Origin of the sequence: Pleionea sediminis (assembly GCF_007570825.1) — a bacterium.
Classification (GTDB): Bacteria; Pseudomonadota; Gammaproteobacteria; order Enterobacterales; family Kangiellaceae; genus Pleionea; species Pleionea sediminis.
This window is the reverse complement of sequence record NZ_SUNB01000002.1, coordinates 461,371-576,713: the sequence shown is the minus strand read 5'-3', so window position 1 is coordinate 576,713 and position 115,343 is coordinate 461,371. Positions and strand designations below refer to the sequence as shown.

Below are 115,343 nucleotides of genomic sequence, written 5' to 3'. Positions count from 1 at the left end.
CGGCAAATAATAATAAAACCGGTATTGAGGTAAGAAACCCTAATTTGAATATTTCTGCAATGGGAATAATTGAACCTATCAATTCGATGTTAGTAACTGGCTGGAGTGATCGTTTCGACTCAGTCAACTGGCGAATTAATTTGCCGCCGGCTCATCGACTTATCGCTGCTCAAGGCTCAGAGTCGAGCAGTAGCTGGATTGAGCAATGGACACTTTGGAATATTTTTTGGGTGTTACTGATTTCTGTTATTGCTTATCGATTTACTACACTAAAAATGGCGGCTGTGACATTGGTAACGCTTGTTTTAATTTTCCACGAAACAGGAGCTCCTATTGCTAGTTTTTCAAGTTTATTGATTGCGTTTGTTTTGCACCGTGCTGCTTTATTAGCTAATGGGTGGCTTCCAAAGTTAACACGGTCGGCACTAGTTTTATCGGGATTAGTCTTTGCGGTTTCTTTTGGACTGTTTTTTGTTCATCAAGTAAAAATTATTCTTCATCCTCAGTTGGAAAAAACATCGCCATTAAAAAGTAATTCGTCGCGCATTTATTCTTTATCGGGACCAGCGGATAATGCAATGATGATGTCTGAACCAGCTATGGAAACTCAGATGTTTGAGAAGGAAAAAATGCAAGATCAACGAGTTGCAGTCAAAGGAAGTCGCATAAAGCCGTCTCTTGAACGCTATCAAAAGAATACCGTCATTCAAATGGGAAGTGGAAAGCCGGCTTGGGAATGGCAAAAATATAATCTGTCGTGGAACTCCCCTGTGAGTCAGGAGCAAGAAGTTCAACTATGGATTGCTTCTCCCTGGCTCATGGTGTTGTGGCGAGTTGCGGCTATTTTGGGATTGCTTGCGGTTGTATTGATGGCTGTCTCATTAAGTATAAAGAAAAAATTATCCATGCAATATGTAAAACAGTTGCTTGGAGCAGTAGTTATTGTTTGCTGTGTTCCAATAACTTCGCCTGAGGCACAAGCTGAAGTGCCCAGTGAGAAAGTATTAACGGAATTGAAGCAATGGCTCCATCAACCTCCTGAATGTTTTCCTGAGTGTGTCACTATTTCTGGAATGCGCATAATCAGTAGTGAAAAAAATGGAATTGAAAACCTTTCATTAGAGTTGCAGGTTGATGCGTTTGATGAAACCGTCTTCCCAATTCCTCAATCGGAACATTGGACGGTGCAATCGGTATTGATTGATGGTCGTGCTCAAAACTGGATGGTTTTTAAAAATGGCTACCGTTGGATTAAGATAAATAAAGGGCGATTTAAAGTTGAGTTGCGGGGTGTTTTAAGTGGCGCGACTCAATTTAATTTGGCTTTTCCATTAGTACCACATAATGTTCAAAATTTATCGGATGTTTGGGAGCTTGAAGGTCTTATCAATAACAATTTGAAGTCTAACGAAATAGGTTTTAGCAAGAGGGCTTCTGCATTAGCGCGCTCTGTTGAAGATACAGAGTCTACAAACGCCAATCAGGTTGAGCGAGCCTTGTCGATTGAGCCTATGGTTAAAGTAGAACGAGAAATTCAGTTAGGTTCCGATTGGCGTATGGTAACTCGTGTTAGTCGGATTGCTCCGTTGAAAGGTGATTTAAATTTAAGTATTCCACTATTGTCTTTTGAGGAAGTAATTTCTTCGGGTGTTATAGTGAAAGATAACCAGGCGAAAATTCTTATTCCATCAGAGAGACACTCGGTTTCATGGCGTTCAACATTAAAGCCAGAATCTCCCATCAAGCTAAAAGCGTCAGAGATAAATTCTTTTGTTGAAGAGTGGATCATTCAATTTTCACATCAGTGGCGAGTGTCTGTGTCGGGTAATGTGCCAGAAGTGTGGCCAAAACAAATAGATAATGTTAACTGGGCATTTCGGTATTTGCCATTGAAGGGAGAAGCGCTTGATATTGATATTAGTAAACCTGAACCTGTAAAAGGTAATGTGCAATCTTTTGATGAAGTGGTGATATCGGTATCTCCAGGCGATTATCAACGCAATGTCGAAATGAAAGCTAAGTATCGTTCCAGTCGTGGCGGACAAAGTGTTATTAATGTTGGTAATGGTGAACAATTGAATGCGATTGTTGATGGCAGAAAGGAATACCTGCAAATTCAGGATGGACTAATCAATTACACCATGAGTCCTGGAGAACATCAGTTAGATTTTAACTGGCGAGAAACGAAAGAGTTAGGATTTAAAACTGTTTTACCTCAGGTCGATTTAAACGCGCCGATGAGTAACATTAGTGTTAAATGGACAGTCCCTCGTGATCGTTGGGTCATTTGGACGCAAGGACCGGTAATTGGACCGGCAATTATTTATTGGGGAGAATTACTGGCCTTTCTTCTTTTGGCTGCGATTGTGTGGCGAACGCAGATGTTTCCCATTCCTGCTAGTAGTTGGTTAATTCTGGGATTGGGGCTCAGTACCCAAAGCTGGGGATTATTGGTGATGATCACTGTGTGGTTTATTGTATTGGCGGTAAATAATAAATACCGAATGCAATACAAACCTTGGTTGCACAACATAATTCAGATCGCTTTAGTCGGGTTTTCGGTGATTACTTTAATGGCTCTGATTGCAAGTGTTCCTGTATCGTTGCTGAGTCGACCTGATATGGGAATTGCTGGAAATTTATCGAATGGCAATTTGTTGATGTGGTATGACGATTTGTCCAGTCAACAAACTCCCGAAATATCGGTTTATTCATTGCCTTTGTGGGTTTACAAATTATTCATGCTGGCTTGGGCGCTGTGGTTGGCTTTTGCCATTGTAAAATGGGCGCGCTGGGGTTGGACGACAATGAGTCGTGGTGAATTTTGGAAGCCGATCCCACGTAAACGCAAAAATGAGTCAACGGATAAGAGCTCGAGTGGAGACTCGATATCAAGCAAGCCGTCAGAGTCCGATACTGAAAATACGCTGAAATCTGAACCTGACGAATCAAAATAATAGGAAGTTATAGCCATTTATCTATGATTGTGAGTAGGGCGGAAATTGTCGTCCTACTTCAGATTGTTTGTTGGAGTTATCGTTGATAATGAACTTTTACTAAGTCCTTGATGTAGTGAAGGATTTTCAGACAACAAGCTATTTACTTCGTGTTCATCACTGGTAAAGAAGAGACAGATACCTCTCAGAGCGGAGGTTTGACGTAGAAGTCTGGAGCGTTCAATTGATATTTGATTCTCTGTATGAAGAATAACAAAGGTTGTGTTTTCGGGATATGCTTCAGTGAGGTGTTGAGCAATGGCAAATTCGTCGCTGTCGGATATCAAATAATTCGCGTTTCGAATATCCGACAATATTTTCCAACAGTGTCTCGCCTGACAAATTTCTTTAACCGTTGGAATTGATTGCGACAGAACGGTTAAAGCGAGATCGCCGGTATGAATCACTTCGACGCGAAACAATGCTTCATTAAAAGAGATGACGTAGCTCAAAACTTGCCTCCACTCACTCCATTATAGTATCAATCCCCTGCTCGAATAGTTCTTTCATTAGGATTTATTTGAAAAATAGCCAGTTATTTGTCCAAAATTGGCTCTCAGGAAGGAATCTGCGTTGCGATTTGCTCGATGGGTGCGTATAATTCGCGCTCGTTTTGCCGGGTCAATGGGCTTTGGCAGAAGTTCAACAATTTGGTTTACTCCTTGTCATTACCCTGGTCCGCCCGGTCCTGCGGAATGGCTGGAATCCAAAAGGAGAGATGAATGAATCACTACGAAATCGTATTCATGGTGCATCCTGATCAAAGTGATCAAGTTCCTGCCATGATCGAAAAATACACCAATATCGTTAAAGAAGCTGAAGGCACGGTCCATCGTTTAGAAGACTGGGGTCGTCGTCAACTTGCTTACGCTATCGAAAATGTCCACAAAGCGCATTACGTTCTAATGAACGTTGAGTGTGATTTCTCTGCGATTGAAGAAATCGAAAACATTTTCCGTTTCAATGATGCTGTTCTACGTCACTTAACCATTCGTCGCAAAGATGCAATTACTGAAGGTTCTCCTTTAGCGAAAGACGACAGTGACAAATCGTCTGCATCAAAAGAAAAAGCTAGCTCTTCTGACTCTGATTCTGAATCAGAGAAAAAAGAAGAAGCGACAGCTGAATAATTAGGAGGAGTAGAAAATGTCTCGTTTTTTCCGTCGTCGTAAGTTCTGCCGTTTCACTGCAGAAAACGTTACTGAGATCGATTACAAAGATCTGGCAACGCTAAAAAGCTACATCACTGAAACTGGTAAAATTGTTCCTAGCCGTATCACAGGAACAAGTTCTAAATATCAGCGTCAGTTAGCTCGAGCTGTAAAACGTGCTCGTTTCTTGGCTTTGTTGCCGTATAGCGACTCACATAAGTAAGTCATTGTTGTCAGATTAAAGAGAGGAAAGACTGATGGAAGTCATTCTGTTGGAAAAAATCCGCAACCTGGGCAATTTAGGTGACAAAGTTACTGTTGCAGCAGGTTATGGCCGTAACTTCTTAATGCCACATGGCAAAGCAGTAGCGGCAACGAAAGAAAATATTGCTGAATTTGAAGCTCGCCGAGCTGAGCTTGAGAAGCAAGCGGCTGAAATATTGGCTGCTGCAGAAGCACGCGCTGAAAAACTTAACGGTTTAACGTTAACCATTCCAGCGAATGCCGGTGATGAAGGCAAATTATTCGGTTCTATTGGAACCAAAGACATCGCTGATGCTGCGACAGCTCAAGGTGTTGAGCTAGAGAAAGCAGAAGTTCGTATGCCTCACGGTGCGATTCGTAACACCGGCGAGTACGAGTACGAAGTTCAGTTGCACAGTGATGTTGTCGCAACTATTAAAGTGAACGTTGTAGCTGAAGAAGCTTAATTTACGTCGCTTTTAGATTGTATGTCGAAAAAGGCTGCCAGTTTGGCGGCCTTTTTTGTTTTCTGTACTCTCAAAAATAAATAATTGTCTTGGGTGAACTTAAAATATGGCTTTTTTCGAGAGCCAAATCCGATACAATAACTTGGGTAAAAGCTTAACATTTGGAAGAAACCGTAACCTATGGCTGAACGAGATCCCGCAACCTCTAAATTGAAAATGCCACCTCATTCTATTGAAGCAGAACAGTCTGTCTTGGGTGGTTTGATGTTGGATAATGATGCTTGGGAGAAGATTAGCGACAAGCTTGTCGCTGACGACTTTTACACCAAGCAGCATCGTTCCATTTTTAGGGCGATTTACTATCTGGCAGAGAATACTCAGCCAATGGATGTTATCACTTTGCATGAATTCCTTGAGAGAGAAGGCGAAGCGGATAATGTTGGAGGGTTAGCGTATCTTGGGGAGCTGGCAAAAAATACGCCCAGCGCTTCTAATATTGAAGCTTATGCCGCTATTGTTCGCGAAAGGGCTGTATTGAGAGAGCTAATTTCCGTTTCTAATGAAATTGCCGATAGCGCTTATTATCCAGAAGGAAGAAAGACCGATGAGCTCCTAGATGCTGCTGAGTCGAAAGTTTTTAAAATCGCAGAAAAACGTGAAAGTAATGATGCAGGATTAAAAATTGCTTCGACCTTTTTACAAGATACACTCGACAGAATTCAAAGTGCTGTCGATTCTAAAGGTGGAATTACCGGACTGTCGACGGGCTTTTCTGATCTCGATAAGAAAACTAATGGATTGCAAGAGACTGATTTGCTGATTGTTGCAGGGCGACCTGCAATGGGTAAAACAACCTTTGCCATGAATATTGCTGAACATGCCTCTATTCACAGTGGAAAGCCTGTGTTGGTGTTTAGTATGGAGATGCCTGCGAATCAGCTTTTGATGCGTTCTTTTGCTTCGATTGGTGGTGTTGATGCTACTCGTTTACGTACCGGTCATCTCGAAGACAGAGATTGGGATAATTTAATGGTGGCGACGAATATTTTGAAAAATAACTGCAAAATGTTTATCGATGATTCACCTGGCTTATCACCTTCTGATGTTCGTTCTCGTTCACGTCGGGTAGCTCGAGAGCATGGTGATATCGGATTGATAGTTGTCGATTATTTGCAGCTTATGCAAGTGCCAGGTTTATCCGATAATCGGACGTTAGAGATTTCGGAAATATCACGGTCGTTGAAAGCATTAGCTAAAGAATTAAAAGTCCCAGTAATAGCGCTTTCCCAGTTAAATCGGTCATTGGAACAGCGGTCTGATCGGCGTCCGGTAATGTCAGACTTACGTGAGTCAGGGGCGATCGAACAAGATGCGGACATTATCATGTTTGTTTATCGCGACGAGGTTTATAACAAAGACTCTGAGGATAACAAAGGTAAAGCCGAAGTCATTATTGGTAAGCAGCGGAATGGTCCTATTGGAACGGTTCATTTGGCATTCCAGGGGCATTACAATCGTTTCGCTAACTTAGCGCACGAATACGACGATCAATTCTAATGCGCCCGACTCAAGCGATAATCAGTCTTAATGCTCTTGGGCATAATTTGTCGATGATTCGGCAAATGGCTCCTAAGTCTAAAATTATGGCGGTCGTTAAAGCCGACGGATATGGGCATGGTATTGTTAAAGTCGCGAAGCAGTTAACAGAAGCCGATAGCTTCGCGGTTGCTTGTCTTGAAGAGGCAATTCAATTGCGAGAAGGCGAAATTACGCAACCTATTGTTTTGCTCGAGGGAATCTTTGAGGCATCTGAATTAGAACTGGTAGAGCGATATAATCTTGAAATGGTTATTCACAGCCAACGTCAATTAGTCTGGCTTGAAGACTCTGCTTCCCAATACGCTCACTCAGTATGGTTAAAGTTAGATTCAGATATGAATCGTTTGGGTTTCACACCCGAAGAGTATTCGGCGGCTTACAAGCACCTGAGTGATATGAAAAATGTCGCAAACATTAGGCTAATGACTCATTTTGCCTGTGCAGATGATGTAACCAGTGATAAGACCAATGATCAGCTCAAACTTTTCCATCAATTAAACAAAGGTATTAAGGGTGAACGGACCGCAGCCAATTCTGCTGGCGTGTTGGCCTGGCCGGAAAGCCATTTTGACTGGGTTCGACCAGGAATTATGCTTTATGGTTGTTCGCCGTTAAGCGGGCAGGCTGGAGCCCACCATCAATTGATACCTGCAATGAATTTAGAATCACAATTAATCGCAACGAAAAAGATAGAAAAAGGACATACAGCAGGATATGGCGCGCAGTGGACGGCAGATGAAGACACCATGTTAGGGATTGTTGCGATTGGCTACGGAGATGGCTATCCGAGACATGCTGAAAATGGTACTCCGGTTTGGATTAATGGCCGAATTGTACCTTTGGCAGGACGCGTATCAATGGATATGATTGCGGTTGATTTGGGAGCTGATGCGACCGAAAAGCCCGGTGAGCGGGTGGTTTTATGGGGAAAAGAGCTTCCTGTTGAAATCGTTGCACGTCATTCCGACACGATTCCCTATACGTTACTTTGTGGAGTTACTTCGCGGGCTAAATTTCGCTGGAGTGATGAATCATGAATCAGGTTATTTATGTGGAGACCTCCGGTCAAGGAATGATAGAAATCACTCAGCGAGTGAAAACCGTGATTCAACAATCTGGGATAAAAGACGGACTATGTACCGTCTTTATCTGCCATACTTCTTGTAGTTTAGTCATTCAGGAAAATGCCGATCCTTCGGCGCAAAGAGATTTGGAAAGTTGGTTGAATCGGCTGGTGCCTGAAAATGATCCTCTCTACACGCATACTTTTGAAGGGGCTGATGATATGCCGGCGCACATCAAGTCAGCGCTTACTGCCACTTCACTGTCCATTCCTGCAATCAATGGTGAGTTAGTGTTAGGTACTTGGCAGGGGCTGTTTCTTTGGGAACATCGACATCAGTCGCAGCGTAGAAAAATCGTGGTAAACGTATCTGGATAGAGCGCTAAATCCCCCCTGAAGGTCTATTATTGGAAGAGGTTCGATTAAATGGTTTGTCGAACTTTTTCGGGGTTGTCCGATAGATTTACAAGGCTCACTCTCGATGATGCGTATCGGTTTATTTTTTCTGACCAATTTGGCGATTGTTTTTGTCGCTAGTATTACTCTCAGCTTATTGGGCGTGGAATCTTATTTTCAGCGTAATGGCATCAATCTTGATTTACTGTCCCTGCTACTATTTTGTTTTGTGTTTGGAATGTCGGGAGCATTGCTTTCACTCTGTTTATCGAAATGGACCGCAAAACGAATAACCGGTGCAAAAGTGATTCAACAACCAGCAAATAGGGCTGAACAATTGCTTTGTCAAATGGTGGCGCAAACTGCGAGAAAAGCAGGTATAGCGACGCCTGAAATAGCAATTATCCCCGTTCAGCAGGCTAATGCATTTGCAACGGGAAGGAGTCGGAATAGTGCACTGATTGGCGTGAGTGAAGGAGTGCTTAACCGATTCAATCAAGATGAAATTAGAGCCATTGTTGCGCATGAAATTGGACATATCGTTAATGGTGACATGGTAACGCTGGCGTTGCTTCAAGGGGTGTTGAATACTTTTGTTATGTTTATGGCACGACTTATTGGGCATTATGTTGATCGAATGGTTTTTAAATCTGAGCAAGGCCATGGCGTTGGTTTTTATTTTGTTACTTTTATTTCCGAAATTATTTTAGGAGTATTAGCGGCAGCAATCGTAGCTTGGTTTAGTCGGCGGAGAGAATTTCGTGCCGATGTTGTTGGTGCTCGTTTAGGTAGTTATAACGGAATGATTTCTGCGCTTGCGCGATTGAGAGTTGAATCGAAACTTCCTAATCAACTACCCGACAAAGTTATAGTATTTGGTATTACGTCTGGCAGTTCAAAATTAGCTGCTCTTTTCGCATCACATCCTTCTTTAGATGAGCGAATTAATTATTTAGAGCAATTACAAAATCGATAAGCTTATAGAAAATATTGCGAACCTTTTCATTAAAGTGAGTTAAAAATCTCAGATAAATATTTAAAGCTATGTCAAAGTTTTACAAAAAGTTATAAAAAATCTCATTGCTGTATAGATTGAGTATTTAATTGCCCTGCCGCTATTCGTATTAGAAAAAATTCGTTAAATTTGTTTCCTTTCTCGCACAACCAACGAGATTAAGTATTTAAGCCAATCAATGTTGTATGGCTTCCAAAGATAAAAACGAGAAACTTGGGAGTACTATCTATGACGAACCACCGTTCCTTAACGCGTAAATTCGGGGTTAAAGCAACAGCGTTAGCAATTGCTGCCGCGCTTACAGTTCCTGTCTTTTCTGCAGAAGACGAAAATGAAGATGAAAAAGCAGAAGTAAAAGTTGTTGTTGTTGGATCACGTGCCGCACCACGTTCGGTTGGTGAGTCGGCCGTTCCTGTTGACATTATTTCTGGAGATGAATTTGAAAGTCAGGGAATTACCGATATGAACTCAATGTTGAGTGTTTCGGTTCCTTCTTACAATGTTAATGCACAGCCAATCAGTGATGCTGCAACGCTAGTTCGACCAGCAAACTTAAGAGGCTTATCGCCTGACAGTACATTAATTTTAGTTAACGGTAAGCGCCGTCATCGTGCTTCTGTTATTGCATTCTTGGGCGGTGGTATTTCTGACGGTTCTCAAGGACCCGATATTTCTGTAATTCCAAGCGTGGCATTAAAACAAATTGAAGTGTTACGTGATGGTGCTGCTGCACAATACGGTTCAGATGCTGTTGCTGGTGTTATGAACTTTGTATTAAATGATTCGTCCTCAGGCGGATATTTTGAAGCGCAAACTGGTCAATTTTACGAAGGTGATGGTACGTCACTTCAGTTGTCAGGTAATGTTGGTATGGAGCTAACAGAGCGTGGATTTTTGAATTTAAGTATGGAGTATAAGCAGGCCGATCCTACTGATCGTTCTGTTCAACGTGATGATGCTGCCGATTTGATTTCCTGGGGCAATGACAATGTTGCTGACCCGGCGCAGATTTGGGGATCTCCAGAAGTTAAAGACGATTTAAAATTCTTTTTTAACAGTGGTATCGATCTTGATAACCAACGTTCTTTGTATTTCTTTGGTAACTGGGCAGAGCGAGAAATTGAAGGTGGTTTCTTTTTCCGTAATCCACACACTCGTCCTGGTGTTTTCTCTAATGATGATGGCGATACATTATTAGTTGGTGATCCAAACAATGCAGATAATACCGCGTGTCCATTCACATCAATTGACATCATTACCGATATCAATGGTAATCAGTTTCCCGATCCTACTCAGCTAGCTGCAATCGAAGCTGATCCTAACTGTTTTACACACTATTCTCGTTTTCCTGGTGGTTTTACGCCTCGCTTTGGTGGAACAGTGAGTGATCAATCTCTTGCCATTGGATACAAAGGCGAGACGGATTCTGGCATGACTTACGATGTCAGTTATACCTATGGTAAAAACGAAGCTGAATTTGCGATCAAAAATACGGTGAACGCTGCATTAGGTGAAGATACGCCCACTGCTTTTGCACCCGGCGCTTATACGCAAGAAGAAACAGGATTGTTTGCAGGTATTACTTATCCAATTAATAACGGTGTAATCGCAGCAGGTTTCGAGAGTCGAAATTCTGAATTTACGATCACTGCAGGTAACCCAGAGTCTTATGAGTTTAATCCAAACTTAGCTGAGCAAGGTTTTGGTATTGGCTCTAATGGTTTTCCTGGATTTAAAGATACGGATGCCGGCTCTTGGGATCGTGGAAATATTGCGGTTTATGTTGACGGTGAATTTGATCTTTCTCCAGACTTTTTATTGACTGCTGCTGTTCGTCATGAAGATTACGATGACTTTGGTACGACTACGAATTTCAAATTATCGGCTCGTTGGCAAACGACGGATAACGTTGCTTTTCGTGCAGCAGGAAGTACAGGCTTTCGTGCTCCAACGGTTGGCCAATCGCGTGTTCGTAATGTAACAACAGCTTTTGAGAATGGTGAGTTGCAAGATCAGGCTACATTGCCACCAACGGATCCTGGTTCAATTTTGAAAGGTGCTGAGCCTCTTGAGGCAGAAGAAGCAGTAAACTTCTCGATTGGTTCTGTAATCGAGTTTGATGATTTATTCATTACCATCGATTACTACAACATCAAAATGGAAGACCGTATTACTCTAAGCTCAACTCAGGCGCTTTCTGATGCAGATAGAGCTTTCTTGGAATCGATAGACTACGAGGGAGCGTCGAGCTTAAGCAGTTTACGTTTCTTCACCAATGATTTTGATACCACCACTCAAGGCATTGATTTAGTGGCAAACTATTCAATGGAAATGTGGGGTGGGGAAACTGACTTTGGACTTGTTTATAACTGGACAGACACTCAAGTTGATGAGTTTAATCCTGATAATATCAGCGAAACTCGTGTTCGGCAGTTAGAGGAAAACTTACCTGATATCCGAGCTACTCTATCAATGAATCACAAACAAGGTGATTGGCGTACGACAGTTCGAGTCAATCATTACTCGGGTTATTACGAAGCACACTTAGATGCGGGTTCATTACCGATTGAAGTGTCTCGTTCGGCTACCGTCGACCTTGAGTTAGGTTACGATGTCACTGATAGCCTAAATCTCGTGTTTGGAGCTCAAAACTTGTTTGATGAATATCCAGATGAAAACCCACATCAAGGGGTTGCTGGGGCTAAATACCCGGTTACTTCTCCCTTTGGATTTAATGGAGGCTTCTATTACCTTCGAGCGGGTTATTCTTTCTAATTCATACGTTAAAGTTAAAAAAGGCCCATTTCGGGCCTTTTTTATTTCTGCAAGGAAAAAGACTTTAAAAATCAGGCGGTTAAAGTAAAAATCTAGATTTTGGTTTAAATTAATCTCAATTCGTAAAATATAGAGCCGATATAGAATACATGTATGTTTTAGCAGGAATTTAAAATTTGAACTAAGCTCAATCTGAGTATTTTCTCTTAGTAATGGCTTGTTCGGCTTAAAGCATGTCTAGAAGTAATAATCTTGGAATCGCTCTATGAATTTGACTGTTTCAGCCCGTATCGCAGGTGGCTTTGGAGTTTTGGTCGTACTGCTTCTACTCACGGCAGGTATAAGTTTCACTAGTGTTCACAGTATTAACGGAAGCTTGCAGCGAGTCGTTGATGAGGCGACTCCTATGTTGAGAACGAGTGGTGAGCTTATCTCGACATTACTCGAAGCACACTCTTTAGTTAATGAGCATCAAAAAGAATTAAATTTTGAAGCATTGAACCCTATAGAGACAAAGTATCAAACCTTAGTTTCGCGATATGTGAATTTAAGGAAAGAAATGTTTGAGCTTGCAGCGTCGCAACCCGATTTATTGGCGCAATTTAAGCAGAATGAGAAGGGAGCAGAAAAATACTTTAATGTCGTTCCTGAAATTTTTGGCACTCATCGAGCTGCATTGCAACTCCAAAAGCAAATTTCAGATCAACGAATGAATTTTGAAGATACTGCTGACGAACTCGATAGTCTGATTTATGACTTGAGTGAAGAAGTTTCTGAGCAAAGCGTTGTTCAAGCAGTTCGAAATATTGGTAATCTTATTCGTGAGGGAACGATTGGTGCGACTGACGCTTTGAACTTAGAAAGTATCGAAACCATCAATATTGTACGAAAGGATTTGAACGCAATTGTTGCTTCGGCAAAAAGTGATTACGACAATTTGGCGGCAACCTCAGCGAGCAACTCCGACTATTACTCCGAAATAGGAAGCGCTTTAAATAAATTTGAAGCTCTTTCAACGGGCAATAATGGTGTTTTAACACTTTATGTTAATCAAATAAACTCTCAGCAAGGCTCTCTTAATCAATTAATTGCAGCCGGAAATACTTTAGACAATACCATTAAAGAATTGCGTAAGTCCGTTAATCAAGTGAAAGCTTTTGCGGATGATACAAAAGAAAGTGCTATTTTTCAGGTTAATAGTAGTCAGTGGCTAATAATTATTTGCGCCGCGGCAGCTATTGTAGCGGCAATATTCATTTCTATTTGGGTTATTGCCAGCATTCGAAAACCATTGAAAGAAGTGGTTGATGTTATTAGCAATGTTGCAGAGGGCGACCTCACTCGAAAAATTAATGTCGACAGAGATGACGAAATTGGTTCAGTTGCAGATAGTGTGAATGACTTAGTAGAGAAGTTACGAGAAATTCTTGGAAATATCGCGAGTAGCTCTGAACAACTTGCTGCCAGTGCTGAGGAAACGGAAGCGATTGCTCGGCAAAGTGATGAATCGATTAGTTCGCAGCGTGAGCAAACCGAATTAGTCGCGACAGCAATGGCAGAAATGACTGCGACTGTTAATGAAGTTGCAAATAGTGCCAACAGCACATTGCAAGAAGTGCAAGGGGCAAATTCGGAAACACAAAATGGTCAGAGTATTGTTCGTCAAAACATTCAAACGATTAATAATCTGGCAGGTGAAATAGAAAGTGCATCGTCGGTGATTAATAAATTAAATGAATACAGCGAGAACATTGGCTCTGTTTTAGACGTTATTCGAGGAATTGCCGATCAAACAAATTTGTTAGCATTAAATGCAGCGATAGAAGCTGCACGAGCTGGAGAGCAAGGCAGAGGATTTGCTGTGGTTGCTGATGAGGTAAGAACGCTTGCAAGTAAAACTCAGGAGTCTACATCTGAAATTCAAGGAATGATTGAGCAGTTACAAACGGGGACCAAAGATGCGGTGAGCGTTATGGAAAAAAGCCAAGATGAAGCAAGAGTGAGTGTTGATCAAACGGCCAAAGCAGGACAAGCTCTCGAATCAATTACTCGAGCTGTCGGTGTTATTAATGACATGAGTACTCACATTGCCAGTTCAGCGGAAGAGCAAAGTGCAGTCACAAATGAAATGCATGAAAATATTACAACCATTTCAAGCTTAGCTGAACAAAACGCACAAGGATCGAGAGAAAGCTTATCAGCAAGTCAGCAGCTGGCCCGTTTGGCGGCGGAATTAAAACAGATGGTCTCCCAGTTCAGGTTATAATTTAACTTATTGAACGGATATATAGGACCCAATAAGAATCGGCTCTGAAGAAGCGAAAAAGGTTGTTAGCTACATTTCACTTTTGAATAGTTCGAGAAAGGGTTTTTTCGATTCGTCTCCGGCAGCAACAAGTTCCTCTGCCCATTGCACAATTGTTTTGCCATCATGCCCTGGGGCTGTAATGGCATCGGATCCTGCTTTTGAGGCCAAAAATTTTGCTGCAGACATTGCATTATTGATCGTAGCTACACGCAGTAAACTTCCATCATCGCCACATTTTATTGCTGGGTAAATGGCTCGAAGTCGCATTCCTGCTGCTCTTAATTTGCGACGCATGGAAGTGCGGTCATCGGTTTTGGCAAAGTCGCATAAACTGATAGCGAGTCTTAATAGTCTATCATCTGCTTGAGTTGTCGTTGGCGTTAATACCAGTAAACTAAGTGTGCAAGTAAAAGTGATAAATATTTTCATTATGTTTATTCCTAAAAGTACTACTCAATGAAACATAACAGAGTTGTTCGGTTAGCTTCCGGCTTTTACGCGTTTTACAGGGCGTTTTTTTGTGACTACTTCCAGACCCATTAAGCGTAATGTATCAGAAAATAATGTGGCGACTTTAAAAGGTTTGGTCATATAACTGTTAACTTTTAATTGTTGTAGCGCCTGAATTTCCTCCTCAGATAAATCTTTCGCAAGAACTAAAATAGGCACGGCTTTCCAACGTGCATCTTTTCTTATTCGCCCAAGAAGTTCGAACGCATCACCTTCGCTTAATTCTAAATCGGTAATAAAGACATTGGGAGCTGGCTGCATTCGAATATGCTGAATGAGTTTGCGCTGATCTCTGAAGCTGGTGACTTCGAATTCTTTGCGACCAAAAATCTTCTCCAGTTTTTCAATACTGGAAGCTTCTTTTTGGAGAATCACTATTCGAAAGAAATCTTGCTGCATAATATGAGTAGTTAATGTATCTATTTTAAATCTAGTACAAAAATAGCCAAGTTCAATAGATATCTTTCGGTGCTTATGTCCATTTTTAATTGAAATACTTATATAAAACAGAATGTTAGAAACCCAATATGGGAGCTTAAACATGCTTACTCCACGCTCTGAGAGTTTTTCAGCTCTATCGGCGAACTGAGCAACGCTGTTGTGATTCGACTGAGTCGCAAGTTAGTTGCGTTACGATTATAATGCGGCACATGGTGAATAGAGGTCTGAATGAGCAAAGTGTCAGTTAATTCAAATATTTCAGCAAAGGATTTTAAAAGAAGGGTCTGTGTGGCACCAATGATGGATTGGACGGATCGTCACGATCGTTATTTCTTGCGTCAAATTACTCAACATACATTGCTGTACACGGAAATGGTTACTACGGGCGCTGTTATTCACGGTGATCGTGAAAAGTTGTTGGGATACAACGACTGTGAACATCCAGTGGCTGTTCAGTTAGGTGGCGGTGATCCTCAAGAGCTTGCCCAAGCAGCTGAGGTCTCGGAATCTTATGGCTATGATGAAATTAATTTAAATGTAGGATGCCCATCAGATCGAGTTCAGCGAGGTAAAATAGGGGCTTGTCTAATGGCTGAGCCTGAGCTGGTCGCTTCGTGCGTTAAAGCGATGATTAATTCGGTCTCCGTGCCAGTAACTGTTAAATGTCGAACCGGTGTCGATGAGCTTGATTCTTACGAACATCTCAGTTCATTTATTCAACAAGTCTCTGATGCTGGCTGCCAAACATTTATCATTCATGCTAGAAAAGCCTGGCTATCGGGGCTTAGTCCGAAGCAAAATCGCGAAATTCCACCGCTCCATTATGATCGTGTTTATGCGATAAAGCGTGATTTTCCTCATCTGGAAATTATTATCAATGGTGGCATTACTTCCCTTGAGCAAAGTCAGGAACATTTGAATTATGTCGATGGCGTTATGATTGGACGAGAGGCTTACCAAAATCCTTATCTATTGGCCTCGGTTGATCGATTATTTTATGGTGATTCTACTCACCCTGGTTCAAGAGAAGAGGTGGCGATGTCTATGATTGATTACATTGACCGGCACCTTGAAAAGGGCGGGAAACTTAACCACATAACTCGCCATATTTTAGGGTTATTTTATTCCCAACCTGGCGGACGGCTATGGCGCCGTTACTTAAGTGAACATGCGACGCAACCGGGAGCCGGAAGCGATGTTGTACGATCGGCTCTTGATGCAATAAGAACCAAAGAAGTTGCAGTGTAAGAATTACTAAATAATGGTTAATTTATTAACTGAGTCTTTTTGCATAACAAGGATTAAACTATTAACCAACCTCCTTAATTGTCCTAACCTCCTGAAAAATTGATAAAAAACACTCCATTTCTTATCTTGGCATGAAATCTGAATGGTTCTAATTTAAAAGCGGACTTTATGTCTTTTGGTTTTTCAACGAAATTTGGAGAGATTGTTATGGGTATATTCAGTCGATTTTCCGATATTGTAAATAGCAATATAAATGCACTGCTGGATAAAGCAGAAAATCCAGAAAAGTTGGTTCGGATGATCATTCAAGAAATGGAACAAACTTTGGTTGAGGTTCGTAGCACATCGGCTAAAACATTGGCTGATAAAAAAGAACTTACTCGAAAGTTGGCTGCGGCAGAGCGTGAAATTTCTGGTTGGCAAGAGAAAGCAGAATTAGCCATTTCTAAAGGTCGAGAAGATTTAGCTAAGGCAGCTTTAAAAGAAAAAGGCTTAATTGAACAACGGATTGATGTGCAGAAAAAAGAAATGCTTGAGCTTGATAATGCGTTAGAAAGCCTGAAAGAAGATGTTTCTCGATTGCAGTCAAAACTTGATGAAGCTATTTGTAGAAGAGACTCCATGTTATTGAGACACGAAACTTTAACCAAGCAAAAAGAGATTAAGCAACAAATTTACCGGCCTAATCTTGATTCAGCGTTTGAAAAGTTTGAGGCCTTTGAACGAAAAATGGATCAAATGGAAGCTGAGGTTGAGGCATTAGACCTAGGGAGAAACTCAAACCTGAAAAGTGAAATTGATGAGCTCGTTACCAATGAGAGACTTGATCAAGAACTTGAGGCATTAAAAAAGAAGGTTGCCAATAGTTAATACAATTTTGCACTGTTTAATCATTGAGTTTAGAGGTAATTAATATGAGTCGATACCATTGCTATAAAGAAACCATTAAGCGTCGATTTTATCGGTCGCGCGCTCGAGGTAAGTTGAATGGTGTGTGTGCAGGCGTTGCCAGTTATTTTGACTGGGAATTGACAGTTGTCCGTTTGCTGGCTGTGCTGGGACTTATATTTTTTACCATTCCTACCCTGTTAGCTTATTTTCTGGTGACATTTCTTACTGATAAGTTGTAACTTACTTAACTGAACGGTACGCTTTTTATCAAAATAACGCTGATAGAAGGTGCTTTTTTCTAGAGGCAATATTATCCTAGCGTAGTTGCGAATAAAAAGGGTTAGTTCAGTAATGTCATTAAGCTTCGTATTACAAAAAATGTGTCATTATACAAGCCGGCTGGCTGTTTTCTTCTGTTTGTTGAATCTCGCTCCATTATGGAGCGATGAAGGGAGTGAAGGGAAAGTAATTATCGAATCTCCTTGGATACGATCGGTTTTGCCGGTACAAAAGACAACGGCTTTGTATCTGTCTATTGAGAATCAATCGGATGAAACGCTTACATTAATTGATATTGAAACTCCTATTGCAAAAAGGGATATGTTTCACGAAACGATCGAGAAGAATGGCATTGCGTCTATGCGACATCGAGATTTTTTAGATATTTTACCTGGCGAAAAGTTGGAACTCAGCCCAGGCGGTTTACATATTATGCTAATGGGTTTAGTGCATCCTATCACTGAAGGAAACACAGTTCCCGTCGTGTTACACTTCCGTGATAGCTTAAGCAAAACAGTCGAAGCGACTATAATTCAAAATCGCTAAAGATGACTCGAATATTGAATCAAAAATTAAGGTGTTCTAATTCATGAATCCATTGAAGATTTTTCTGAGTAGTTTAATTCCGCTACTTTTAATTTTTTACTTCATTGCTGTTTATTGGAGCTTTGAGCCGGAGTTGTTCGAAGTTAATGCCAAAGATGCCTATCGAGGGTCCGATCAATCAAAGGAACTCGTTATCGGTTACACCACCGTGAACACTACAATGAAAATAGGTAATACATTACTCGATAAATCCGGCGGATTTTTAAGTAATGATATTATGCCGCCGAGCGTTTTTATGGACAATATTCCTGCTTGGGAATATGGCGTACTGGTTCAAGTGAGGGACATGGCGGGTACTTTGAGAAACCATATGAGTCGTAGTCAATCGCAGTCGGTTGAAAATATAAATCTGAAAGAAGCTGAACCTTTATTTAATATTGACCGGTTATCTTGGATGTGGCCCGAAGCTGAATCTTCCTATCACAATGGAATCGATCAATTAAAGGCTTATCGTGACAGTTTAATGGACAGTAGCAATCAGGACGCTCAATTTTACGCGCGCGCTGATAATTTGCGAGTTTGGCTTTCTGTTGTTGAGAAGCGTTTGGGCAGTTTGTCACAACGTCTGACAGCGAGTGTTGGTCAGGAGCGAGTTAATACAGATTTGGCGGGAGACTCAGCTGCCGAGCAATCGACAGAATCTCAGAAGCAATTGACGGTGAAGACACCTTGGTTAAAAATTGATGATAATTTTTACGAAGCTCGAGGTACTTGTTGGGCATTAATTCACTTGTTGAAGGCGGTTGAAGTTGATTTCCAAAAAGTTCTTGAGAAAAAGAATGCAACGGTTAGCCTTCGCCAGATTATTCGTGAACTAGAAGCAACACAGGCAACCGTGTGGAGTCCTTTGGTGTTAAATGGAAATGGTTTTGGATTAATGGCCAATCATTCATTGGTGATGGCGTCTTACGTGTCACGTGCTAACGCCGCGATTATTGACCTTAGAGAACTTTTGGCACAAGGTTAAGTCCTCCTTTTATCGCAAAAGGCCCTTTTGGGGCTTTTTGCCCAGTCGATTTAAACCTATCTCGATCTAATCTCGTCTATGATGTAAAGCATCCCTTATAAGGTTTTATTTTGAGTGCAGAGTTGATTTCGATTCAACAAGCAAAATCTGAGCTTCATCAATTGGATGAGTGGGTCTTGCTTGCTCAGCAGGGTGATGTTGCAGCTTTTGAATGTATTTATAAAGCGTTTAATAAGCGAGTTTATGCGCTTTGTTATCGAATGGCCGCCAACGAAGCTCTGGCAGAGGAGCTGATGCAAGAGGCGTTTATAATGGCCTGGCGCAAACTCCCTCAGTTTAAAGGCGAGAGCCAATTAGGCACCTGGCTTCACCGATTGACTTCGAATTTGGTGATCAGTCATTTTCGGGTACAAAAGAATCAAATGGTCGAAGGTAGTGATGCAGAGTTGGAGCATTCAGGAAATGAGTCAAGCCGTCTGGATCTTAAGCGAGATCTAGAGAGGGCTATAAAGGGTTTACCTGATAAAGCTCGAATGGTATTTGTTTTACATGATATTGAAGGTTTTAAACATCAGGAAATCGCTGAGCAGATGTCAATTTCAGAAGGAACCTGTAAGGCGCAGTTGCATCGAGCGCGAACTTTGTTGAAAGAGAGGTTAGTATGAGTGAGCATAATAGCGACGAAGGCTGGAATAAAATTCGTCAAGCTATCGATGAATTGCCGCGAGAAATGGAGCCTCCGGTTGATGGCTGGCCTGCGGTACGTCAGGCAATTCAGTCAACGCAAGCTAAAGATGAGCGGCACCATTCCTTTTGGATGCCTTATGCGATAGCTGCGAGTTTGCTTATTGCTGTTTTTTCGACCTTCTTATCCGTAAAAACAATGAACGATTATGATGAGTTTAAACAGCAGCATTATGCCTATGTTAATCGGCAAGAGCAGCTTCAGGTTATGGAGCAAGAGCGCCAATTGATTAAAGCAAATTTTGAGTCGCAGTTCTCTGAGGTTGCCCAGCAATTGCCCCCCGAAGCTGTTGCAGACATTAAAAATAACTTGGTGGTTATCGAGCAGGCAATACTTGATATTCGTAAAGCTTTGGTGCGACAGCCTAAAAATAAGCGGTTGAACGAGTTGCTACGAGAAACTTATCAAAGTGAGAAAATCTTGATTCAAAGTGTTGAGCAAAGTTATCCGAAAATTCGAGGTGAAATATGAGTCGTTGGGTTTTAATTATTGTTTTATTAACCTTGGCTAATGTTTGTTTCGCTATCGAAGAAAGCATTGATGCAACAGGCATTGATCGTGTCACGATAGAAGTTATGCGCGGTGACGTTACATTAAAAGGAACTGATCTGTCTAGAGTTTCGGTTACTGGCAAAATTGATTCAGCAGCGGATGATGTGATTTTTGAAAAACGAGGTACTACGATCGTTTTTATTGTCGAAATGCCACAAAACAGCCAGTTTGGTGGTGCTGCAGCCTCCAGACTGCAGTTCGAAATTCCATCTAACATTGCCGTAAGTTTTAAATCTGTTCAAGCCAGTGTGAAGCTTGACAATTTTACGAACGGAGCTCAAGTCGAGACGGTTAGTGGTGACATATCCGGTGATGCTATTGTGTCTTCGTCGAAGTTTGCGAGTGTCAGTGGCGATATTATTCTTAAAGCTGGCAAAGGCGACTTACTCATATCGAATGTTAGTGGTGAAATTAAAGTTGATAGCGATGCCCAAGCCTTGAAGATTACGACCGTTTCAGGAGATGTTGATTTAAATTTGCCAAAAGTGAGTGATTTTAGTCTGACTTGTGTATCGGCAGACGTAAAGGCAAAATTCGGTGTTACGGAAGCACCAAACATCAAAATGACGTCTGTAAATGGCGAAATTGATCTTGATATTTCAGACGATGTTGATGCCTTGGTAACGTTAAAAACCGGACCTGGTGGCGATATTATTAATCAATTAACTCAACAAAAACCATCCAGCTCATTTGTTAGTGAGCAAAGTCTGACAATGCGGCTTAAAAAAGGACAAGGGGTGATTAATTTGAGTACGGTTTCTGGTGATTTAATATTAAGATAAGAATCGACAAATAAAAAAGCCGCTTATAAAGCGGCCTTTTTATTAATCTCGATAGCTAATTAAAATGCAGGCTTGTCGTCGCTGGATTCGTAACGAGCGACACTGTCATTAATTTCCTTTTTTGCTGCTTCGGCATTATCCCAACCTTCTATTTTGACCCATTTGCCTGGTTCTAGATCTTTGTAGTGCTCAAAAAAGTGCTCAATTTGGTTGAGTAACAGCTCTGGAAGTTCTTTTACTTCGTTAATATCTTTATACATCGGCGTTAATTTGGAAACTGGTACGGCGAGTAATTTTGCATCAGTACCTGACTCGTCAGTCATTTTTAGTACTCCAACAGGCCGACAGCGAATGACAGAGCCGCCCATTAAAGCAAATGGTGTTGGAACAAGAACATCCACGGGATCGCCGTCTTCAGATAGTGTGTGTGGCACATAGCCATAGTTACAAGGGTAGTGCATGCAGGTTGCCATGAAACGATCGACAAACATCGCGCCTGACTCTTTGTCGACTTCATATTTTACTGGATCTGCATGTGCAGGGATTTCAATGATAACGTTAATTTCTTCTGGAATGTTTTTGCCTGAGGCGACTTTATTTAAACTCATGATATCCGGTATTCCTGCTGGTTAAGTTAGCTCTATCACAAAGGTCGCGTATTATACAGTTATTGCGACGCAAAATAAATTGGCTCTCGAACTATAAAAAAGTCTTTAAATATCAATTGAGTAGAAAAATCTCTCGCAAGAAATTGCTAATTAATCGTTGAGCGTTATAAAAACATAACTTGATATAAGTACGATAATAGTTTTGGATGATTGTGTGTTATCGTAACTCACGTTCAAAACAGTGCCAGAAGTGGCGAACTCATCAGTTCAAGCAGTGTCGCTTGTCCGTCGGCAGACAAAGTTGCCTAGTCAATAGGCGTACGTGTATTCAAATTTTCGTTGAAAACGATTCTGAATCAATTTCACCTTCGGGGGTTTTATGTCTGACTTGCTGTATGTTCCACCGATACTCGGTGTCGCCGGTATCATCGTTGCTTTCATAATTTTTGCTGTCGTTAAAAAGAGTCCTGCCGGAGACGGCAAAATCAAGAAGATATCCGATGCTATTCATTTGGGTGCAATGGTCTTTATGCGCCGGGAGTACACTATTTTATTTGGCTTTGCTGCCATATTAACGATTTTGCTGTACGTTGGATTTGAAACATGGCATACGCCTACTGCATTTATTGTTGGTGCTTTGTGTTCTGCGTCTGCTGGGTATATCGGTATGTATACCGCGACCTATGCAAACGTTAGAACAACCGTTGCAGCTAACCAAAAAGGACCTGCTGAGGCTCTTTCAATAGCTTTTTTTGGTGGTTCAATAATGGGACTCACCGTTGCTTCGATGGGATTACTTGGATTGGGCGGTCTTTATCTTTTATTTGGAGCAAATCCAGAACATGCGGAAGCGATTCACGGATTTGGAATGGGGGCTTCGACAGTTGCTCTATTTTCTCGTGTGGGTGGCGGTATTTTTACTAAAAGTGCAGATGTAGGAGCTGATCTTGTCGGAAAAATTGAAGCCGGAATACCTGAGGACGATCCTCGTAACCCAGGAGTTATAGCGGATAATGTCGGTGATAATGTTGGTGATGTTGCCGGAATGGGATCGGATATTTTTGAATCTTACTGCGGCTCGATGATTGCTTCGATTGCTATCGCATCAACAATGGCAATGTCGGATATCGCTCAGTTAATGCCTGATGAGCCATCAAAAGAAAACCTGATGTTTTTGCCGCTTGCATTAGCTTCTGCCGGATTATTATGTTCGATAGCAGGGATATTATCCGTTAAGCTTTTTTCGTCTACAGATCCGGCTAAAGCGCTTAGAATGGGAACAATCGGTTCTACCCTGCTGCTTATGGTCGTTGCTTATTTTGTCATTACAGGATTATCAATGAGTATCAATGTCTGGTTGTGTGTGATTTCTGGTGCTGTTGGTGGAATTATCATTGGTTTGGTCACCGAATATTATACGGGTGGAAAACCTGTTCGTGACATTGCCAAAGGTGGTGAAACTGGGCCTGCCACGGTAATGATTTCTGGTTTGGCCGTCGGCATGCAATCGGTAGTCATTCCGGTACTGACTATTGCTGCAATTATTTTTATATCATCTTCCCTATTACCCGAAGGGGCAGGTATCTATGGTGTTGGTATTGGAGCAGTTGGTATGTTGGCTACGGTTGGTATTACTATGGCTATTGATGCTTATGGTCCGGTTGCTGATAACGCAGGTGGTATTGCAGAAATGGCGGAGTTAGGGCCCGAGACTCGAAAAATTACCGACGAACTGGATGAGGTGGGAAATACAACGGCAGCGATTGGTAAAGGATTTGCCATTGGTGCAGCAGGTTTGGCTGCGCTGGCAATTATAGCTGCTTATATCGAGACGATCAGTCAGAAGGTTCAAGACTTTTCCTTGAATATTAGTAATCCCGAAGTTTTAACTGGTATGTTTATCGGTGGCATTTTTCCATTTTTGGTATCTGCGATAACGATGAGAGCTGTCGGCGATGCTGCCTTTGATATGATTAAGGAAATTCGAAGACAATTTCGAGAAATTCCTGGGTTATTAGAGGGTAAGGCGGAACCAGACAATGCTCGCTGTGTTGATATAGCCACGACAGCTGCTTTAAAACGAATGGTGTTACCTGGAGCTTTAGCTGTTTTCTCACCAGTTGTTGTTGGTTTCGGCATTGGTCCAGAAGCATTGGGTGGGATGTTAGGTGGAGCTCTTGTGAGTTGTGTTTTACTGGCTTTAACAATGGCAAACGCCGGCGGAGCCTGGGATAACGCAAAAAAATACGTAGAAAAAGGAAATCTAGGAGGCAAAGGCTCTGATGTTCATAAGGCCGCCGTAGTCGGAGATACTGTTGGCGATCCATTTAAAGATACTTCTGGGCCGGCGATGAATATTTTAATTAATGTTATGGCGATAGTGAGTCTGGTGATTGCGCCATTGTTGGTACGTTAAGACATTTATTATACGCCAGCCGAAACATTCGGTTGGCGTTTCGCAATTTATTGAGAGTTTGCCATACTTTATATTGGGTAGGTTTATAGTTACATGTTTGTCACTCGTGTATGGATATTGAAGCAATTTGCAATGAGTTTTCAGAACTCGACGATGAAGTAAAACAAGAGTTTTACTCTGATGTGAAAGATTGTGTTCAAGAAATTAACGATTGTGCTGCTATATTGTCCTCCGAAGATCCTCAAGTTTTAATCAACCGCTTATTTCGCTCTATTCATACGATAAAAGGTAACTGCAACATGGTTTTTCTAGAACCTTATGTTGTAGCGACGCATAAGATCGAGGAAATGGTGCAAGATGTTCGAAATGCAACTTATTCTTACGATCCTGCCTATGGAAAGTTTTTTATCACTTGTATTAACGCTCTCGATGAAATGCTTATTAACACCATGGCAAATAATATTATTGATGCAGAATCATTGCAGAAGCTTGAAATTCTGATCGAAACTGTTCGTGAGTCCAAAAATGAACAGCGTGTGGAAGAAGCTCTACGAGGTGAACTCGCGATACAAGAGGGACATTATTCATTGAATATGATAGCGGTGAGTCGAATTGAAGGCGAAGCGTTTTCAATATTTGATGCTACCGATATGGAATTTTTTCACTATCTTTCTGAGTGCCAACAAGCCATTGATCCGATGCACAGTCTACGTATGCAGGTTCAAATAGATATCGTAAAAGCGCTTAATCTTACTTTGAGTAAACCTGAAGAAGAAGATCAATTACTTGCAGCTTTGTACGTATTCGAATTTTTTCATATCGTAAGAGGGGATGATTACGGACAGAATAGGCGCCACGTGATTTCAGCAGGAAACATGTTAGCTCGAATTCCGGGATGGACGCGAGCAGCGGAATTAGTTTTTCAATCTTATGAGAAAACTAATGGAACTGGATATCCGAGAGGCCTATCTGGTAACGATATCTCTTTTGCTGCCAAAGTAATACATCTTGTTGACCGCTTCATTTCTATTGCTTTGGATAATCGTGGTAAAGGCTATAAGAAAAGTTTATTTATAGCTGTAAAATCCATTAATCAACTTGCCGATATTGAGTATCCTCAATCGTTAATTAACGACTTCAATCAAATTATTAAAGAAAAATATCTGGATCACGTTCATTGGTAATTCGTTAACCCTTTCTATTTTTCATAAGCGTTTAAATAGACAGATGTCACATTCTCAACGGAGGGTATTATGAGAATTCTTATGTCTGCTATTTTTTCGCTTGGAACCGTTATCGGTTTATTGATCTTAATGAGTAATATGGTTTCGGCCAAGCATTCTACTGGTAGCCTGCCGGTTAATCCTGTTTACAATGGAGTTGAGGTTGATTTTGATTTGCTGAAAAAGATCAGGAAGCCAGAAGATTTAAAACCTGTAGTTGAGAAACCGAAAGCGCCAGAAACAACTCAAAAGCCGAAACAATCAAATCCAGTAACTGCAGAACCTCTTATAACTTCTTCGCCTACAAGTACGTTCTCTGTCGGTTTGCCTGACATCAGTACAGAACCGATGAAGGATATTGGTAACTCATGGGGGCTTTCTGGTTCAGAAGCTACACCTCGACTACGTATTGAACCTTTGTATCCCCGAGAAGCACAGTTAAAAGGTTTAGAGGGATATGTGTCATTGTTGTTCGATATCGATGAAAGTGGAGCTGTTACCAACATTCGAGTTTTGGAGTCTGAGCCTCAACGATTATTTGATAAAGCTGCCGTTAACGCTTTACGAAAGTGGAAGTACAACGCTAAAAAAGAAAATGGAAAGACTATCAAGTTAACCAATCAACAAGTGACTTTGCAATTTGAAATGGAGTCTTGAGTTTTAAATCAAGGAACGAATTTGCCGATGGATTATTATGTGTCATGGAAGAAAAAAGGAGGCTTTGCCTCCTTTTTTACTTAAATTATGGAAAGAAATGACTTACTCAGCCATTTCTTTGAGCTTTTTAAGCGGACGAACTTTAACAACCGTACGAGCAGGCTTGGCTTTGAACACGGTTTCTTCACCAGTAAATGGATTAATACCTTTTCTCGCTTTAGTTGCTGGCTTTCGAACTGTTTGTACTTTCAACAAGCCAGGTAGTACGAACTCGCCGCATGCACGTTTTTTGATGTGTCGCTCGATGATATCAGATAGCTCATCAAGAACTGCGGTTACCTGTTTGCGAGAAAGTTCTGTGCTCTCTGATATTTCGTTAAGCATTTGAGACTTGTTATAGCGCTCTTTTACAATCGAACCTTTTTTTGCAGCTTTTTTAGCAGGTGCTTTTTTGGCAGCCGCTTTTTTCTTTGCTGGAGATTTCTTTGCCGCAACTTTCTTTTTTGCGGGTGATTTTTTAGCTGCCGCCTTTTTCTTGGCGGGCGCTTTTTTCTTCTTAACAGCCATGGTCTAAAGCCCCTTGTTGGTTGTTGTGTTGATTAATAGCCTGAGTGTTGTGCACTCATTAAATACTCCATCAAAACTTTTATAACAAAAATGCCATTAAATAAAGGAGAAATAGCGAAAAAATAGGGGTTTTTTTAAATTTAGGTTAAAATACGGGCTTAAAAGGTTCGAATGTTCAGAAATAGGTGTATTTTCAAGGGTTGTGAAGCTTTCTCGATTTAATTGAGTGTCAAGACAATTCTTAACCAAAGTCCTTGTATCTGCGCTTGGCTTTCTGTAAAATTCTCCCTCCTTTTTAGAAGCCCATAAACCAAGCCCCGTTAAAACTTGGTACTAGGAATTCAGCAAAGCCCGTTTGGGAGCTAAGAGAGACAATGAAAACATTTACTGCAAAACCTGAATCTGTAAAGCGCGACTGGTACATCGTCGATGCTGAAGGCAAGACACTAGGTCGTCTTGCTACTGAAATTGCTCGTCGTTTACGCGGCAAGCACAAAGCGGAGTATACGCCTCATATTGACACTGGTGATTACATCATCGTTGTTAATGCCGAGAAAGTTGCTGTGACCGGAAAGAAAGAGACAGCTAAGACTTATTGGCGTCACTCAGAATATCCTGGCGGAATTCGTTCGATTACTTTGGATAAACTTCGTGAGAAAGCACCTGAGCGTATTATTCAAAACGCTGTTAAAGGAATGCTTCCTAGCAATCCGCTTGGTCGAGCGATGTTTAAGAAACTTCGCGTATTTGTGGGTCCTGAGCATACACATTCAGCTCAGCAACCCAAAGAATTGAATATTTAATAAGGTACATTAAGATGGCAGAACAATATTACGGTACCGGTCGTCGTAAAAGCTCTACAGCTCGTGTATTTTTGCGTGCTGGCTCGGGTGTTATCACTATCAACGGCCGTCCTATTGATGAGTTTTTTGGTCGAGAGACATCTCGAATGGTTGTTCGTCAACCACTAGAGTTGACTGAGACATTAAAGCAGTTCGACATTCATGCGACTGTAGTTGGCGGTGGAAACACCGGTCAAGCAGGTGCGATCCGATTAGGAATTACTCGCGCTCTTATGGAATATAATGAAGAACTTCGTGGCGATCTTCGTGCTGCGGGTTATGTAACTCGTGACGCACGTTCGGTAGAACGTAAGAAAGTTGGTCTTCATAAAGCACGTAAGCGTCCTCAATTCTCAAAACGTTAATTCTTTCGGGGATTTTGGCTTTGCAAAAAAAGCGCTCGTTTTTCGAGCGCTTTTTTTTGCCTGTGATTATTGTTTAATCGTATTTAACTGTTTGAATTTATTATCTTTATCTATCCAATTTACCTGTCACTGTTTATTTGAAAATAAAATTGTTTATAAAACATGAGGTTATCGCACCAAATTGGTATATTCCTTGTAAAATCAAGGCTTTTTCTATATGATTTCGCGGTCTGAAATGCTCCTTTCATCGTTAGGAGTTGTGTCATTTCATTTGAAGAATAAAAATTAAACCAATTAAATTAGAGTCCGATGGGGAGACGATCCGCATGAGTAAAGACGGTGTCGATAACGGCCGCCGACGCTTTCTACTTTGGTCTACATCAACTGTAGGCGCAGTAGGAGCAGTGGGTATTGCAGTGCCTTTCGTGGGTTCTTGGCAGCCAAGTGCTAGAGCCGAAGCAGCAGGTGCTCCTGTTGAAGTTGATGTGACTAAAATTGCACCCGGACAAGCTGTTCGGCATGAGTGGCAAGGAAAACCGATTTTTGTGGTTAAAAGAACACCAGAGATACTTAGTAAACTTGGTGAAATCACAAAACAAGACATGTTAAAGGATCCCATGTCGGAAAAAGAAGGAACAAAGCAGCCTGGATATATTAAGCCTGAAACTCGCTCGATAAAAGATGATGTTTTTGTGGTTATCGGTATTTGTACTCACTTAGGTTGTGTTCCTCAGCATAAAAAAGAACTGTCCGCTGAAGAAGGTGGTGGTTTTTTCTGCCCTTGCCATGGCTCTAAGTTTGACCTGGCAGGTCGTGTTTTTTCTGGTGTTCCTGCCTCTAATAATTTAGAGGTTCCTCCGTACAGCTATAAAGATGATAAAACAATTATCATCGGTATCGATCAGGGAGCCGTATAATGACTAGAATGCAGAAATTTATGGGATGGGTAGATGCTCGATTTCCGGCGACTAAAGTTTGGAACGAGCACATCGCAGAGTACTATGCGCCTAAAAACTTTAACTTCTGGTACTTCTTTGGCTCTTTAGCCATGCTGGTGTTAGTTAATCAGCTGCTCACAGGAATTTGGTTGACGATGCATTATAACCCTTCGGCAGAGGGGGCGTTCGCGTCTGTTGAGTACATCATGCGAGACGTGCCTTATGGTTGGTTATTGCGTTACATGCATTCTACTGGTGCCTCGGCATTTTTCTTGGTGATTTATCTGCATATGTTTCGCGCCATGTTATACGGTTCTTACCGTAAACCGAGAGAGTTGGTTTGGTTGTTCGGCATGGTGATTTTTGTACTGCTCATGGCAGAAGCGTTCATGGGATATTTATTACCTTGGGGTAATATGTCTTACTGGGGAGCTCAGGTAATTATTAATCTTTTCTTGGCTGTTCCTTATTTTGGCGAAGATCTAGTACAGTGGATTCGTGGTGATTATCTAATATCTGGTGCAACGTTAACTCGATTTTTTGCCTTGCATGTCGTTGCTTTGCCAATAGCACTACTGTTGATGGTTTTCCTTCATATTGTTGCGCTTCATGCGGTTGGTTCGAATAACCCGGACGGCGTAGAAATAAAGAAAAATAAAGATGAAAACGGTATTCCAAAAGATGGAATTCCTTTCCACCCATACTACACAGTGAAAGATATCCTCGGTGTTGCTGGATTCTTGTTTTTATTTTGTATGGTTATCTTCTTTTTCCCCGAAGGCGGCGGCTATTTCCTTGAGCCACCAAACTTTACGCCAGCAGATAACTTAAAAACTCCTGAGCACATTGCTCCAGTATGGTATTTCACGCCTTTCTATTCAGTATTAAGAGCGGTGCCTGATATGGCTCTTGGTGTTGTGGCGATGGGATTATCCATTGTGGTTTTATTTTTGATGCCTTGGTTAGATAGAAGTCCTGTTAAATCGATTCGCTATAAAGGTTGGATATATAAAACTGGATTATTTTTGTTTGTTGTGAGCTTTGTCATTCTTGGTTATTTGGGAATGAAGCCTCCCTCAGATTTGTTCACTTTAATAGCGAGAATTTGTACGGTTTATTATTTCTTCTATTTTCTGTTGTTCCTTCCGTTTTATCACTTATTCGATAAAACAAAACCAGTTCCAGAGAGGGTGACGCACTAATGAAAAAAATAATTGCGATCGCGTTAGCTACACTGTCCATGGCTGCTTTTTCTGCAGGTGGTGGTGACTACAAGCCAAATGACCCTGCGAATATAAACATCAATGATAAGATGGCTTTGCAAAAAGGATTTGCCTTGTACATGAATTATTGTATGGGGTGTCATGGATTACAGTACCAACGTTACAAGCGTACCGCAGAGGATTTGGGTATTTCAGAAGAAGTTCTGAAATCTAACTTAATCTTCGATGGTTCGAAACCTGGGGATTTGATTAAGACAGCCATGCCTGAAAAGTATGCTGAAAATTGGTTTGGGTCTGCTCCTCCCGATTTGAGTTTGATTGCTCGTTTCAGAGGAACTGACTGGTTATATAATTATCTACGTGCTTTTTACAAAGATCCAGAGCGTCCTTACGGAGTTAATAATACTGTATTTAAGGACGTTGGTATGCCTCATGTTTTAGAACCGTTACAAGGTGTACAGTTCTTAACGGAGGAAGGAGATTTAACGTTAATCTCTGAGGGCTCTATGAGTCCTGAAGAATATGATAATGCAATTAGAGATCTAGTGACCTTTCTTGATTATGTTGGTGAGCCTGTGAAGGCAAAGCGGCAGTCGATAGGAATTTATGTACTCTTGTTCATTCTTGTGTTTTTCATATTGGCTTATTTCTTGAAGAAAGAATATTGGAAAGACATTCATTAATCAGTGAGCCACTCCTATTGAGTGGCTTTCATTGGATTAATTATTTATCGGAGAAAGTTTTATGGCAGTTGTAGCCAAACGCTCTTTAATGACAATGTATTCAGGTGCTGATGATATTTACAGTCATCAGGTCAGAATTGTTCTGGCTGAAAAAGGCGTAAATTTTGAGACCATTGAAGTAACTGAAGAAAACAAGCCAGAAGATCTTATGGATCTTAATCCGTATAACACGGTACCTACTCTCGTAGACAGAGAGCTTGTATTGTTTGAAGCTCGGATTATTATGGAATATTTGGATGAACGTTTTCCTCATCCTCCACTAATGCCTGTATATCCTGTTGCTCGTGCTCGTTCTCGATTAATGATGCACCGAGTAGAGAAAGACTGGTATAGCTTGGTTAACATCATTCAGCGGGGTAAAGACAAAGAGCTTGACCGAGCAAGAAAAGAATTGAAAGAAAGCTTAATTACCTTGGCGCCGGTTTTCCACGAGACACCTTATTTCTTAAGTGAAGAATTTTCACTGGTTGATTGTTGTTTAGCTCCTTTACTTTGGCGATTGAAGTCGATGGATATTGAGTTATCCGGTCGAGGTGCTAAAGAAGTTCAAGGTTATATGGAGCGGTTGTTTGAACGAGATTCGTTCCAGGCGAGTTTGACTTCAACAGAAAGAGAGCTCAACGAGGCGTAAATTGGAATTTTCTAGCAATAAACCTTATTTGATTCGGGCTCTTTATGAGTGGATTCTTGATAATCATGGTACACCGCATTTAATTGTGAATGCAGATTGTCCTGGAGCTCAAGTGCCTCAAGAGCATGTGCAAAACGGTGAAATAGTACTAAATATTTCACCGAGTGCTGTTCAAGGTCTAAATATTGATAATGATGAAATAACTTTTAATGCTCGCTTTTCGGGGGTAGCTCGAGTAATTCGGTTACCGATTAACTCCATTTTAGCAATTATTGCACGTGAAAATGCCCAGGGTATGGCGTTTTCGACTGATGAGAGTGATGTGGACATGACTTCTGACGATGATGATGTAACGAACGAGCGTCCAGCAGAGGAAGTTGAGCCAGATAAAAGTAAGTCTCCTAAGAAAGGTTCTCATTTAAAGGTTGTAAAATAACGCTGTTGGTTCAGCGTTATTTTTTTATAATCTCAAAAGCTTGAATAACTCGCTTGACGCCAGAAACATTTCTTGTGATATCTACTGCTTTATTTGCTTCTGTTTGGGACATTAAGCCTAAAAGAAACACTTCTCCATCTTCCGTGACAACCTTAACTTTTGATGAGTCTAAATCGTCATCGACAAATAAAGCTGTTCTGACTTTTGTACTTAAACTCACATCGCTAAGATAAGCGAGCGAACTGGTTGGCGCGGCAACTCGAATTTCATTATAAACTTTTTTTACTCCTGATATCTTTGAAACAATTTGGTAGGCTTTTTCTTTCAAAGTTCTAGTTGGTGCCTGGCCTGTTAATAGAATCGTTTTATTAAAACTGGTGACATCGATTTCGCTATTTTTCCAGAGCTCATCGTTTTTAAAAATTAATTGAGCGGCTTCAAGTTCAATACCTTTATCGTCAATAACGGTTGCGATATCACGTTGCTTTAAATCATTTGACGAGGAACCTTTTTGTCCAATAGTTTCGCAACCTGTTATAGCGATAGTTAAAGTGGTAATCAATAAATACTTTTTTAATTCCATCGTTAATCAATTTCTCCGAATAGACTATTTTCTATATAGTCACTTAATGTGTTGATAACTAATGTATGTAATTCCTGAATTCTTGAGTCAGAATTTGAAGGAACACGTATTTCGATATCGTTTGGTCCGATTAAGCCAGCGACATTGCCGCCATCTTTTCCAGTGATAGCGACAATCAGCATGTCACGACTGAGTGCTGCTTCAATGGCTTTTATGGTGCTTTTTGAACTTCCACTGCCACTAATGACTAGTAAAACATCGGACTCTTGTCCTAATGAGCGTATTTGTTTAGCAAACAATTCATTGACTTGATTATTTGTTGCTAGTGAGGTTAGCGCTTGTGAGTTAGACGTTAAAGCAATTGCAGGAAGGCTCGGTCTTTCGCGTAGATGAGAGTGCAGAAGGGTTGAAACAAAATGTTGTGCAAGTCCTGCGGAAAAGCCGTTACCGCAAGTGAGAATTTTGCGACCCTCTATCAAGCAGTTGACCATGATATCACCTGCTTTGGCAATAGTTTCTGGTAAAGTATCGGCAGATTCTATTTTAGTTTGAATGCTTTCCGTAAAAGCATTTTGTATGTGTTCAATCATAATTTCTTAGCAAGTAAATGCGTTTTTAACCCAGTCGCATTCTTTATTATCAAAAGATACAACATCAAAGCGACATGGCTTTTTATTGTGTAGATTATGTTCCGTTAAATATTGGTTTGCAGCTAAAGTAATTTTTCTTTGCTTTTCTGCGCTCACAGTCGATGAAGCATTTCCGAAGTTAGCTCTTTTACGATAACGAACTTCGATGAAGACAATTGTATCACTGTCTTGCATGATTAGATCAATTTCGCCGAGCTTTGTTCTAAAGTTTTTTGAGATTAGAGTCAGTCCTTGAGACTCAAGCATTTTTTGAGCCTCCTGTTCAAAATACTTGCCGGTCGATAGAGTTGAATCTGCTACTGGAGTATCTGAGTTAGCGAGATTTTTGCTTCTGTTCTTGCTCATCAGTTGGCGGAATAATTTCACTTGGAACTCCTTTTTTGAACTGAGCAATACTTAGCGTTCGGTTAACCCTGCCTTGTTGATCTACGGACAAGTAGCCACTTAATCCTCGTCGTTTGTAGCTCGTAAATGCTTGCATCATATTAAGGTTCGGTATTATTTGATAGGCATCAAATCCAAGTGCAAATAATCTTCCAAACGGAGAAGATACTGATGGTAAAACTTGTGCTATTGACGATTTGAGATCTTGAATTTCTTTTGCGTTAGAAATAAGCATGGGACTATCAGTAAATACAATACCGTTGAGATCGTTATTCAACTGCGCATTTATTGCACCAGAGTTTATTCTTGAAACGGAATATACGGGTAAATCATGCGCAAAATAGTAATCTAAAAATGGCTTTATTCTGCGAGCTTCCCCGGGGGATGAAACAAGAAACACCATATCGACATCTTGTCTGCGACGCTGGACATATTCAAGAGGTTGACCCAAAATACTCACGAGCTGGTCTTTACGCCGCTCACTGTTGTCAATATTGAGTAGCCGCTTTACAATCATTTTTATTTCTTTAGGATCGCTGTAGTACTGGATTTCAGCAACGTTTCCTTCTTGTTTTTCAAATGCTTCGCGAAAAGCATTTACCGTTCTATCTCCCTGATCACTGGAAGGCGCAAGAATCACTGCTTTTTGATGCTGCTGCTTTTTAGCCAGGTCAGCGATTTGTTGAGCTTCATCTTCCAATGGTAATCCAAATTGGTAGAAGTTCTTGTGAGTTACCTCTAGACCATCAACATGATTCAAACTAAGTTGCGGAACTTCTAGCGATTCGAGCTCTGCGATTTTTTGCACTGCTTCTTTGGTTAAAGGGCCGACGATAAAATCAGCACCTTCTTTGATGGCTCTTTCGTACGGGGTTAAAGGCGACAAATCTTTCGCCGTATCATAAACTTTGACTACTACGTCACGAGCTTGCTCTGAATTGTAATGTGCAGCAAAAAAACCATCTCGAATCATCCGGCCACCAGAAGCTATTTTGCCAGATAAAGGTAGCAGTAACGCGATTTGTTTTGGTTTGTAAACCTTAGCTTCAGCAACTTGCTTCAATTCATAAGGCATTTTGACATTCGCAGGGTGTAAAGGGTATCTCTGCTTCCATTGATTGAGTGCAGACAAAAGCTGTTCTGGGTGGTCAATGTGTTTTCGAGTCAAGAGTGCGATATCCAACCAGCCATTTACAATAGGATCAGAAAATTGTGTTTGGTACAAACGGAGAAACTGTTCTGAAATATTGCTGAGAGAATCCCAGATGAATTGATGATTTTCCTCTATTTGTTCTTCATTAAAAAGAAGATCTTCCATTTCAATTCGAATTTTAGCCGCTTCGTAATAGTTGCCATCTTTCAAATAGGCTTTTGACAAAGCTTTTCGATAGGTAATTTGCCAGTCAATATCGTGTTGGCTTGGCTTTTGAATGCGTTTAAAGAATTTAAGCGCGGCATCGGTTTGCTCGAGCTCATTGAGTGACATGCCATAGTATAAATAGTAACTTTCTTTCTCCAGGCTCGATAAATATTCTGGATTTAAAAACGAAAAAGTCTCTTGTGCTTTCAGGTATTGAGCTTTTTGTGCCAAAATAGTCGCGGCTTTAAGCAGGTATTGGCTTTTCTGAGGTTGAGGACTATCTTTTGCTAACCCTAGATAGTAGTTAGCATTATCGATACCTTCTTTTACATTCTGAACATCATTTTTTTGACTACAGGATGCGATTAGGAAAAGAACTAAGAGTGTCAATATTCGTTTATGCATGCTTTGCTTCCGGTTAACTCTGAGCATTATTAGTATATAATTTTATCAAATTTTCTAAGTTGATTCGTTTATGGATTCACAGTCTGGTACATTGTACGTTGTAGCGACGCCTATTGGTAATCTTGGCGATATCACCCAAAGAGCTTTGCAAATACTCCAGCAAGTTGACCGTATTTTAGCCGAAGACACGCGGCGTACTCATCAGCTTTTGACGCATTTTGGTATAAAAGGTTCGTTAGTTTCATTACACGACCATAATGAACGACAAAGAATAGAGCAAATCGAGGAGTGGCTCCAATCTGGACTTAGCTTAGCACTTGTCTCGGATGCTGGCACTCCATTAATTAGTGATCCTGGCTATTTTATAGTAAGAGAACTTCGAGAGCGTGAGTTTTCAGTGGTTCCTATTCCTGGTCCAAGTGCGTTAGTGGCTGCTTTGTCTGTTGCTGGACTGCCGACGAACCGTTTTTGTTTTGAGGGTTTCTTGTCCAGTAAATCGACGGCACGCAAGAAACAGCTTTTGGCTTTAAAGGATGAAACTCGCACCGTCGTATTTTACGAGTCTTCACATCGTATTAAAGGATGCGTTGAAGATCTCTGCGAAGTCTTTGGCGATGAGAGAGAAATGGTTATTGCTAGAGAATTAACTAAGCAGTTTGAAACGGTTCTTGCCGGTAAGCCTGCTTCGATACTGGATTTGATTAATGCTGACTCAAATCAAACTCGCGGAGAATTTGTTGTTATGATTCAGGGGGCCGATAAAGAGCTCCTTGAAAGTAAAGTAAGTAGTCACCAGCTATTAAAAGAGCTAACACCACATTTACCGACTAAGCTAGTGGCTCAAATCGTAGCTAATTTAACAGGTGAATCAAAAAAAGATTTGTATGCAAAAGCGCTTGAGATGAAGCTTTGAGCTTGTTTTCAAATGGATTAGCCGTCAAAATACACGCTGGCTGGCTGGACAGTCGCCGCCCGAGCAATCGGGGGGAGGAAAGTCCGGACTTCGCAGGGTAAAGTGCCAGGTAACGCCTGGGGGGCGAAAGCCCACGGCAAGTGCAGCAGAAAATATACCGCCGATGGCAGCTTTTGCTGATCAGGTAAGGTTGAAATGGTGCGGTAAGAGCGCACCGCGCGACTGGTAACAGAAGCGGCAAGGTAAACCCCACTTGAAGTAAGACCAAATAGGGATCCTGACAGTGTGACCCGCACTGGATCCGGGTAGGTTGCTTGAGTTTTGTGGTGACGCAAAACCTAGAAGAATGACTGTTCTCGACAGAATCCGGCTTATAGGCCAGCCAAATTTTTCTAACGTTCTTTTATATAATTCTGCTCTATAATTCCAAACGCTTCTAAAGGCAAAATACTTAAGAAATTACTTTAAGTTTGATACGTAATTGCATGAAAAACATGTTATTCATGCCCTAATCTCGAATGTTTTATGTGATCCACCTCTAACTTATTGTCAAATAAGGAAAAAATTTAGGATTTCGTCAGCTTTTTTTCTTGACTGAGATTTCCCTCGTACCTATAGTGTAAAGAAGTGGAGAATAGTGACATTTTGTGGATCTAAATAACTGTCTTGGGACGCTAAGTGGTTATTAGAGAGGGTAGGTCGTGTTTCGAGGTGCAACTTCAATAAATCTTGATGCAAAGGGACGGATAGCCATTCCGGCCCGTTATCGCGATCGCCTGTCTGACATTTGCAACGGCCGCATGGTTGTCACTAAAAATCCATACGAACTCGACACTCCTAATCTCCTACTATTCCCACTCCACAATTGGGAAGACTTTGAAGAGCAAGTTCGTGCTCTACCCAGCAGTAAGAAAGCCTATCGTCTGTTTAAAAGAGTCACTATTGGTTCTGCTAAAGAAGTTGATGTTGATGGTAACGGTCGTTTGTTGTTGCCAGCTGAACTACGAGAGTTTGCCGGTTTATCCAAATCGCTAATGCTTGTGGGACAAGGCGAAACTTTCCAGATCTGGGATGAAACCCAATGGAAAGCTCAAGAGGCTGAAGATTTATCGCTGTTGGCTGATGATGATTTTGACTCGGATCAATTACCTGACTTGGCGTTTTAATGATGAATGCGCAAAAACTACATGAATCGGTTCTTCTACGAGAAGCGGTGGATGCTCTGAGCATCCAGCCGGATAGTTTTCTTGTTGATGGAACTTTTGGTCGTGGTGGGCACTCACATTTAATAATGGAACAATTATGTGAGCAAGGATATTTACTCGCTTTTGACAAAGATCCTGAGGCAATCGAATTTGCAAACAAATTGTTTGGCGATGATTCCCGTTTTGGAATCGTTCATGCCAGTTTTGCTGAGCTCGCGGAAGTACTGAAGAAGCGAGATGTCTTTGGCAATGTTGACGGCATACTACTTGATTTAGGTGTTTCTTCTCCACAGTTAGACCAAGCTGAACGAGGGTTCAGCTTTATGAAAGATGGCCCTCTCGATATGAGAATGAATTCTTCACAAGGACAAACTGCCGCACAATGGCTTGCAAAAGCAGAGGAAGGAAAAATACGCCACGTTCTAAAAGTATATGGTGAGGAAAAATTCGCATCACGCATTGCTCGTCGCATTGTTGAAAGTCGGGCAGAACAGCCAATAACGACAACTCTTCAATTGGCCAAGATTATTGACGATGCTGTGCCTAAAAAAGATCCTGGCAAACATCCGGCAACACGAAGTTTTCAAGCAATTCGTATTTTTATTAATGAAGAGTTAAGTGATTTAGAGCGAGGATTAGAAGCTGCGTACGATGCATTGAAAGTCGGAGGCCGATTAGTTGTTATTAGCTTTCATTCGTTAGAGGACCGAATTGTAAAACGGTTTTTTAAAAAGCTAGCCAAGGCAGATGATTTTCCAAAAGATTTGCCCGTAATGGCAGATGCAATTAAACCAAAAGTTAAATTGCATGGTAAGCCCATAAAGCCAAGTGATGTTGAAGTAGATGATAATGTTCGTTCAAGAAGCGCCATTATGCGTGTGGCAGAAAAATTATGAATTGGCTTAAGCTGTTCGTTTCTAAGTTGGAGAAAACATTACCTCTGGTGATGCTAAAAAACTTATTCAGATTGCGTTGGATTTTATTATTGGGAGGCATTGTGTGGGTGCATGCGATTGGCGTAGCTTATGTGACCCATTTAACGCGTTCTCAAACGGCTCACTTAGAAGATTTGAAGCACCGGCAATATGAGCTTGAGATGGAATGGGAGGCATTGCGACTCGAACAGGGAGCTCTGGCTGAACATAATAGAATTGAAAGCATTGCGAGGAAAAAATTAGCGATGAAAAATGTCGCGGCGACAGATGAAATTTTAATAAAAGACGATAACCACTAAACAATATCGATAAATAATAATAGGACAGTAATGGGACAAGCACGAAAACCAAAAGGCATACCACTTTGCACATGGCGTCATATATTGATGCTGTGTGTAATTTCGTTTGCTTTTGTGGGTGTGTTAGCCAGGGCTGCCTATTTGCAAATATACGAAACAAGCCGACTTTCATCCGAGGCCGACAAACGAAGTGTCAGAATTCAAGGAATTGATACTCGACGAGGTGTGATTGTTGATCGAAATGGTGTTGAGCTTGCAAGGAGCATCCCTGTTGAATCTCTTTGGATTGATCCTAAAACGATATTAAAAACCCCTTCAACATTGCACTCTGTCAGTTGGAAGCAATTGGCTAATGCATTAAAGATGACCGAAGGAGAACTAAAAAGATTTGTTCAAGAACGAAAAGATAAACGGTTTGTTTGGTTACAACGTCAATTACATCCTGAACTCGCTAAATTTATTCATCGACTTGATATCGATGGAGTGTACTTACAAAAAGAGCAACGACGTTACTACCCAACTGCAGAAATAACTTCTCATGTAGTTGGGTTTACTGGTATTGATGCCAATGGATTAGAAGGTGTTGAAAAAGCTTATAACGATTTACTGATTGGTGAACCCGGCAAGGAAAAGGTAATCGTTGATTTACATCGCAATGTTATTGAAAACAAAGGTGTTGTGGACGATGCAAAGCAGGGGGAGTCGATCGCTTTAAGTATGGATTCTCGAATACAAGCTTTAGCTTACCGCGAATTGAAAGCTGCTGTATTACGTCATGGTGCGCGAGCCGGCAGTTTGGTGATAGTTGACATTGACACCGGTGAAGTTTTAGCAATGGTGAATCAACCATCTTACAACCCAAACCGAAAAGACCAGCGTCAGCCTCAACTTACTCGAAACCGTGCTGTTACAGATATGTTTGAACCTGGATCTACGGCAAAACCTTTTACGGTATTAACTGCACTTGAAAAAGATATTGTAAAACCTGGGACTCTGATTTCGACTGGACCCGGAAAAATGCGCGTTGGTAATCATTGGGTACGTGATGGGGTCAATCATGGAACAGTAACCGTGACAAAGATTTTGCAAAAGTCGAGTAATGTCGGAGTATCAAAATTGGCGTTGGCGTTAGATGATAATAGTTTTTTAGATACTTTTTATCGATTAGGGTTTGGTCTGGATACCGGAAGTGGATTTCCCGGAGAAAGCAGCGGTCGATTTAATGTTAGACCTAATTGGTCGAAATTTGAAAAAGCGACAATGGCTTATGGTTATGGATTCCAAGTGACTCCTCTACAGCTGGCTCAAGCATATGCGGTGATTGGTAGTGGCGGTATAAAACGTCCCGTTTCTTTTTTAAAGCTCGATAAACCAATCAGTGAAGAGCGTATCTTTTCTAAAAGTGCGACACAAAAAGTATTAGCGATGATGGAAACTGTCGTAAATGAAGGTGGGACTGCAACTGATGCTGCTCTTGAATCCTATCGAACAGCCGGAAAAACAGGTACTGCGCGTAAAGCAGTTAAAGGTGGTTACGGTGATGAGTACTTATCTTTCTTTGCTGGAATCTCACCGGTTAGTGACCCGAAAATTGCGATGGTTGTCATGATTGATGAACCAGAAGGCGATGTATATTACGGCGGTGATGTTGCCGCACCTGTGTATTCTAATGTAGCAGAAAAAGCGTTGCGTTTATTGAATATTGTTCCCGATAAAATCGAACAAATTGTTGAAGCAAAAGATTCTAAGGTGGTGAACCGTGGATAAAATTTTTGACTTCGACTCAATTAGTGAAAAGTATAAAGACGCGAAGCTACTCTGTGGCGAAAAAGTTTTAAAAGTTAATGATTGGACAGTAGACAGTCGTAAAGTAACAAAAGATGTTGGCTTCGTTGCTTGTGTTGGTCACCAATTAGATGGCAGGCAATTTATTCATGATGCGGTTGCAAATGGTGCATGTATTGTTATTTGTGAAGCGAATGATTTGTCTGAGACAGTCGCTTGTGATTTAGCTCAATTGTCGATTACTGTTGTATTGATCCACGATCTTAATCAACGCCTTAGTGCGTTGGCTTCATTATTTTATGATAATCCCTCTGAAAAACTTAATGTAATTGGCGTGACAGGGACAAATGGAAAATCCAGCTGTGTTCAAATGTTGGCTCAAACGATTCAGACAATTGACAAATGTTGTTGGACAATGGGAACTTTGGGGTGCGGAGCTTATGGTGCACAAGTTTCAAATGAAAATACAACAGCTGATGCTATTACAATTCAAAAAGAACTTAATAAAGCAGTGGAGAGTGGATGCGGAAATAGTGCTATGGAAGTATCGTCTCATGGACTTGTTCAAGGACGAATAGACGCCGTTTCATTTGACATTGCCGTATTTACCAACTTGACTCATGAGCATTTAGATTACCATGAAACAATGGATGCATATGGTTTGGCTAAGCGCCGTTTATTTTTGTTTGAGAATTTAAAATGGGTGGTAATTAATGTCGATGACAAATTTGGTCGAAAGTTAAAGAAAGATATTGAGATTAAAGCTCGTAAAATATTTGTTTCAGCAAAACAGCCGAGTGAAGGTGCTGATTTAAGTCAATGGGTTTGGGTTGAGAATATTCAACTTAATCAAAAAGGAATTCAGGCTGATGTATTCACACCTTGGGGAGAGGGAAAAATTAAAGTACCGCTTGTTGGTCGTTTTAATATCAATAATATTTTATCCGTTGTTGCGGTGCTTGGTATTAAATTAGGTAACGTACAAAAAGTATTAGAGGCCGTTAATCAAGTCACTTCCGTTGCTGGGCGTATGCAATTTATTCGAGAAAAAGGTCAGCCTAGTATTATTGTGGATTATGCCCATACTCCTGATGCGTTAGAGCAAGCGCTTCTTGCAATTCGAGATCACTGTACGGGAAAAATAATCACTGTTTTTGGTTGTGGTGGTGATAGAGATCCTGCGAAGCGGCCTATTATGGCAAAGGTCGCAGAAAAGTATTCTAATGCAGTACTGTTTACTGATGATAATCCAAGAACGGAAGATCCTTATAGCATTATTGAACAAATGCGAACTGGATTAAAGAGTCCGGATCGAGTTACATACATTCAAGATCGAAAGGAAGCTATCGTTGAGGCGTCAAAGCTCGCCTCTTCTGACGATATCATTTTAGTGGCCGGCAAGGGACATGAAGATTATCAAATAATAGGTACTAAGAAATTTCATCTTAGTGATGTTGAGTTGGCTCGAGAAGTTTTAAAGGAGCGAGCTGCATGATACCGATAAAGATGTCAGAAATAGCACGAGCAACACAAGGTCAACTCGTGGGTGAAGATGTATTAGTTCATGAAATTAATACTGATACTCGAAAGTCAAATGAAAGTTGTTTGTTTGTAGCGTTAAAAGGGGCTAATTTCAATGCTCATGTTTTTCTGGAACAAGCTGTTAACGATGGTGCTATAGGATTGGTTGTTGAGCAACAGTCTAGTTTAGATGTTCCTCAAGTAATAGTGAAAGATACTAGAAATGCCTTGGGACAAATTTCTCAACTTATCAGAGAAAAATCAACAGCCAAAGTTATTGGATTGACGGGTAGTGTTGGCAAAACATCGGTAAAAGAAATGATTGCATCTATTCTCAATCATGAAGGAGAAACGCTATCTACACTAGGCAATTTAAATAACGAGATCGGTGTTCCATTAACGTTGTTACGACTAACTAAAGAACATGAGTTCGCTGTAGTGGAAATGGGTGCGAATCACCCTGGAGAAATTAGATACACAACGGAATTGGTTCGCCCAGATGTTGCTCTAATTAATAATGTGGCAGCCGCTCATTTAGAAGGTTTTGGTGATTTGCAAGGGGTGGCTGAGGCGAAAGGTGAAATATACGAAGGACTCAATGCCAAAGGAACTGCCATTATTAATGTGGATGATAATTTTGCAAATTATTGGCGAGCGCGAATAGGTCAAAAGAAAGTTACTTTTGGTATCAAAAATGAAGCGGATATATTCGCTACAAGTATTGATTCAAGTAAACCGTCAGGTGTGCGTTTTCATTTACATCATAATGGTAAATGTCATGAAGTGTCCTTGGCAGTACCCGGTCGTCATAATGTTATGAATGCATTAGCAGCAACGGCGGCATGTTTATCAATAGGCATTTCTATAGAAAACATTGTTGCATCATTGAGAGGATTTACCGGTGTTAAAGGACGGCTAGAAGTTCATCGTCCTAGTGATGAGTTGGTAATTATTGATGATTCCTACAATGCAAACTACACATCATTGGCAGCAGCCATTGATGTATTAACTAATGAAGATGGATTAAAAATATTAGCGCTTGGCGATATGGGAGAATTAGGTGATGAGGCGAGAGAGTATCACCATAAAGCAGGTGTATATGCAAAAGAATCGGGAGTTGACTTACTACTGACAATTGGCGTGTTAAGTCATTTTGCTCACCAGGCTTTTAAAGAAGGGGCTTATCATTTTGCTACTCAAAAGGAAATGGTCGACTTTATTATTGAAAAAATTAAAAACAAAAAAACAGCTGTATTGCTTAAAGGATCTCGAAGCGCTCACATGGAAGACATAGTTACACCCATTCTCAAGTGGACGCAGCAAAATTTTGAGGGGGCGTGTTAATGTTACTGTGGTTAACTGAATATTTACAGCAATACTATTCTGGCTTTAATGTATTTAATTACTTGACGCTAAGAGCCATTCTCAGTGTTATTACTGCGTTGCTGCTTTCTCTGTTTATTGGTCCGATAATGATCAGAAAATTAGCTCATTATCAAATCGGACAAACAGTAAGAAATGATGGACCACAAACACATTTATCAAAGTCTGGCACGCCAACTATGGGTGGTGCATTAATTCTAATTGCTATTGCATTATCGACATTGCTATGGGGTGATTTAGAAAATCGCCATGTGTGGGTCGTTTTATTGTCAACGTTAGCTTTTGGGATTATTGGATGGGTAGATGATTATCGAAAACTCATTCGTAAAGATCCAACGGGCTTGCCAGCTCGATGGAAATATTTTTGGCAGTCGGTTGTTGGTCTTACAGTTGCCATTTATTTATTTCAAACACAAACGTCTCCGGTCGAAACAACTTTGATAGTTCCATTTTTTAAAAATGTAGCTATCGCTATGGGAGTTTTTTTTATTCCTATGACTTACTTTGTCATTGTTGGAACAAGCAATGCAGTCAACTTAACGGATGGGTTAGATGGACTAGCTATCTTACCTACCGTTTTGGTAGCCGGTGCATTAGGAATATTTGCATATGTAACTGGAAATATAAATTTTTCTGAATATCTAGCGATTCCTTATGTCGTTGGGGTTGGTGAGCTAACGATCTTTTGTGGAGCGATTGTTGGGGCCGGGTTAGGTTTTTTATGGTTTAACGCTTATCCTGCGCAAGTTTTTATGGGTGATGTTGGAGCCCTTGGTTTGGGCGCAGCTTTAGGGACTTTGGCGGTTGCAGTTAGACAGGAGCTTGTTTTGTTTATTATGGGCGGAATATTTGTTATGGAAACAGTTTCGGTCATCTTACAAGTTGGATCATACAAGTTAACTGGCAGAAGAATTTTTAATATGGCGCCTTTACATCATCATTATGAATTGAAAGGTTGGCCAGAGCCAAGAGTTATCGTCCGTTTTTGGATTATTTCAGTTGTGTTGGTTCTTATTGGACTAGCAACACTTAAGATACGGTAAAGAATGAAAACGACTAACGCAAAAATATTTAACGTAGCTGTATTGGGGCTCGGTATGACCGGTGCTTCATGCGTACGTTATGGTTTGCGTAAAGGCTGGAAAGTTTCAGTCTTTGATTCTCGTGAAGATGCATCGTATCACTCGTTATTTGCTGAATTTGACGAACGAGTTGAGATTCATCGTGGCGAATTTGAAAGCTCTCGCTTTGAGAATTTTGATTTGTTAGTAGCGAGCCCTGGAGTTGACTTATCTCATCCTCAATTGGCAAAGGCAATCAAAGATTACGAATTGGAAGTGGTTGGTGATATAGAGCTTTTCGCCCGAGAATGTAAAACACCTATCATCGCCGTTACGGGGTCAAATGGAAAATCAACCGTTTGTGACTGCTTGGGATGGTTGCTTAGTAAACTGAACAAACGCTGCATTGTGGCTGGTAATATTGGACATCCTGTTTTAGACCTCTTAGATGATAATGATGTGGAAATATTTGTTTTAGAGTTATCGAGCTTTCAATTGGAAACGGTTAAAAGTTTAAATGCTGAGGTAGTTTGTGTTTTAAATATTAGTGAAGATCATTTGGATCGGCATAAAACGTTAGAAAATTACGCCAATATTAAACGAAAATTGTATCAGTTTAGTGATTCGGCTGCAGTTAACATTGACGATTCGTTAACGCATGATCTGTCAATGCCTGGTAATCAGCTTTCATTTGGAGCTTCAGATACTGCTGACTTTAAAGTTTCTCAATCTAATAATGGATTTATTATCGAGAGATTTGGTGCGACGTTAGTTAATGAGAGTGATGTACAATTAAAAGGATTTCACAATGGATTAAACATCGCGGCTTGCTTGGCGATACTAGAACTCTATGGATTAACGATTGATTCTAGTGTGATTCAAGCGTTATCCGATTATTCTGGTTTGGAACATCGTTGTCAGATAGTTGCTTCGAACGACGGCGTCTTATGGGTCAACGATTCAAAAGCGACAAATGTCGGTGCATCACTAAGTGCAATTAATAGTTTTGCTAAATCCGCAAAAAATCTCTACTTAATTGCTGGCGGTGATGCTAAGGGAGCGGATCTATCTGAGCTGGGACAGTACATAGAGAGTTATGTCGTTAGATGTTATGTTTTTGGAAAAGATGCTGACAAAATTTTGTCAACAGTTTCGGGTGACCTGTGCATTAAAGTGTCCAATCTAAATACTGCGGTCAATCAAGTAAAGCAAGTTGTAAAGACCGGTGATTGTGTTCTTTTTTCTCCCGCATGTGCGAGCTTAGATATGTATGAAAATTACATTCAGCGTGGAGAGCATTTCATGCAACTAGTGAAGGAGGCGGTATGAGTCAAACGTTAACGCTTCCAAGTAATATTACTCAGTTGATAGATACAAAGTTATTAATGACTGTTTTTGTTTTATTGGCAATTGGCGGAATGATGGTTGTCTCAACTTCTATACCGTACGCTGAAAAACATATTGAAGCTAATGCGTTTTTCTTTATTAAGCGGCACTTTGCTTATTTGGCAATTGCTCTTGTAGCTGCTTATGTAACCTTAGGTCTACGGATTGAATTGTGGCAAAAGTACGGACCTTATTTGTTGATCGTATCGATTATTCTGCTAGTCGCGGTTTTATTTATCGGAAGAACAGTTAATGGTAGTAAGCGCTGGATTGCAATTGGGCCGATTACTGTTCAAGTATCAGAGCTAGTAAAGCTTTTTGTGATTACATACATTGCTGGTTATTTAGTGAGAAGAACGGATGAGTTACAAACACAGATACAAGGTTTTATTAAGCCTCTCCTTGTCGTAAGTTTAATTACTGTTCTACTAGTTGCTGAGCCTGACTTTGGTGCGGCAGCGGTTATTGCTATAACAACTCTGAGTATGATGTTTATTGCCGGCGCTAAGTTGTGGCAGTTCATATTACTGAGCGGTGGTGTTGGTGCTGCTTTGTTTGGGGTAGCAATTAGCCAACCATATCGTTATGAACGCTTGATGGTATTTTTAGACCCTTGGAAAGATCCTTTTGGTTCGGGCTATCAGTTAACTCAATCACTAATAGCTTTCGGTCGTGGAAATTGGTTTGGTGAAGGGTTAGGTAATAGCATTCAAAAACTATCTTATTTGCCAGAAGCACATACCGATTTCGTTTTTGCTGTATTTGCTGAGGAATTTGGATTTATAGGTGTTTTAGCGGTTGTTGCATTATTTCTTTTTTTATTCTGGCGCGGAATGAAAATTGCGCGTGAAGCTTTAAAATTACAACAGGCATATTCCGCTTATCTGGCTTATGGAATTACTATTTGGCTTACTTTGCAAGCATTGGTCAATATTGGTGTCAGTAGTGGAGCCTTGCCTACGAAAGGGTTAACTTTGCCATTTATCAGTTATGGTGGAAACAGTTTAGTTGTATGCAGTGTAGCGATTTCAATTTTGTTACGTGTTCACTACGAAACTCAAAGTGAATTGGCAAAAAGCAGTAGAAGTAAAAGGAGGCGCAAAAATGGATAGTGCGCCAAATGTATTAGTTATGGCGGGTGGTACCGGAGGCCATATTTATCCGGCATTAGCTGTAGCTAATGAATTAATGACACGAGGCTATTCTGTAACTTGGTTAGGCTCAGATGGTGGAATGGAGCAAGAGCTTGTTACAAGAGAATCAATACCTATGTACTCGTTACCAGTTAGTGGTTTACGAGGCAAAGGAAAGCTTGATTTATTAAAAGCACCATTTTTGCTATTGCTATGTGTGATTAAAGCAATGCGATTTATTGTGACATCGAAAAGTCAATTGGTATTGGGATTTGGTGGTTTTGCTAGTGGTCCAGGTGGTTTGGCTGCTTATTTAATGAGACGTAAATTAATCATTCATGAACAAAATGCTGTTGCTGGGTTGACGAATAAATTGTTGTCAAAATTCGCGTCGCTGGTGTGTCAGGCTTTTGAAGGGGTCTTTGAACGACACCCGAAAGTAGTGACAACAGGAAATCCTATTCGTCAGTCATTGGTGAAGTTAAATAAAGAGCTGAAACTCGCGAATAATCGTCCGATTAATGTTTTGGTCGTGGGTGGAAGTCGTGGCGCACAAGCATTTAACGATCATCTTCCAGAAACCTTTCGCTTGTTGCTGCTAGAAAATAAGATTTCGGTTTGGCACCAAACAGGTAAAGGTAAACTAGGAACCGTTAAATCTTATTATGATTCGTTTTCTGAGTCTGTGGTTGTTAGTGAATTTATTCATGACATGGATAAAGCCTACCAATGGGCGGATATTGTAATTTGCCGTTCAGGTGCTTTAACTGTGAGTGAAGTTTCTGTAATCGGAATTGCTGCGATATTTGTGCCTTATCCATTTGCGGTGGATGATCATCAAACAGCAAATGCTAAAGTTCTTGCGGATAAAGGCGCGGCGAAAGTGATTCAGCAAGCGAACATAGAACAAGTTGAGTCATTGTTAAATGAATTTATAGAGCAGCCTGAAAAAATTTTAGAAATGTCTCGTGCAGCAAAAAAGTTAGCAATTATAAATGCATCAACAAAAATCAGTGATTTTTGTGAGTCTTTGATTAAGAGTAGTTAATTTATGAAATCGATAAAGCAAAACTTTCCAATTCCAGAAATGAGGCGAATTCGTCAAATTCATTTTGTCGGTATTGGTGGTGTCGGTATGAGCGGAATTGCCGAGGTGTTGCTTAATCAAGGATATCGGATTTCAGGTTCGGATAGAAATCAAAGCTCTGTAACTGATCGATTAATTAAGATGGGAGCCGATATAAGCTTTTCTCATACCGCGAATAATGTCTTAGGTGCAGATGTGGTTGTAGTCTCGTCCGCTATTGATAGCAGTAATCCAGAACTGGAAGCCGCGCGTATGAGACGAATACCTATCGTTCGACGTGCCGAAATGTTAGCTGAGTTAATGCGATATCGACACGGTATTGCTATTGCGGGAACTCATGGAAAAACGACAACGACTAGCTTGATCACGACAGTTTGTGCGAAAGGTGGCTTGGATCCTACATTTGTAATTGGTGGCGTATTAAATAGTGCTGGTAGTAATGCTCAAATGGGATCGAGCCGTTACTTTATTGCGGAAGCCGATGAGAGTGACGCAAGCTTTTTGCATTTGCAGCCTTTAGTGAGCGTTGTGACAAATATTGATGCCGATCATATGGATACTTATGGTGATTTTGACAATTTGAAACAAGCTTTTGTCGATTTCCTTCATAATCTTCCGTTTTATGGATTGGCTGTATTGTGTATCGATGATCCTGTTGTTAGAGAAATTTTACCTAGATTATCTCGACCTTATGTCACCTACGGGTTTGATGAAAAAGCGGATTATCGAGCGATGGATTTTTCTCAAGTAGGAAATGTCAGTCGTTTTCAGGTGCAACGTAAACAAACTGGACGACCGATTGCAATCGATTTGAATTTACCTGGTAAGCATAATGTCTTAAATGCGTTGGCTGCTATTGCTGTCGGAATTGAAGAAGGCGTTAAAGAACCCGCGATTAAAGAGGCATTATTAAACTTTGAAGGAATTGGCCGTCGTTTCCACTCCTTCGGTACCTTCCCTTGCGCAAAAGGTGAAGTTGAAGTGGTTGACGATTATGGACATCACCCTAAAGAAGTAAAGGCGACTATTGAAGCTGTTAGAGAAGGTTGGCCAGAAAGAAGATTGGTTATGGTTTATCAACCTCATCGCTATTCAAGAACGAGAGATTTGTACGAAGATTTTGTTTCTGTTTTGTCTTCTGTTGATGTGCTGCTTTTACTTGACGTCTACGCAGCGGGTGAGAAACCTGTAGCAGGAGCTGACAGCAAAGCGTTATGTGGCAGTATTCGTCAGCGAGGAGAGCTTGAACCCATTTATGTTGAGAGTCGAGATAAGTTAGATGAACTGATGCCAAATGTTTTAAATGATGGCGACTTGGTTCTGACACAGGGCGCCGGAGATGTTGGCAAGATTTCAAGTCATTGGCATCGTAATAAAGAAACTATTTTTTTGAAGAGTTAATTTAATGAGCAGCGAGTATGCCGAACAATTTGGAAAAGTCGCAGTTTTACTCGGCGGAAATTCGGCTGAACGAGAGATATCTTTGCGCTCTGGGGAAGCCGTTCTGAAAGCGCTTTTATCGGAAGGGATTAATGCTTTTGCATTTGATCCTAAAGAAAATTCTATATCTGATTTAATTCAACAAAAAGTTGATCGTGCTTGGAATGCACTTCATGGTCGTGGAGGAGAAGACGGACAGTTTCAGGGTGTGTTAGAGACTTTAAACATTCCTTATACCGGTAGTAGCGTATTGGGATGTGCATTAGCAATGGATAAATGGCGCAGTAAAATGATTTGGAAAGCGATGGGATTGCCCGTTGCGGCCCATGTTTTAGTAACCAGTAAAGATAAGATGAATGACCAATTCTTAAGGCAAGTTTTTGGTAAGTTAGGTCCAATCTTATTTGTTAAACCATCGCATGAGGGTTCAAGTGTTGGTATGAGTAAAGTTGACTCTATAGAGAGTTTAATGGATGCCATTGAGCACGCCCGTGAGTTTGATAGTGAGGTGTTGGTTGAGTCATTTATTGAAGGCAAAGAGTATACCGTGTCTATTTTGAATGATGAGGCACTGCCGAGTATTTCTATGGAAACAACTCGAGATTTTTATGATTTCGAAGCTAAATATAACTCTAAAGACACTCAATACTTTTGTCCTAGTGGTTTGAATGAAGAAGAAGAAGTTTTGATTCAATCAATGGCGTTAACTGCATTTAATAGTTTGGGATGTAAAGGTTGGGGACGAGTGGACTTTATTCGAGATAACGCTACTCAGCAATTCAAGCTCTTGGAAGCGAATACCGTTCCAGGAATGACTGAGTCGAGTTTGGTTCCAAAAGCAGCTAAACAAAAAGGTATCAGTTTTAACCAATTGACAGTGGAAATATTAAAGACAAGTTTATGAGTGATAGAAAGCGTCGAATGGCGACCGTAAAAACGAATGATTCGAAAAAGGAAGGAGCAAAATGGCTTAAGGCTGTTGCTTTTTCTTTTTTAGGCATTTGTTTGTCGGTAGCTTCTTGGCGTTTTGCGGAACCTATTTCGGAGTGGTGGAGTAAGACCGTTAGCTCCGAGTCGCCGGTGAGTATGGATAAGACTCAACAGCTATCCCAAAAAGAAGACGTTCAGACGACTGATAGACAAACAGAGAACTGGAGAGTTGCTTTATTGAACTCTGCTGAATTTGTGTCAGAACAAGAGTTAGAAGTTTATTTGAAATCAAATGTTGAAAGTTCTTTCTTTACGTTGAGTATGGATGAAATAACACGTGTGATGATTGAACACCCTTGGGTGAAAAGTGTTTCTGCTCGAAAAATTTACCCAAATACTTTAATGCTATCAATAGAAGAGCATCAACCTTGGTTAAACTTAAATAATAAACAACTGATTAGTCAGGAAGGTATTATTTTTGAACCAACTAACATTAATAAGTTTGCTGAACTGCCTTTGCTATATGGCAAGTTTGGTGATTTGGAAGATTTACTATCGATGTATCATTTTTTCTCAGAGCAAATGCCAGAAAATGACTACCGTATTGTTCGTTTAGATTTTTCGGCACATCAAGGTTGGATTATGAAATTAGAAAATGGAATCCGACTGTATTTAGGCAAAAAAGATTTGCCAGAGAGACTCGAAAGATTTCTGTTAGTTGTAGAAAAGGCATCGACTCAAAATCATAAACATTTGGCTTACATCGATTTGCGTTACCAATCAGGTGTTGCTGTGGGCTGGGAAGATAACAAAAACGAACAAGTAGCTCACAATTAGTTCAGGGTGATATAGAGAGCGAATATGACAAGAGCACCAGAAAAAAAATTGATTGTTGGATTAGATATCGGAACATCTAAAGTTGTCGCTATTGTGGGCGAAGTTAATGCTAATGATCAAATTGATATTATTGGTATTGGCTCACATCCTTCTCGGGGATTAAAGAAAGGTGTTGTTGTCAATATTGAATCAACTGTGCAATCAATACAAAGAGCAGTAGAAGAAGCTGAGTTAATGGCTGGATGTCAAATACACTCTGTATTTACAGGTATTGCTGGTAGTCATATCAAAAGTATGAACTCTCACGGAATAGTTGCCATTCGTGATCAAGAAGTTAATGCTCAAGATGTTGAGAGGGTCATTGACGCTGCGAAAGCCGTGGCAATTCCCGCTGACCAGAAAATATTACATGTACTGCCACAAGAATTTGTTATTGATAATCAAGAAGGGATTCGTGAACCGATTGGAATGTCGGGGGTGCGCTTGGAGGCTAAAGTTCACATGGTGACGGGAGCGGTTAGTGCGGCCCAAAATATTGTTAAGTGTGTGCGTCGCTGTGGATTGGACACAGATGACATTATTTTAGAGCAGTTAGCATCGAGTTACTCAGTTCTAACTGAAGACGAAAAAGAACTGGGAGTCTGTTTAGTTGATATCGGTGGTGGAACAACAGATATTGCCATTTTCACTGAGGGTGCAATAAGACATACGGCCGTAATTCCAATTGCGGGTGATCAAGTTACGAACGATATCGCTGTTGCTTTAAGAACGCCAACACAACACGCTGAAGATATTAAAATTAAATACGCTTGCGCATTACGCCAATTAACTTCTTTAGAAGACACTATTGAAGTTCCTGGTGTTGGTGAACGAGCGCCTAGACGTTTGTCTCGTCAAACATTGGCTGAAGTAGTTGAGCCTCGTTACGAGGAGCTGTTTAATTTAATCCAGGCAGAATTGCGTCGTAGCGGATTTGAGGAAATTATTCCTGCGGGGATTGTTCTGACGGGAGGCTCTTCAAAAATGGAAGGGCTCATTGAATTGGCAGAAGAAGTATTTCATATGCCAGTCCGTTTAGGAATGCCGCAATATGTAAAAGGATTGTCGGATGTTGTTCGCAATCCAATTTATGCAACGGGTGTTGGATTGTTACTTTATGGACACCAGCAAACGAGAGATTTTCATTTCACGCCTCGAAAGTCGTCAGGAGTGATATCGGTTTTTGAGCGAATGAAAAGTTGGTTCAGCGGTTTTTAATCGTCTGAATTATTGAAGTTGAAGAAGAAGGGGAAATAACTATGCCTAATATGTTTGAACTGATAGATAACTGCCAGGATCGTGCAGTTATTAAAGTCATTGGCCTTGGAGGCGGAGGTGGCAACGCTGTCGAACACATGCTTGCTGCTAATATCGACGGTGTTGATTTTGTTTGCGCCAATACAGATGCGCAAGCATTAAGTAAATCAAATGCTAGAACATCCATCCAGTTGGGAGGCAGTATTACCAAAGGGTTGGGTGCTGGAGCTAATCCGGAAGTTGGCCGCCAAGCTGCTCTTGAAGATCGTGAGCGCATTCAGGAAGTGCTTAAAGACACTGATATGGTGTTCTTGACCGCCGGAATGGGTGGTGGAACAGGAACCGGTGCTGCGCCAGTTGTTGCTGAGATCGCGAAAGAAATGGGAATTCTTACTGTTGCTGTGGTGACAAAACCATTTTTCTTTGAGTTGAAAAAACGCATGAAAGTTGCAGAAGAAGGGATTGAAGAGTTGCGACGCCATGTAGACTCTTTAATAATTGTGCCGAATGACAAAGTGTTATCTGTATTAAAGGGTAAAGCACTGACAGAAGCATTTCGTGCGGCAAATGACGTATTGCACGGTGCTGTGCAAGGGATCGCTGAGTTAATCACACGACCTGGCTTAATAAATGTCGATTTCGCAGATGTTCGCACAGTTATGTCAGAGAAAGGTATGGCAATGATGGGAACTGGAATTGCTTCTGGTGAAAACCGTGCGAAAATCGCCGCAGAAACTGCTGTTGCTAGTCCTTTGCTTGAAGATGTTGACTTGTCGGGTGCTCGAGGAATATTGGTCAACATTACTTGTGGCGAAGATATGAACATTGATGAATTCGCTGAAGTTGGAAGTATTGTTCAAGATTTTGCTTCAGAAGAAGCGACGGTTGTTGTAGGAACTGCTATTGATCCTGAACTTAATGATGAATTGAGGGTCACAGTGGTGGCTACAGGGCTTCTGGCTAAAGGTGAGCAACCTGTAAAACTGGTGTCTAAGACTGAAGAAAATCTGAAACCAGATGGGTCAACTGACTATCAGAAGCTGGATCGCCCAACCGTAATTCGTCAACAAAATGGAGGAGAGACGAAAAACGCTGCGGGTAGTGATATGGATTATCTTGATATTCCGGCATTTTTGAGAAAGCAGGCCGATTAAGCTTCTGTTCAGATAACGTTAATTATTGTTGTCTAGTGTACAAACACTGAGCAGGTGCCCCCCTTCTGTGCCTGCTTATGTGGTCGTGTAGTACTATTGTGCTGAAAAAGCTTTGATTGAGCTTAGAAATGATCGAAAATACGGCTCAAATGGACTCAAAGTCGTGTCAAAAAAGCGAAAATTTGATAATTTTCGCACTTTGAGTAAAAAATGTACTACTAAAGTTTCAAACGTGTTTGAGTTCTGGTACGATGTGTGCCCTTCATGGATGGTATGTCGGAGTGGAGCTCCTCAGAAACACAGTTATTGGAGTGATAGCTTAATGATTAGACAGCGTACTTTACGTACTGCCATTCGAGCTACTGGTGTTGGTTTGCACACTGGTGAAAAAGTTTATTTGACTCTTCGTCCTGCCCCTGTTGATACCGGAATTGTATTTCGTCGTGTTGATTTAGAGCCTGTCGTTGAGATTGCTGCTGCACCAGAGAATGTGGGTGACACTACCCTCTCTACCTGTCTTATAAAAGATGATGTGAGAATTTCAACCGTTGAGCATTTGCTTGCTGCGATGGCTGGCCTTGGTGTTGATAATGCTTATATCGATGTTTCTGCACCTGAAGTACCCATTATGGATGGTAGTTCGGGTCCTTTCGTGTTTTTATTGCAGTCTGCCGGTATTGAAGAGCAGAGCAAAGCTAAAAAGTTTATTCGAATTAAGAAAAAAGTGGTTGTTGAAGATGGTGATAAGAAAGCCGTTTTCGAGCCATTCGATGGTTTTAAAGTTTCTTTTACGATTGATTTTGATCACCCTGTATTCAAAGACCGATCGCAAACATCAGTTATCGACTTTTCTAGCACGTCATTTGTTAAAGAAGTAAGTCGAGCGCGAACCTTTGGTTTTATGAATGATATTGAATATCTTCGTTCTAAAAACCTGGCGCAAGGCGGAAGTTTAGAGAATGCGATTGTTCTGGATGATTATCGGATTTTGAATGAAGACGGTCTTCGTTATGAAGATGAATTCGTAAAACATAAGATTTTAGACGCAATTGGTGATTTGTATTTGTTGGGCAATAGCTTAGTTGGTTCATTTTCAGGATTTAAATCAGGGCACGCTCTCAATAATAAGTTATTGCGAACTTTGATTTCTGATTCGGAAGCGTGGGAGACTGTAACGTTTGAAGATGCAACAGCAGCTCCGATATCGTACATTATGAATCCCATTTTATCAGTCTAGATATCCCTGATTTTCTAAGGCGCCAAAGCTTCTGCTTTGGCGTTTTTGTATAGTAGCGTAGGTAAAATTTGTTATTTCTGTGGCTTTTCGGAAATGATGACGTCTATCGCCTGAAGGCCAGCGAATCCTTCGGCTCTTAAGTTCGATAGTAGATTCGGAAGTTCAAATTTTAAGCGTGTTGCCCATGAGCTGGAGTCGGCTGCAATGACTATACGGTTATCCCGATAGTTGGCAACACGACAATGAGGTGTAAGATTTTTATTCAATTTTGCTTTAACTATCTGGTCTAACTGTTTGATTTTTGCTAAATTGTCTAAAATATATCTTAGTGAACCCTCGGCTTTATCCGATATTGAGGTCAATGATTCGGGTGAAGGTTTTTTCATACGTCCTCTAAGTTGTTGGATGTAGGGGGATTTTCGTTCCAAATATTAATAATAACAAAAAGAACACTAACTCTACCACGTTAGAAGTTAGCCAATAGATTAGGGTATTGGATCAATGAGTTTTACGATATTACAGCGTTCTCGACACGGGATTCGCAGTTTAAAGGTCACCAAGCTTGGCATTTTTATGCTAGTCGCTTTTGCACTTGCTTTACCGGTCATTACTGCTATCAGCGGTTATCAACTTGCAAAGTATCAAGGGCATATCGCTGATGTTGACCAGTCGACTATTGAAAACTGGCGTTTACAACTGGTGGAGCAAAAGTCAGAAGTTGAGCGAGCGAAAGAGTTATCTCAAAAGCAAATTAATGCTTTGACCGCGAGGTTAGGTATTTTGCAAGCTCACGTAAGAAGACTGGATGCTGCTGGCTCTCGCGTGGCCAATATTGCTGGTTTGGATGCAAAAGAATTTGATTTCTCGGTTCCTCCTGCTTTGGGTGGGCCTGAAGAGTTTGATGAAAACCTAAACTCGAGCAGTAGCGATGAGTTTTTTGCGATGCTGGACGAGATAAGCAAGCAATTATTGAGTCGTGAACAGCAATTATCTGCTCTCGAATCATTGATTTTAGATAAGCAAATCGGCGTTGAGCGATATATTTCTGGCCGACCAATTGCCAAAGGTTGGATGTCATCATTTTATGGTCGTCGAACTGATCCTTTTACAGGGCGACCTGCGTGGCATGCTGGATTAGATTTTGCAGGAAAAGAGGGCTCTTCTGTGCTTAGTACCGCGGCTGGAGTGGTTTCTTTTGTTGGTGATCGTTATGGCTATGGTTTGTTAATTGAAATAAGTCATGGTGATGGTTATGTCACTCGCTATGGACACAATAAAGAAGCACTAGTTGAAGTTGGTCAAGTTATTGGAAAACATGAGCCGATTGCTAAAATGGGTAACTCCGGTCGTTCGACAGGAGCACACGTTCATTATGAGATTTTAAAGGATGGGCGCCAGATTAATCCACTTCGTTATGTAAATCGACGCAGTAAATCCTAGTTTTATCTATTCTTATTAAGTAAATTCTAAACAGCTGACCTTAAAGGTCGGCTGTTTGCATTTTTACACCTTGTAATTTTATATTTAATCCCAATTAAACCTCTTTGCCGTGTGGGAAACGCGTTTTATAGGTGTCTGTAATAATGTACAATGCATCGCTTGGCACTAAGATAAAAACGACCAATTAAAAAAGAGAAAGTCATGTTCGGACAATTTTTAACCAAGATTTTTGGTAGTCGTAATCAACGAATTCTTAAACGTTTACAAAAACGTGTTGAAGCGATTAATGCCTTTGAAGCTGATCTTGAGAAGCTTGATGATCAGTCGTTAAAAGCCAAGTCTGAAAATTTTAAGCAGCGTCTCTCTCAAGGCGAAACCCTAGATGATATTCTGGAAGAAGCATTTGCAGTTGCTCGTGAAGCAGGTAAGCGAGTTATGGGCATGCGTCATTTCGACGTTCAGCTGATTGGCGGGATGGTGTTGCACGAAGGCAAAATTTCTGAGATGCGAACCGGTGAAGGTAAAACCTTAGTGGCGACTTTGCCTGCTTATTTAAATGCATTGACTGGGAAAGGCGTTCATGTCATCACAGTTAATGATTATCTGGCGCAACGTGATGCCGATTGGATGCGTCCTTTATATGAATTCCTCGGTTTGACAGTCGGTTGCGCTTTGTCGGGACAATCTCCAGACGTTAAAAAGCACGCATATGAATGCGATATTACTTATGGGACGAATAATGAATTTGGATTTGACTATTTGCGAGACAATATGGCCTTTAGTCTTGAAGATAAAGTCCAAAGAGAACTCAATTTTGCAATTGTCGATGAAGTAGATTCCATTTTAATTGACGAAGCTCGAACTCCGCTTATTATTTCTGGTGCGCTCGAAGATTCTTCTGCTCTTTACAAAAAAATGAACACCTTAATTCCAAAGCTTAAACAACAAATTGTTAGCGGCGAAGATGATAGTGAGGTAATCGAAGAAGAGGGTGATTACACGATCGATGAAAAATCGAAGCAAGTTCATTTTACAGAGCAAGGTCAAGAGCGTGTTGAGCAACTTTTAACGGAGTCTGGTTTGTTACCGGAAGGTCAGACTCTTTATTCTGCTCAAAGCATTTCACTTTTGCATCATGTTAATGCTGCTTTGCGTGCCCATACTCTTTTCAAGCCAGATGTCGACTACATTATTCAAAATGATGAAATAGTGATTGTTGATGAACATACGGGACGAACAATGCCTGGCCGTCGATGGTCAGAAGGATTACATCAAGCAATTGAAGCAAAAGAAGGCGTGAAGATTCAAAATGAAAATCAAACGTTGGCGTCAATTACTTTCCAAAATTACTTCCGAATTTACGATAAGCTTTCTGGCATGACGGGAACGGCAGATACAGAGGCTTTTGAGTTGCAGCAAATTTATGGTTTAGAAGTCGTCGTTATACCAACGAATAAACCAATGGTTCGTAACGATATGCCCGATCTTGTGTTTTTAACTCGGGATGCAAAGTATAAAGCCTTAATTGAACAGATTGAGGAGTGCCGAGAAAAAGGTCAGCCAGTATTGGTAGGAACCGCTTCTATTGAAACTTCGGAATTACTGTCGAATGTTCTAAAGAAAAAGAAAATTGATCACAAAGTTTTGAATGCGAAGTTTCATGAGCAAGAAGCAGAAATTATCGCTGATGCAGGCCGACCAGGTGTCGTTACGATAGCAACTAATATGGCTGGTCGAGGTACCGATATCGTATTGGGTGGTAATTTAAAGTCAGAAATAGAAGCTTTAAAAGAAAAGCTATCCGATAAATCAGAAGAACAAGTTGCAGAAAAAATTGAGGCTCTCGAAAAAGAATGGAAAGTACGCCACGATAAAGTTCTTGAGGCTGGAGGGTTAGCAATACTTGGTTCTGAGCGTCATGAGTCACGACGAATTGATAATCAGTTGCGTGGTCGAGCGGGACGTCAAGGCGACCCTGGATTGAGTCGCTTTTTCCTCTCTTTAGATGATGACTTAATGAGAATTTTTGCACCAGAACGTATGGTCAATATGCTGCGAAGATTAGGCTGGGAAGAAGAAGAAGCAATAGAGCATAAAATGGTTACGCGAGCGATCGAAAATGCGCAGCGAAAAGTTGAGGCTCGAAACTTTGAAATTCGTAAACAGTTGCTCGAGTACGACGATGTTGCAAATGATCAGCGAAAAGTTATTTATGAGCAACGTCATGAATTAATGTCGACTGATGACATTTCCAGTACCATAGATGCAATTCGATTTGATGTATTAAATAATGAAATAAGTACTTATGTTCCGCCACAAAGCATCGATAGTATGTGGGATATTCAAGGGTTAGAAGATCAATTCAAAAATGAGTATATGATAGAGCTGCCAGTTAAAAAGTGGCTTGAAGAAGATGAAGAGCTTCACGAAGAAAAATTACGAACTAAAATTATTAATGCAGTTAAAGAAAACTATGAAAGCAAGGAGCAAACTGTTGGTGCTGAAACTTTAAGAGTATTTGAAAAGTCAGTCATGCTTCAAGCTGTTGACTCTCATTGGAGAGAGCATCTGGCTGCAATGGATCATTTACGGCAAGGAATTCATCTACGTGGATATGCACAAAAAAATCCTAAACAAGAGTATAAAAGAGAGGCATTCGAGCTTTTCACAGAAATGTTGGACTCTATAAAGCACGAAGTTGTTAGTATTTTATCCAAAGTACAAGTTAGATCCGAAGAGGATGCTGCAGCGGTTGAGGAACAGCGACGTCGAGAAGCTGAAGCTAAACGCTTAAACTTCCAACATCAGCAAGCGAATGCGATGGGACAAGAAACTTCGTCTAACGATCAATCACAACAACCAGCGACTCCATTTGTTCGAGAAGGAGTCAAAGTTGGACGTAACGATCCATGTCCTTGTGGCTCTGGTAAGAAGTATAAGCAATGTCACGGAAGATTAAATTAGACTAATAATAAAACTGGCCAGTCTTAAGCTGGCCGGTTTTATTCTAAAATAGCTATTATGATTAAAGTTGTCGCCGCAATTATTACTGCTGATGATAAAGTTCTTTTATCAAAGCGTCCAAAAAGCAAACATCAAGGCAATAAGTGGGAATTTCCTGGTGGAAAAGTCGATTCAGGTGAAACATTTGTAGAAGCCCTTATGCGCGAATGTAAAGAAGAGTTAGGGATTTCAATTCAAGAACCTCTATTATTTGACTCGATTAAACATCATTACACAGATAAATCTGTAGAACTGCATTTTTATTCTGTGCGATCTTTTGACGGAAGTCCCAGAGGAATGGAAGGCCAAGAAGTACAATGGTTTTCTATTTTGGAAATTGAAAGATTGGAGTTTCCAGAAGCAAACAAGGCAATCGTCACTAAACTATTGAATGAGTTTATTAATTGACATTTATTTCATGTAATTAAGTTTCGCACGTCTCACTAAACAATTTTAATGCGTATCAGGTGATGTCGGAACTTTTTCTCCTGGAATTTTATGGTTTTCTTCAGCCCACTCTCCAAGGTCGATAAGTTTACAACGTTCACTACAAAAAGGTTTAAAAGGAAAGTTATCATTCCAGGCAACAGACTTTTTACAATTCGGACAGCTTACAACTAAATCTTTCTTCATAATCTTATAACGACTCTTTCCATCCACAAGTTGCATACTTGAAGTTGACGGCCTTTCGGCATTTTAGTTTTGTTAGTTTATCATCTAGATAATAGAAGTGTATGGAAATTCGATGCTTTCCTGCGCTTACCTCTGGAAAAACAGTGTCATGCTTTGATAGTCTGATTCTGAGAAGTGTATTTCCAGGATTAGGTTTCTCTATTAAAAAGTCGCCCATCGGCGCACTGCCTGTTTCAAAAGAGGATAATTCTCTAGTTAATCTTAGAATTACAGAAACGCTCGTTTTAAGTCCTTCAAATGAGTGATACCACTCTTCGATATATGATTTTGCTTTGTCTGCAGAAAGACGACAAAAACGAGAAAGCTCAGGGGAGTCGCATGAAGATACACCAGTATGCAAACTCTGCTTAGTTAAAATATTTTTTATTAGTGGCTGCTGTCTTAAGTCATCGCCTAGTCTACCACGATAATTAATAGCCCATTGATGGAGCTTTGCGAGCTGTTCTAAAAAATTTTCTAACTTTGTTACATCAACAGCGGGATTTGATTTTAATTTTTCATACTGGTGTGTTTGGGCCTCAAGCTCACGAATCAGTTCCGTTTTCATGTCGATGCGACTTAGATATTCAAGCAAATTTACAATACACAATAAACTAGCTTCATTAGATGCTTCTGTATTTAAACGAATTAACCGTTCAAAATGGGAGAAAGTATTTTCAAGCCTCAATAATTGTCGATAATTTTGGCTGAGTGGAAACTCAAAGTAATGATAATTATCAACCATTTTCAGATAGTACTCGATATTTTTGGTGTAGTGTTGAAACTGCTTTTTTTAAATTATCTAATGAATGAGAGTTATCAATAATATCATCAGCATGAGATAGGCGATAATCTCTAGAAACCTGTTTCTTTATTATAGATTCTACCAGCTCCCGATTACAACCATCTCGATCCATTACACGTTGTTGCTGTATCGCTTCAGGCACGTCTACAACTAATATTCTATCAACTAAGCCTTCCAGTTTATTTTCGAAGAGTAAAGGAATATCCAGTATTACGTAATGACTTTTAGAAGACTGTACCTTGGTTTCAATTATTGCTCGAATTTTTGGATGTAAACATTGATTTAGCCAATTCAAATCGCTTGAGTTATTGAATACCTGTACTTTTAGTTTTTCCCGGTTGAGTTCACCAGAATCAAGAATTAAATCGCTCCCAAATCGATCTTCAATTTCCTTAAGAGCCTGAGATCCTTTTGCGACAACGTCCCTTGCGATTTTATCGGCGTCTATGACATCAATATTTTTAAGGCGGAATAGATTGGATACAGTGGATTTTCCACTGCCAATACCGCCGGTTAATCCGACTTTAAACATCCTGGTTTTATTGAACTCCCATTGCTGAGAAGTAGTTTTTAATAATATCGTTGCCCCAAAATATAGTAATCCATCCAGCGATCGCTAAATAAGGCCCAAAAGGAATTTGAGTATCACGATCGCTGAACTTTAATAGCATCATAGTTATACCTAAAATGGCTCCAACTCCAGCAGACATGATAATAACCATTAACAGTTGTTTGTAGCCAACAAAGGCACCCAGTGCAGCAAGTAATTTAAAGTCGCCATGACCCATGCCTTCTTTTCCTGTTATTAATTTAAAAATCCAGTAGAAAATCCAAAGTGATAAGTATCCACCTAAAGCTCCATAAATGGACTCATGAAGATCGATTGTGAGATTCAAACTTGCTGAAACAAGTCCAAGCCATAACAAAAAATAATTTAAAGGGTCTGGTAGTATTTTATGATCAATATCGATAAATGTTTGGATAATAAGCAATGCAGTAACACATAAATAGATTAATGTTTGCCAAGAAACTCCAAAACGAAATGCAATGTAGGTAAAAGCAACCCCTGTTATTATTTCAATAAATGGATATCTTAAGCTTATCTTTTTTGAACACTGAGAACACCTTCCTTTCTGCACTATATAACTAATTACAGGTATATTTTCCCACGCTCTGATAAGATGATTACAGTGTGGACACTTCGATCTCGGAGTAACAATGCCATATTTTAAATCTCTTAGTCTTTTATCATTGGGTGCTCCACTAACTTGAAATCCTTTTTCTAAGAGGATTTCTTTCGCGAGTAGACACCATTCGCGATATAACATAGTTGGATAGCGATAAATCACAACATTTAAAAAACTGCCGACCATAAGGCCGGCGATTGATAGTGCTATTATGAAAGCTGTTGGAGTATCAACAAAAAATTTTATTATTTCCATTTACACGACCGATGCTAACTTGAATATTGGTAAGTACATTGCGATGATAAGGCCACCTACTAGTACCCCGAGAACGGCCATGATAATAGGTTCAAGTAAAGCACTTAATCCATCTACTAAGTCATCGACTTCTTGTTCATAAATATCTGCTACTTTTGTAAGCATATGATCTATAGCACCGGACTCTTCTCCAATAGCGACCATTTGGTTTACCATTCCTGGAAAAAGTGCTGAGTTAGTCATTGAAAGATTCAGCTGCATACCGGTTGTCACTTCGTCTCGTATTTTTAATAAACCACTACGATATACATAATTACCCGAAGCGCCCGCCGCCGACTCTAGTGCTTCTACTAAAGGTACTCCTGCAGCAAATGTTGTTGATAGAGTTCTAGCAAATCTCGCGACTGCGGCTTTATTTAATATGACTCCGACAACGGGTAGCTTAAGTATGGCTTTATCCAGATTATTTCTAAAATTTTCCGATGTCTTTTTTAGTTGTTTAAATGCAACAGTAAATAGCACAATACCAATTAGAATAATCCACCAGTTAGAGCTAAGCCATTTAGACATATTGATAACCATTTGCGTAAATGCTGGAAGTTCAGCCCCAAACCCGGCGAACATTTCTTCAAAAGTTGGTACTACGAAGAGAAGCAAAATTGAAGTTACGATAATTGCCGCAATAATTACTGCGGTCGGGTAAAAAAGAGCTTTCTTTATTTTTGATTTTAATGCTTCAGTTTTTTCTTTGTATGTGGCTATTCGGTCAAGCATTTCTTCAAGCGCTCCAGACTGCTCTCCTGCAGAAACAAGATCACAAAAAAGATCATCGAAATATTGAGGCTGTTTCTTTAATGCTTCTCCCATTGAGGAGCCGGCCTCAATATCTGTTTTGATTGCGAAAACTAAGTCTGAAACAGATGGGTTTTCATGCCCTTTTCCGATAATTTCAAATGACTGAACTAGGGGAACGCCCGCTTTCATCATAGTTGCGAGCTGTCTTGACATAATAGCTATATCTACAGGTTTAATTGGCTTTTTGCGTGCTCCTCCAAACAGAGGTTCCGCTTTTTTGGCAACCTTTCGAGGGATTACTCCCTGTTTTCTTAACTGTGCTTTTGCCAATGCAAGAGAGTCTGCTACCACTTCTCCAGAAATTTTATTACCTTTTTTGTCGACCCCAGAGTAACTAAAAGTCGAAATCTTAGCCGGTTTTTGTCTTTGGGCTTTTGCTGCTGGTTTCGTTGCTACCGCCATAATTATTAATCCTGCGTTACTCGATTAATTTCTTCCAGAGAGGTGACTCCCTGGACAACCTTTTGCAATCCTGATTGATGTAAATCTTTTATACCTTCTTTTTGGGCTTGATCGGCAATATCTATCGCATTGCCTCCTTCCATTATAATTCTTCCCATTGTCTCTGAGACAGGCATAACTTGATAAATACCCACTCGACCTTTATACCCGCGTGTGCAACTATCACAACCGACTGGTTCAAAAATTTCAAATGTTCCTATTTGCTCCTCGGGAAAACCAGCTTCTTTTAAAACATCGTGGGGTATTTCCATCGTTGTTTTGCAATGGTCGCAAAGACGTCTAGCGAGTCTTTGTGCAATAACTAAATTAACACTGGTTGCAATATTGAATGGAGCAACTCCCATATTGACTAAACGAGTCAATGTTTCTGGGGCGCTATTAGTGTGAAGGGTTGAGAGCACCATATGGCCAGTTTGCGCAGCTTTAATTGCGATCTCCGCTGTTTCAAGGTCTCGAATCTCACCGACAAGAATGACGTCTGGATCTTGACGTAGAAATGCTCTGAGTGCTGAAGCAAAGTCTAAACCTGCTTTCGGATTAACATTAACTTGATTAACGCCAGATAGATTAATTTCCACTGGATCTTCAGCGGTTGATATGTTTCTTTCCGGCTTATTGAGCATGTTCACACCAGTATAAAGAGAAACTGTTTTACCTGAGCCAGTTGGTCCCGTTACTAGAACCATGCCTTGTGGTTTAAAAAGAGCATTTTCAAAAAGCTCTCTTTGATCTTTTTCATAGCCTAAAACCTCAATACCGAGCATGGCACTGGAGGGGTCAAGAATACGCATTACGATCTTTTCACCGAATAATGTGGGCAGGGTGCTAACACGAAAATCGATAGCTTTATTCTTCGATAATTTTAGTTTTATTCGTCCATCTTGCGGAACTCTTCTCTCAGAAATATCGAGACGTGACATAACTTTTAAACGAGCTGAAATGCGAGTTGATAAGTTGACTGGGGGGCTAGACACTTCATGTAAGATACCGTCTATCCGAAAACGAACACGATAATTTTTCTCGTAAGGTTCAAAATGTAAATCAGAAGCACCTTTTTTTATCGCGTCAAGCAATATTTTGTTTACAAATCGGACGATTGGAGCGTCGTCTGAATCAACTTTGTCATCATCTGTTTGTTGTTGGTCTCCACTGTCGACATCTAAATTATCGAGGTCAGCATCATCAAATTCAGCTAAGTTCTGGCTTTCTTGTTCATCGAGAACTTTATCTATGAACTTTGAGAGCTTGTTATCTTCAACGAGTACGGCATCAACTGTTAATTTACTATGAAATTGGAATTCGTCTAATGCAATAAGGTTTGTCGGGTCAGAAACGGCAACAAACAGTCTTTTGCCTCGTTTAAACAAAGGCAATGCATGATGTTTTGTAATGAGCTTTTCTTCTACAATATTTTTTGGAATAAGTTCGTAATCAATACTGTCGAGATCGAAAAGAGGTACGCCAAACTCAAAAGAGGCAATGTTTGCGAGCTGCAATGGTTCTACTAATTTATTATCGACAATGTACTTCACCACCGCCATGCCATTTTTGGCAGCAGTTGTAGTCGCTTCTGCAGCGTCCTCTTCTGAAAGTAAGCCTTCACTAACTAATCTTCTAGTTAATCCACTGACAACACCAGATTGCATATTTCTGTATCACTTAAAAAACTAATGATTTCCGTAAGTTATAGCATTAAATTGAGAAAACTTCCTTATTGAAATGTGATAATTGCTAAAAGTTTAACAATCGGATGGTCTAAATTTGGGTGCCATGGTGGTGGAGCAAGTCCATTCTCCATTCGTAGCGCGAGATAGTGTTATCGTTTCATTGAGTATAGCTGTACTGGCTAAACCGTCTAAAGTGGCTGTTACTGTTGCCGTACCATCAATGTTCACCGCTAAAGTAGGGGGCGTTATAATAAGATTTGAATTAGCGTAAGTAGTCTGATCTATCGTTGTCGTAAGCAGTCCGCGATAGAGTCTTTCATCAATAGAATGCGTTAACGCTTGTAACTCTGAATATGCTCTAGTGCTCTGAGTTCTTGCTACGTAATCTTGGTATTGTGGTATCGCAATAGCGGAGAGAATACCTATTATCGCTACCACCATCATGAGTTCAATCAGAGTGAAACCTTTAACTTGACTTGTATTCATGGAAGTCTCCTGATTGACAGATATGAAAAGTGCTTGCTGAATATCAGCAAGCACTAACCTCATTACTAAGGAGCTTCACAACCTGCAGGTAAGTACTTGGCTTCTGTAGTAGATGTACAGGTCCAAGTTCCACCTGCATCTCGTGTGATTGTAACAACATCGCCTGAAACGGCTGTAGCGGCATTTCCGTCAAGAGTAGCTGTCAGAGTTCCTGAGCCATCCGCTGCAAAAGCTGCAACAACGCTTGAAATATTTGAATCAACATAACCAACGTCAGCGAGAGTGAATCCAGTGTTGCCGTTATTGAGTTCTGTTTCAACACCACTTTTTATTGCTGAAATTTCACCGAAAACACGCGTGATTTGAGTTCTAGCTACGTAATCCTGATATTGAGGGATTGCGATAGCTGCCAAAATACCAATGATTGCTACAACAATCATTAGTTCGATAAGTGTGAAACCTGCGTTCGATTTTTGCATTAGAATGTTCTCCATTGATTTAAGAGTAGTTAAACAATCAAAACTTTTCTAAACAATTACCATGCCAAAAAGGAGTTGAGTTTATATCTATTTGTTTTTATAGGTTAAAATTTTGTTGTAAAGTAATTTTATTACTTAAACATTTTTAAGTGTGACAAAAAGTGTCAGGTAAAAAGTGACGCTTTTTGTCACTCTGCTAAACTGTTTTTACTCTTAGGCTGAGATCAATGGCACGTAAATGTTTTGTTAGTGCGCCAACGGAAATGTAATCGATGCCAGTGCTAGCATAGTCTTTTATATTTTCAAGTGTTATGTCGCCTGATGATTCAAATTTCGTTTGTGTTTTTGTTTCTTGTTTAATAGCAACAGCTTCTTTCATCATTTGCTTTGTAAAGTTATCGAGCATAATAACATCTGCTTTAGCACTGATGGCTTCTTTTAACTCATCGAGGTTTTCAACTTCAACTTCCAGTTTTACATTTGAATTCAGTTTTCTGGCGAGTTGTACTGCTTTGCTAATACCTCCAGCAGTCGCAATATGATTTTCTTTAATTAAGTAGGCGTCGAAAAGACCAACTCGATGATTTTCACCACCACCAATCGTTACTGCGTATTTTTGAGCCGCTCTAAGTCCGGGAATCGTTTTTCGAGTATCAAGTAATTTACATTGAGTTCCTTTCAGCTGTTCTACATAGTTTCTTGTGGTAGTTGCTGTGCCCGATAAAGTTTGTAGGAAGTTCATCGCCGTTCTTTCACCAGTAAGAATGCTCCTTGCAGCGCCCTTGATGATCAGTATTTTCTGATTTGCCTCGACAACTTCGCCTTCTGAAACAAGCCATTCGAGAGAGAGCGATGTGTCGAGTTGGTTAAACGTTTCTTCGACCCACTGGCAGCCGCAGATGATGGCTTTCTCTCTAGAAATGAGCTCTCCAACTGCCATTTGCGATTCGGGAATTAGTTGCGCTGTTAAATCGATACCTGGGGAACCGCCCAAATCTTCCTGGAGCGCGTTAGACACAGAATGGGAGATATATTGCTCAAAATCGGATAAATATTTCATTAATGAATACCACAAAAAACCAGGCGGGTATTTTAAAAGGAGTAACATATTGATTCCAGCACTAAGTTTTAAACAGATTTGATTCTAAAAATGAACGCTATAATGCGTTGAAATTATTGATGAAAATCTCAATTAAAAGATAAAAAGATACTTTCTCCTCAAATTCTTAATTTTTTGGAATGTTGCCTGAGAATTCGTGAGATTGGTCACAAATTAATCACCCTGGGTAGTCTACTTTTAAGTGACATTGTCAAAAAGCGTGCTGGATCGCCAAGTGTCTGGTTTGACACTACTCTGAGATGTGAGGCGATTTTTGTAGGATACGTATCGGTGAACCTGAATTAAATTTCTCAAGGATTCCGCGTGACAGTATGGCCTTAGAGGTTGTTGTTGCTGGAAAGACGCTGATTTTAGACATATATTTAATGATGAGGTTAAAAAGGTTGCCTACTGTGAATGAGAAACCCCAAGTGGTGCACTTTAATAGAGATTCGGCCGGTATGTTCGACAATAATAAACAGCCAGCGCCGACCCTAGTGCTTAGTATTAGAGATTTGGCGACGGAGGAGTTGGTCGCTAAATTGAATTCAATGCTTAATTCAGCAGATGATAAGCTATTCGACATGGCTGATAAGTCAAGTGAAGTCGTGTTTTTTAATTCGATGCGACAGGTTAGAATTAAACGAAAAGGCTTAGTTAATATTTTCAAGAGAGAACTAGAGTTCCAATTTAACAAAGAACTTGGCATAACCGAACGGCACGGAGAGCATATTGATAATGTTGAGGCGTTAGATTTTGATAACCTTTCGATAGTTCAAGAAGAAGACCTTGAAGAAGATTTGGCTGTTGATGCAATGGTTAATAAAGGCCGTTCCTCAAATAAACAGGCTTTGTCTTATTTATGTGCTCGTCTAGATTCACTTTGTTCTAACAAGGTGATCGGTGAAGAGAATAATCCTCTAGACCCTCGAGTTGTTGCGGAAGCTTTTCGCGTTAGTTCGAATAGTCTTGAGCTTGATATGCAATCTCGTCTTGTTGTCTTTAAGTTATTTGAACGGTGTGTTATCGACGAGTTAGAGGATGTTTATACAGAGCTCAACGAGGAATTAGCTGAAAAAGGTGTGTTACCTGACTTACACAAGCGCAAACCTCGGAGAGCTGAACGCCAAAAAGAAGAAAACGATAAATATTCTGAAAATTCATCAGAGGGCGATAGAGATCGGATGCGCGATGAAGTTCGCGAGGAGGTTTTCAATACCCTCAGAGATTTATTAGGGCAGAAAAAAGTTGCATATCCGGAAGGTCAGGAAGTTGTTGAAACAGACCAAGTTCTATCTGCGTTAACTGACCTGCAACAAGATCAAGGGTATTCACCTCAAGATTTAAACACACCGGAGCAGGTTAAGCAGATTTTAGGCAGCTTTTTGCCTGCAACTAACGGTCAAATCAATGGTGGTACGATAGGCAATGTTAATGATGATGTCATTGATATTGTTACAATGTTGTTCGATTTCATATTAGATGAACGCAACTTACACAATGACATTAAAGCACTATTAGCGAGACTACAAATCCCGATGCTAAAAGTGGGCATGTTGGATCGCGCATTTTTTAGTGACAAGAATCATCCTGCACGACAGTTATTGAATGAGCTTTCGCACGCCGCGATTGGCTGGACACCATCAGGTGACCCTAGTTTAGATCCTTTGTTAAATAAAGTGACCCATATTGTTGAAAAAATCACGAATGATTTTAAAGATGATGTTCACTTATTTGAAGAGTTACTTGAAGACTTTGAAAATTTCAAGCAAACCGATCTGAAGCGTTCTTCTATTCTTGAGCGACGCATGAAAGAAGCCGAAGAGGGAAGAGCCCGATCGGAGAATGCAAAGCAACGAGTGAATGGTGAAATTGCGCGTATGTGTCATGGTCGAATGATTGCTGAGCCAGTTAAATGCATTCTGAAAGAAGCTTGGACCAATGTTTTATTTTTAGAAAGTTTGAAAGCGAACAATGATGAAGGATGGCAAAAAGCTCTGAAAGTTGCAGAGTTCTTGGTTTGGAGTGTTCAACCAAAGAAAACGGAAGACAGTAAAAACAAGCTTAAGAAAATAATGACGAGCTTAATCAAGAATCTGCGATTAGGTATGGAGAAAATTTCATTTAATCCTTATCGTTCCAGTCAATTACTGGGTGAACTGGAAGAGTGCCACCGCAAAATTCTTTCCCTACCATTGCATACTGATAAAATTGTGCAGGCGTCTGGAAATACTGGAGCAGATTCCGAAGTAGCGGAAAGTATGGAAGAAGTTGTTGTCGAACAGGTAACAGAAGAAACGCTTGAGGAGTTGGCTCTTCCTACTGAAAACAAAGAGCCTGCTGAGGACCCTTTCGCGTATTTGGATACTGACATTTCAGATGACGATGACGTTTTTGAAGAGGTGGATGGTTTACAAGCGGGTTCTTGGGTAGAGATTGCGGATAAAGAATCAGAAAGACAACGTTGTAAATTGGCTGCTTTCATAGCATCAGTTAATAAATACATTTTTGTTAATAGAACTGGAATGAAAATCGCGGAGCTTAATAGAAAACGTCTTGCTGCAGGGATCAAGAAAAAGTTTATTGAAATTCTCGATGATGCAGCATTGTTTGACCGAGCTTTAGAGTCGGTAATTACAAACTTGAGGACTATGAAAGACGCTTAAATTATCGTAATTGACATCGAAACACTCTATTAAAAACGAGCATTGATTCTCATATCTCTGCTCGTTTTTATTTTCGTCTAGCTTGCATTTTTAGCCTAACAAACGTCTAATTAATCCCATGTAATTAAAGTCTGGAAGCGTCTTTTGAACTATTCTTTTGTAAAACAATGCCCATCGCCCCATTTCAATCAACGTCCAGACGGGGTTAGGGTCAATTTGCTTGTAATACACAATATCAGTTTACCACCGGGAGAGTTTGGAACGCCTTATGTTGAACAGTTTTTTCAGGGTAAATTGACAAGTAAGGCTCATCCTTTTTTCGATGAAATTCGAGATGTGAAAGTCTCCAGTCATTTTTATATTCGTAGATCGGGTCAAGTTGTACAGTTTGTCGATACTGCAAACAGAGCGTGGCATGCTGGAGTTTCAAGTTGGGACAATCAGGACAACTGTAATGACTTCTCTATTGGAATTGAGTTGGAGGGAACGGATACGACTCCTTATACTGATGCCCAATACGAAAGCCTAACCAGTTTGACTTTAAAAATTCAACAACAGTACCCTGATATTGCAAATGATAGAATCGTAGGTCATAGTGATATTGCTCCAAATCGTAAAACTGATCCTGGCCCTTCTTTTGACTGGGATTATTTTTATAAACTGCTATCAGAGAAGCATGATCAAAAAAATTAATATTTAAGGATCCGGTAATGAAGCTACTAATTTTGGTTGGCGCCTTGCTGCTTGAGACATTTTGGAGTCGTTTGTCTCAAATAAGAAATCACCAATGGATTGCCCGTTTTGCGGATTGGTTGGAAGAACATGTTAATCCAAACAAATCCCATTCTGAGTGGCTTATTGCAGGAATTATTTTAGTTTTGCCGTTGATTGTCGCTTCAATTTTATTAAATGGGCAAGAGGGATTTGTTGGTTTCTTGTTCGAGATGTTACTGGGGCTTATTTTGGTGACCTGGACATTGGGGCCTGTGAATTTAAATGCGTTCTATCATCAGTTAGAAGGTGAGAGTCAAGACGCCAATGAGCTACCGATAAAATTGGTAAAATATGTGCATAAAGCATATTTTGGTGCAATTATCTGGTTTGTCATTTTAGGTCCCGTGGGAGCGCTTGCTTATCGAATGATAGCGGTCATGGAGAGTCACTCCAAAGGTAAATTACAGAGCTACAACGAAGAAGACTTTTCTGAAAAAGAAGACGAAACAGAGCCAGCGAATAAATCGCATTCTGAAGACGATAGTTTAAAAAGCTCGACTCAGACAGACGTTTGGGCAAGATTGTATTTTGTTGCAGATTGGATTCCTGCAAGAGTCAGTTGCTTCCTTTTTCTATTGACCGGTCATTTTGCGTCAGGATTTGGCGACTTAAAAGCCAAATTAACCCTCTTTGATTATCAAGAAGATGACGATAATCTAATCTCGGATGTTGCGTGTAAAGCTTTGGCTAGCGACGACTCAGACAATGCATTAACCCAAATGCGGCAATTGGTAGAGCGCAGTTTACTTCTATTAATGGTTTTTGTGGCCTTACTAACCTTCTTCCAGCTTTAGGGTTGCATTAAAATGGTGCGTTTTTGGTGTGGTTTCTTGTAAGATAATTTCATAATAAGGTCATTGTGTACTCAGTTAAGGTTTAATTCGGTAAAATAATTACAAAAATCAACTGGTATGTCCTTTAAAAGGGGGGATCCTCTGTTATGATATGCCCCAAATTCTTAGATAAAGACTCATATACTTAGCGTTAGGTTGGATTTCTGAACTTTGTGTTTGAAATCTGCTTTGTCAGCGACTCATTGAATGAAAATTTCATACCAATCCGACCTATTCGCATTGGGGAGTAAATTGGTCTTTACTTACATCATCATACGTATCTGTGTTGGTATAAAACGAACAATTGAAGAGGAACCCTGTCCATGGCGATGGATTCAAAAAACGACGTCGATCCAGTCGAAACGCAGGAATGGTTAGATTCGCTCGAGGCTGTGCTTGAAGAAGAAGGTGTTGAAAGAGCCCATTATTTATTAGAGCGTTTAATTGATAAAGCTCGCCGTTCGGGAGCGCATATTCCTTACGATGCGACAACGGCTTATCTTAATACCATTCCTCCTTCTCAAGAGGCGCACATTCCCGGTGATCAAGAAATGGAACGTCGTTTACGTTCTTTGATTCGTTGGAATGCAATAGCAATTGTGCTTCAAGCGACAAAAAAAGATTTAGATCTTGGTGGGCATTTATCGAGTTTTGCTTCATCGGCAACCTTATACGATGTTGGTTTCAACCATTTTTTCCGTGGTGAAACCGATGACTTCGGTGGCGATTTAGTTTATTTCCAGGGGCATGCTTCTCCAGGTATTTATGCTCGAGCATTTTTAGAAGGGCGTTTAAATGAAGAGCAATTGGCTGGATTTCGGCAAGAAGCCGGTGGTGAAGGCTTGTCTTCTTATCCGCACCCTTGGTTAATGCCCGACTTTTGGCAATTTCCAACGGTTTCTATGGGACTGGGTCCTATTAGTGCGATATATCAAGCGCGATTCCTTAAGTATCTTGAAGACCGTGGATTGACCAAAACAAAGGGTCGAAAAGTCTGGGCCTTTTTAGGTGATGGAGAAATGGACGAACCAGAATCATTGGGAGCCATTTCTTTGGCAGGTCGTGAAAAGCTCGACAATTTGATTTTTGTTATCAACTGTAATTTGCAACGTTTGGATGGGCCGGTTCGAGGAAACGGAAAGATTATTCAGGAGCTTGAAGGCGATTTTCGTGGTTCGGGCTGGAATGTTTTAAAAGTCATTTGGGGACGTTATTGGGATCCTCTTATCGCTCGTGACACCGAAGGCTTATTGTTGAAGACCATGGAAGAAACAGTCGATGGTGAATATCAAAACTACAAAGCTAAAGGTGGTAAGTTCACGCGCGATAACTTTTTCGGTAAGCATCCTAAGCTGCTTGAAATGGTTGCTAATATGTCCGACCAAGATGTCTGGCGTTTAAATCGTGGCGGTCATGATCCAACAAAGGTTTATGCTGCATATCATCGTGCTGTGAATCATAAAGGACAACCAACGGTGATCTTGGCGAAAACCGTTAAAGGTTATGGAATGGGTGAAAGCGGTGAAGGAAAAAATGTTTCGCATCAAGTAAAGAAAATGAATCTTGAAGCGCTCAAACATTTCCGCGATCGCTTTAATATACCTATTAAAGATGAAGATCTCGAAAATGTACCTTTTTATAATCCTGGTGATGACAGTCCAGAAATTAAATATTTAAAAGAGCGAAGAAAATCTCTTGGTGGATATTTGCCAAAAAGACGAGCCAAATCGGATGCAGTAGAAGTTCCTCCGTTAAAAGCATTTGAAGCAATTACTAAAGGTTCTGATGGTCGAGAAATTTCAACGACAATGGCCTTTGTTCGGATTTTAAATGTCTTGCTGAAAGATAAAAAGTTGGGTGAACGCGTCGTGCCAATTGTACCGGATGAAGCGCGTACCTTTGGAATGGAAGGCATGTTCCGACAATATGGAATTTATTCTTCGGTCGGACAACTTTATGATCCTGTAGATTCTGATCAGGTGATGTTTTATCGAGAAGATAAAAAAGGTCAAATTCTTGAAGAGGGAATTAACGAAGCAGGGGCTTTTTCTAGTTGGTTAGCCGCTGCGACAAGTTATTCAACTAATAATTTGCCGATGATTCCTTTTTATATTTATTACTCTATGTTTGGTTTTCAACGTATCGGTGATTTGGCCTGGATGGCAGGTGATATGCAAGCACGTGGTTTTCTCGTTGGTGGGACGGCGGGTAGAACAACCTTAAATGGTGAAGGTTTACAACATCAAGATGGTCACAGTCACATTTTAGCGTCAACGGTTCCTAATTGCATCAGTTACGATCCAACCTACGCCTATGAGCTTGCGTTAATTATTCGTGATGGTATGCGTCGCATGTACGAAAATCAGGAAAACGTTTATTACTACATCACCACAATGAACGAAAACTATGAGCATCCTCCTATGCCAGAAGGAGCCGAAGAAGGCATTATTAAGGGAATGTATAAACTGAAGTCGGGTGCAAAATCGAATAAAGGTCAATTGAGAGTTCAATTATTAGGATGCGGCACAATACTTCGGGAAGTGGAAGCCGCTGCTGAGCAGTTGAGAGATGACTGGAATATTGAGTCGGACATCTGGAGTGTGACCAGTTTTAATGAATTACGTCGTGACGGTTTGAATACCGATCGTGAAAACCTTCTCCATCCCAATAAAAAGCAGAAAAAAGCTTTTGTTACTGAGTGTCTTGAAAAGCAAGATGGTCCTGTAATCGCAGCATCGGATTATATGAAAATTTATGCCGATCAGATTCGACAATGGGTGCCGTCAACGTATCGAGTGTTAGGTACAGATGGATTTGGCCGTTCCGATAGTCGTGCAAACTTAAGAAATTTCTTCGAAGTCGATCGCAACTATGTGACCGTTGCTGCATTAATGGCATTGGCAGATGACAATTTAATTGAACGTAAGCATGTTGCTGAAGCGTTGAAGAAATACAACATCGATGTCAATAAACCTAATCCACTAACGGCTTAAGCGTCTAAAAAGAATTCTGGAGAATATTGTGACGAAATTAGTTGAAGTGAAAATCCCAGATATTGGTGATGCCTCCAAAGTAGATGTCATTGAAGTCTTAGTGAGTGAAGGTGATAAAATAGAAAAAGAAGACTCTTTAATTACTTTGGAAACGGATAAAGCGACGATGGACGTACCGGCCTCAGATGCCGGTATTGTAAAAGAACTAAAAGTGTCTACCGGAGATAAAGTCTCTAAAGGTGATGTGATTTTGGTTGTCGAAGTATCTGACAATGAATCGGCAGGAGACGATTCGTCAAAAAGTGAACCGTCGAAAAATGAGTCAGTCAAAGAAAGTTCTGAAAGTGATGACGCTGCCGGTGAAAAAGAATCATCAGATTCGGAAAAAGAAGCATCCTCGCAAAATTCCAGTTCGGGCGGAACCGAAAAAGAAGTTACGGTTCCCGATATTGGTGATGCTGCAGATGTCGATGTTATAGAAGTTTGTGTCTCCAAAGGAGATTCTGTTGATGAAAATGATAGTTTAATCGTTTTAGAAACAGATAAAGCAACGGTTGAAGTTCCTTCTCCTTTCTCTGGAAAAATTTCTGATATTAAAGTTGCCACCGGAGATAAAGTTAGTAAAGGATCTTTGATTGCTATGATGCAAGTAGAGGATTCAAACAATAAAGATGAAGAGAAAGATACGTCGTCTTCAAATGGACAAAAAAGCGATTCTTCGAATATAGATGACAATTCTTCTGCTTCAGATGCGTCGGCTGCGAGTAAAAAAGCTCCGGTGCCAGATTACCCACAACATGCCAGAACTCGTAAAGAAGGACTTGTTCATGCCAGCCCGGCAGTGCGCCGATTTGCTCGTGAGCTTGGTGTTGAGCTGGGTAAGGTAAATGGTACTGGAAATAAAAACCGGGTTACAAAAGACGATGTTCAAAAATATGTGAAGTTTGAGTTATCGCGTCCCAAGGCTACTGCAGCGACGGGTTCATCTGTCATGCCCGAGATGCCGGAAATCGATTTTAGCAAGTGGGGTGAAATTGAAACCAAACCGCTTTCTCGTATTCAGAAAATCAGCAGTGTTAACTTACATCGAAATTGGGTGACCATTCCTCACGTAACGCAACATGAAGATGCCGACATCACGGAGCTCGAAGAGTTTCGTAAATCGATGAAAGAAGATGCGGCTAAGCAAGGCGTTCGCTTAACTCCATTAGCTTTCGTTATGAAAGCATTAGTGCACACCTTAAAAGCGTTTCCCAGGTTTAATGCTTCTTTGGCCAACGATGGTGAAAACTTAATTCTTAAAAAGTATTTTCATATTGGCGTTGCCGCAGATACGCCTGAAGGATTAGTTGTCCCAGTAGTGCGTGATGTCGACCAAAAATCGATCTATCAAATTGCTAATGAACTTGCCGATTTAAGTGCCAAGGCACGAGATAAGAAACTCGGTGCTGACGCTATGCAAGGAAGTACTTTCACGATTTCATCATTAGGCGGTATCGGTGGAACCAGTTTTACTCCCATTGTCGCCTGGCCCAATGTTGCTATTTTAGGATTGAGTAGAAATCAAACTAAACCTATTTGGAATGGAAGCGAATTCGAGCCACGGTTGATGTTGCCGATGTCGCTCTCGTACGATCATCGCGTTATTGATGGTGCCGACGCGGCAAGATTTTGTGTCCATTTAGCAGAGACGCTTAAAGATATTCGACGAGTTTTGCTGTAAGCAAAATACCGTTAATGGTGTTAGAGGGATTTATAGGCCTCGACCACCATTAAATTTGGGAAAGTGGGCCGCCTTGCGCTACAATTCGCACACTTTTTCGCTAATGCAAAAATAATTGGAACAGAGGGTCACATGAGTAAAGGTGATATTAAAGCACAGTTAGTGGTGCTAGGTGCGGGACCTGGTGGATATTCAGCGGCGTTTAGAGCGGCTGATTTGGGCCTCGATGTCGTATTGATTGAAAAATATTCAACGCTGGGCGGCGTGTGCTTGAATGTAGGATGTATTCCTTCGAAAGCCTTACTACACACTGCAAAAGTGATTGATGATGCTGAGCATATGTCTGCTCATGGTGTTAAATTTAGCAAGCCTAAAATCGAGCTCGATAAAATCCGCGAATACAAAGATGGTGTCGTTGGCCAGCTTACCAAAGGTTTGGCGGGCATGGCGAAGATGCGCAAGGTTAAGGTTGTGCAAGGTGTTGCTAAATTCGCATCAGACAAATCTTTTGAAGTTACCGATGCTGACGGTAAAACACAAACGGTTACTTTTGATAACTGCATTATTGCAGCAGGCTCGCGTGTCGTAAAGCTTCCATTTTTACCAGATGATGAGCGCATCATGGATTCAACCGGGGCGTTAGAGCTTAAAGATGTGCCTAAGAAAATGTTGGTCTTAGGAGGTGGAATCATCGGTCTCGAAATGGCTACTGTTTATCGTGCATTAGGAGCGAAAATTGAGGTTGTTGAGATGGCCGATCAATTAGTTCCGGCTGCTGATAAAGACGTTATTAAGGTTTATCAAAAATTCCTGTCTAAGCAAGTTGATAGTATCATGCTTGAAACAAGCGTGACTAAAGTGGAAGCCAAAAAAGATGGCTTGCACGTTACTTTTGAGGGCAAAAACGCGCCTGAAAAGCCACAAAAATACGATCGTATATTGTCCGCTGTTGGACGGCGTCCTAACGGTGATTTGCTTGAGTGTAAAGCGGCTGGTGTGAATGTTGATGAGCGCGGATTTATCGCTGTTGATAAACAAATGCGTACTAATGTCCCTCATATTTATGCGATTGGTGACATTGTCGGTCAACCCATGTTGGCACATAAAGCAGTTCACGAAGCGCATGTAGCTGCAGAAGTCATTGCTGGTAAGAAACATTACTTCGATCCTTTATGTATTCCTTCAGTTGCGTATACTGATCCTGAGATTGCCTGGGTAGGTGTTACCGAAAAAGAAGCGAAAGAGAAAGGTATCGATTTCGAAACAGCTGTTTTCCCTTGGGCCGCTAGTGGCCGAGCCATTGGCGTTGGACGTACTGAAGGTTTTTCTAAAACAATATACGATAAGTCGACAGGACGCATTATCGGTGGTGCGATAATCGGTGTAAATGCTGGTGAATTAATTGCCGAAGTTGCTTTGGCAATTGAAATGGGCTGCGATGCAGAAGATCTTGCGTTAACTATTCATCCGCATCCAACATTATCTGAGTCCGTCGGATTCACAGCAGAAGTATTGGAAGGTACTTGTACTGATTTACCTCCAAAACGAAAAAAATAATTGATGCAAGACTCAATAAAAGGCGCTTTGTTAGCGCCTTTTTTTATATGGACTATCCTTATCACATAGACGTGTAGCTCCAGCTATTTACATACGATACAACCCAGTTGATTATCTTAAGTGGGTTATTCTGAAGGTCGGTCGAATGGTTTCATTGGCAAATATCAAGCCCGAACAAATACCTATGCCAGACGAAGCAATTTTTCGTTTGATGAAAGCTTGCACTGAGCCTGAAACAGAAGTTGAAGATTTGTCGAAATTGATCAGTGCTAATGCGATTATATCCAGTCGATTGATCAGTATTGCTAATTCTGCATTTTATTCATTTAGTCAGTCTATTGAATCGGTTTCTCACGCTATTGTTGCAATGGGACTTGGAGTCGTTAAAAACATTACGTTATGTTTCGCGATAAAAGAGACCGTGTCTCAGCTGGAACTTGATGGTATTGATATTGATGAGTTTTGGAAAGATGCGCTGTATCGTGCTGTTGCGTGTCAACTTTGGTTTGAGTCTGAATCTAACAAACTTCTCTCCGAGCATGAAAAGTCAGAAGCCTTCACTTGCGGTCTTTTGGCGGATATTGGATTCTTAACCTTGTTTATCTTGTCTCCTGAAAAATTGGATCGGTGGCCTGTTTTGTACAGCAATACTCCGAATCATCGATTAAGAATGGAGCATGATTTATTTTCAACCGATCACTGTGAGATCGGAGCAGAACTGTTGGCGCATTGGTCATTACCGCAACGATTTGTATCTTCAATTGCACATCATCATGAAGCATCGCATCAAGATCCATTAGTAAAATCATTACGTTTAGCCGACTGGAGTGTCGCGCTCTTAAACAGTTGTAATAAAGTAGAAGCGCAGCAAGTTTTGTTGTCCAGTCAAACTTCAATAAAAGAAGAGAGTTTGCAAGAGCTTTTTGACGATCTACATCATAAGGTCAAAGAAGCTTCTTCCGCCTTAGATGTGAGCAAAGATGTTGAATTTGATTTGAATGAAGTCTTTCAGCAAGCCAATAAAAAATTGGCAGAAGATAATTTAAGTTATCAAGAACTGACTTGGAAGCTGCAAGATGCACTGTTAGAGCGTGATGTTTTAGCCGAAAAGCTTAACTCTGAGTTAGAGGTTGCGCGAGAGATACAACAAAGCTTTCAGTCGGATATTTCCAATTGTGAATATGTCGCTGCCATTAACATTCCTGCTAAAAAATTAAGTGGCGATTTTTTTGATTACTATGAACACGAGGACGGCAGTATTTCTTTTTGTTTGGGCGATGTATCGGGAAAAGGGACTCATGCTGCTTTAGTAATGACTAAAACAATTTCACTTTACCGCTGTTTATCAAAAGTCGAATCTAATTTAAAAGCTATCATTAATTTAATTAACGATGAAATTTGTGAAACTTCAGTTCGTGGAATGTTTGTTACTTTTATTGCAGGAAAAATTGATTTTAAACAAAAAAAACTCGAACTGGTGAACGCTGGCCACATACCCGCCCTACAAATAGGAGAAAGCTCGATTTCACAAATTGAACCGCACGGTCCTCCGCTAGGTGTTGTTGAAGCTGTAAACTATACGCCGGAAGTTGTTAGTTTTGATAATCATCGTTTGTATTTGTATACTGATGGTATTACCGAAGCACATAAAGCCAATGGGGAAGAATTGGGAACCAAAGCTTTTGTTCAATGGATTGTAGAATCTAAAAAACTATCGTTAAAAGAACAGCTGAGTTGTTTGCAACGACGGTTTGAGTCCGATATTGAGTCATGGGAAGATGACTTAACATTAATGATGCTCTCTAGTCGTTAAGTATAAGTTAGCACGATGAACTTTAGTTTGTGTCGAGAGCTTTTATGTCTGACTCAAGTTTCTTGCTTTTACTAAGAGCCGTTACGGCCGATCCAGCGACAACCAGCAAGGCGCCAATAATACTTAATGAATTAACCGGTTCGGGTTGCATGTAGCCGGGAAAAAGATAGTCTGTTAATTGCATAAACATGAGAGTTAGTAACGGTGTTATAGCCAATGTGGCACTAACTCGAGAAGCTTCCCAATGTGCTAAAGCTTCTGCAAAAGCTCCATAGGCGACAAGGGTGTTTGCACCACAGAAAATTAACAGTACCCAGCCCAGTGTATCGAGTTGATTGACAAAGGTTATGTCTGAGTTAGGAATAAACACAATGATACCGGCGATATATATCATAATCATAATTTGCTCAGACTCGTAATGTAGAAGCAATTGCTTTTGAGCAAGCGCGTAAATTGCCCATAAGACACCGGCTATAAAAATTAAGAATAATCCAATCGAGAATTCATCGCTGGTATTAAAGAATGTATCAAAACGTTGATTAAAAAATAAAATTAAACCGACACAAAATACGATTAGGCCAAACCATTGTGCTGTATGAAACCTTTCTTTGAAAACAATCAATCCGCCAAGGAGTAAAAGCATTGGCGCTGTTTGTATCATGACTTGGGCGCTTCCTGGAGTTACATACGACAATCCGTATTGATAGAAAGCGTAATTTCCTAAGAGTCCCAGAATCACCAAGCTAACTAAAAATAGAATGGGATATCGCTTTAAACTTGATAGTTGAGGAAGCGATTTTTGGTGGGCAAGAAAGGCGAATAGAAACGTACCCGCAATGGCAAAACGAAACCAGATAATTGTGATGGGATCGGTGTACTCAAGAAGCCCTTTTAAAGCAATGGGTAATAATCCCCACAAAACTGCGGTGGTCAAAGATAGGAGTAGCCCAAGTTTCCACTGGCCTGATGTTTGGTGCATGGTACATCTCAAAACTAAAAGAAGAATTATATTTATTTGGGGTGAATTAACCAGTTTTAAATCGATATAAGGACTAAATAGTGGGGTATTAAATATCAGTAACTAATTGTGAAGATTTTGTGAGAGTGATGGTCGAGTTTTAAATAAGTTCCAAGGTAAAAACGGCTGGTGATACTACAACTGAACTTAATTTCTGGATGTGATATATTCCGAACGTTTAATGAACAGTTTTTGATTATGTATAATTTTGATCAGGAAAACGACCAGACACCTCGTATGTTAATTATCAGCGTGATAGTAACTGCAGTGTTATTTTTGGTCTTCTTTTATTCTCCATCTCCAAATGACCCGCAACCCGAGCAAGTGGTTGAGTTGCCTGACTTTTCTAGAATTGAAGATATTAAGCAGAGAAAAGAGGCCTTTTTCAGTTTTTTAAGGCCTATTGTTCAAAAGTTAAACTTAGAAATACGTAACGATAGAAATAGGTTAATCGAGTTGGCTAAAGAATACTCATCCGATGGCCAATTCAAGCGTGCAAACGAAGGTTTTCTTAGTGATTTATCGAATAAATATCGATTAGATATGAGTGACTTTGAAAACAAGTTATCAATGATTGATGAGTTAAAATTGAGAGTTCAAGTAATACCCGAGTCTCTCGTACTCGCTCAGGCTGCAAATGAGTCTTCTTGGGGGCGCTCAAGGTTTGCTCGTGAGGGAAATAATTTATTTGGACAATGGTGTTTTAAGCCAGGGTGCGGACTGATCCCAAAAAGTCGACCAGAAGGTAAGCAATATGAAGTTGCGGTATTTGACTCACCTGTAGAATCGGTTTGGAGCTATATGCTTAATTTAAATTCTTTTGCAGCTTATGAGAGTTTCAGGGAGCGTCGTCGTTCATTACTCCGAAATAATGAAAAGCTATTGGGGGCGACCTTGGCAGAAGAGTTGATAAATTATTCGACAAGACGTGAAGAGTACGTCAAAGAAATTCAGACCATGATCCGCCAAAACTCACTCGAATGATCGGTTCTTTTTCCTTTGCACGAATTTCAGTTACAATCGTTCAAGGTTTGTCTTAGAAGTTCTTTAATTATTAAGGGGTGAAGGTGTGAATTTTGAAAGCGAATTTCGGCAGATTGGTGATGCTGATGTGACTGACATAAAAAAACTAATTCAAGATTTAAAACCTGAAGCCTGGAGCAAGACTCCACTCATTCCTGGTGATGAGGCTTTTAAAGACATCGACACTTTATATCTGGCGTGGGACAGTGATCTTAGACATGTTAATCCGACGCGTCACCCAATGCTGGCGACATTCTCATCGCCTTTAAGAAGTATTTTTCAACAGGTTGCCGATTTTTATGAAGGTGCGATTCAGTGGCGAACATTTTTCGAACGCTTCGGACAGGGTTTTTTCATTCGTGCGAACTTTGTTAGATTGGGCGCCGGAAAAGCAATTACTGCGCACCGCGATAAAGCGTTCTCGTTAGTACATTCTCACCAAATTCACGTTCCCGTTAGAACGAGCGACGATGTCGTTTTTACCATTGGTGATGTTGCTATGAATATGCTGGAAGGTGAGATTGTCGAGATCAATAATCGATTAGCTTATTCTTTGGAAAATAAAGGTCAGGACGATTGTATTCATCTTATTTTAGATTGGGTTGTTCCCGGGGAGCCTTGTTGCTGTGCGGTTCATACTCATCCTGGTGTTCCTTGTTCGCCACAAGCTTGTGAAAAAACGGATCAACAAGAAAGCCAGTGTGATTGCTTAAATCGATAGGCTATCGGATTTTGGGCTTTCATAGTCAAAAACTTTTCTTGGGTCAATAAAAAAGGCTGCGAAAATTCGCAGCCTTTTTTAGTTCATCAAATTTATTATTTAAATTCGATAGACCAGTTATTTAGGATTCCATGATCACCAAAATAGTGGTCTCTTACACGTAACGTCCAGATACCTTCGCTTTGACCTTGAATTTGAATCGAATAGGTCTCAACGATGTTATCGTCACTGTCACGTCGATTTTGTTTCTTCAAGTCATAGTATCGACCATCGGGCGCATAGAGGCGAAGTGAAACGTCACCTCGGTAAGTGTGGCTAATGTTAACGGAAACTTCTGCATAATTATTATCTAACGGTTGGTCGACAATAATTTGTGAGTAAACCGGCCACCAAATGAAAACCCATCGCGGATGCGTGTTTTCAAATAACCAACTGGGTTGTTCAACAATGATTTGTTGAGCAATGCTATTGGTTTTACCGTTGCTGGATACTACCGTTAAAGTAACGGTGTATTCTCCGCCACTGGCATATTGATGCGATGACTCAACGGATTGGCCGCTTGTATCATCACCAAATTGCCATTGATATTCGATAATTTCACCTACTTGAGTGCTACTTCCGCGAGCATCAAACTGACAAGTTAAGGTCTCACAGCTGAATTCGAACGAAGCAGACGGTGCAGTATCGATAAAAAATTGTTCTGCGTTTACATTACCAGCCGTGTGTTCATTCGGAGATTGCCAGGTGAAGTCCGAGTAACGGTATCCAGTACCGGCTAATTGTAATGACATACCTACTGGAGTAGACGAGCTTTCTCTAACGCCAATATCTTCTGATGACATTCCAGCAGCAATACCGTCACTGGCAACAAAGCTACCTTCATAACTTAAGAACTGAACGACTTGTCCTGTATTATCAACTAACGCAAGGCCATCTGGTGAACCGTTTTGAAGACCCGCAATTTCGAATGAAATGGTTCCAAAGCCATTCGATTGGTTTGCGATAACGCCGGTTAATGCAACAGAATTATATTGGCGACCGCCATTGCCGTTGTAGGTTACTAATGTCCAATCGGTCAGATCTGTTCCAGAAGCACCGGCAAGTTCAACAAATTCACCAGTGTCCGAACCTGCATTGTCATAGTGAATTTCGTTAATCCAGACAAGCGTAGCGTCACCCGTTGAGTTTGGCTCGACAGATACTGTTTGTGTGACCGAATCTGTTCCACCGTCAGCGGCTAAAATGTCCAGAGTAACAGAATAATCACCTGCGGCAGAGTAGGTGTGATTGGTCGTCACTCCAGTATCGTTAACATTATCACCAAACGACCAGGTGTAAGTGTCGATACCACCTGCAGGTGATGAACTAGCACTTGCATCGAATTGACAAACTAAACCATTACATGCGAACTCAAAACTTGCTGTTGGCTGAGTTGGTTCACTAGTTCCTGAAAATGCTTGATTGGTATTAACAGCGCCCGCTGTATTTACATCAGGAGAGCTCCAGCTGAAATCAGAGTATGTTGATCCGCTGCCCGCTAATTGTAATGAGTGACCTACAGGTGTCGATGACGTTTCCGCCGCGCCGATATCCTGTGATGTCAAACCACTCGCTGGGCCACTTGATGCAGTGAAAGAGCCCTCGTAACTAATAAACAGTACAACGTTGCCACTGGCATCGATTAGCGCTAAACCATCCGGTGAACCATTTTGCATTCCGGTAAATTCAAAACTTAACGTTCCGAATCCATTGGCTTGATCTGGAATAACGCCCGCAAGATTTATTGTTTTGTAAGCTGAGCCGTTGCTACCATTGTATCCAACGATCTGCCAACCCGACAAATTAAGGCCTGCTGTTCCAGCTACTTCAACAAATTCGCCAGAGTCGGTACTGGCATTGTCGTAATGAATCTCGTTAATCCACGCTCCGCTATCGACAGGACCTGTCGATGCATCTGTCATCGCCGTCACAATAACGCTTGCCGATGATTCGTTAAAACTAGTGTCGACAGCTGTTACGTAATAGTCGAACGAGAGGTTGTCACTCAACTGTGTATCTAGAAATTCAGATTGATTAAGTGCCGTGCCTGTAATTCTACTAAACGAGACATCGCTGCTCAGTTTACGATAAACGTGATAACCCGCTAGGTCGGCTTCGGTGTTGTTATCCCAGTTCAACTGGATTTGTTGCCTGCCGCCAATCGCTGATAGTCCTTCCGGAGTTTGAGGAGCTGTGGTGTCATCATCATTTCCATCATCGCCGCCAATACCAGAACAATCGTTAGTGAAAACGCAGAGCACAAATTCTGGGTGGTCAATGAAAGGATTTCGGTTACCTTGATGATTAAAGACGATGTCGTTACGTCGACGTTCAACATCATCAACAGGATCTTCTTGATGCCATTGTAGTAGAACCGACTTTAATCCCATGTAAGCGACAGAAAGGTTCCGGCCTGTGCTCGATTGATCGATCAGCGAAAGATCATCGGTTAATCGCAAATCGGGTTCAACAGCGCCAGTAACACCGTGAGTGCCACCATCGTAGCGAACAGCCATATACATAATTGCACGAGCTACGTCACCACGACGGCCAATCCAGGTTTCCCACTTATCATTTTGTGTCCAGTTCGATTGTGTTGAAGTACCACCTTGATTGTTATTGAAGTCGGTTGGTTTTTCGTCGCAATTGGTTGAGCAGTTATCGTATGGCTTGTTGCCTCGGCTGGAATTGTAACTGCTGTTGGAAATGAAAAGTTGGTGAGTATCGGTGAAGGGGTAATTGTCGCTGTTGTCGTCGGGAAAACCGTAAGATTTTGGCCAGGTGTGTTCTCGATTATAGTCGTTATTGCCGCCCCCGTATTTTGGATAACTCGCATTTTTATAGACATCTAAAACGCGGGATGGATTATTGGGATCTTGATCTGCGTTTTCTAAAATGTCCCAGGTATCTGTACCGCTGGAGTTGTAGGGAAAACGTTGGTGATCGTCAATAATTTCATGGAGGGAGGAGTGAAGAGTTGCGCCGTTGGAGGTATTTATATTGTCGTAATATCCGTTGGGTGGCGCTGCTAGAGTCAATGCACTGTTAACAATGAACGAGAGACTCACAAGCACTCTCATTTTTTTTCTTATAAAAAAGTGAATCATAGTCTTACCATTAAATTGTGTTTAGATTTTTATTCGCGCAACCACTCCTTGGTCATGAGTGAATTTGCGGACCTGTTGATTACGCTAATTAAGCGCAGCAAGTTTGGCGTTGAGATTTTAAAATTAAATGAAGGAAAAGAGTCACTTTTTTGAATTAATAATGACGAATAAATTGCAGTGATGAGATAAAGACTACTTGCTTAAGTAGTCTTTGTTTTTGGATTGAATAAAAATAAATCGTTTTTGAAGTGATTAACTAACGATTGGAATATTTTTCGTAAAGTTTTTTGTGACGATTGTTTAAATCAATTTCTTTGCCTTCAATAAACATGTAAGTCACTTTGTGTGTTAAGTGATCAAATAAATCACCTTTACTGATCACAATGTTGGCTTGTTTACCTTTTTCTAAAGAGCCCATAACGTCATCGACACCCAATAGTTTTGCTGGTTCTAGAGTAACTGAACGCAAAGCTGTTTCTTTAGAAACTCCATAACTGATGGTATGACCAACAGCGAAAGGCAAATCTCTAATATTCCAACTGCCTTCAATGGCTAAAGCGTAAGGAATGTTATTATTTTCTAAAAAAGCAGGCGTGTTATAAGCAACATCGATCGCTTCGTCACTTCTTCCGGGTTGCCCCCAAGTATGTGAATAAACAATAGGAACATTATTATCTTTGATCAATTTCGAAGCTTTCATCGCATCGTAAACGCCAACAATAATGATTTTTAATGAGAACTTATCTCTAAACTGAATGGCTTGTGCAATTTGACGGTAATCATTGGCATGAACAAATAACGGGATTTTTTGTTCAAAAACTGGCCGCATTGCTTCCCAGCGAACATCAACGGCTTGCTCTTTGTTATTTTTTCGAGCCTTGACGTAACTTTGGATTTGTTCAAAGGTGTCGTGCAAAGAGTCGAAAGCTTTTTCATTATCTTCTCTTTGTTTTTCTGGCGTGCGAGTTTCCCAAAATGACTTATTGATTCCAGTTGAAGGCCAGCGCAAGTGCATACCGACTGACGACTCAACTAACGCATCTTCCCAATGCCAACCATCAAGATGCATCACTGAAGATTGACCAATTAATCCACCACCGGTTGGTGCCGCTTCAATGTGTGTAATGCCATTACTTCGAACAGTCGGAATCAACTCTGAATCGGCATTGAAAGCGATATGAGCTTTAACTTCAGGCGTCATACTTCCAACTTCCGATTGATCGCGCGTGGCTCGTACAGCGCTAATTTCTACTAACCCTAGTGTTGAGGACAAACCAATTAAGCCAGGGTAAACGTGCTGTCCTGTTGCATCGATTTCACGAACTTTTGAATCCGTTGTAATCGTATCGGCGATTTCTGCAATTTTTCCATCTTTAATCAAGAGATCGTAATTAACTAACGTTCCTTGACTCACGGTATGTAATGTTGCATGTCTTATCACAATGGGGTGTTCCGCATTTTTCCCTGGGACAAGATCGTGCGCCAGAGAAAACATGCTCATTGATAATGCAGCAAAAGCAATTAATTGTGTTTTCATTTTAAATAACTTCATGACTTACTCTCCTGCACGCTGATGATTATGTTGCTTGTTATGGCTCGACTGCCATGCCCAAAAATCAAAGTTATCTTCGCAATGCCAGGCGGGTTCTGTTTTAGCAATGTAAATATTGGTGAGCGCCAATGAGTGACTGTCTTTATTATTTGAGTCTTTGTGTGATTCTGAACTTTTACCATTACTCAATATTTTCTGAATAAGTTGATTCTTCTCTTTTGCAAGTGACTGACGAACTTGCGCGTCTTCTTCGCGGTCAAAATACTTTTTGCCGTCTATCCAGGTTTGTTCGACTTTTGAATAATTGGATAAGGGGTTACCAGACCAAAGAACCAGATCGGCATGCTTATCTGCTTTGATACTACCTGTGTACTTATCGACTTTTAATTGTATTGCCGGATTAATGGTTATCATTTTAATGGCATCTTCAGGTTTCATATTACAGTAATTGATTGATTTAGCCGCTTCAGTGTTCAGACGTCGAATCAAATCATTACTGTCAGAGTTGACTGATACGTTGACACCATTTTTCATCATTAAACAGGTATTTCCTGGGATGGCGTCGTAAACCTCAAACTTATAGGCCCACCAGTCGGCAAAGGTCGAGGCGGTAGCACCATGCTCGGCCATTTCTTTGGCAACCTTGTATCCTTCTAAGATGTGAGTGAATGTTTGAATACGAAATCCGAAGTCCTCTGCAATTTTCATCAAACTTAATATTTCAGAAGCAACATAAGAGTGTGAATGCACGAACCGTTTGTTTTCTAAAATTTGATTTAGGATTTCCAAGCGATAATTCTTGCGTGGTGGAGCGGTAAGACGTTGTTCACTTCGGCTTAAATCATCGTATTTTTCCCAGCTTGCTTTGTACTCTTTCGCTCTTAGAAAAGCATCCCGAACAATAGTCTCAACACCCATGCGCGTTTGTGGATATCGAATGGTAAATTCATCACCCCAGTTACTTTGTTTTACATTTTCACCAAGAGCAAACTTGATTGAACCAGGAGCTGCTTTAAACTTCATCTGTTCCGCGTTTGAGCCCCAACGTAATTTAATAACTTGTGCTTGCCCGCCAATTGGGTTAGCTGAACCATGAAGTAATTGAGCCGTGGTTGTTCCGCCTGCTAGCGCTCGATAGATGCTGATGTCATTGGGATTGACCACGTCTCCAATATTGACCTCAGAAGTAATTGCATCACTACCTTCATTCACACCTTTACTGATGGCAATATGGGAATGTTCATCGATAATACCTGCCGTAATGTGTTTACCAGTTGCGTCAATGACTTGATAACCACTTGGCGTGGATAAGTTCTTTCCGATGTCTTCAATTTCGCCATTACTTATAAGAATATCGGTATTTTCTAAGATGCCTGCTTTTTCTGAGGTCCAGACCGTTGCATTTTTAAAGTGAACATCTTGCTGCTTAGGAAGTCGATCAAATCCAAAAGCTCGATTTGGCGTTGTGAGTTGACTGATATACTCAGGTTTTTCTGAGCCATTTGCACTATCGTCTTTTGATTTTGATTCATCGGTAACTGTATTGTTTGCAATACTAGTGAAGCTTATTTTACTTGACTCAGGTGTAAGGTAGAAACCGGTAAGAGCATTACTTTTGAATTGGTTGCTAAATCGATAGACGCCATTTAAATCAAATTTAGAAAGGTCAACGGTAAATCTTAGTGTATCATCTTTCTGATAAGTCACTTTAATATCCGATTGCTCATCCCCCATTTTTACCGAACCAGATACTTTCTGGTTATCTTGTTTTAACTCGAGATTTAATTTTTTTGAGTTGATATTTAATGTGTAGGTTCCAGAGAAGTCGGTGACACTTATTGGTGTAATAGAGTGTTCTTTGCCTTGTAAATAAACAGACTTGATTTTTCCGTCTGCAAAAATATTGCCATCGGTAATTACAAAATCTGCAATCATTCCAGGAGTAAGCTTTCCTGATTGATTAGCAATGCCAGACAGTTTTGCTGGAACGGTTGTTAGCGCAGCTAAAGCATCTTTTTCTGATAACCCATGCTGTACTGCTAAACGGATGTTTTTCCAAAACTCTTTATTGTCTTTTAACCCATACTGAGTAAACGCAAATGGGACTTTGTTTTTTGCTAAAACCGCGGGATTACTTGGGGCTCTTTCCCAGTGCCGCAATTCTGCCAGAGACACATCCAGTTGATCTTCGAAAGAGTTTACATTGGGTTTAGCCGGAAAGTCGGCGGGGTGAATAAATGTTGAATTGGTGGACTTTATATCTTTAATGCGAGTGTATTCATGGCCATCAGCAATGTAAGTAATATCCAAGTCATATTTCTTGAATAACTTATCGGCTCTTAATGTTGATAAATGATCTTCTGAATTAAAAATTAAGCCAACCGATGACAGTTCATTCAATTCTTCCAGGGCGGCATTATATTCAACCAATTGACCGGTAATTAAATGATCGGTTTTGCCTTTTGCTTCTTTGTACCATTTTGCATCACTGAGTGTTTGACGTATGAGAGCAATACTTCCCATCAGTGAGGATGGGTAACTTTGTTTTGAGCTACCTTTGTTAAATGAGCCAAAGTGGCGACTGTTAGCATTATAAATGAGTTGGCTTGGACTGTCGTCTGCCAAAGAAACAGTAACCGACTGACCTTGAAAAATGCCATCGAGTTTTGCGGTTTGTACAGTGGTAAATCCATTGTTAATATAATTGAGTGCTTCGTCTTTGTTTGGAGAGAACTCGTTCACCCAATCGATTTCGGCATGAATGGCTTCGTTCCAAGCTTTTCCTCCTGTTCTATCTCCTTCGTATTTAGGTGGCTCACCAAAGGTGAATGTTGATTCGGATTTGCCAAAAATATAATGACTATAGGGATCGATGAAACCGGGATATACTGAGTGGCCATTAAGATCGATCACTCTAGCGCTTTTAGGAATGCTTCCTTTTCGTTCAACACTTGAAATACGCCCGTTTTCTATAATTAACGTTGCGTTATTTATGGTTTTGCCGGGTTCAACATGCACAACAGCATTCGTAAATGCAATTTTTTTAGAACTTCTATCATGGATGCCATAAACATGGCCGGTCTGGTCTGCAAAAGCCCAACTACAACTCAACAGGGTAATTGCAGCTGTGACAACAGATTGGGTAAACGTTTTCATTTAGTTATCTCAACTTCTCTGGCAGAAAAGTCTTAAGTGTCGCACAGCGTGCTTATTGGAGTCACGAGTTTGAGATGAAATTCAAATAAATATAAGGCATTGAAATAAAATAAAAAAGTTGAATAGAAAGAGAGAGTTACATATTTTTTTACAAATTTCAGAGCAGTAAAAAGCCGTAACCGAACTCAAGTATGAATTGTCTTATTAAATTTAAGTGATTAATCGGGCCATTTTTTATCTTCAGGTTCTCGAAAAATAGGCAGTGAGTGCCAGTAAAACTGATTGTTTTTACCTGTAGGGGCGGTGCAATTGATACGTGAACGTCCAAATTTTGCAGGGGAGTCCAGTTCTATGTTCAGACGGCTTTTTTTCCAGTTTAAGTTTGAAATAAGCTTTCCACTATAAAAGCATTGAATTGACGATGGGGCAAAAGGTAATGACTCAAAGTTTAATGAAAAATGTTTTTTAGCCTGAGTAATGTGTGGCTCGTATTTCTCTTGGTGAGTCACAGGCATAGCAAGCGTGTTTACTTTAAGTTTAAAGTCTGACAGTTTTGCGTACTGCCCAGATACAGAAAATCGAGGTATGGCTTGTGGAGAACTCAATGCCGTTGCTGGCCCAGAATATTGTGCGAATCCAAATAGCCTATTGGTTTGCAGAGTGTTAGATAGTGGCAAGTTATATTCACCGTAGGGATAGGCGAAAAGATTGGATTGAATATTTAGTGCTTTCTTTATTTGCATATCGGCATATGTGATCTCCTCTTGAGCTTCTTTGAGTGATAAGCCTAATAAATGAGGATGCGTTCTAGTGTGATTAGCAATAGAAACATTTGCTTCTTTTAACGTGTTTAATTGTTGCCAAGTCATCATTGATGAATACTGATTGTCGACTGGCTCTGTCGCAATAAATATTGTAAATGGCATTTGATAGCGTTTGAGTAAAGGCCAAGCCTCATTGAAAATTGAAGCGTATCCATCATCAAAGGTGATTGCGATGGCTTTCGGTGGGAGAGGTTCACCGTTAAAAAGTCGTTTAATAGCATTTTCAAGATTGAGTACATGGAAATTATTTTCTTTTAAGTACTTTAAATGCGCTTCAAATTCTTCTGGCTTAGTCGAAGTGCTACGAGGAGTTTCTTCGCTAATATGATGATAAAGCAAGATCGTCAGTTGTTGCGGTATGTTATCGATCGAAGAGTTGTTGATAGAAGTTGCTTTTGAGGCTGAAATGGTAATACCGACAATGATGCTCAGTTTGGTAATAAATCGCACAAGGTTGCGTAAGTCAACCAGAAAAAGAAAAGCCATAACCTGTAATCTGCTTGGGATAAATTGATAAGCCGATATTAGCACAGGAAGATTTTTTAATAAAAAATGCCTTAGAAGGACTCTATTTTCTAGATGAATGAATTTAAGCTATGATGCGTGAATAATACTATTTTGAGAGCGAAGTAATTTATGCCAGGTGCCAGTCTATTAACTCTTCTTGATGATATATCTACTGTACTAGACGATGTCGCAGCTATGACTAAAGTCGCTGCCCGTAAAACAGCCGGTGTTTTGGGGGATGATTTAGCACTAAATGCCGAGCAGGTGTCTGGGGTTCGAGCAGAGCGAGAAATACCTGTTGTTTGGGCGGTGGCAAAAGGTTCATTTATCAATAAGTTAATTCTTGTTCCTGCCGCATTACTTATTAGCGTTTTCGTCCCTGTTTTAATTACTCCTTTGTTAATGATTGGTGGCGCTTATTTATGTTTTGAAGGCGTTGAAAAGTTGCTGCATAAGATTTTTCACTCCAAAGAAGAGTTGGAGCAAAAAGAACGCGTGCGTAATGCGCTTCATGATCCCAGTTCTGATATGGTAACTTTTGAAAAGGAAAAAATAAAAGGTGCCATCAGAACGGATTTTATTCTTTCAGCAGAAATTATTGTGATTGCTTTAGGTACTGTCCAAAACTCTCCCTTTATCACACAAGTGGGTGTTGTATCTGGCATTGCGCTATTTATGACCGTGTTTGTTTATGGTCTAGTCGCTGGGATTGTTAAATTGGATGATGCTGGTTTGTATCTTGTTAAAGACTTAGCTCAGAGCACGTGGGCCGGTTTTAAACGGGCAGTAGGCAGAGGGTTATTAATTTTTGCTCCATTCCTTATGAAAATGCTGGCTTTTGTAGGAACCTTGGCGATGTTTTTGGTGGGTGGCGGTATTCTCGTGCATGGTGTTCCTTTATTAACGCATTGGGATCATGCTTTGGCGGCTCAGGCAAAGGCTATTCCAACAATCGGCAATGTTATTACCGTGATTTCACCGTTAGTTTTTAGTGCTGTTATGGGCGTTTTAGCGGGGTTAGTCGTTGTTTTGATTTTGACAGGAGTGAAAAAACTAATGCCAACAAGGACTTAAACAGAGAGAAGTATATAAATCTATAACCTGATCTTGATCAAGCTGGTAGCAGAGCTCACAGGGTATGATGCGCTAATTATTTGTTAAAAAGCGCAGTATTATGACTCTTTCTAATCAGCCTGTGACTCGTTGGGACAGCCAGTTGGTGCAACGATACAATGTTAGTGGCCCCCGTTATACATCTTATCCGACAGCTCTCGAATTCAATGAGTCTCTAAGCTCATCACATTATTTGCAAGCTTTAGGAGAGCTTTCGGCGAATGCACCGCTGTCGCTTTATATTCATATTCCATTTTGCTGGCATGTTTGCTATTACTGCGCTTGTAATAAAGTGATCACTCGTGATTATTCGCGAGTGGAGCCTTACCTGAATGCTCTTGAAAAAGAAATGGCAATGGTAGCCAGATCTCTTAAAGGACAAGTGGTTCAGCAAATTCATTGGGGTGGTGGCACACCTACATTTCTAAATTCGAACGATCGGGCCAGGTTGGTTACCATGCTTCGTCATTATTTTAACATCGCGCCAGCGGATCAATTAGAGTTTTCCCTTGAGGTTGATCCTCGAACCGTTAGCGTTGATGAAATTGCTGAGCTCAGAACGTTAGGTTTTAATCGTTTAAGTTTAGGTATTCAGGACTTTGACCATAAAGTTCAAAAAGCAGTTTTTCGTGAACAATCGTATTCCTCAACTAAAGCATTAGTGGATGCCGCTCGAAAAGAAAACTTTCAATCAATTAGTTTTGATCTTATTTATGGATTACCTTTTCAAACAACAAACAGCTTTGAGCGAACCTTGCAACAAGTTATCGATCTAAAACCTGATCGTTTGTCAGTTTTTAATTACGCGCATTTACCTCATCGATTTAAGCCTCAGAGAAAGATTAATGAGCAGGATTTGCCGTCAGTGGAAGAGAAGTTAGCCATATTGGAATTAACGATTAACAGAATGCAGCAGGCGGGTTATGTATATATTGGTATGGACCATTTTGCCTTGCCAGAAGATGAACTCGCAGTAGCACAAAGAAACGGTAAGTTGCATCGAAATTTTCAAGGGTATACCACCGGAAAAGAATGTGAGTTAATCGGATTTGGTGTTTCCGCAATAAGTTCTTTCAATCAATGTTATTTTCAAAACGAACGCACTGTAGCTAATTATTACGAGGCACTTGAGCATGGGCATTTGCCTGTTTGGCGTGGCATTAAAATGAGCTCAGATGATGTCATTAGGAAAGCGGTCATATTTGAAATGATTTGTAATTTTGAGCTGGATATTAAAAACGTCGAATCAAAGTTTAATATTTCGTTTTGGGAGTATTTTTCTGATTCGCTCCGTGAAATTAGAAAAATGAAGAGAGACGACCTGATTCACTGCGAGTCGCATCGAATTCAAGTAACTGACAAAGGAAGAATGTTCATTCGAAATATTTGTATGGCATTTGATGCTTTTCTGGGTAAGCAGCCTGAAGTCATAGCTTACTCTAAAGCGGTATGATGAGATATTCAGTTGTATGTAAAGCAAATCGTGCGTTTGTGTTTGTCCTGTTTTATAATAGCTTAATAACTCAAGTCTGCTATTAAAACTAATGTTAAAACAAGACCTTAGCAAAAAGTACGAAGTTAAATGTCAATCTTGCAGTATCAGTCGGCTGTGTCTTCCAGTCATGTTGGCTGAAACTGATATAGAACATCTCGATGCAATTGTTCAGCGAAGTCGTCCCCTTCGAAAGAGCGAATTGTTGTTTTCTGACGGTGAAAAGTTTGAAAACGTTTATGCGATTCGGTCGGGGAGTTTGAAGTCCTATACCATTAGTGAAGATGGTATCGAGCAAATTACCGGGTTTCACTTACCGGGTGAAATCGTCGGATTAGATGCAATTAATAGCGGTTCTCATCCCAGCTTTGCAAAAGCATTGGAAACCTCTGCCATTTGTGCCATTCCCTTTGATAAGCTTGAAGAGTTGGCTCGTTCAATGCCAGGCTTACAGCAACAGCTCTTTAAGGTGATGAGCCAGGAAATCAGAGAAGATCAAGAGCTGATGATGTTGCTTAACAAGAAAGCGGCTGATGAGCGTTTGGCGGCTTTTATTATTAATCTCTCTCAGCGATTCGGACGGCGTGGTTTATCGTCTTCGCAATTTCGCTTAACGATGACGCGTAGTGATATCGGAAACTATTTAGGTTTGGCGGTTGAGACTGTGAGTCGGTTATTTACCAAGTTTCAGCAAAATGAGCTGATAGATGTCAATGATAAGGAAGTGAGTATTTCCGATGCGGAAGCTCTGAGTTCTTTGGCCGGCACTCGCTGTCACTTCGTTCAAGGTGAGAAATAACTTCCAATCAATAGTCCGACCAAAATGCTCGGACTTTTCCATTTAATTGATCCAGATCAATACTTTTCCTGTTTCATTCTCAACTTGTAATTTTTCTCTTAAATAGCAAATCTTACTTGATTAATATCGCTCCCCAATTTTTAAAATTTGTATTGCAAGAGTTTTTTAACATGAAACGTCCAGAATTATTGTCGCCTGCCGGTACTTTAAAGCATATGCGCTATGCATTTGCCTATGGTGCCGATGCTGTTTACGCTGGGCAACCACGTTATAGTTTAAGAGTAAGAAATAATGAGTTTGATCATGATAATCTCAAGATAGGTATTGATGAGGCGCATGCGCAAGGGAAACAATTTTTTGTATGTGCCAATATTGCACCGCATAATTCAAAAGTAAAAACTTTTCTGAGAGACCTTCAACCCATTGTTGAAATGAAGCCCGATGCATTCATCATGTCCGATCCGGGGCTCATTGATCTCGTCCGAGAAAATCATCCGGAGATGCCTATTCATCTTTCTGTTCAAATGAACACCGTTAACTACGCGTCAGTAAAGTTTTGGCATAAGCTGGGTGTTGAAAGAATTATATTATCGCGTGAATTGTCGTTAGACGAAATTGGGGAAATTAGGCAAGAGTGTCCTGACGTTGAGTTAGAAGTGTTTGTTCATGGTGCGCTCTGTATCGCTTATTCCGGGCGGTGTTTGTTGTCTGGATACATGAATCGACGCGATCCGAATCAAGGTACTTGCACCAATGCCTGCCGATGGGATTACAAAGTAGCATCGGCGACAGAAGATGATAAAGGTAATCTTGTGAGGAAGGATGAGACTGTAAAGTACTACTCTACGGAGATGCATCAATCGTCGAGCTTGGAGGATCACCCTTCACCAATTATTCTTGAGGAACCCAAAAGAGCTGGTGAAGAATATACTGCAGAAGAAGATGAGCATGGCACGTATATATTTAACTCAAAAGACTTGCGCGCCTTACAACACGTTGAGCGTTTAATGTCCATTGGCATCGATTGTTTAAAAATTGAAGGAAGGACTAAATCATTTTATTACGCGGCACGCACCGCGCAGCTTTATCGTCAAGCCATTGATGATGCGCTTCAAGGTTTGCCTTTTAATCGTCAATTAATGGATGTCTCTGAGGGATTAGCAAATCGGGGATATACGGAAGGGTTCTACCGACGTCATGTTCACGACGAGTATCAAAATTATCTAACAGGAAATTCTGGAAACTTTAACCAGCAGTTTGTGGGGGAAGTTCTGGAGCAAGATGGCGAGCGTATTTTGGTCGATGTTAAAAATCGCTTTCAAGTGGGAGATTCTGTCGAACTATTGTCCGCATCGGGTAATATTGAGTTCATTCTCGACTCCATAGAAAACGAGAAAGGAGTAAAGCAGTTGGTAGCTCCAGGCTCTGGATATCGTCTTTGGATTCGTAAACCAGATACTACTGCAGTAGAGCATGGATTGGTTGTCCGAAATTTGTCACAGTAACCCGATAGGAAGTTTGACTGAGGTGCCGAATTGGTTTTCTTTTTTTTGTAGGGATTTTACGTATAATGACCTCAATGCAGCTAATAAGGAACCTTCATGGTATCTCGCGTTTCAGCTTTAATGACTTTGAGTTCTGTTTATTTATCGGGGGCTCTGCTTTTTAGTAATGATACCTCTGCACAAGAGTCTCAAGTTTATACTTGTGAAAATTCTCGCTCATTAGGTTACCAAATGGAATGGTCAGGCGATATTCGAGGCGTTGCTTCTGGTGATAGAGGCGGTCATTATTGGGCCTTTAATGGTGAGAGTATTATTTTTAATATGCAAACCCCTTTTCGCAAAGACATTGGTCAGGTTTGGTTTGCTCATACACAAACGGATATTGAATACTTACCAGGCAATCAATATGAATTAGCACTCGGAAAAAAGAAGTCTTCAAATCATGGCAAGCTTCAGTTAAATGATCCCTGGTTTGAAGGAGTAACCTTGGAAGAGGCTGGATATTTAAAGTTTACAATGCATACGATGAAACCTGTTGCCAGTCCATGCTTGCAAGGAGAGGGCGAGGTTTCTTTTTATGACGAAGACACGAAAAAGACTGTAAAAGTAAAACTTCAGTTTGCCATTGATGTTACAGGTAGTAAGTTTCGCGGTTAGTCGGACGATTTAAAATCGTCATTTTCCTAAATGAAAAAAATATAGGCGAGAGGCTTGAAGTTCGACTGTTAAATATCAACCCTCGCCAACATTTTATTCTAAGGTTGTAAATACTCAGTTGCCCAACCAGAATCGGTTCGTCGATAAATAAGACGATAATGCAGTCGATGTTCTAATCCTTGCCAGAATTCAATGTAATCGGGAATGATGCGATAGCCGCCCCAGTGTGCTGGTTTTTCAAGCGTTTTATCGTCAAATTTTTTAACGGTATCTTGATATTGTTTTTCCAGTGCAGCGAAAGATTCAATGGGTTGACTTTGCGCTGAAGCTATCGCGGCGAGTTGACTGCCTCTTGGTCGAGATAAAAAATAGCGCGTTGACTGTTCTTCGCTAATTTTTTCTACGGTTCCTTCAATTCTAATTTGTCGTTGAAAATGAGACCACCAAAAGTTTGCGCTGATGTAAGGCGCGTGTTTTAGCTCGATTCCTTTCCGGCTATTGTAGTTGGTGTAGAAAACGAATCCTTGTTCATCAAATTCTTTTAATAGAACAACGCGATTGGATGGTTTATTTTCGGCATTCGTCGTTGCTATTGTCATTCCATTATAATAATCGGGATCATGTTTTTTTGCTTCAGCAAACCAGTTTTCAAATAGAGGAAAAGGTGTGTTTTTGGGTGCTTCTTGAATATTCATATCCGCTCACTTCTAGTCGTGGTGGTGATGGTGTTGTTCTGTTGCATGTTTTGAGTGGTTCATTGTCATATGCGATGCAATGCTAGCTAAACTCCAGATTCCAAAAGCGATCATAAAAATAGCAAATGCATATCGGAGCCAAGTTTTTTTAAGCCACTGGGCAACGCTAGTAAAGCCAATACCCATTAATAATACAGGTCCTAGCGTGCCCAATCCAAATGCAAACATAAGAAGAATACTGGCAGAAATACTTCCTTGTGCCGTCGCCACTCCGATTGCTGAGTAAACCAGCCCACAAGGAATAAGTCCCCAAAGCATTCCTGTAATTATTGCATGTAATGATGAATGCGACGGATTAAGTTTTTGTGTAAGAGGCTTTACTTTAGTCCAAACTTTTCCTCCCACGTGTTCAAGCGCCAGAAGACCTTTCCAGATATTGAGGAGGTAAAGCCCAGTAATGATTAAAAGTATCGCTGCAAGTATTCTCAATCCTGTAAGGAATCCAAAGCTATCAGCAAGAGAGCTAATGAATCCAGCGAGCACTCCTAAAATGACATAAGTGGAAATTCGCCCCAGGTTGTAGCACAAGGTTATTAGACTGGTGCGACTAAAAGATTGATTCTTTGAGGTTACGGATAGCGCAGTGACAATTGCGCCACACATTCCGACGCAATGTAAACTACCGCCTAGACCTAATAAAAGTCCAGTTAAAAATGACTCTAACATGATTTTACGATTGCTCTAATTTTAAGGCGATAACTTTCTCTTTGTATTGTTTATATAAATCGAGAAAGTCATCTTGATTTCGATCAAGTGCGGTTAAAGGAATGTATAAATCGGCGCCCAAAAAGTGTTTTAGTTGATTTAAACGCGCCGCAAAAATCCCTCGCAATCCATCTATTTTTTCACCGGATGGTGTTTTCCAGGATTCAGCGTCTTCTTGCAGTTGACTGGTATCATCATTTCTATATTGTGCTTCGAGTAATGCGACGTGAAGTAAGCTACGGTATTCATGATACAGTGATTTTGCTAGTCGAAGAGGAACTGTTTTTATAATCGGTGTGCGATCCCAAACTTTCACACCAATATAGTGTAGCTCTTTATATCCACTGCTACTGTTTATTCGTAGTGGGACCAGATCAATTAAATTGTCCCATTCAATTAATACAGAACCAAATTTATGAAACCAAATGATTCCTGATGAACTGAGCTCAAGACTTGTTTTGGGTTCTTGCCACTTAAAAATACCAAAGATAAAAAGTACGAAACCGACAAGCATTAACAAATAAGCGGGCAACTTTATTCCAAATTGCTGTAACACCAACGAAGTAGTGAGGAAGACGATTCCCACCAAAGTAAATATCAGGTGATTTCGCCGTGCTATCGGCTTAATTGAGATTTTATCAATCATCTTTATGGCTGTTCGAACTATCGACTGATTGAGAGTCTGAATGAGGAGACTTTTCGGACTGTGGTGAGTCGTCGTCAAATAATATTTTATAAGCGGGCGATTCCAAATCGGAGTACTGATCATTTTTGACTGCCCAGATGAAAGCTGCAATTGCCACTGCGAGCAATAGAATGGCGACGGGTATTAACCAATACATAACTTCCATAACAAGACCTAATCAATCATTTCTGGGACGATCTTAACCAGTTACAGCTTTGTCGACAATACAATATATGAATTAGATAGAGGTAAAACAGAAGAGGGTCGTGTGACTGAGTGAAATAAAAAGTTGAAAATAATCCTTTGTGACATCCTTGTCTAATATCTTCCTTCGGTAAACGATTCTGAACCTTATGGGTATCAGATCGGGCCATTCCTTAGTTCCCTTAAATCAGATGCGCGTATCTTATTCGGATTACTTGTATATCTCAATGGTGAATATTGCGGCTTGGCAGTGTGAACTGATTCAATTTCAACCAGTTTGCGCCATGAGAGGAAAAGACAAGCCTTCATTAAATTATTTAAAAGCAATGGTTTATCGAGTGATTGGGATTTAGAATTTGGCCAGTAATTTTTCATGTATTGAGAATAGCTGGTTATTCCATGCGCTTTCCTCGTCTGTTAAGTTTATTTTTGTGCTTTGTGTCTCAATCGTAAAGCGTTGATTACGACTAGCAAAGAGCTAAAAGTCATGCCGATTGCTGCTAACCATGGAGGAATCAATCCCATTGCCGCTAATGGGATAGCACAAAGATTGTAGCCAAGTGCCCAGGCCAGGTTTTGTTTTATAATTTTTTCGGTTTTGCGCGCCAGATGAATGGCTGATGCAATAACTTCAAGATTTGGGCTGGTTAAAACAGCGTCGGCATTCAATTGTGTAATATCGGCAGCTGTATCGACCGCGACGCCAACATCTGCTTGAGCAAGAACGATAGAATCGTTAATTCCGTCGCCAATCATCAAGACACAATTTCCTTTTTCCTGATGTACTTGAATGTCTTTAGCTTTCTGTTCGGGCAATAAGTCACCGAGAGATGAGTAAACATTTAAACTGTTTCCAACGGCCTGCGTTGTTTCGGTGGCGTCACCGCTTAAAATTCGAGTTTCCAACTGTTGAACGGTTGGATGATTAAGCAATTCAACCGCCGACTTCTTGATCGTGTCACTAAATTGAAGTCGCGCTATTAAGTTTTTCTCTCGACTCAAATAAATTTGCGTGTATTGTTTGTCCAGAGCAATTTCTGTTACTGATTCACTGGAGCAAAAATCTAATTTTCCAATACGGAACTCTTGTTCATTGAGAACTCCTGAAATCCCTTTGCCATTATGACTGGTGATTTGAGTTATGGGTAAAGCGTTGTGTTTTCGGTTGAGAAGTGCTTTTGCGATAGGGTGAGGTTGGTGTTTTTCTAACGTACAAGCAATATCGATAATTTGCTGTTTACTGACGGTAGAATCTAAAAGTTCAATTGAAACCAGGCTTAAGCGGCCTTCAGTTAATGTTCCCGTTTTATCAAAAAATACAGCGTTGATTTTTGCCAGGCGATGTAAAGTTTGGGGTCTTAAAATCAAAAAGCCCAGCTTAGACAAATGATGAGTGGCGGTTGTTAGAGCGGTTGGTGTTGCCAAAGATAGCGCACAAGGGCAACTAACTACCAATACGCTCAGTGCAATCCAGAGTGCACGGTCTGGATCAATATTGAGCCATAACCAGAAAACGCCGCTCACAATAATTAATATGGATAGAACGAACCAGTGGGCAACTTTATCTGCAAATATTGAAAATGTTGGTTTGTGTTCCAACGCTTGTTCGCTCATATTTTTTAATGCTGACAAATAGGTTTCTTCACCTATGGCGGTCACTTTTAGGGACAGCGTTTGCGTTTCATTGACGCTTCCTGCTAATACATGATCATTTGTTATTTTCTTGATTGCTTCAGACTCACCGGTGACAAGTGATTCATTAACGTATGAAGTGCCTGATATAACTAATCCGTCTGCGGGAATGGTTTCTCCTTGTTGCACAATGATGCGGTCACCTTTTTTAACTTTATGCAGTGGTATGTCTTGAGTTGTCGCTTCATTTTCTACGGTTACAGACAGTGGTAAGATATGGCGCTGGGTTTGAGTCGACATTAATGCTTTAACTCTTACCCGGTGCTCCATAAATCGGCCAAGGAGCAAAAAGAAAATAAACATGGAGATAGAGTCAAAATAGACCTGACCGACGCCTTTAAATGTTGCGAACAGGCTCGCAGAATAGGCCAGAGTGATAGCGAGAACAACGGGAACATCCATCACTAAATGTTTGGCTTTCAATCCATAGTAGGCGTTTCGAAAAAAAGGAAAGCCTGAGTAGAGCACGATGGGTGTTGCCACCAACCCGCTGACCCAATGTAAGAAGTTTTGATGCTCTAATTGCAAGTCATTACCGTCGCCAATATAGATTCCGAGGGCAAACATCATAACTTGCATCATGCCTAGCCCAGCAATACCAAGCCGCATTAAGTATTGCCGGTTTTCACGACGAATATTTTTTTCATATTGGTTTTGCTGAAATGGATAAGCTTTATAACCCAGGCTATGAACTTTTTTGATTAATTGACTCAAGGGTATTTTGGACTTATCCCAAGTTATCGTTAGTCGATGGGAGATAGGATTAACTTGAACTTGTTCAACACCTGCTTCTGATAACAAACGTTTCTCTATCAGCCAGCTACATGCAGCACAAGTGATTCCTTCTACTCCTAACTCTGCTTTGCATTGTGATTGGTCTGCGGAAACAAAGCTGCGCTGAATGGTTTCATCATCCATTAACTCAATGTCTCTCAATTCTTGAGGAATAAGATCATCGGGTTTAATGGAGCTTTCTGTACGAAACTCGTAGTAATCATCAAGGTGATTATCGATAATCGTTTGTGCTACGGCTTGGCACCCGTAGCAGCATAATGGTCGTTGTTCATTCTTCCAAAGGACAGAAAGGTTTAAACCTTCAGGAACCTCTTCATAACAATGAAAGCATTGAGTTGTCATTGAGCTTTAATTAAAACCTCAGGTGTTTCAACTGGGTTCCATCGTGTAAGAATTTCCCATTGCTTGTCTGGACCATATAATCGCACACGATAATTAAAACTTTCAATCTGCGCATCATTAGTTTGATAAGCACCAGACTCTGTTCTCGTGAAGGCAAGAGTGAAGTCTTTTTTCTCGTCCATAGGGTGCTGCATAAAGGCGTAAACGATAGGCAAGTTTAATGATTTGTTGGATGTAAGTGTGACAGACTTATTGGAATGACTAAGGTTGAACTCGAGTGCTAGCTCCGTTGCTTTGTTTTGACGATCAATAGACTCGTTAATGGCTAAGCCATCTTTATAATAATCTGCTTTAACTAAACTGTCTGCATTTTTTGTTGCGATAATAACTGTTGAAATTCCTGCAATGACAACGGAACCTGGTAAGGCAATTAAGAACCACGGCCAAAATTGTTTATACCAAGGTTTGATATCTTCCACAGACTGTTCGTTTCTACTTTTTTCGGACATAAATGTTATCTTCTAAATGTTAGCGGCCTAAGGGGCGGCCTAAAAATCGTGACTCTTGAGTTTGTTTAATTGAGTCGTCTTCATTTGACTGAACTGTAAAATAAATGGTGCTGGCTCTCTTTTTCAGGTCGGCTGGATCGACCGCAACTCGGTAAGTTAACGTTTTAGTTCCGCCGGATTGAATTGCGAAATTAACGTCTCCCTCTAGTTGCATATCTGTTAAACCATCGACACTGAGCTGATATGTGTGATCGGCTTGATCCATATTGGCAACTTTAACTGTGTATATGTTTTGAATCAGGCCTTCGTTAGTTTCAACGAACAAACTGTTTCTATCACGAATTATGTCCACTTCAATGGGGGTACGAATGGCAACAGCAATGATAAAGGCAATAATAAGCCCCGTAAGTAGCCCACCATATAGCAAAGTTTTGGGCCGAAAAATATGAGTTTCTTTGCCCTTCATTGAATTTTCTGTTGAATAACGAATGAGTCCTTTCTCGTAACCCATTTTGTCCATGACGTCATCACAGACATCAATACAGGCAGCGCAAGCAATACATTCGTACTGTAATCCTTTTCGAATATCGATACCTGTGGGGCAAACGTGAACGCATTGTTTACAATCAATGCAGTCACCGAGACCTTTTAGCTTGTATTCGTCGTCATTCTTTTTGCGATGCCCTCTGGTTTCTCCACGTTTTTCATCATAAGCAATGATAAGCGTATCTTCATCAAACATAGCGCTTTGAAAACGCGCATAGGGGCACATGTAAAGGCATACTTGTTCTCGTAACCAACCTGCGTTGCCATAAGTGGCGAGTGCATAGAAGAAAATCCAGAACATTTCCCAAGGACCAAGATTCCACTCGATTAAATGAACCGTTAATTCTTTTATGGGAGAAAAAAAGCCGACAAATGTATAGCCTGTAAACAATGCGAAAGAGAGCCATAAAAAATGCTTCGTCGTTTTGAGAGCTACTTTCTCCATTGTCCATGGTTGCTTGTCGAGCTTCATTCGTTGATTACGGTCGCCTTCTACAAACCGTTCGATCCAAATAAAGGTTTCTGTCCAGACCGTTTGTGGGCAAGCAAAACCACACCAAAGTCTACCGGCTAGAGAAGTAAAAAAGAACAGAGCAAGTGCCGAGATAATCAGTAGCACTGTTAAAAATATGAAGTCTTGAGGCCAAAATGTAATTCCGAACAAGTGGAATTTACGAGCTGGTAAATCCAGTAGAATTGCTTGGTTGCCATTCCAGGTAAGCCAGGGGCCTATGTAGAAAAATCCAAGTAGTGCCCAAACGGATAAAACACGTAAGCGAGCAAATATACCGTGAACTTGGCGAGGGTAAATTTTTTCTGCTTTAACGTAGAGGTCGCGGGTTCGTTTAACTTGATCCGACTGCTTAGACATGATTAACCCTTGGAAAAAAGGGCGGACAATGAATTAACTGTCCGCCATGGATAACGCAAAAATTATTGTTTCGATTGCTCTTTTGAGGTGTTGTAAACCCAGGCTGCTACCAAGTGTAGTTTTGCATCACCTAAAATTTCTTGGTGAGCAGGCATGTTTCCTTGTCGGCCATTACGGATAGTCCGAGCGATGACTTTTCGAGAGCCACCATAAAGCCACGTGCTATCTGTTAAATTGGGTGCGCCAAGTTGCTGATTTCCTTTTCCATCTGCACCATGGCAGGCAACACAATTCATTTGATAGAGTTCTTTGCCTTCTGCAACTTCTTTTTCGGGAGCGTCGCGACCAGAAAGAGAGGTAACATAGCTAGTAACGAAAGTGATTTGTTCTTCGTTAAGTTGCTCACCGAACCCCGGCATCATTCCTTGCCGTCCATTAATCAAGGTTGTTTTGATGGTTTCTGGAGATCCGCCGTACAACCAATCGTCATCCATTAAATTAGGATAACCCGGTGTGCCTGTTGCGAAACTCCCATGACAGGCTGCGCAATAATTCAAAAAGATGCGCTTGCCCATGTCCATGGCTTCTTGATTGCTTCCTAAGCTAGGAATTGGCGTATTTAAGTATTGAGCAAAAATGGGGCCGTATTGTTCTTCTGCAGCGGCGACTTCTTTTTCCCATGCATTTTCCTGCGTCCAATTAAAATAGCCTTCGTAGTTACCCAGTCCAGGATAAAGAACCAGGTATCCAATACTAAATACCAGAGTGATGTAAAACATGTTGAGCCACCATTTCGGTAGCGGGTTATTGTATTCTTCAATGCCATCGTATACGTGGCCGGTTGTATCTTCGCCGTTATCTTCCATCTTGCGTGTTAAGTGCAAAATCACGAAGCTGCCGACAATCATGATGGCGACGATGACGATGATCCACCAACTCCAAAACTCAGTCATTTTTATTCACCTTGCGTATTGTTATTTCGATTGCTTGTCATTGAGTGATCAATTCCATCATCTTCTTCATTTAATGGAATTTGAGACGCTTCTTCAAAAGTTGATTTTCGCTTTTTCGAATACACCCAAATAACTAAGCCGATAAACAGCACTAATAGAAGTGCTGTTTCGATACCACGGAAATCGTTTATATCCATAATCTTGACTACTTTGCTGCATGACCCAGTGATTGCAAATAGGCAACCACGGCTTCTAGCTCGGTTTTTCCTTCAACTTCAGCTTTTGCATTTGCAATGTCTTCATCGCTGTAAGGAACACCAAATTGCTCTTTAAATATTTTAAGCTTTTTGGCCGTCAAATCCGCGTTGATTAAGTTGTCTTGCAACCAGGGGAAGCCAGGCATATTGGATTCAGGTACAACATCACGCGGATTGATTAAGTGGGCTTCGTGCCAATCATCGCTATAACGTCCGCCAACGCGAGCTAAATCAGGACCTGTTCGTTTGGAGCCCCAAAGAAACGGATGCTCCCAAACATGTTCACCAGCGACTGAATAAGGACCATAGCGTTCGGTTTCTGCGCGAAACGGTCGAACCATTTGTGAGTGACACACGTTACAGCCTTCACGAATGTAAACGTCACGACCTTCCATTTGCAGCGCTGTATAAGGTTGAAGTCCCTTCACTGGTTCTGTTGTTTCTTTCAAAAAGAAAAGCGGCACAATTTCTGCGAGACCGCCAAAGCTAATGACGATGATGGTGAGTAAACCCATCAATCCAATGTTTTTCTCTATCGTTTCATGTTTCATTTTCGTTCTCCCTAAGCGATAGCGGGTTTGGCGTCAGAGGCTTTTTCTTGCTTCGGAGCAGACATGGTTTTAAACATGTTGTAAGCCATAAGGAACATACCGCCTAAGAATAAGAAGCCACCAAATAACCGAATAGCGTAGTAAGGGCGTTTTGCTTCTAAACTTTGCACGAAGGAATAAGTTAGGGTTCCATCATCGTTAAATGCACGCCACATTAGCCCTTCCATGACTCCAGCAATCCACATCGCGGCGATATAAAGGACAACACCAACAGTAGCGATCCAGAAATGCCAGTTAATTAGCTTGATACTGTACATTTGAGTTTGACCGAACATCCGCGGCAACATGTAGTACATTGCACCGATAGAAATGAAAGCAACCCAGCCTAGGGCGCCAGAGTGAACGTGGCCAATGGTCCATTCCGTGTAATGTGACAAAGCATTAACGGTTTTAATTGCCATCATAGGTCCTTCAAAAGTCGACATTCCGTAGAAGGATAAAGAGACAATTAAAAATTTAAGAATCGGATCGGTACGTAGCTTATGCCAAGCGCCAGATAGCGTCATTATTCCATTGATCATGCCGCCCCAAGATGGCGCGAGAAGAATCAAGGAGAAAATCATACCTAAAGATTGTGCCCAGTCAGGTAAAGCGGTGTAGTGAAGATGATGAGGGCCTGCCCACATGTAAACCGCGATTAATGCCCAAAAGTGAACAATTGATAATCGATACGAATAAACAGGGCGACCAGCCTGTTTAGGAACATAGTAATACATCATGCCCAGGAAACCGGCGGTTAAGAAGAAACCAACCGCGTTATGCCCGTACCACCATTGAACCATCGCATCGACCGCACCTGCGTATGCAGAGTAAGATTTTGTCAATGTTAATGGAACTGCGGCACTGTTGACTAAATGTAAAACAGCGACTGTGAGGATAAATGCGCCATAGAACCAGTTTGCAACATAGATATGCGCGCTTTTTCGTTTCATCACTGTGCCAAAAAAGACAATTGCATAAGCGACCCAGACAAGGGTAATTAAAATATCAATTGGCCATTCGAGTTCTGCATATTCTTTTCCTGAGGTGTAACCAAGAGGCAAAGAGATAGCTGCCAGAACAATAACGAGCTGCCATCCCCAGAACACGAAACTGGCTAAAAAGTCACTGAATAATCTGGCTTGGCAGGTTCGTTGTACGACGTAGAAAGAAGTACACATTAGAGCACAGCCACCAAAGGCAAAAATTACAGCGTTGGTGTGAAGCGGTCGTAATCTTGAGAACGTTAGCCAAGGTATATCAAAGTTGAGTGCGGGCCAAAGCAATTGAGCGGCGATGAGTACGCCCACGGCCATTCCGACAATTCCCCAAATCACAGTCATTACAGCAAATTGCCGTACCACCGTGTAATTGTAGGACGGTGTGTTTGTCTCTGTCATATCAGAATTCCAAGTATTAATTGTTAAGGGTTCAACGACGATTTGATTTTGCCTGTCATCGAGTCGAGAGAAACTGACATGGATCAAGTCAGTGACATAAAATATCCCAAATAGGGAAGCTCAATGACAGATAAATTGTTAAAAGGGCTTTGAGATAAACTCACCAAGTAACCCTTTACATCGAAAGCGTAATTATATATGAAAATTGAGGTTGCAGCGCACAAAAAATCAAAAAAAATCCACTTGAATTGAGTATTTAGGTTGCTTTTTATCCGGACTAAGCAGCTATTGATCTTTGTCAATAAAATGTTCATCTGATGGTCGTAGAATAACCATGAGAGCCAGCTGTTTCGAGCTCGTATTGATTGTTTTCTATTAATTTAGACTCAGGAGGTCAATCATGAGCCTTATGAAATACCAACCTTGGTCGATGTTTGATCAGTTGCACAAAGAAATAAACGATATTTTTGACCGACAATTAGTCCCAGAGCAAGAAAATGCAACGGGCTTTTTAAGTACCGACTGGAAGCCTGCCGTCGATATTAAAGAAACAGATAAGGCATTTTTGATTAAAGCGGATATTCCAGGAGTAAAACCGGAAGATATCGATGTTTCTTCTGATAATGGTTATTTAGTAATCAAAGGACAGCGTAAACAGGATTCAGATGAAACAAAAGAGGGTGTGCATCGTGTTGAGCGAAGTTATGGGAGTTTTTATCGTTCCTTCGCATTGCCCGACAATGTCGATGTTGAGTCGATTTCGGCGAAGTCCAATCACGGAGTACTCGAATTAACTTTACCTAAAACCGAAACGGCATCAGCACGTAGAATAAAAATTGGCCATTAAATTCAAGAGCTCGAGTACTCGAGCTCTTTTTGTCTGAGGAGGTTTAGAATGTCTTACTTTAGTCAAATGGGTGATGGATTACGGCGTGCCGCTCAATCTGTTCAGCATGGTTGGCAACATTTGTGGCATTCCGCAGCAAATGCCGTCACTCATTTTAAGCAAAGTCCAGAAAGTCAGGCTCAGAATCAAAGTGTTCAATGGGGGGTTTTATCTTGTGAGCTCATTGATGAACCAGAAGCGCTAACTTTGAAGATGGAAGTTCCCGGCGTTCAGGAGAAAGATTTAAATATTGATTTGCATGGACAGTTGTTAACGATACGCGGTGAGCGTCAATATAAACACGAAGAGAAAGAACGTAATTATATATTGCAAGAAAGAGCATTTGGTTCTTTTTCTCGGCAATTTATGTTACCCGAAAAAGTCGATGCGGATGCTGCAAAAGCAACTTACCGTGATGGCGTTCTTAATTTATACATTCCAAAAATTAAATCTACAGATACTGTCAGAAAAATTCCGGTGTCATAAATTGACATTCATGTTTTTCTGAATTCTTAAGTCATAAGGAAATCTTTAAAGGTCAGCAATCGCTGGCCTTTATCTTTTATTGCTTTTATGTCAACGATTAGGCATTGTTGATTGTTATATACTGCTTCGGAACGAATGATAGAGTTGTGGAAAACCGGCTAATTATTCTTGAAGATCCGAGTCGAACATATTTATTTGAAGAATACTTAAGTGGATATAGCAATGATAGATAGCAAATTGCCCAACGTAGGAACGACTATTTTTACCCTAATGTCGCAATTAGCGGCAAAACACTCTGCGATTAATTTATCACAGGGCTTTCCTGATTTTGACGGTCCGGCATTTCTAAAAGAGAGAGTGTCGCATTATATAAATCAAGGATTAAACCAATATGCACCCATGACGGGTCTACCTGCATTGCGTGAGCAAATTGCTAATAAAACCTTCAGTTGTTATCAACGACGATTGGACGCTGAATCGGAAGTCACGATAACAAGTGGAGCAACAGAAGCTCTATTTGCTGCGATACATGCGGTAGTGAAGCGCGATGATGAGGTTATTATTTTTGATCCTGCTTACGACAGTTATGCTCCGGCTATCGAATTAGCCGGTGGTCATCCAATCCACTTAGCACTAGACGATGAGTTTTCGATTGATTTCGAACAATTGGATAAAGCGATTAACAATAAAACATCCTTAGTTATTATTAATTCTCCGCACAATCCGACCGGTGCTATTCTTGATAAACAAACAATGGAAGCGTTAGAGAAACGTATCATTGGTAATGGATTGTTTTTGATTAGTGATGAAGTTTACGAGCATATTGTTTTTGATGATCAACAACATTGGAGCGTTAATTGTTTTTCAGCTTTGGCTGAGCGGAGTTTTGTTGTTAGTTCTTTTGGAAAAACGTTTCATACCACTGGATGGAAAGTGGGCTATTGCGTTGCGCCAAAAACGTTAAGCGTAGAATTTCGTAAAGTACATCAATATTTAACTTTTTGTACCGTGACTCCGATACAAGCTGCGTTAGCTGATATGCTTGAGCAGCATCCTGAACATTGGCAGGAGCTGTCTGCTTTTTATCAAACGAAACGTGACCATTTACGTAATGAGTTGGCAAAAACCCGCTTTAAATTAATGCCTTGCCAAGGAACCTACTTTCAACTGGTGGATTATTCAAATATTAGTGATAAAAGCGATACTGATTTTGCCAATTGGCTGACAACTGAGGTTGGTGTTGCCAGTGTTCCTATCTCAGTATTTTACAAGTCGAAAAAAGATCAGCATCTAATTCGACTGTGTGTTGCAAAGAATGAAGAAACTCTATCTGCAGCGGCAGAAAAGTTGGCTAAACTTTGAAAAAATTAAATGAGAGAGACTTAATTATGAGTGAATTAAAATTTGCCGTTATACAGTTTTCTCCAAAATGGGAACAACCGGCCATTAATCGAAAATGGCTAAGTGACCAAATCAAGACACTGAAAGAAGTTGATGTCATCGTGTTACCTGAAATGTTTGCTTCGGGATTTTCATTAACTTCTAACTGCATTGAATCGCACAAAGGAGAAACGGTTGTCTGGATGATTGAGGAAGCTGCGAAAAATAATGCAGTCGTTTGTGGTAGTGTTAAAACGCAGGTCGATGATTCAGTTTTTAATCGTTTTTACTGGGCTCAGCCTGATGGAGAACTTTTATTTTACGACAAAGTTCATTTATTTGGTGCTGAAACTCGATTAATTGCACCGGGTGCCCAACGTGTATTTGTTGAATACCTTGGATTTCGAATATTTTTGCAAACCTGTTATGACCTGCGCTTTCCTGTTTTTTGCCGCAATGATGTTGGGTACGATATTATCATTAACGTTGCATCTTGGCCTATTCCCAGGATTCATCACTGGAATGCGTTACTTAAAGCTCGCGCGATTGAAAATTTGTGTTATGTCGTCGCAGCAAATCGAGTGGGTAAAGATGGAAATGAATGGGAATACAATGGTGAATCGCAAATCATTGCGCCTGATGGTGAGTTGATCGAAAAAGCTGAACTCGACCAATCTCATATTTGTCGAGCAACGTTGAAAAAATCTGAACTCATAGCCGTTCGTGATAAATTTCCTTTCTTAGAAGATCGAGATGATTTCTCTTTAACGCAGATCACGACTCAGAAATAGCCTACCAAATGCTGAGATAATTCTTATTCGGTCTATTCATCTCAGCTTTTTTACTGATTTTTGTTCATGCTTTGTCTGTAATTATGTCAATATGGCGGGTTTGGGTGCTCCGGTGTATTTCATTCTGCGTATAAAAGTCTAAAGACGCGAGAAATGTCTAGCTCGAGTATAAGTTTTGTTCGATGAAGCAGGGTATGTGTTTAGTGAAAAGGTGGGAGTATGTCTGTGATCAAGCCAATTAAAGAAGCGACTGCAGATTATCAATTGGAAAATGCAAAAATTCATGTACAAAACTTACGGTTAAGAACATTAATAGGTTTTAATCCTGAAGAATTGACTAAGCCACAAGATGTGGTCATTAACGCTTCAATTGAATTTGACGCCGCACAAGCTTCGATGTCTGACAACGAAAAAGATACCTTGGATTATAAGGTTATTACCAAGCAAATGATCGAACACGTTGAGAATAACCAGTTTCGTTTATTAGAAAAATTGACGGCAGACTTGGTTGCAATTGTAATGTCCCACCCAAAAGTCTCGGCGACACAAATAACGGTCGATAAACCTCATGCGCTCAGGTTCTCAGATTCGGTTTCTGTAACTTTAAATGCAAGCCGGTAGTCTTGAGTCATGATTGAAGGTCCAATTGTTATTACTGGTGGTGCACAAAGGTTTGGGCTCGAGCTGGCTAAGTCATTTATTAAGAGCGGACATTCAGTTGTCGTCACTTATCGAACCAAGCATGACAGAGTGAATTGGTTGAGAGATCGAGGTGTTGACTGTGTTCAAGCGGATATTATTGATGATGCTTCAATCAACGAATTGGTTGGATATCTAAAGCAACACTACTCTAAACTACGAGCGTTGATTCACAATGCATCAGACTGGATAACCGATCAGTCAGAAGAAAGTCCATCCAATATTTTCGACCGTTCAATGTTAATTCACGCAAAAGCTCCTTACCTGCTTAATTGGCATTTAAAGGAGGAGCTAAAGTCGAATTATCAGTCATTCGGTCGAGCTGATATTATTCATATGTCCGACTTTATTGTTGAGAAAGGCAGCAAGAAACATCTGGCTTACGCTGCTAGTAAAGCTGCGCTCGATAATTTAACCAAATCCTTTGCTGCTAAATACGCACCTGAAATTAAAGTAAATGCGATTGCGCCTTCTTTAATGATGTTTAATGAAGACGATGATGAGTTTTATCGGGAGCGAGCAAAGGAAAAACACCTATTGTCCCCCGGTCCGGGAGAGAGGGAGGGAATTAATGCGGTTCAATTTTTGATGGAAAGCAAATACATCACCGGTAGAACAATCTCTTTGGATGGTGGACGCTCCTTGATTTAGTGAGTTGTAAGTTTTGTTAGTTAAGAAAGTTTAAAATTATTAATTTGATGGTGAATAAGATGAAAACAGCAGTTAGTGGCGAAACAACCACCCACCAGGAAGAAGTTTCTTTTGAAGCAATGCGGGTTCGAGATGCTTTGATCAAGCAAGGGTTGGAAACGCCGTTGGTTGCTAACCCACTTAATGATGAAGCGAAATATTCGCAAATAAAGTCTTCAATGACCGACGTTATGAAAGCATTAGGTTTGGATCTGAAAGACGATAGTTTAGCTGAAACGCCGCATCGAATCGCCAAAATGTTTGTCAATGAAATCTTTTGTGGATTGGATTATTCAAACTTTCCCAAAATAACCGTCATTGAAAATAAGATGAACGTCGAAGAGATGGTCAAAGTTTCTGACATTAGTGTGACAAGTACTTGTGAACATCATTTTGTAACGATTGATGGTTTGGCTAAAGTAGCTTACATTCCGAAAGAGAAAATAATCGGACTTTCAAAAATTAATCGAATCGTTCGATTTTTTGCGCAGCGACCTCAAGTCCAAGAAAGACTTACTCAACAAGTCCTGATTGCTCTGCAAACTCTGCTAGAAACCGAAGATGTTGCGGTGACTATTAAAGCAACGCATTACTGTGTTAAAGCTCGAGGTATCATGGACGCTAATTCGCAAACCGAAACCACCGCTCTCGGCGGTGGCTTTAAAGCAAATCCTAAAACACGGGTAGAATTTTTAAATTAGTCTTTTAGTGAGTTTGAAGCGCATCAAAGTCACCGGGCTTGACCGCGACAATATCACAGCTGACGTCATCGAGTAGGCGTTCAGCTGTACTTCCTAGTAAACCAGAGCGATAAGTCGTACCGACAACTAACAGAGCCGCTTTATTTTGAGCGGCAGCTTGCTCTAGTGCTTCTTCAGGAAAACCCTCAAGTAATACCGTTTCATCATCTGATAATTGGTGGCGTTCTTTTAAGATTTTTAACTGAGCTAAATGCTCGTTGCGAATTCTTTTCATTAAAGCTTGATGATCTTCTGGTGTATCCAAAACGATAAATTGTCCCATAACTCCTGTTGAAGCTGTGCTATTCATGACGACTTCCCAGCCAGCGGGATCAAACACATGGCAAACTTTCAAGGGTAAAGAAAGAGCCTCGGCAAGTTCTTTGGCTTGTTGAATGATAATGTCATCCAAGTGGCTATCTTGGCTGTGGTGATGCGAGGGATCGACAGCAGCCATCACACATTCGGCATTATCCCAACGATTGTCTTTTGATAACAATAAGGGTTGCTCACAAGATTTCAATAATTGAAAGTCGCCGGGAGTAATAAATATTTTTTTCAAACGGTTGTGATGAGTTGCTTGTTTAAAAACAAGATCTGCATTCATCGACTTTGCCGCTTTCATTACTGATTCGTAGTAGGGTTTGTGCCATTCAACTTGAGTCGAGTAATTGATATTTTTATGGTTAAATTTTTCAATTAATTGTTCAAGGTGACTTTGGTGTTGCTTTTTAATTTGCTTAACCGCTTGCTCCAAGCTTTCTGGATGTAAGATAAGGTTTGATGCAATTGCTGGCTGGTAATCACAAATAAATAAAGTGACGTCCAGCGTTGTTGTCGTTGCAAGCTTTTGGAGCTTTTCAAGCAATAATGTATCTTTTTGCTCTGGATTTATATCCACCAATATACGTAAGCTAGTCATGAAAAACTCCATTCGTCAATTTTATAGTCTGGCATGTTAATAAACTATACCTCAAAGTTATCAGGTTTCAATGCCAGAACTTCGCAGTTTAGTTGAGCAAGAACTCGTTCTGCAGTATTTCCCATGAAGGCAGCGGTTAAACCCGTTCGTCCAACGGTACCCATAACAACAAGTTGCGCACCAATGCGCGTTGCCAGAGCGGGAATTTTTTCTTCAGGAATGCCTTCTACTACGTGAATATGCTGATCGCCATAAGGGTGTTTTGCGACAAGTTCCTGCATTTTTTCGTTGTGAAACTGGTTTACTTTACTTTTAAGTTTTTTTAAGTCGATATTTGGGAAATCTGAGGGTGCATCAAGCGCAGGACTAACATGCGTGTTTACAACATGTGCTTCGGTTTTTAACATCTCAGCGAGATATTGAGAATATTCAATAATATCGTGGTTCAGTTTTTGATGCTCCGTGCATTCTGTTGTTGGGCAAACTGCGGCTAGAATAGCGCTGTCTTCTTTCCAACTGTCGTCTCTAACTAAGAGTAATGGAGAGTGACAAAATCTCAGTAGATGCCAATCAACAGGGGTAACAAATGGATTTTGAGAATTGGCATCGCTGGAAATGCGTTTAATGGTTAAATCAAATTCATTTTCCTGAGTGTATTCTACAACAGCTTGAGCTGTTTTTTTATGCCAGGTGACAACAGGATGAAAAGCTACATTAGCTTGAGCTTTCTCTTTTATTAATTTTTCGAGATACTTTTGCCTTTGCCCGATGTATTCATTGCGTAATAGTTTACGTTCATTCGAAGCCAAGATCGCGGTTAGCTCCAAAGCTGGTTCATAAACCGCACTGAATAGGGTGATTTCAATTGGACCACCGCGTGAAAACATTAAGGCTCTGTCCAAAGCTGGTTGAAAAGGTTTCTCTCTTGTGATGACAACCAGTAGCTTTTGAGGCGTTTTCATAAGTTGCGCTCCATTGGATTCGTCAGTCATGCTCTTCTCTGGGATGTTTACAGTATGCGAGTATATTGGACGTGTCATATTGATGTAGATCAGCTTAGTTAATGATGAAATTGAGGGAATGAAATGGCTCGATAACGGACTGGAGATGGATAAAGTGATACAAAAATTTACAAGTTAAGGGCGCAAAATTTTGAAGGGGTCGTATATAATCGGTCAAACTTGAACCATTTTATAGTGATATAAAAATTTTTATTAGTATAATCAATTGCTTGGGGTGTTTATGAAACTAAAATTACTGTCGATCGCTGTATCTGCATCACTTTTGGTCGCTTGCGGACAAGAGAAAACTTCAGAAGATGTTGCGTCTGAAGCAACAAAAGGCTCATCCATTTCTGAAAAAGTGACTAATCAATCAGATAATCAAAACAAGACTGAAGATACTGCAGCAGATTTAGACTCTGGATTAACTTTAGATAATTTTGACCGATCAATTCGACCACAGGATGACCTGTATCGTTATGTTAATGGTGTTTG

At 40.6% G+C, this 115,343-nt stretch carries 107 protein-coding genes and 1 other RNA gene (2 of these 108 only partly in view); 71 read left to right on the top strand and 37 right to left on the bottom strand.

The annotated features are described in order from the left end of the window. Positions 1-2,957: the 3' portion of a hypothetical protein gene (locus FAX86_RS12465; RefSeq protein ID WP_144393739.1), read on the top strand. It extends 1,228 nt beyond the left edge of the window; 2,957 of the gene's 4,185 nt are visible here — the last part of the coding sequence; its start codon lies off the left edge, out of view; its stop codon occupies positions 2,955-2,957. A 53-nt stretch (positions 2,958-3,010) separates the two neighbouring features. Here FAX86_RS12465 and FAX86_RS12460 read toward each other — a convergent pair whose 3' ends face one another. Next, positions 3,011-3,448 carry a hypothetical protein gene (locus FAX86_RS12460; RefSeq protein WP_144393738.1) on the bottom strand — a complete coding sequence of 146 codons (438 nt, stop codon included), beginning with the start codon at positions 3,446-3,448 and terminating at the stop codon, positions 3,011-3,013. Positions 3,449-3,718: 270 nt separating this feature from the next. Here FAX86_RS12460 and rpsF point away from each other — a divergent pair, with 270 nt between their 5' ends. The 9 genes from rpsF (at position 3,719) to FAX86_RS12415 (ending at position 13,971) form a co-directional block, all read left to right on the top strand. Further along, complete coding sequence (rpsF, locus tag FAX86_RS12455; RefSeq protein ID WP_144393737.1) at positions 3,719-4,126, top strand: 30S ribosomal protein S6; 408 nt, start codon at positions 3,719-3,721, stop codon at positions 4,124-4,126. Between the two features lie 16 nt (positions 4,127-4,142). Then, positions 4,143-4,370: a 30S ribosomal protein S18 gene (rpsR, locus tag FAX86_RS12450; protein ID WP_144393736.1), complete on the top strand. Its 228-nt coding sequence runs from the start codon at positions 4,143-4,145 to the stop codon at positions 4,368-4,370. Between the two features lie 34 nt (positions 4,371-4,404). Beyond that, on the top strand, positions 4,405-4,857 hold the full coding sequence (gene rplI / locus FAX86_RS12445) for a 50S ribosomal protein L9 (RefSeq protein ID WP_144393735.1): 453 nt from the start codon (positions 4,405-4,407) through the stop codon (positions 4,855-4,857). Between the two features lie 180 nt (positions 4,858-5,037). After that, the gene (dnaB, locus tag FAX86_RS12440; RefSeq protein WP_144393734.1) at positions 5,038-6,414 is read left to right on the top strand and encodes a replicative DNA helicase; all 1,377 of its coding nucleotides are present in this window, start codon (positions 5,038-5,040) and stop codon (positions 6,412-6,414) included. Next, the gene (gene alr / locus FAX86_RS12435; RefSeq protein ID WP_144393733.1) at positions 6,414-7,493 is read left to right on the top strand and encodes an alanine racemase; all 1,080 of its coding nucleotides are present in this window, start codon (positions 6,414-6,416) and stop codon (positions 7,491-7,493) included. The genes dnaB and alr overlap by 1 nt, the downstream gene beginning before the upstream one ends. Then, positions 7,490-7,897 carry a secondary thiamine-phosphate synthase enzyme YjbQ gene (locus tag FAX86_RS12430; RefSeq protein ID WP_144393732.1) on the top strand — a complete coding sequence of 136 codons (408 nt, stop codon included), beginning with the start codon at positions 7,490-7,492 and terminating at the stop codon, positions 7,895-7,897. The genes alr and FAX86_RS12430 overlap by 4 nt, the downstream gene beginning before the upstream one ends. A gap of 103 nt (positions 7,898-8,000) precedes the next feature. Next, the gene (gene htpX / locus FAX86_RS12425) at positions 8,001-8,891 is read left to right on the top strand and encodes a protease HtpX (protein WP_144393731.1); all 891 of its coding nucleotides are present in this window, start codon (positions 8,001-8,003) and stop codon (positions 8,889-8,891) included. Positions 8,892-9,158: 267 nt separating this feature from the next. Beyond that, positions 9,159-11,705 (top strand): TonB-dependent receptor plug domain-containing protein, encoded by a 2,547-nt coding sequence (locus tag FAX86_RS12420; RefSeq protein WP_144393730.1) that lies wholly within the window; start codon positions 9,159-9,161, stop codon positions 11,703-11,705. 265 nt (positions 11,706-11,970) lie between these two features. Next, a complete protein-coding gene (locus FAX86_RS12415) occupies positions 11,971-13,971 on the top strand; it encodes a methyl-accepting chemotaxis protein (protein WP_144393729.1) in 2,001 nt (666 codons plus the stop codon). Positions 13,972-14,040: 69 nt separating this feature from the next. Here the strand turns inward: FAX86_RS12415 and FAX86_RS12410 are convergent, their stop codons facing one another. Continuing rightward, positions 14,041-14,442, bottom strand: coding sequence for a DUF3718 domain-containing protein (locus FAX86_RS12410; RefSeq protein WP_144393728.1), 402 nt, complete (start codon positions 14,440-14,442; stop codon positions 14,041-14,043). A 51-nt stretch (positions 14,443-14,493) separates the two neighbouring features. Then, positions 14,494-15,066, bottom strand: coding sequence for a response regulator (locus FAX86_RS12405; RefSeq protein WP_144393727.1), 573 nt, complete (start codon positions 15,064-15,066; stop codon positions 14,494-14,496). 126 nt (positions 15,067-15,192) lie between these two features. Between FAX86_RS12405 and dusA the strand changes: the two genes are divergently transcribed. From dusA to FAX86_RS12365, 8 genes are all read left to right on the top strand, one after another. Then, positions 15,193-16,212: a tRNA dihydrouridine(20/20a) synthase DusA gene (gene dusA, locus FAX86_RS12400; protein WP_144393726.1), complete on the top strand. Its 1,020-nt coding sequence runs from the start codon at positions 15,193-15,195 to the stop codon at positions 16,210-16,212. Positions 16,213-16,419: 207 nt separating this feature from the next. After that, on the top strand, positions 16,420-17,082 hold the full coding sequence (gene pspA / locus FAX86_RS12395) for a phage shock protein PspA (RefSeq protein ID WP_144393725.1): 663 nt from the start codon (positions 16,420-16,422) through the stop codon (positions 17,080-17,082). Between the two features lie 44 nt (positions 17,083-17,126). Next, complete coding sequence (locus FAX86_RS12390) at positions 17,127-17,342, top strand: PspC domain-containing protein (protein ID WP_144393724.1); 216 nt, start codon at positions 17,127-17,129, stop codon at positions 17,340-17,342. 112 nt (positions 17,343-17,454) lie between these two features. Next, positions 17,455-17,928: a copper chaperone PCu(A)C gene (locus FAX86_RS12385; RefSeq protein ID WP_144393723.1), complete on the top strand. Its 474-nt coding sequence runs from the start codon at positions 17,455-17,457 to the stop codon at positions 17,926-17,928. A gap of 43 nt (positions 17,929-17,971) precedes the next feature. After that, positions 17,972-18,955 carry a DUF2333 family protein gene (locus FAX86_RS12380; protein WP_144393722.1) on the top strand — a complete coding sequence of 328 codons (984 nt, stop codon included), beginning with the start codon at positions 17,972-17,974 and terminating at the stop codon, positions 18,953-18,955. A 110-nt stretch (positions 18,956-19,065) separates the two neighbouring features. Next, on the top strand, positions 19,066-19,620 hold the full coding sequence (locus FAX86_RS12375; RefSeq protein WP_164503564.1) for an RNA polymerase sigma factor: 555 nt from the start codon (positions 19,066-19,068) through the stop codon (positions 19,618-19,620). Then, on the top strand, positions 19,617-20,171 hold the full coding sequence (locus FAX86_RS12370) for a hypothetical protein (protein WP_144393720.1): 555 nt from the start codon (positions 19,617-19,619) through the stop codon (positions 20,169-20,171). Before FAX86_RS12375 ends, FAX86_RS12370 begins: the two co-directional genes overlap by 4 nt. Further along, positions 20,168-21,034, top strand: coding sequence for a DUF4097 family beta strand repeat-containing protein (locus FAX86_RS12365; RefSeq protein ID WP_144393719.1), 867 nt, complete (start codon positions 20,168-20,170; stop codon positions 21,032-21,034). Before FAX86_RS12370 ends, FAX86_RS12365 begins: the two co-directional genes overlap by 4 nt. Before the next feature lie 59 nt (positions 21,035-21,093). On the opposite strand, the gene ppa is transcribed toward FAX86_RS12365, so the two are convergent. Continuing rightward, positions 21,094-21,642, bottom strand: a complete 549-nt coding sequence (ppa, locus tag FAX86_RS12360; RefSeq protein ID WP_144393718.1) for an inorganic diphosphatase — start codon at positions 21,640-21,642, stop codon at positions 21,094-21,096. A gap of 379 nt (positions 21,643-22,021) precedes the next feature. On the opposite strand from ppa, the gene FAX86_RS12355 reads away from it, so the two are divergent. From FAX86_RS12355 to FAX86_RS12345, 3 genes are all read left to right on the top strand, one after another. Continuing rightward, positions 22,022-24,058: a sodium-translocating pyrophosphatase gene (locus tag FAX86_RS12355; RefSeq protein ID WP_144393717.1), complete on the top strand. Its 2,037-nt coding sequence runs from the start codon at positions 22,022-22,024 to the stop codon at positions 24,056-24,058. A gap of 110 nt (positions 24,059-24,168) precedes the next feature. Continuing rightward, on the top strand, positions 24,169-25,242 hold the full coding sequence (locus FAX86_RS12350) for an HD domain-containing phosphohydrolase (RefSeq protein WP_144393716.1): 1,074 nt from the start codon (positions 24,169-24,171) through the stop codon (positions 25,240-25,242). A gap of 81 nt (positions 25,243-25,323) precedes the next feature. After that, positions 25,324-25,938: an energy transducer TonB gene (locus tag FAX86_RS12345; RefSeq protein WP_164503563.1), complete on the top strand. Its 615-nt coding sequence runs from the start codon at positions 25,324-25,326 to the stop codon at positions 25,936-25,938. Between the two features lie 102 nt (positions 25,939-26,040). Here the strand turns inward: FAX86_RS12345 and FAX86_RS12340 are convergent, their stop codons facing one another. After that, a complete protein-coding gene (locus FAX86_RS12340) occupies positions 26,041-26,505 on the bottom strand; it encodes an HU family DNA-binding protein (protein WP_144393714.1) in 465 nt (154 codons plus the stop codon). Between the two features lie 374 nt (positions 26,506-26,879). Here FAX86_RS12340 and rplM point away from each other — a divergent pair, with 374 nt between their 5' ends. The 7 genes from rplM to FAX86_RS12305 all read left to right on the top strand — a co-directional run bounded on the left by rplM (position 26,880) and on the right by FAX86_RS12305 (position 31,683). Further along, positions 26,880-27,308 (top strand): 50S ribosomal protein L13, encoded by a 429-nt coding sequence (gene rplM / locus FAX86_RS12335; RefSeq protein WP_144393713.1) that lies wholly within the window; start codon positions 26,880-26,882, stop codon positions 27,306-27,308. A 14-nt stretch (positions 27,309-27,322) separates the two neighbouring features. Next, positions 27,323-27,712, top strand: coding sequence for a 30S ribosomal protein S9 (rpsI, locus tag FAX86_RS12330; protein ID WP_144393712.1), 390 nt, complete (start codon positions 27,323-27,325; stop codon positions 27,710-27,712). Between the two features lie 326 nt (positions 27,713-28,038). Then, positions 28,039-28,629: a ubiquinol-cytochrome c reductase iron-sulfur subunit gene (gene petA / locus FAX86_RS12325; protein ID WP_144393711.1), complete on the top strand. Its 591-nt coding sequence runs from the start codon at positions 28,039-28,041 to the stop codon at positions 28,627-28,629. 8 nt (positions 28,630-28,637) lie between these two features. Then, the gene (locus FAX86_RS12320) at positions 28,638-29,852 is read left to right on the top strand and encodes a cytochrome b (RefSeq protein WP_144394041.1); all 1,215 of its coding nucleotides are present in this window, start codon (positions 28,638-28,640) and stop codon (positions 29,850-29,852) included. Then, the gene (locus FAX86_RS12315; protein ID WP_144393710.1) at positions 29,852-30,556 is read left to right on the top strand and encodes a cytochrome c1; all 705 of its coding nucleotides are present in this window, start codon (positions 29,852-29,854) and stop codon (positions 30,554-30,556) included. The genes FAX86_RS12320 and FAX86_RS12315 overlap by 1 nt, the downstream gene beginning before the upstream one ends. 61 nt (positions 30,557-30,617) lie before the next feature. Next, positions 30,618-31,247 carry a stringent starvation protein SspA gene (gene sspA, locus FAX86_RS12310; protein ID WP_144393709.1) on the top strand — a complete coding sequence of 210 codons (630 nt, stop codon included), beginning with the start codon at positions 30,618-30,620 and terminating at the stop codon, positions 31,245-31,247. A 1-nt stretch (position 31,248) separates the two neighbouring features. After that, a complete protein-coding gene (locus tag FAX86_RS12305) occupies positions 31,249-31,683 on the top strand; it encodes a ClpXP protease specificity-enhancing factor (RefSeq protein ID WP_144393708.1) in 435 nt (144 codons plus the stop codon). Positions 31,684-31,699: 16 nt separating this feature from the next. Here the strand turns inward: FAX86_RS12305 and FAX86_RS12300 are convergent, their stop codons facing one another. Genes FAX86_RS12300 through FAX86_RS12285 form a run of 4 tightly spaced genes read right to left on the bottom strand, consistent with a single transcriptional unit; the run spans position 31,700 to position 35,065 of the window. Next, a complete protein-coding gene (locus FAX86_RS12300; RefSeq protein ID WP_144393707.1) occupies positions 31,700-32,266 on the bottom strand; it encodes a BON domain-containing protein in 567 nt (188 codons plus the stop codon). Between the two features lie 2 nt (positions 32,267-32,268). Then, entirely contained in the window at positions 32,269-32,856 is a 588-nt protein-coding gene (locus FAX86_RS12295; protein ID WP_144393706.1) for a D-sedoheptulose-7-phosphate isomerase, read from the bottom strand. Positions 32,857-32,862: 6 nt separating this feature from the next. Continuing rightward, positions 32,863-33,261 carry a YraN family protein gene (locus FAX86_RS12290; protein ID WP_144394040.1) on the bottom strand — a complete coding sequence of 133 codons (399 nt, stop codon included), beginning with the start codon at positions 33,259-33,261 and terminating at the stop codon, positions 32,863-32,865. Next, positions 33,230-35,065 carry a penicillin-binding protein activator gene (locus tag FAX86_RS12285; protein ID WP_164503562.1) on the bottom strand — a complete coding sequence of 612 codons (1,836 nt, stop codon included), beginning with the start codon at positions 35,063-35,065 and terminating at the stop codon, positions 33,230-33,232. Before FAX86_RS12285 ends, FAX86_RS12290 begins: the two co-directional genes overlap by 32 nt. A 70-nt stretch (positions 35,066-35,135) precedes the next feature. Between FAX86_RS12285 and rsmI the strand changes: the two genes are divergently transcribed. The 18 genes from rsmI to lpxC all read left to right on the top strand — a co-directional run bounded on the left by rsmI (position 35,136) and on the right by lpxC (position 54,667). After that, positions 35,136-35,978, top strand: coding sequence for a 16S rRNA (cytidine(1402)-2'-O)-methyltransferase (rsmI, locus tag FAX86_RS12280; RefSeq protein WP_144393704.1), 843 nt, complete (start codon positions 35,136-35,138; stop codon positions 35,976-35,978). Between the two features lie 36 nt (positions 35,979-36,014). Then, positions 36,015-36,368, top strand: an RNA gene (gene rnpB / locus FAX86_RS12275) — RNase P RNA component class A. Between the two features lie 311 nt (positions 36,369-36,679). After that, a complete protein-coding gene (mraZ, locus tag FAX86_RS12270) occupies positions 36,680-37,144 on the top strand; it encodes a division/cell wall cluster transcriptional repressor MraZ (protein WP_144393703.1) in 465 nt (154 codons plus the stop codon). Further along, positions 37,144-38,079, top strand: coding sequence for a 16S rRNA (cytosine(1402)-N(4))-methyltransferase RsmH (gene rsmH / locus FAX86_RS12265; RefSeq protein ID WP_246128589.1), 936 nt, complete (start codon positions 37,144-37,146; stop codon positions 38,077-38,079). The genes mraZ and rsmH overlap by 1 nt, the downstream gene beginning before the upstream one ends. Beyond that, positions 38,076-38,417, top strand: coding sequence for a cell division protein FtsL (gene ftsL, locus FAX86_RS12260; protein ID WP_144393702.1), 342 nt, complete (start codon positions 38,076-38,078; stop codon positions 38,415-38,417). The genes rsmH and ftsL overlap by 4 nt, the downstream gene beginning before the upstream one ends. 30 nt (positions 38,418-38,447) lie before the next feature. Further along, entirely contained in the window at positions 38,448-40,184 is a 1,737-nt protein-coding gene (locus FAX86_RS12255) for a peptidoglycan D,D-transpeptidase FtsI family protein (RefSeq protein ID WP_144393701.1), read from the top strand. Continuing rightward, complete coding sequence (locus FAX86_RS12250) at positions 40,177-41,697, top strand: UDP-N-acetylmuramoyl-L-alanyl-D-glutamate--2,6-diaminopimelate ligase (RefSeq protein WP_144393700.1); 1,521 nt, start codon at positions 40,177-40,179, stop codon at positions 41,695-41,697. The genes FAX86_RS12255 and FAX86_RS12250 overlap by 8 nt, the downstream gene beginning before the upstream one ends. Further along, complete coding sequence (locus tag FAX86_RS12245) at positions 41,694-43,067, top strand: UDP-N-acetylmuramoyl-tripeptide--D-alanyl-D-alanine ligase (RefSeq protein WP_144393699.1); 1,374 nt, start codon at positions 41,694-41,696, stop codon at positions 43,065-43,067. Before FAX86_RS12250 ends, FAX86_RS12245 begins: the two co-directional genes overlap by 4 nt. Next, a complete protein-coding gene (gene mraY / locus FAX86_RS12240) occupies positions 43,067-44,149 on the top strand; it encodes a phospho-N-acetylmuramoyl-pentapeptide-transferase (protein WP_144393698.1) in 1,083 nt (360 codons plus the stop codon). The genes FAX86_RS12245 and mraY overlap by 1 nt, the downstream gene beginning before the upstream one ends. Before the next feature lie 3 nt (positions 44,150-44,152). Then, positions 44,153-45,496 (top strand): UDP-N-acetylmuramoyl-L-alanine--D-glutamate ligase, encoded by a 1,344-nt coding sequence (murD, locus tag FAX86_RS12235; RefSeq protein WP_144393697.1) that lies wholly within the window; start codon positions 44,153-44,155, stop codon positions 45,494-45,496. Continuing rightward, positions 45,493-46,665, top strand: a complete 1,173-nt coding sequence (gene ftsW, locus FAX86_RS12230) for a putative lipid II flippase FtsW (RefSeq protein WP_144393696.1) — start codon at positions 45,493-45,495, stop codon at positions 46,663-46,665. Before murD ends, ftsW begins: the two co-directional genes overlap by 4 nt. Then, positions 46,658-47,734 carry an undecaprenyldiphospho-muramoylpentapeptide beta-N-acetylglucosaminyltransferase gene (gene murG, locus FAX86_RS12225; RefSeq protein ID WP_144393695.1) on the top strand — a complete coding sequence of 359 codons (1,077 nt, stop codon included), beginning with the start codon at positions 46,658-46,660 and terminating at the stop codon, positions 47,732-47,734. The genes ftsW and murG overlap by 8 nt, the downstream gene beginning before the upstream one ends. Before the next feature lie 3 nt (positions 47,735-47,737). Then, positions 47,738-49,174, top strand: a complete 1,437-nt coding sequence (gene murC, locus FAX86_RS12220; RefSeq protein WP_144393694.1) for a UDP-N-acetylmuramate--L-alanine ligase — start codon at positions 47,738-47,740, stop codon at positions 49,172-49,174. A 4-nt stretch (positions 49,175-49,178) separates the two neighbouring features. Continuing rightward, positions 49,179-50,117, top strand: coding sequence for a D-alanine--D-alanine ligase (locus FAX86_RS12215; protein WP_144393693.1), 939 nt, complete (start codon positions 49,179-49,181; stop codon positions 50,115-50,117). Beyond that, positions 50,114-50,980, top strand: a complete 867-nt coding sequence (locus tag FAX86_RS12210; protein WP_144393692.1) for a cell division protein FtsQ/DivIB — start codon at positions 50,114-50,116, stop codon at positions 50,978-50,980. Before FAX86_RS12215 ends, FAX86_RS12210 begins: the two co-directional genes overlap by 4 nt. A 24-nt stretch (positions 50,981-51,004) precedes the next feature. Beyond that, the gene (gene ftsA / locus FAX86_RS12205; protein ID WP_144393691.1) at positions 51,005-52,237 is read left to right on the top strand and encodes a cell division protein FtsA; all 1,233 of its coding nucleotides are present in this window, start codon (positions 51,005-51,007) and stop codon (positions 52,235-52,237) included. 50 nt (positions 52,238-52,287) lie between these two features. Next, on the top strand, positions 52,288-53,430 hold the full coding sequence (ftsZ, locus tag FAX86_RS12200; protein WP_144394038.1) for a cell division protein FtsZ: 1,143 nt from the start codon (positions 52,288-52,290) through the stop codon (positions 53,428-53,430). 322 nt (positions 53,431-53,752) lie between these two features. Continuing rightward, positions 53,753-54,667, top strand: a complete 915-nt coding sequence (lpxC, locus tag FAX86_RS12195; protein ID WP_144393690.1) for a UDP-3-O-acyl-N-acetylglucosamine deacetylase — start codon at positions 53,753-53,755, stop codon at positions 54,665-54,667. Between the two features lie 71 nt (positions 54,668-54,738). On the opposite strand, the gene FAX86_RS12190 is transcribed toward lpxC, so the two are convergent. After that, positions 54,739-55,053 carry a DciA family protein gene (locus FAX86_RS12190; RefSeq protein WP_144393689.1) on the bottom strand — a complete coding sequence of 105 codons (315 nt, stop codon included), beginning with the start codon at positions 55,051-55,053 and terminating at the stop codon, positions 54,739-54,741. A gap of 115 nt (positions 55,054-55,168) precedes the next feature. Here FAX86_RS12190 and FAX86_RS12185 point away from each other — a divergent pair, with 115 nt between their 5' ends. The 3 genes from FAX86_RS12185 (at position 55,169) to mutT (ending at position 59,518) form a co-directional block, all read left to right on the top strand. Continuing rightward, positions 55,169-56,107 (top strand): M23 family metallopeptidase, encoded by a 939-nt coding sequence (locus tag FAX86_RS12185; RefSeq protein WP_144393688.1) that lies wholly within the window; start codon positions 55,169-55,171, stop codon positions 56,105-56,107. Between the two features lie 201 nt (positions 56,108-56,308). Next, on the top strand, positions 56,309-59,071 hold the full coding sequence (gene secA / locus FAX86_RS12180; protein WP_144393687.1) for a preprotein translocase subunit SecA: 2,763 nt from the start codon (positions 56,309-56,311) through the stop codon (positions 59,069-59,071). A gap of 57 nt (positions 59,072-59,128) precedes the next feature. Then, positions 59,129-59,518, top strand: coding sequence for an 8-oxo-dGTP diphosphatase MutT (gene mutT / locus FAX86_RS12175; RefSeq protein WP_205859189.1), 390 nt, complete (start codon positions 59,129-59,131; stop codon positions 59,516-59,518). A gap of 45 nt (positions 59,519-59,563) precedes the next feature. On the opposite strand, the gene yacG is transcribed toward mutT, so the two are convergent. The 9 genes from yacG to nadC form a co-directional block, all read right to left on the bottom strand. Continuing rightward, a complete protein-coding gene (yacG, locus tag FAX86_RS12170) occupies positions 59,564-59,743 on the bottom strand; it encodes a DNA gyrase inhibitor YacG (protein WP_144393685.1) in 180 nt (59 codons plus the stop codon). 4 nt (positions 59,744-59,747) lie between these two features. Beyond that, positions 59,748-60,527 carry a cell division protein ZapD gene (zapD, locus tag FAX86_RS12165; RefSeq protein ID WP_144393684.1) on the bottom strand — a complete coding sequence of 260 codons (780 nt, stop codon included), beginning with the start codon at positions 60,525-60,527 and terminating at the stop codon, positions 59,748-59,750. Further along, positions 60,520-61,119: a dephospho-CoA kinase gene (gene coaE / locus FAX86_RS12160; protein ID WP_144393683.1), complete on the bottom strand. Its 600-nt coding sequence runs from the start codon at positions 61,117-61,119 to the stop codon at positions 60,520-60,522. Before coaE ends, zapD begins: the two co-directional genes overlap by 8 nt. 7 nt (positions 61,120-61,126) lie before the next feature. Continuing rightward, complete coding sequence (locus FAX86_RS12155) at positions 61,127-62,029, bottom strand: prepilin peptidase (protein ID WP_144393682.1); 903 nt, start codon at positions 62,027-62,029, stop codon at positions 61,127-61,129. After that, complete coding sequence (locus tag FAX86_RS12150; protein WP_144393681.1) at positions 62,030-63,286, bottom strand: type II secretion system F family protein; 1,257 nt, start codon at positions 63,284-63,286, stop codon at positions 62,030-62,032. Positions 63,287-63,291: 5 nt separating this feature from the next. Beyond that, positions 63,292-64,992: a type IV-A pilus assembly ATPase PilB gene (pilB, locus tag FAX86_RS12145; protein WP_144393680.1), complete on the bottom strand. Its 1,701-nt coding sequence runs from the start codon at positions 64,990-64,992 to the stop codon at positions 63,292-63,294. 93 nt (positions 64,993-65,085) lie between these two features. Continuing rightward, on the bottom strand, positions 65,086-65,499 hold the full coding sequence (locus FAX86_RS22760; protein ID WP_144393679.1) for a pilin: 414 nt from the start codon (positions 65,497-65,499) through the stop codon (positions 65,086-65,088). A 65-nt stretch (positions 65,500-65,564) separates the two neighbouring features. Further along, positions 65,565-65,978, bottom strand: coding sequence for a pilin (locus FAX86_RS12135; RefSeq protein ID WP_144393678.1), 414 nt, complete (start codon positions 65,976-65,978; stop codon positions 65,565-65,567). A gap of 196 nt (positions 65,979-66,174) precedes the next feature. Beyond that, positions 66,175-67,038, bottom strand: a complete 864-nt coding sequence (gene nadC / locus FAX86_RS12130; protein WP_144393677.1) for a carboxylating nicotinate-nucleotide diphosphorylase — start codon at positions 67,036-67,038, stop codon at positions 66,175-66,177. Between the two features lie 452 nt (positions 67,039-67,490). On the opposite strand from nadC, the gene FAX86_RS12125 reads away from it, so the two are divergent. From FAX86_RS12125 to FAX86_RS12095, 7 genes are all read left to right on the top strand, one after another. Next, a complete protein-coding gene (locus FAX86_RS12125) occupies positions 67,491-69,743 on the top strand; it encodes a DUF1631 domain-containing protein (protein ID WP_164503561.1) in 2,253 nt (750 codons plus the stop codon). A 144-nt stretch (positions 69,744-69,887) separates the two neighbouring features. Next, on the top strand, positions 69,888-70,436 hold the full coding sequence (gene ampD / locus FAX86_RS12120) for a 1,6-anhydro-N-acetylmuramyl-L-alanine amidase AmpD (protein WP_144393675.1): 549 nt from the start codon (positions 69,888-69,890) through the stop codon (positions 70,434-70,436). 17 nt (positions 70,437-70,453) lie between these two features. Beyond that, positions 70,454-71,311 carry a hypothetical protein gene (locus tag FAX86_RS12115; protein ID WP_144393674.1) on the top strand — a complete coding sequence of 286 codons (858 nt, stop codon included), beginning with the start codon at positions 70,454-70,456 and terminating at the stop codon, positions 71,309-71,311. Between the two features lie 362 nt (positions 71,312-71,673). Next, the gene (gene aceE, locus FAX86_RS12110; protein ID WP_205859188.1) at positions 71,674-74,343 is read left to right on the top strand and encodes a pyruvate dehydrogenase (acetyl-transferring), homodimeric type; all 2,670 of its coding nucleotides are present in this window, start codon (positions 71,674-71,676) and stop codon (positions 74,341-74,343) included. Between the two features lie 28 nt (positions 74,344-74,371). Then, on the top strand, positions 74,372-76,066 hold the full coding sequence (gene aceF / locus FAX86_RS12105) for a dihydrolipoyllysine-residue acetyltransferase (protein ID WP_144393673.1): 1,695 nt from the start codon (positions 74,372-74,374) through the stop codon (positions 76,064-76,066). Positions 76,067-76,198: 132 nt separating this feature from the next. Beyond that, positions 76,199-77,623, top strand: coding sequence for a dihydrolipoyl dehydrogenase (gene lpdA, locus FAX86_RS12100; RefSeq protein WP_144393672.1), 1,425 nt, complete (start codon positions 76,199-76,201; stop codon positions 77,621-77,623). A gap of 145 nt (positions 77,624-77,768) precedes the next feature. Beyond that, positions 77,769-79,436 (top strand): HDOD domain-containing protein, encoded by a 1,668-nt coding sequence (locus tag FAX86_RS12095; RefSeq protein ID WP_144393671.1) that lies wholly within the window; start codon positions 77,769-77,771, stop codon positions 79,434-79,436. 22 nt (positions 79,437-79,458) lie between these two features. On the opposite strand, the gene FAX86_RS12090 is transcribed toward FAX86_RS12095, so the two are convergent. Next, on the bottom strand, positions 79,459-80,415 hold the full coding sequence (locus FAX86_RS12090) for a DMT family transporter (protein WP_144393670.1): 957 nt from the start codon (positions 80,413-80,415) through the stop codon (positions 79,459-79,461). Between the two features lie 168 nt (positions 80,416-80,583). Between FAX86_RS12090 and FAX86_RS12085 the strand changes: the two genes are divergently transcribed. Beyond that, positions 80,584-81,438, top strand: a complete 855-nt coding sequence (locus tag FAX86_RS12085) for a glucosaminidase domain-containing protein (RefSeq protein ID WP_205859187.1) — start codon at positions 80,584-80,586, stop codon at positions 81,436-81,438. 85 nt (positions 81,439-81,523) lie between these two features. Continuing rightward, on the top strand, positions 81,524-82,198 hold the full coding sequence (locus FAX86_RS12080; RefSeq protein ID WP_144393669.1) for an aspartyl/asparaginyl beta-hydroxylase domain-containing protein: 675 nt from the start codon (positions 81,524-81,526) through the stop codon (positions 82,196-82,198). Between the two features lie 95 nt (positions 82,199-82,293). Here FAX86_RS12080 and FAX86_RS12075 read toward each other — a convergent pair whose 3' ends face one another. From FAX86_RS12075 to FAX86_RS12060, 4 genes are all read right to left on the bottom strand, one after another. Then, the gene (locus FAX86_RS12075; RefSeq protein ID WP_205859186.1) at positions 82,294-85,305 is read right to left on the bottom strand and encodes an endonuclease; all 3,012 of its coding nucleotides are present in this window, start codon (positions 85,303-85,305) and stop codon (positions 82,294-82,296) included. 295 nt (positions 85,306-85,600) lie between these two features. Then, positions 85,601-86,896 carry an amidohydrolase family protein gene (locus FAX86_RS12070; protein WP_144393667.1) on the bottom strand — a complete coding sequence of 432 codons (1,296 nt, stop codon included), beginning with the start codon at positions 86,894-86,896 and terminating at the stop codon, positions 85,601-85,603. Positions 86,897-86,899: 3 nt separating this feature from the next. After that, positions 86,900-90,052, bottom strand: a complete 3,153-nt coding sequence (locus tag FAX86_RS12065; protein WP_144393666.1) for an amidohydrolase family protein — start codon at positions 90,050-90,052, stop codon at positions 86,900-86,902. 218 nt (positions 90,053-90,270) lie between these two features. After that, a complete protein-coding gene (locus FAX86_RS12060) occupies positions 90,271-91,362 on the bottom strand; it encodes a polysaccharide deacetylase family protein (protein ID WP_144393665.1) in 1,092 nt (363 codons plus the stop codon). 150 nt (positions 91,363-91,512) lie between these two features. Between FAX86_RS12060 and FAX86_RS12055 the strand changes: the two genes are divergently transcribed. The 5 genes from FAX86_RS12055 to FAX86_RS12035 all read left to right on the top strand — a co-directional run bounded on the left by FAX86_RS12055 (position 91,513) and on the right by FAX86_RS12035 (position 96,949). After that, on the top strand, positions 91,513-92,457 hold the full coding sequence (locus FAX86_RS12055; RefSeq protein WP_144393664.1) for a DUF808 domain-containing protein: 945 nt from the start codon (positions 91,513-91,515) through the stop codon (positions 92,455-92,457). Between the two features lie 100 nt (positions 92,458-92,557). Then, the gene (gene hemN / locus FAX86_RS12050; RefSeq protein WP_144393663.1) at positions 92,558-93,949 is read left to right on the top strand and encodes an oxygen-independent coproporphyrinogen III oxidase; all 1,392 of its coding nucleotides are present in this window, start codon (positions 92,558-92,560) and stop codon (positions 93,947-93,949) included. A gap of 91 nt (positions 93,950-94,040) precedes the next feature. Next, positions 94,041-94,787, top strand: coding sequence for a fumarate/nitrate reduction transcriptional regulator Fnr (gene fnr / locus FAX86_RS12045; RefSeq protein ID WP_144393662.1), 747 nt, complete (start codon positions 94,041-94,043; stop codon positions 94,785-94,787). 170 nt (positions 94,788-94,957) lie between these two features. Then, complete coding sequence (trhP, locus tag FAX86_RS12040; protein ID WP_144393661.1) at positions 94,958-96,292, top strand: prephenate-dependent tRNA uridine(34) hydroxylase TrhP; 1,335 nt, start codon at positions 94,958-94,960, stop codon at positions 96,290-96,292. A 96-nt stretch (positions 96,293-96,388) separates the two neighbouring features. Then, positions 96,389-96,949 carry a hypothetical protein gene (locus FAX86_RS12035; protein WP_144393660.1) on the top strand — a complete coding sequence of 187 codons (561 nt, stop codon included), beginning with the start codon at positions 96,389-96,391 and terminating at the stop codon, positions 96,947-96,949. Between the two features lie 98 nt (positions 96,950-97,047). Here the strand turns inward: FAX86_RS12035 and pdxH are convergent, their stop codons facing one another. The 11 genes from pdxH to ccoN all read right to left on the bottom strand — a co-directional run bounded on the left by pdxH (position 97,048) and on the right by ccoN (position 107,253). After that, positions 97,048-97,644: a pyridoxamine 5'-phosphate oxidase gene (gene pdxH, locus FAX86_RS12030; RefSeq protein WP_144393659.1), complete on the bottom strand. Its 597-nt coding sequence runs from the start codon at positions 97,642-97,644 to the stop codon at positions 97,048-97,050. A gap of 12 nt (positions 97,645-97,656) precedes the next feature. Then, positions 97,657-98,370 (bottom strand): sulfite exporter TauE/SafE family protein, encoded by a 714-nt coding sequence (locus tag FAX86_RS12025; RefSeq protein ID WP_144393658.1) that lies wholly within the window; start codon positions 98,368-98,370, stop codon positions 97,657-97,659. A gap of 4 nt (positions 98,371-98,374) precedes the next feature. Then, on the bottom strand, positions 98,375-99,055 hold the full coding sequence (locus FAX86_RS12020) for a DUF2982 domain-containing protein (protein WP_164503560.1): 681 nt from the start codon (positions 99,053-99,055) through the stop codon (positions 98,375-98,377). Beyond that, complete coding sequence (gene ccoS / locus FAX86_RS12015; RefSeq protein WP_144393656.1) at positions 99,048-99,260, bottom strand: cbb3-type cytochrome oxidase assembly protein CcoS; 213 nt, start codon at positions 99,258-99,260, stop codon at positions 99,048-99,050. Before ccoS ends, FAX86_RS12020 begins: the two co-directional genes overlap by 8 nt. Before the next feature lie 461 nt (positions 99,261-99,721). Further along, on the bottom strand, positions 99,722-102,127 hold the full coding sequence (locus FAX86_RS12010; protein WP_144393655.1) for a heavy metal translocating P-type ATPase: 2,406 nt from the start codon (positions 102,125-102,127) through the stop codon (positions 99,722-99,724). Continuing rightward, entirely contained in the window at positions 102,124-102,636 is a 513-nt protein-coding gene (locus FAX86_RS12005; protein ID WP_144393654.1) for a FixH family protein, read from the bottom strand. Before FAX86_RS12005 ends, FAX86_RS12010 begins: the two co-directional genes overlap by 4 nt. A 19-nt stretch (positions 102,637-102,655) precedes the next feature. After that, a complete protein-coding gene (gene ccoG / locus FAX86_RS12000) occupies positions 102,656-104,053 on the bottom strand; it encodes a cytochrome c oxidase accessory protein CcoG (protein WP_144393653.1) in 1,398 nt (465 codons plus the stop codon). Positions 104,054-104,115: 62 nt separating this feature from the next. Beyond that, positions 104,116-105,006, bottom strand: coding sequence for a cytochrome-c oxidase, cbb3-type subunit III (gene ccoP / locus FAX86_RS11995; RefSeq protein WP_144393652.1), 891 nt, complete (start codon positions 105,004-105,006; stop codon positions 104,116-104,118). 2 nt (positions 105,007-105,008) lie between these two features. Further along, positions 105,009-105,203, bottom strand: a complete 195-nt coding sequence (locus FAX86_RS11990; RefSeq protein ID WP_144393651.1) for a cbb3-type cytochrome oxidase subunit 3 — start codon at positions 105,201-105,203, stop codon at positions 105,009-105,011. Positions 105,204-105,211: 8 nt separating this feature from the next. Then, the gene (gene ccoO / locus FAX86_RS11985) at positions 105,212-105,814 is read right to left on the bottom strand and encodes a cytochrome-c oxidase, cbb3-type subunit II (protein ID WP_144393650.1); all 603 of its coding nucleotides are present in this window, start codon (positions 105,812-105,814) and stop codon (positions 105,212-105,214) included. An 11-nt stretch (positions 105,815-105,825) separates the two neighbouring features. Continuing rightward, on the bottom strand, positions 105,826-107,253 hold the full coding sequence (ccoN, locus tag FAX86_RS11980) for a cytochrome-c oxidase, cbb3-type subunit I (RefSeq protein WP_144393649.1): 1,428 nt from the start codon (positions 107,251-107,253) through the stop codon (positions 105,826-105,828). A gap of 400 nt (positions 107,254-107,653) precedes the next feature. Between ccoN and FAX86_RS11975 the strand changes: the two genes are divergently transcribed. From FAX86_RS11975 to folE, 7 genes are all read left to right on the top strand, one after another. Then, positions 107,654-108,100: an Hsp20/alpha crystallin family protein gene (locus tag FAX86_RS11975; RefSeq protein ID WP_144393648.1), complete on the top strand. Its 447-nt coding sequence runs from the start codon at positions 107,654-107,656 to the stop codon at positions 108,098-108,100. Between the two features lie 48 nt (positions 108,101-108,148). Then, positions 108,149-108,625, top strand: a complete 477-nt coding sequence (locus tag FAX86_RS11970) for an Hsp20/alpha crystallin family protein (RefSeq protein ID WP_144393647.1) — start codon at positions 108,149-108,151, stop codon at positions 108,623-108,625. Between the two features lie 222 nt (positions 108,626-108,847). Beyond that, positions 108,848-109,987 carry a pyridoxal phosphate-dependent aminotransferase gene (locus FAX86_RS11965; protein ID WP_144393646.1) on the top strand — a complete coding sequence of 380 codons (1,140 nt, stop codon included), beginning with the start codon at positions 108,848-108,850 and terminating at the stop codon, positions 109,985-109,987. A gap of 26 nt (positions 109,988-110,013) precedes the next feature. Next, positions 110,014-110,796, top strand: a complete 783-nt coding sequence (locus FAX86_RS11960) for a nitrilase-related carbon-nitrogen hydrolase (protein ID WP_144393645.1) — start codon at positions 110,014-110,016, stop codon at positions 110,794-110,796. Between the two features lie 219 nt (positions 110,797-111,015). Then, positions 111,016-111,417, top strand: a complete 402-nt coding sequence (gene folX / locus FAX86_RS11955) for a dihydroneopterin triphosphate 2'-epimerase (RefSeq protein ID WP_144393644.1) — start codon at positions 111,016-111,018, stop codon at positions 111,415-111,417. Positions 111,418-111,426: 9 nt separating this feature from the next. Beyond that, positions 111,427-112,146 (top strand): dihydromonapterin reductase, encoded by a 720-nt coding sequence (gene folM, locus FAX86_RS11950; protein ID WP_205859185.1) that lies wholly within the window; start codon positions 111,427-111,429, stop codon positions 112,144-112,146. A gap of 59 nt (positions 112,147-112,205) precedes the next feature. Further along, positions 112,206-112,886: a GTP cyclohydrolase I FolE gene (folE, locus tag FAX86_RS11945; RefSeq protein WP_144393643.1), complete on the top strand. Its 681-nt coding sequence runs from the start codon at positions 112,206-112,208 to the stop codon at positions 112,884-112,886. 4 nt (positions 112,887-112,890) lie between these two features. Here the strand turns inward: folE and FAX86_RS11940 are convergent, their stop codons facing one another. Beyond that, positions 112,891-113,847 (bottom strand): universal stress protein, encoded by a 957-nt coding sequence (locus tag FAX86_RS11940; protein WP_164503559.1) that lies wholly within the window; start codon positions 113,845-113,847, stop codon positions 112,891-112,893. Positions 113,848-113,891: 44 nt separating this feature from the next. Next, positions 113,892-114,839 carry a universal stress protein UspE gene (gene uspE, locus FAX86_RS11935; protein WP_164503558.1) on the bottom strand — a complete coding sequence of 316 codons (948 nt, stop codon included), beginning with the start codon at positions 114,837-114,839 and terminating at the stop codon, positions 113,892-113,894. Positions 114,840-115,089: 250 nt separating this feature from the next. Here uspE and FAX86_RS11930 point away from each other — a divergent pair, with 250 nt between their 5' ends. Further along, positions 115,090-115,343, top strand: partial view of a M13 family metallopeptidase gene (locus tag FAX86_RS11930; protein ID WP_144393640.1) — the 5' portion only. The gene runs 1,870 nt beyond the window's last position; the window shows 254 of its 2,124 coding nt (coding positions 1-254); the start codon lies at positions 115,090-115,092; its stop codon lies off the right edge, out of view.

Excerpts from the sequence above, each read along its gene's own strand:
- FAX86_RS12320 (WP_144394041.1), top strand. The coding sequence starts at position 28,638 with ATGCAGAAATTTATGGGATGGGTAGATGCTCGATTTCCGGCGACTAAA.
- FAX86_RS12380 (WP_144393722.1), top strand. The coding sequence starts at position 17,972 with ATGAATCCATTGAAGATTTTTCTGAGTAGTTTAATTCCGCTACTTTTA.
- FAX86_RS11965 (WP_144393646.1), top strand. The coding sequence starts at position 108,848 with ATGATAGATAGCAAATTGCCCAACGTAGGAACGACTATTTTTACCCTA.
- FAX86_RS12300 (WP_144393707.1), bottom strand. The coding sequence starts at position 32,266 with ATGGAATTAAAAAAGTATTTATTGATTACCACTTTAACTATCGCTATA.
- ftsW (WP_144393696.1), top strand. The coding sequence starts at position 45,493 with ATGAGTCAAACGTTAACGCTTCCAAGTAATATTACTCAGTTGATAGAT.
- FAX86_RS12155 (WP_144393682.1), bottom strand. The coding sequence starts at position 62,029 with ATGGAAATAATAAAATTTTTTGTTGATACTCCAACAGCTTTCATAATA.
- FAX86_RS12290 (WP_144394040.1), bottom strand. The coding sequence starts at position 33,261 with ATGAGCAAGAACAGAAGCAAAAATCTCGCTAACTCAGATACTCCAGTA.
- folM (WP_205859185.1), top strand. The coding sequence starts at position 111,427 with ATGATTGAAGGTCCAATTGTTATTACTGGTGGTGCACAAAGGTTTGGG.
- ccoS (WP_144393656.1), bottom strand. The coding sequence starts at position 99,260 with ATGGAAGTTATGTATTGGTTAATACCCGTCGCCATTCTATTGCTCGCA.
- FAX86_RS12210 (WP_144393692.1), top strand. The coding sequence starts at position 50,114 with ATGAGTGATAGAAAGCGTCGAATGGCGACCGTAAAAACGAATGATTCG.
- coaE (WP_144393683.1), bottom strand. The coding sequence starts at position 61,119 with ATGTTTAAAGTCGGATTAACCGGCGGTATTGGCAGTGGAAAATCCACT.
- FAX86_RS12115 (WP_144393674.1), top strand. The coding sequence starts at position 70,454 with ATGAAGCTACTAATTTTGGTTGGCGCCTTGCTGCTTGAGACATTTTGG.
- FAX86_RS12390 (WP_144393724.1), top strand. The coding sequence starts at position 17,127 with ATGAGTCGATACCATTGCTATAAAGAAACCATTAAGCGTCGATTTTAT.
- ccoP (WP_144393652.1), bottom strand. The coding sequence starts at position 105,006 with ATGACTGAGTTTTGGAGTTGGTGGATCATCGTCATCGTCGCCATCATG.
- lpxC (WP_144393690.1), top strand. The coding sequence starts at position 53,753 with ATGATTAGACAGCGTACTTTACGTACTGCCATTCGAGCTACTGGTGTT.
- FAX86_RS12065 (WP_144393666.1), bottom strand. The coding sequence starts at position 90,052 with ATGAAAACGTTTACCCAATCTGTTGTCACAGCTGCAATTACCCTGTTG.
- folX (WP_144393644.1), top strand. The coding sequence starts at position 111,016 with ATGTCTGTGATCAAGCCAATTAAAGAAGCGACTGCAGATTATCAATTG.
- rsmI (WP_144393704.1), top strand. The coding sequence starts at position 35,136 with ATGGATTCACAGTCTGGTACATTGTACGTTGTAGCGACGCCTATTGGT.
- FAX86_RS12060 (WP_144393665.1), bottom strand. The coding sequence starts at position 91,362 with ATGGCTTTTCTTTTTCTGGTTGACTTACGCAACCTTGTGCGATTTATT.
- FAX86_RS12385 (WP_144393723.1), top strand. The coding sequence starts at position 17,455 with ATGTCATTAAGCTTCGTATTACAAAAAATGTGTCATTATACAAGCCGG.
- murC (WP_144393694.1), top strand. The coding sequence starts at position 47,738 with ATGAAATCGATAAAGCAAAACTTTCCAATTCCAGAAATGAGGCGAATT.
- FAX86_RS22760 (WP_144393679.1), bottom strand. The coding sequence starts at position 65,499 with ATGAATACAAGTCAAGTTAAAGGTTTCACTCTGATTGAACTCATGATG.
- htpX (WP_144393731.1), top strand. The coding sequence starts at position 8,001 with ATGATGCGTATCGGTTTATTTTTTCTGACCAATTTGGCGATTGTTTTT.
- FAX86_RS12190 (WP_144393689.1), bottom strand. The coding sequence starts at position 55,053 with ATGAAAAAACCTTCACCCGAATCATTGACCTCAATATCGGATAAAGCC.
- FAX86_RS12215 (WP_144393693.1), top strand. The coding sequence starts at position 49,179 with ATGAGCAGCGAGTATGCCGAACAATTTGGAAAAGTCGCAGTTTTACTC.
- FAX86_RS12355 (WP_144393717.1), top strand. The coding sequence starts at position 22,022 with ATGTCTGACTTGCTGTATGTTCCACCGATACTCGGTGTCGCCGGTATC.
- murD (WP_144393697.1), top strand. The coding sequence starts at position 44,153 with ATGAAAACGACTAACGCAAAAATATTTAACGTAGCTGTATTGGGGCTC.
- ftsA (WP_144393691.1), top strand. The coding sequence starts at position 51,005 with ATGACAAGAGCACCAGAAAAAAAATTGATTGTTGGATTAGATATCGGA.
- FAX86_RS12185 (WP_144393688.1), top strand. The coding sequence starts at position 55,169 with ATGAGTTTTACGATATTACAGCGTTCTCGACACGGGATTCGCAGTTTA.
- nadC (WP_144393677.1), bottom strand. The coding sequence starts at position 67,038 with ATGAAATATTTATCCGATTTTGAGCAATATATCTCCCATTCTGTGTCT.
- FAX86_RS12420 (WP_144393730.1), top strand. The coding sequence starts at position 9,159 with ATGACGAACCACCGTTCCTTAACGCGTAAATTCGGGGTTAAAGCAACA.
- FAX86_RS12295 (WP_144393706.1), bottom strand. The coding sequence starts at position 32,856 with ATGATTGAACACATACAAAATGCTTTTACGGAAAGCATTCAAACTAAA.
- pilB (WP_144393680.1), bottom strand. The coding sequence starts at position 64,992 with ATGCAATCTGGTGTTGTCAGTGGATTAACTAGAAGATTAGTTAGTGAA.
- ftsZ (WP_144394038.1), top strand. The coding sequence starts at position 52,288 with ATGTTTGAACTGATAGATAACTGCCAGGATCGTGCAGTTATTAAAGTC.
- FAX86_RS12245 (WP_144393699.1), top strand. The coding sequence starts at position 41,694 with ATGATACCGATAAAGATGTCAGAAATAGCACGAGCAACACAAGGTCAA.
- folE (WP_144393643.1), top strand. The coding sequence starts at position 112,206 with ATGAAAACAGCAGTTAGTGGCGAAACAACCACCCACCAGGAAGAAGTT.
- FAX86_RS11975 (WP_144393648.1), top strand. The coding sequence starts at position 107,654 with ATGAGCCTTATGAAATACCAACCTTGGTCGATGTTTGATCAGTTGCAC.
- trhP (WP_144393661.1), top strand. The coding sequence starts at position 94,958 with ATGAAACGTCCAGAATTATTGTCGCCTGCCGGTACTTTAAAGCATATG.
- FAX86_RS12135 (WP_144393678.1), bottom strand. The coding sequence starts at position 65,978 with ATGCAAAAATCGAACGCAGGTTTCACACTTATCGAACTAATGATTGTT.
- FAX86_RS11940 (WP_164503559.1), bottom strand. The coding sequence starts at position 113,847 with ATGACTAGCTTACGTATATTGGTGGATATAAATCCAGAGCAAAAAGAT.
- FAX86_RS12090 (WP_144393670.1), bottom strand. The coding sequence starts at position 80,415 with ATGCACCAAACATCAGGCCAGTGGAAACTTGGGCTACTCCTATCTTTG.
- pdxH (WP_144393659.1), bottom strand. The coding sequence starts at position 97,644 with ATGAATATTCAAGAAGCACCCAAAAACACACCTTTTCCTCTATTTGAA.
- dusA (WP_144393726.1), top strand. The coding sequence starts at position 15,193 with ATGAGCAAAGTGTCAGTTAATTCAAATATTTCAGCAAAGGATTTTAAA.
- hemN (WP_144393663.1), top strand. The coding sequence starts at position 92,558 with ATGACTCTTTCTAATCAGCCTGTGACTCGTTGGGACAGCCAGTTGGTG.
- FAX86_RS12370 (WP_144393720.1), top strand. The coding sequence starts at position 19,617 with ATGAGTGAGCATAATAGCGACGAAGGCTGGAATAAAATTCGTCAAGCT.
- FAX86_RS12315 (WP_144393710.1), top strand. The coding sequence starts at position 29,852 with ATGAAAAAAATAATTGCGATCGCGTTAGCTACACTGTCCATGGCTGCT.
- FAX86_RS12350 (WP_144393716.1), top strand. The coding sequence starts at position 24,169 with ATGGATATTGAAGCAATTTGCAATGAGTTTTCAGAACTCGACGATGAA.
- uspE (WP_164503558.1), bottom strand. The coding sequence starts at position 114,839 with ATGACTGACGAATCCAATGGAGCGCAACTTATGAAAACGCCTCAAAAG.
- FAX86_RS11960 (WP_144393645.1), top strand. The coding sequence starts at position 110,014 with ATGAGTGAATTAAAATTTGCCGTTATACAGTTTTCTCCAAAATGGGAA.
- dnaB (WP_144393734.1), top strand. The coding sequence starts at position 5,038 with ATGGCTGAACGAGATCCCGCAACCTCTAAATTGAAAATGCCACCTCAT.
- secA (WP_144393687.1), top strand. The coding sequence starts at position 56,309 with ATGTTCGGACAATTTTTAACCAAGATTTTTGGTAGTCGTAATCAACGA.
- FAX86_RS12055 (WP_144393664.1), top strand. The coding sequence starts at position 91,513 with ATGCCAGGTGCCAGTCTATTAACTCTTCTTGATGATATATCTACTGTA.
- FAX86_RS12345 (WP_164503563.1), top strand. The coding sequence starts at position 25,324 with ATGTCTGCTATTTTTTCGCTTGGAACCGTTATCGGTTTATTGATCTTA.
- ccoG (WP_144393653.1), bottom strand. The coding sequence starts at position 104,053 with ATGTCTAAGCAGTCGGATCAAGTTAAACGAACCCGCGACCTCTACGTT.
- ftsL (WP_144393702.1), top strand. The coding sequence starts at position 38,076 with ATGAATTGGCTTAAGCTGTTCGTTTCTAAGTTGGAGAAAACATTACCT.
- FAX86_RS12070 (WP_144393667.1), bottom strand. The coding sequence starts at position 86,896 with ATGAAGTTATTTAAAATGAAAACACAATTAATTGCTTTTGCTGCATTA.
- FAX86_RS12010 (WP_144393655.1), bottom strand. The coding sequence starts at position 102,127 with ATGACAACTCAATGCTTTCATTGTTATGAAGAGGTTCCTGAAGGTTTA.
- FAX86_RS12035 (WP_144393660.1), top strand. The coding sequence starts at position 96,389 with ATGGTATCTCGCGTTTCAGCTTTAATGACTTTGAGTTCTGTTTATTTA.
- lpdA (WP_144393672.1), top strand. The coding sequence starts at position 76,199 with ATGAGTAAAGGTGATATTAAAGCACAGTTAGTGGTGCTAGGTGCGGGA.
- pspA (WP_144393725.1), top strand. The coding sequence starts at position 16,420 with ATGGGTATATTCAGTCGATTTTCCGATATTGTAAATAGCAATATAAAT.
- FAX86_RS12415 (WP_144393729.1), top strand. The coding sequence starts at position 11,971 with ATGAATTTGACTGTTTCAGCCCGTATCGCAGGTGGCTTTGGAGTTTTG.
- rsmH (WP_246128589.1), top strand. The coding sequence starts at position 37,144 with ATGATGAATGCGCAAAAACTACATGAATCGGTTCTTCTACGAGAAGCG.
- rplM (WP_144393713.1), top strand. The coding sequence starts at position 26,880 with ATGAAAACATTTACTGCAAAACCTGAATCTGTAAAGCGCGACTGGTAC.
- zapD (WP_144393684.1), bottom strand. The coding sequence starts at position 60,527 with ATGGTTGATAATTATCATTACTTTGAGTTTCCACTCAGCCAAAATTAT.
- FAX86_RS11990 (WP_144393651.1), bottom strand. The coding sequence starts at position 105,203 with ATGGATATAAACGATTTCCGTGGTATCGAAACAGCACTTCTATTAGTG.
- mraY (WP_144393698.1), top strand. The coding sequence starts at position 43,067 with ATGTTACTGTGGTTAACTGAATATTTACAGCAATACTATTCTGGCTTT.
- sspA (WP_144393709.1), top strand. The coding sequence starts at position 30,618 with ATGGCAGTTGTAGCCAAACGCTCTTTAATGACAATGTATTCAGGTGCT.
- murG (WP_144393695.1), top strand. The coding sequence starts at position 46,658 with ATGGATAGTGCGCCAAATGTATTAGTTATGGCGGGTGGTACCGGAGGC.
- ccoN (WP_144393649.1), bottom strand. The coding sequence starts at position 107,253 with ATGACAGAGACAAACACACCGTCCTACAATTACACGGTGGTACGGCAA.
- FAX86_RS12150 (WP_144393681.1), bottom strand. The coding sequence starts at position 63,286 with ATGGCGGTAGCAACGAAACCAGCAGCAAAAGCCCAAAGACAAAAACCG.
- rplI (WP_144393735.1), top strand. The coding sequence starts at position 4,405 with ATGGAAGTCATTCTGTTGGAAAAAATCCGCAACCTGGGCAATTTAGGT.
- FAX86_RS12255 (WP_144393701.1), top strand. The coding sequence starts at position 38,448 with ATGGGACAAGCACGAAAACCAAAAGGCATACCACTTTGCACATGGCGT.
- alr (WP_144393733.1), top strand. The coding sequence starts at position 6,414 with ATGCGCCCGACTCAAGCGATAATCAGTCTTAATGCTCTTGGGCATAAT.
- FAX86_RS12405 (WP_144393727.1), bottom strand. The coding sequence starts at position 15,066 with ATGTTTAAGCTCCCATATTGGGTTTCTAACATTCTGTTTTATATAAGT.
- ccoO (WP_144393650.1), bottom strand. The coding sequence starts at position 105,814 with ATGAAACATGAAACGATAGAGAAAAACATTGGATTGATGGGTTTACTC.
- mutT (WP_205859189.1), top strand. The coding sequence starts at position 59,129 with ATGATTAAAGTTGTCGCCGCAATTATTACTGCTGATGATAAAGTTCTT.
- FAX86_RS11970 (WP_144393647.1), top strand. The coding sequence starts at position 108,149 with ATGTCTTACTTTAGTCAAATGGGTGATGGATTACGGCGTGCCGCTCAA.
- FAX86_RS12340 (WP_144393714.1), bottom strand. The coding sequence starts at position 26,505 with ATGGCTGTTAAGAAGAAAAAAGCGCCCGCCAAGAAAAAGGCGGCAGCT.
- yacG (WP_144393685.1), bottom strand. The coding sequence starts at position 59,743 with ATGAAGAAAGATTTAGTTGTAAGCTGTCCGAATTGTAAAAAGTCTGTT.
- rpsF (WP_144393737.1), top strand. The coding sequence starts at position 3,719 with ATGAATCACTACGAAATCGTATTCATGGTGCATCCTGATCAAAGTGAT.
- FAX86_RS12365 (WP_144393719.1), top strand. The coding sequence starts at position 20,168 with ATGAGTCGTTGGGTTTTAATTATTGTTTTATTAACCTTGGCTAATGTT.
- rpsI (WP_144393712.1), top strand. The coding sequence starts at position 27,323 with ATGGCAGAACAATATTACGGTACCGGTCGTCGTAAAAGCTCTACAGCT.
- FAX86_RS12020 (WP_164503560.1), bottom strand. The coding sequence starts at position 99,055 with ATGATTGATAAAATCTCAATTAAGCCGATAGCACGGCGAAATCACCTG.
- fnr (WP_144393662.1), top strand. The coding sequence starts at position 94,041 with ATGTTAAAACAAGACCTTAGCAAAAAGTACGAAGTTAAATGTCAATCT.
- petA (WP_144393711.1), top strand. The coding sequence starts at position 28,039 with ATGAGTAAAGACGGTGTCGATAACGGCCGCCGACGCTTTCTACTTTGG.
- FAX86_RS12285 (WP_164503562.1), bottom strand. The coding sequence starts at position 35,065 with ATGCATAAACGAATATTGACACTCTTAGTTCTTTTCCTAATCGCATCC.
- rpsR (WP_144393736.1), top strand. The coding sequence starts at position 4,143 with ATGTCTCGTTTTTTCCGTCGTCGTAAGTTCTGCCGTTTCACTGCAGAA.
- FAX86_RS12005 (WP_144393654.1), bottom strand. The coding sequence starts at position 102,636 with ATGTCCGAAAAAAGTAGAAACGAACAGTCTGTGGAAGATATCAAACCT.
- FAX86_RS12410 (WP_144393728.1), bottom strand. The coding sequence starts at position 14,442 with ATGAAAATATTTATCACTTTTACTTGCACACTTAGTTTACTGGTATTA.
- FAX86_RS12430 (WP_144393732.1), top strand. The coding sequence starts at position 7,490 with ATGAATCAGGTTATTTATGTGGAGACCTCCGGTCAAGGAATGATAGAA.
- aceE (WP_205859188.1), top strand. The coding sequence starts at position 71,674 with ATGGCGATGGATTCAAAAAACGACGTCGATCCAGTCGAAACGCAGGAA.
- FAX86_RS12095 (WP_144393671.1), top strand. The coding sequence starts at position 77,769 with ATGGTTTCATTGGCAAATATCAAGCCCGAACAAATACCTATGCCAGAC.
- FAX86_RS12025 (WP_144393658.1), bottom strand. The coding sequence starts at position 98,370 with ATGTTAGAGTCATTTTTAACTGGACTTTTATTAGGTCTAGGCGGTAGT.
- ppa (WP_144393718.1), bottom strand. The coding sequence starts at position 21,642 with ATGAGTTTAAATAAAGTCGCCTCAGGCAAAAACATTCCAGAAGAAATT.